Here is an 88,349-nt window from a genome sequence, read left to right on the forward strand (position 1 = left end):
GCGGTCTGGGGTTTCTTCTTTGCGCGCGGGAAAAGTAGGGCACGCTGCGCCCGCCGGCAATGATGCGGTCGCTACGGTGCGCAGGGCGCACCCTACGCGTTGTCGGCGCTAATTAGAGATCAATAAAAAGGCCACCTTGAAGGTGGCCTTTGTCGTTTTCGGCGCTGCTCAATCGCCGCGATACTCGCAACCACTGGTGCAGGTTTCGTGGATGCGTACGCGTGACAGCTCTGGAAGCAGTGGTTTGACCTGTTGCCAGATCCACTTGGCCAAAACCTCACTGGTCGGGTTTTCCAGGCCAGGGATGTCGTTCAGGTAGTTGTGATCGAGCTGCTCGTAGATTGGCTTGAAGATCGCTTTGATCTCCGAGAAGTCGCGAATCCAGCCGGTATAAGGATCGACGTCACCTTCGATATAAATGGCGACTCGGAAGGAGTGGCCGTGCAGGCGGCCGCATTTGTGGCCTTCCGGTACGTGTGGCAGGCGATGGGCCGCCTCGAAGATGAACTCTTTGAACAATTCCACTGAACAGCGCTCGCGTAAATGATTCTGCCTGAATGGCGTTGAGCTGTGCAGTTTATCAGGTCTGGCCCGTTTGCCGCCTGATCACGTCGCCCTGCGCTCTGAGCAATCGCTTGTTTCAGAGAGGCTGCAGGCGTTCTGCCAGGCGGCCACTTTCGACCAGTTCGAGAAATTCGTCTCCGAGCCTCGTACTTTCGGCCATGGCCTGGCGCCAGTAACGTTCGCGCCCTTCGTCATTGCCCAGGTAACGCTTGAAGTCAGTGCGATCTGGCAGTTTGCCGTGTGGCAAGCGAGCCAGATATTCGCGAGATGGCGCCAGCAGCACTACATCCTGCAGGCGCGTGCGGTCGCCGCGGCGCCAGGGCATGCTCTTGTCGAACCAGCCCGGTATCACCCGGTCGGTGAAGTGCGGATAGAGAACGATGTCTTCGCCGTGGTAGGGCAGGTCAAGGTGGTAGTCGAGCAGGCCGCCATCGCGATAGGCACCAGGCTCCAAGCCGGGAATCTCGCGAATGGCTTCCATCACCATTGGAATCGATCCAGAAGCCAGCAGGGCGTGGCGCAGGTTTTCCGGAGTCAGCGCGTGGAAGTGCGAGCGGAAGTCGCTCAGCTGCGTCAGGGGAGGTAGCTGTCGCGCATCGTGCAGAATCACGCGATCAAAGTGACGGCCAAGACGTTGGCGGGCCAGAAAGTTATTACCGATCACCGATGACAGGCCGAGGCTGAGTTTGCCGCGGTGGTCGTGTTGCAGCAGGCCGTGGCTCTTCACCACGACGATGTGCAGACGATAGTAAGGGTTGGCGATGATGGCGGCGTCCTGATCCGCTAGCAGTTCGCTGAGCATTTGCCGGCAACTGCCCGAGACCTCGGCCATGCTCACGCCCTTGGCGAAGCGCTGCGAGGTGTACAGCTCGCCGAGTCGCCGAATTCCTGCGGTCGGGTCTGGCAGGCAGGCACTGGCGAAGCGCCAGGATCCGATCGAGGCGCCGATCAGGGCGCGCTCGCGTGGGGCGCGGGGTAGCCAGTCGCCAAACAGTGCGAGATCCAAGCCCTGAATACCAATACCTTTGGGGCCGCCCGCCGCGCCAGGCAGGATGCCGACGTCCGCCGGGCTCAGGCCGTTCTGGCGAATTCGCGTCAAGGCTCTGGGACCTACCTTGAGTGTCAGGGCAGGGGATTTGATATGGATCGCGCTCATCGATGCCTCCTTTCGAACAGGCGATTATAGAGGGCTGAACGAGCAGGCCAAGCCACTTCATGTGGTGAATGACGCATGTGAATTCAGCTTGAATTAAGTGCCTGAGCCTAGAGTTGAAGCCACTGATTCGCTGGAGAAGCACATGAAACGATTGCTCAGCCTCGCTACACTTGTCACCCTCGCCAGCGCCGCAACCATTGCCCAGGCACGTGATCTGGGCCCGGATGAGGCGCTGCGTCTACGTGATGCCGGGACTATCAAATCCTTCGAAAAGCTCAACGAAACGGCGCTGGCTCAGCATCCAGGCGCGCGTATCGAAGAAACTGAGCTGGAAGAAGAGTACGGCCGCTATATCTATCAGATCGAGCTGCGCGATGCTCAAGGCGTGCAGTGGGACCTGGAGCTGGATGCCAGCACCGGGAAAATTCTCAAGAACCACCAGGACGATTGATGAAGTTTCGACGTACCACCGCACTGTTTCTGGTGCTGGTAAGCGGTTTAGCCAGCGTTCCGGGTGTCGCGCGTGATCTCGATCAAGATGAAGCCCTGCGTTTGCGGCGCGATGGCGTCATCATGCCGTTCGAGCAGTTGATGCAGCACGTCGACAAGGCTTACCCAGGCTCGACTCTGCTTGAGGCGGAACTGGAGGAGGAAGATGGCGTGCTGGTTTATGAGGTGGAGATTCTGGCCACATCGGGCGTGGTGCGTGAGCTCGAACTGGATGCCCGCAACGGCAATATTCTGAAGGATGAGGAAGACGACTGATGCGCCTGTTGCTGGTGGAAGACCATGTACCCCTGGCCGATGAACTGACCGCCAGCCTGACGCGCCAAGGCTATGCCGTGGACTGGTTGGCCGACGGTCGTGATGCGGCCTATCAGGGCGCTAGCGAGCCTTACGATCTGATCATTCTCGATCTCGGCTTGCCGGGTAAGCCGGGGCTGGAAGTGCTACAGGAGTGGCGTGCCGGTGGCCTGGCCACACCGGTGCTGGTGCTGACGGCGCGTGGCTCCTGGGCTGAGCGCATCGAAGGGCTCAAGGCCGGCGCCGACGACTACCTGACCAAACCCTTCCACCCCGAGGAGCTGGCCCTGCGCATCCAGGCACTGTTGCGTCGTGCCCATGGGCTGGCTAACCAACCGCAACTGGAGTCTGCCGGCTTGCAATTGGACGAGAGCCGCCAGTGCGTGACCGCTGCCGGCGAGGCCATCGACCTGACCGCCGCAGAGTTTCGCTTGCTGCGTTATTTCATGCTGCATCCGGGGCAAATCCTCTCCAAGAGCCATCTCGCCGACCACCTTTATGATGGTGAGACCGAGCGCGACTCCAACGTCATCGAAGTGCACGTCAATCGTCTGCGCGGCAAGCTCGGGCGCAATGTGATCGAGACCCGCCGTGGGCAGGGCTATCGCTTTACCGGAGAGCAGGGTTGAGGTCCATTCAGCGTCGGCTCGGCATTGGCCTGGCCGCTACGCTGTTGGTGATTGGGCTGGTTCTGGCGCAGGCCAGTCTCTGGGTCTTCGACCGTGGCCTGCGTGCATACCTGGAAGAGGATCTGCGCGATGAGGCGCAGGGGCTGCTGGCCGCGTTGGTGCGTGGTCCGGCGGGGCTGCAGTTGGATGAACGACGCCTCGACCCCTCGTTCCAGCGGCAATTCTCCGGGCACTACTTTCGCATCGATTTTCCCGACCGCAGCTGGCGTTCGCGCTCGTTGTGGGATCGCGAGCTACTCAAGCCCGATGGTACGGGCATGCAGGCCAAGCTGGGCGATGGCCCGCAAGGCCAGTTGTTGTTGATTTACCGCGCCGATTACCGCCGCTATGGGCAGAGCCTGTCGATCAGCGTGGCGCAGGACTACCAACCGATACTGCAGAGCTTTCGCCACATGCAATGGGTCGGACTTGGCCTGGGTGGTGCGGGGCTGCTGCTGATCCTGATCGCCCAGCGCTATACCGTGCGCCGGGCGCTGCGCCCGCTGGAGCAGGTGCGTCAGCAGATCGCGCAGCTGCAGCAGGGCCGCCGTAGCGAGCTGGATGCCGAGGTGCCCGAAGAGCTGGAATCTCTGGTGGCGCAGATCAACCACCTGTTGGCGCATACCGAGGACACCCTCAAGCGCTCGCGCAATGCCCTGGGCAACCTTGGCCATGCGCTGAAAACGCCGCTGGCGGTGTTGATAAGCCTGGCCGGCCGCGAGGAACTGGCTGCTCATCCTGCGTTACGCGCGAGCATGCGCGAACAACTGGAGCAGATCGAGCAGCGCCTCAGCCGTGAGCTGGGGCGTGCGCGTCTGGCTGGCGAAGTCTTGCCGGGGGCGCGCTTCGATTGTGCGCAGGAGTTGCCGGGGCTGTTCGCCACCTTGTCGATGATTCATGACCGCGGCCTGACTCTGGACTGGCAGGCGCCGCCTGGCCTGGTGTTGCCGCGTGATCGTGAAGATTTGCTAGAGCTGCTCGGCAACCTGCTGGACAACGCCTGCAAATGGGCCGAGCAACGCGTGCAGTTGACGGTGCAGGAGAGTGCAGAGGGCTATTGCCTGTTTGTCGATGATGATGGTCCCGGCATCGATGCCGAAGGGCGTGAGGCCGTGCTGGGCCGTGGCACGCGCCTGGATGAGCAGGTCGCCGGGCACGGCCTGGGCCTCGGTATCGTGCGCGATATCATCGAGGCCTGGCATGGCCGTATCGACCTGCAGGACAGCCCTCTGGGCGGCCTGCGGGTGATGGTCAGCCTGCCGCGGCGTTGAGCCGGGGCCAGGCAAACCGCCGAAAGCACTGTGTTCGGCGCCGCCAACTCACACAGCGGCGCCTGTAACACGCTTGCTTACATCCCGTTGGCGAAGGCCGGATTGTCGAAGTTGATGGCGGCGCGCACCGGTTGCAGGGCGTGGGCGTAGCGCACCAGTACGTCGAGCGCGTAATCGATGCGGGCACGGAGTCGCTGATCAGCCTCGTCCACCGGCTGTGGGCCGTTCAGGACCTTCTCGACCTGACGCACGATCAGGTGTTCCGGCAGGTAGCACAGGCGGCAGTTCTTGTAGCTGGAGGCGCGCAGTTCGCCAATCGGGTAGGCACCGCCAATGCCGGAGGAGACGCCCACCAGCAGACCCGGCTTGTGCGCCAGTTCGGCCTTGCTGGCGTAGATGAAGAAGTTCTTGATTGCCGGGCAGGCCATGCCGTTCCACTCCGGCGCGATGATCACCACCGCATCGGCGGCTGCTAGTTGTTGCTGGTACATGGACCAGGGGCCGGCATCTTCAGCGGGCCACAGCGGCAGTGGCGCAAGGCCCAGATCGATGATGCAGCTGGTGTCCTGAGTGGTTTGCCCCATCTCGATCAGGCGCTGACGCAGTACGCGGGCGACCTTTCCCGATTGGCTGTTGTTGCGGCTGGAGCCGGCGACCAAGGTGATATTGAGCATGTTGCTTCCCCAAAAAAAGAACGCAGGCTAGGCGATCGCCTGTCTGCGCTGCAAGGGACGCGCCGCCAGATCGGGGATGATTTGGCGTCACGCTCAGGTGTTCTCCGTCAGAGTCTGCGCCGCTACACGCGGAACTGATCCATCAGACCCTGCTGGTGATTGGCCAGACGATTGAGGCTCTGGCTTACCTGCGCCGACTCGTCGGCCTGCGCGGAGATGGCCTCGGTGACGTCGCGGATCGACGCGACGTTGCGGTTGATCTCCTCGGCCACCGAGCTCTGTTCTTCAGCCGCACTGGCGATCTGCAGATTCATGTCGGTAATGGTGCTGACCGCCTGGCTGATGCGCTGCAGCGCGGCCACGGCTTGCTGCACCTGTTCGACGCTGCCCTGAGCCTGGCGATGGCTGCTGTGCATGGTGCTGACCACTTCGCGCGTACCGCTTTGCAGACCTTCGATCACCTGGCGAATTTCTTCGACCGAGTCCTGAGTGCGTTTGGCCAGGTTGCGCACCTCGTCGGCGACCACGGCAAAGCCGCGACCGGCTTCCCCTGCGCGAGCGGCTTCGATGGCCGCGTTGAGGGCGAGCAGGTTGGTCTGCTCGGCAATCGAGCGAATCACTTCGAGTACCGAGCCGATCTGCTCGCTGCTGCTGGCAAGGCCTTCGACTTCCTGCATGGCCACGTTCATTTCATTGGCCAGCAGGTCGATGGTGCTGGTGGTGCGATCGATCACTTGCAGGCCTTCACGGCTGGCCTGGTCGGCATTTCGTGCGGCCTCTGCGGCTTGCGCTGCATTGTGGGCGACGTCCTGAGCGGTGGCGCTCATTTCCTGGAAGGCGGTCGCCACCTGGTCGACTTCGCGATACTGCTGCTGCATGCCGGCACTGGTCTGACTGGCGATGGCCGCCGACTGGTCGGCCGTGCTGCGAGCATCGATCACGCTGCTTTTCACGTCGGCGATGATTGGCTGCAGTTTATCGAGGAAGCGGTTGAACCAGCCGGCCAACTCGCCCAGTTCGTCCTGCCGGGCGTATTGCAGGCGGCGGGTCAGGTCGCCTTCACCGCTGGCGATGTCCTTGAGCATGGCGGCGACGCCCAGAATCGGTCGCGTCACGCCGCGCGCGGTCAGCCACATCAGCAGCAGGCCGGCGATCACCGCGACGAGCCCCATCAGCAGCGCGACCAGGCTGTCACTGGCGCGGTTGGCATCGAGTTGGGCGCCAAGCTTGATGGCACGTTCGAGCAAGACCTGCTGAGGTACTTCGAGCAGCACCGACCAGGGTTTGGCCTCGGGAATGGGTTTGAAGGGGCTGAGCTCACGGAGCATGTCACCGTGGCGCAACTCGGCATCGCTGCCGCTCTGGATCAGGCCGCGCAGTTCGCTGGCGTCTTCGGGAAAGGCGCGTTCGACGGGCTGGCTCAGCAGACTGCCATCGCGGCTATTGCCTGTGAGCAGCGCGCCGGGGCTGAAGATGCTGACGTGGCCCTGGCCGTCATACAGTTCGGCATTGGCCTGCTCGCTGATCTGCTGCAGGCTGGACAGGCTGATGTCGAGACCCATCACGCCGATGATCTTGCCGTTCAACTCCAAGGGGAAGGCGATGCTGGTCATCAGCGTCTTCTTGCCGCCGACTTCGTCGTAGTAAGGCTCCAGTACGCACGCTTGACGAGTATCGCGAGGGCAGGTGTACCAGGCGTTGTAGGCCACGCCATTGGCACCGGGGGTGGTGTCGCCGAGCAGCTCTTCGGTCATCGCTTCGGATTCCAGTTCGCCGACCGTGGCCTGCGACCAATACAGTGCGAAACGACCGCCTTCGTTGCTGCCAAGCTCGGCTTGATCGGCGAAGAGTTCATCCTTGCCATCCAGCGCGTTGGGCTCGAACACCAGATATAGTCCGAGCAAGCCTGGGTTGGCCTCGAGGCTGGTGCGTACCTGGCGGGTGAGGTCTTCGCGCAGGTCGAAGGCATCGAGAAAGCGCTTCTCGGCTTGCTCACGCAGAAACAGAATCTGCCTGGAAAATCCCTTGCCGTACTGGTAGGCGTCCATGAAGTAGCGCTGGATACGGATCGCCTGCAGTTCACCGCGAGCCTTGAGGCGCAATTTGGCGCTTTCCTCCAGCATGCCGGAGCTGGCTTCGCGTACCAGGTTGGCACTGCGGCTTGACTGAAACTGCGAAGCACCTACCAGCAAGGTGACGATAGCGAGCAGGCAGAGCCCGGCGAGCAGGGTGATCTTCCACTGGATTGAAAGACGACTGAACAGCATGGTGCGTTCCTTTCTGCATGGACTAGTACGGTTATCGGTACAGGGCCCGCGTTCTTGATCGATGTGGGGCTTGGTCGGAATTATGCACGTATTGATTGATATTATGAACGTATGCTCGTTTTGACAGGCTAGGCCGCGTGCGGCAGAGTACGCGGCTTTTTGCGCCGGTCTTGCCGGCACGCACTGCAGGTGGAATGTTCTATGAATGCTGTAATCGCCGCGGTCGGCGTCATGCTGATCCTCAGTCTCTGCCGCGTGCATGTGGTCGTGGCGCTGATCGTCGGAGCGCTGGTCGGTGGTCTGCTCGGCGGCCTGGGCATCGAGGGCACCCTGCAGGCGTTCAATCAGGGGCTCGGTGGCGGGGCGACGGTGGCGTTGTCCTATGCGCTGCTCGGCGCGTTCGCGGTGGCTATCGCCAGGTCGGGCCTGGCTCATGCCCTGGCGGACAAGGCACTGGCGCTGGTTGGCAAGCAGCAGGACGGTGCCGGAGGGGCGCTGAAGTGGCTGCTGATCGGCTTGCTGCTGGCGGTGGCGATCTCCTCGCAGAACCTGCTGCCCATCCATATCGCGTTCATCCCGCTGCTGGTGCCGCCGCTGCTCTATGTGCTGAGCAAGTTGCAACTGGACCGCCGGCTGATTGCCTGCGTGTTGACCTTCGGTCTGATTACGCCGTACATGTTCCTGCCGGTTGGCTTTGGCGGCATTTTCCTCAACGAGATCCTGCTGGCCAACGTCGCCAAGTCCGGTGTCGATGTCACCGGCATCAGCATCACCCACGCCATGGCCATTCCGGCACTGGGCATGTTTTTCGGACTGCTCGTCGCGGTGCTGTTCAGCTACCGCGGCAAGCGGGTCTATGACCTGGAGAAGGTCGCGCAGAGCGAGCGCGTGGACGTGCACTACAACCCGCTGAGCCTGCTGGTCGCCGGGCTGGCCATCGCCGCGGCGTTCATCGTGCAGCTGTGGCTGGACTCGATGATCATCGGTGCGCTGGTCGGTTTCGTCATCTTTTCGGTTTCCGGCGTGGTGCGCTGGAAAGAGGCGGACGGCCTGTTCACCGAAGGCATGAAGATGATGGCCATGATCGGCTTCATCATGATCGCCGCTGCCGGTTTCGCCGAGGTGATGAAAACCACCGGTGAGGTAAGGGCACTGGTGGACAGTTCGGCAGAATTGATCGGTCACAACAAGGCGGTCGGCGCGCTGCTGATGCTGCTGGTCGGGCTGCTGGTGACCATGGGCATCGGCTCCTCCTTCTCGACGGTGCCGATCATTGCCGCGATCTTCGTGCCGCTGGGCGTGCAACTGGGTTTCAGCCCACTGGCAATCGTCTGCATCGTCGGGACTGCCGGCGCCCTGGGCGATGCCGGATCGCCAGCGTCGGATTCCACACTCGGGCCAACCTCAGGTCTGAACGCCGATGGCCAGCACAACCATATCTGGGACAGCGTGGTGCCCACTTTCCTGCACTACAACCTGCCACTGCTGGTGTTCGGTTGGGCCGGCGCTATGCTGTTGTAGAGAGGCAGGTCTGCGCCGAGTTAAGTTCCTGACGCGATGGGTCGCTTAATTCCTCCGCGGGGCTGCCGATACATCGGTAGCCCCGTTTTTGCTTTCGCACATAAGGACAATAAAAATGCGCCTGACACTGAAAGCCAAGGTCATACTACTTGCGCTGGTTCCCGTCCTCCTCTTCGCCCTGGTGCTCAGCGGCACGGCGGCGCGGGTGCTGCAAAGCATGGCAGCCGATGAGGTCGCCGAGACTCGCGAACGTCTGCTGCAAGAGAAACGCAGTGAGCTGGAGCACTACATCCAGATCGCTCTCGGCTCCGTGAAGGGGCTCTACGATGGCGCGGCGCAAGGCGATACGGCCAGTCGCGAGCAGGCCATCGCCATCCTCTCCAAGATCAAATATGGCGCCGACGGCTACTTCTTCGGCCACGATTCCAACGTGGTACGTCTGTTCCGCGGCGACAGTCCGGTGGATGTCGGCAAGAGCCTGGCCGACCGGCGTGACCCGAACGGTGTGTACATCAACCGTGAGCTGGTCAACGTGGCCAAGAACAACAGCTACTTCGTCAATTACTCCTCGCCGCTGCCGGGCAACGAGGCGGTGATGGTGCCCAAGCTCGCCTACAGCTACTACTTGCCCAAGTGGGACATGGCGGTTGGCACCGCGCTCAATCTGGACGGCGTGGAAGCACGCATCAGCGAAGTGCAGGCCGAGATCGATCGGCGCATCGGCACCATCCTTACCAGTATCGTGATCGTTGCAGCGGTGTTGCTGGTGCTGTTCGGGGTGATCGGCGTGTGGCTGGGCAACGCCTTCCTGCGCCCGTTGCTGCTGATCAAGGCCAACCTCGACGATATCGCCGCAGGCGAGGGCGACCTGACCCGTCGTCTGCCCGTGACCAGCAACGATGAACTGGGGCAGCTGGCTGGCTCCTTCAACCGTTTCGTCGAGAAGGTGCATGGTCTGGTGCGGCAGATCGTCGAAATGACCGGGCAGCTTACCGAGTTGGTGGGGCAGGTTTCCGACCAGGCGCAACGCTCCGAGAAGGCCATGGCGCAGCAGCGTCACGAGACCGACCAGGTGGCCACGGCGATCAATGAAATGTCGGCTGCCGCTCATGAAGTGGCCAAGAGCGCGCAAAGCGCTGCCGAAGCCGCGCAACAGACCGACCGCGAAGGGCAGGCGGCCAAGAGCGTGGTCGACGGCAGCATCCAGCGTATTCACTCACTGGTGGACGATATCCGCAGCAGTGGTGCATCGCTCGACAGCCTGCAGCAGGACGTGCAGTCCATCGTCAGCGTGCTCGACGTGATCCGCTCCATCGCCGAGCAGACCAACCTGCTGGCGCTGAACGCCGCCATCGAGGCCGCGCGGGCCGGTGAGGCCGGGCGCGGTTTCGCCGTGGTCGCCGATGAGGTGCGTGCCCTGGCCAGCCGCACCCAACAGAGCACGCAGGAAATCCAGGGCATGATCGACCGCCTGCAGCAAGGTACGCAGCAGTCGGTGACCTCGATGCGTCGCTCCAGCGATGCCGGCGAAGTCACCAGCGAGCAGGCCAACAAGGCCGGCGAATCGCTCGACGCCATTGCCCAGCTGATCGCTACCATCAACGCCATGAACGCGCAGATCGCCAGCGCCGCCGAGGAGCAGACGGCGGTGGCCGAGGAGATCAACCGCAGCGTGCACCAGATCGCGGGGGCCGTGGACAGCGTGGCCGATGAAACCGAACGTGGGGCGCAGACGGCACGCAGTCTGGCTGGCCTGGGCGATCGCCTCGGCGAGTTGGTGCGTCAGTTCCGCATCTGAGTCAGGGTGGGAAGCTCCTGCGGCTGAAGGCATCGCTGAGCAGGTCGATCCAGGCGCGGACTGCCGGCGACATGCCGCGCCTGTGGGTATAGGCCAGCTGGATGTGGCCTTGCGGTACCGTCCACTGCGGCAGCAGGGCGATCAGGCGACCATCGGCCAGTTCCTCGTGGCAATGCGTGGTCGGTAGCAGGGTGATGCCCACGCCGGCCAGCGCCGCGGCCTTGCGCATGGGGAAGTCATCGACTGCCAGGCGCGCTTCTAGGGCAATCTCGCGAAGCTCCTGAGACCTGTCGTGACAGAAGCGCAGATGGATGCGCCGGTCCGCGCCGATGGCGCCCAGGGCCGGCAGTTGCTGCAGGTCTTCCGGTTGCTCCAGGCGCAGCCCGGCGACCAGGTCCGGGCGCGCCACGATATGCGCCCGAGCGGGCAGCAGGCGGCGTGTAATCAGCCCAGGCTCTTCATCATCGACGTTGCGCACACGCAGGGCGACGTCCACCGCCTCGTTGAGCAGGTCTATACGGCGGGTGGTCTGTACCACCTCCAGCTGCACCCTGGGGTAGAGAGTCAGAAACTCATTGATCAGCTCGGGCAGCAGGGCTACGCCAGGCGGCGTGGAGAAACGCACCCGGCCGCGCGGCTCGCTGGTCAGCTTGGCCACGGTTTCCTCGGCCTGTTCGGCTTCCAGCAACATGGCCTGGCAATGACTCAGATAGCGTTCGCCGATATCGGTCAGTGCCAGCTTGCGCGTCGAGCGTTGCAGCAAGCGCGCGTCCAGGCGCTGCTCCAGCTCGGCGATGCGCCGCGACAGGCGCGACTTGGGAATGCCCAGCAGGCGCCCGGCTGCAGCGAAACCGCCAGCCTCGACTACCTTGGCGAAATAGAAAAGATCATTGAGGTCATGCATATCATCGTCCTATCAGTGGGACGAACTATCGCATTTTTACCGTCTTACCGGCTATTGGCTCCACGGATAGCATCTCTGCCATCGCGTCGCCCTGTCGCACGACACTTTGGAGAGAACCCATGAAACTACTGCACCTCGATTCCAGCATCCTCGGCGATGCCTCCGCTTCCCGTCAGCTCAGCCACGCTGTGGTCGAAGCCTGGGCAGTTACCGCACCGAACGTTCAGGTGACCTACCGTGACCTGGCCAGCGATGCGATCAGCCACTTTTCCGCTGCCAGCCTGGTCGCTGCCGGCACGCCGGCCGAGCTGCGTGATGCTGCACAGAAGCATGAAGCCGAGCTGGCCGAACGCACTCTGGAAGAGTTTCTGGCTGCCGATGCCATCGTCATCGGTGCACCGATGTACAACTTCAGCATTCCCAGCCAGCTGAAGGCCTGGATCGACCGCATCGCCGTTGCCGGCAAGTCGTTCACATACACCGAGAATGGCCCGATCGGGCTGGCGGGTGGCAAGACCGTGGTGATCGCCTCCAGCGCCGGTGGCATTCATGCCGGCCAGCCGTCCGGCCAGGCGCATGAGGACTACCTGATTCGCGTGCTGAACTTCCTCGGCATCGACGACATCGAGATCGTCCGCGCCGAAGGCCTGGCCTATGGCGAAAAGCCGCGTGCCGAAGCCATGCAGGGCGCCGCGCAGCGTATCTCCGAGCTGTTCGCTACCGCCTGAGCAGAGCGCTAGAACGACAAAGCCCGCGAAAGCGGGCTTTGTCGTTTCTGCAGCAGGGGTCAGACGATGATGCCCTGGCTGCGCAGGTAGTCGTCGTAGGTGCCGGAAAAATCGGTCACGCCGTTGTCCGACAGCTCGATGATGCGCGTGGCCAGGGAGCTGACGAACTCGCGGTCGTGGCTGACGAAGATCAGCGTGCCCGGATAGTTCTCCAGCGCCAGGTTGAGCGCCTCGATGGACTCCATGTCCAGGTGGTTGGTCGGTTCGTCCATGACCAGCACGTTGGGCTTCTGGCAGGCCAGCTTGCCGAACAGCATGCGGCCCTGCTCACCACCGGAGAGCACCTTCACCGACTTCTGGATCTCGTCGGAGGAGAACAGCATGCGGCCCAGCGCGGCGCGGATGTTCTGCTCGCCCGTGGTCCATTGGCCCATCCACTCGAACAGGGTGTCGTCGGCTTCGAAGTCGTGCGCGTGATCCTGGGCGTAGTAGCCGACCTCGGCGCTGTCGGTCCATTTCACGGCGCCGGCATCCGGGGTCATCTCGCCGACCAGGGTGCGCAGCAGGGTGGTCTTGCCGATGCCGTTGGGGCCGATAATCGCCACGCGCTCGCCAGCTTCGATCTGGAAGCTGAGGTTCTTGAACAGCACCTTGTCATCGAAGGCCTTGCTGAGCTTGTCGATGGTGATGGCCTGACGGTGCAGCTTCTTGTTCTGGTCGAAGCGAATGAACGGGCTGACGCGGCTCGACGGCTTGACCTCGCTCAGCTGGATCTTGTCGATCTGCTTGGCGCGGCTGGTGGCCTGTTTGGCCTTGGAGGCGTTGGCCGAGAAGCGGCTGACGAAGGTCTGCAGCTCGGCGATCTGCGCCTTCTTCTTGGCGTTGTCGGCCAGCAGTTGCTCGCGGGCCTGGGTCGAGGCCGTCATGTACTCATCGTAGTTGCCCGGGAACAGGCGCAGCTCGCCGTAATCCAGGTCAGCCATATGGGTGCAGACCGCGTTGAGGAAGTGACGGTCGTGGGAAATGATGATCATGGTGCTGTTGCGCGCCGTGAGGATCGATTCCAGCCAGCGGATGGTGTTGATGTCCAGGTGGTTGGTCGGCTCGTCGAGCAGCAGCACGTCCGGGTCGGCGAACAGCGCCTGGGCCAGCAGCACGCGCAGCTTCCAGCCGGGCGCGACTTCGCTCATCGGGCCGAAGTGCTGCTCCAGCGGAATGCCCAGGCCCAGCAGCAACTCACCGGCGCGGGACTCGGCGGTGTAGCCGTCCATCTCGGCGAACTCGCCCTCCAGCTCACCGACCTTCATGCCGTCTTCTTCGCTCATTTCCGGCAGCGAATAGATGCGGTCGCGCTCGGCCTTGACCTTCCACAGCTCCACGTGACCCATGATCACGGTATCGATCACGTTGAACTCTTCGTAGGCGAACTGATCCTGGCGCAGCTTGCCCAGGCGCACGTTCGGCTCGAGCATCACCTGGCCGGCCGAAGGCTCCAGATCGCCGCCGAGGATCTTCATGAAGGTCGACTTGCCGCAGCCGTTGGCGCCGATCAGGCCGTAGCGGTTGCCGTTGTTGAACTTGACGGAAACGTTCTCGAACAGCGGCTTGGCGCCGAACTGCATGGTGATGTTAGCGGTGGAGATCAAAGGACTTACCTATCAGTAACTTGAGGTGCGCTGTTTAAAGGGGATACCGCTTCGAGCCATTCAGCCCGGCCCGAACCGAGGAAGACGAACCTGCGCATGTGAGTGAAGGCTACGACCCTGCCGGCAGACGAGCCGCTAAGGCTGTTGGGGCATGAGGGGCGTGTCGGGCATCGTGACGCCGGGGCCTTGTGCTGCTAAGGGCGGCGTCGAAGCGCGCAATGGTATCACTTGGTACCCGCAACTTCAGCCATGTGATCTGAAATGGATCCAGCAGCATGCAGGTTGCCCGTAGGGGCAGAGTCAAGCGTTGCTTTGGTGCGGAGGGCGATAGCTTTCGCCGGCAGTCTTGAACGAGGGGGGGGCGCGCGTAAAAGCGTGGCTTTAGCCACTCGTCACTGCGGGTAGCCAAGGCTCCCAGCGTATTCGCTCTGGGAACCTCGGGATGTGTCGCTCCTACAGGCGTGGTCGCAGCTTGAGTTCGGGCGTGGGTTTGGGGGCGCCTATCACCGGGTGGCTGTCCGGGTGCTGTTCGATCATCTGGGCGATCTCCCGCAGCTTGCCCAGCATGGCCTGGGCCAGGCCAGCCTGGGTGCGGTACAGACCGGTGTCCGGGTCCTGTTGCAGATCGCTGAGACCTTTGAAGGGGTAGCTGTAGCGTTTGGCATCGACACTGAAAAAGCGCTGGTAATCCTGCTCGCTGCCGTGCAGTTCGCGGCAGGCTCTTTCCAGGCTCTGCAGTTGTTCGGCGACGCTGGCCAGTTGCAGGCGCAGACGAATGATCTGGTGATTCTCCCAGTTCATCGGCGAGGCCTGGGCGCCAGCCTGCCAGTGCTGCGGGTCGCCGAAGCGCAGGACGAACTGCTGGCCGGCTTCACGTCCGTAGCGGGTCAGCCGCTCGATGCGTTCGGTGGGCATGGTCAGGTTGAGGCCGCCTTCCTCACGGGTCAGCTGGATCAGGCCGATACGGTCGCGAAAGCCGGGCATCAACGAGAGGGTTTCGTGGTTCCAGTCCTTGGCGACATTGCTGAGCAGGGCGAGAAAGCCCCGTAGGGCAGGCAAGCCCGTTTGGGGAAAGCGGCGCCAGTAGGCAAGTCGCGCATCGCCATTGTTGCGTGGGAAGCGTACGCGTTGTGCGTCGGCCCCGTCAGTCGGCCCCAGGTCCAGGCCAAAGGTGGGGCGCCTGGGCAGCGCGGCATCGAAGAAGTGGATGGGAAAATTGGAGCTGATGCCACCGTCGGTGAACCAGCAGCGCTCCAGCTTTTTCTCGGCCTTGCGGTAGTCCACGGCATGCAATGGCACAGCGCTGAGCAGCAGGGGAAAGCTCAGGCTCATGCGCACGGCAACGATCACCGGCAGGTCATCGGGCAATGGCAGGCGCAGGTAACCGTCGCCACGATCATCGCCGGGGCGCTGGTGAGCGCTCATCCAGGCCACAACAGGCTGCGGGAACAGCTTGGCGAATTCCTCCTGGCGGAAATGGAACTGGTTGTTCTCGCGGACCTTGTCGTCGTCACGAAAGGGCAGGCGGAACGGCCGCGCCATGCTCAGGCAGGTGGTCATCATCTGCAGGTCGATGCCATGGCGACGTAGATCGCCGAAGGTCAGGGGCCGCCCGCATTCGATGGCATCGGTCTGACCGGCGCAATATTCGTGCTGGCCGCTGAGCCGGTCGAGGTAGTGGGTCAGCCAGGCGGTCAGGGCTTCATGCGGGGCCTTGTCCTCGGCTGCGGGCATACCGCTGCACAGGCCGAAACCGTTCGCCGGCAATTCACGCAGTGCCGCGATGGCCATGCGCCCGAGCACGGCTACCAAACTACCGAGTGCGGCGAACAGCAGTACCCAGAGCCAGACCAGCATGCTGGCGCTGTTGATCGCAACCCACCACAACGGCCCACCCGCCAGCAGGGCGCCAATCAGCGCGGTAGGCTTGTGCCGCATGAGCATGACCTTGAGTGGCGCGAAAACTCGCGCCCCGGGGCTTCGGCCTTTGCTTTCGAGGATGGCGATGAAGGTGTCGAACAGTGTGCGCAACGAGGAGCGCGGTTTGAACAGCGCCAGCAGCTTGGTGCCGCGGCCTTCTGCAGCGGGCATGCACAGATGTGCGGGTAGCCGTTCGATTTCGGCGAAGCCGCCAGGGTCGTTGTTCAACTCACCGTGCTGATAGCGCTGGCGGCCCAGCTCGGCCGCTGCCGCTGCCGCCGCGGCGATGGCGCCAGCACTGGTGCCGCCGATACTGCGCAGGCGAAATGCCTTGGCAATCTCGGTGATGGCCAGCGGGTAGACGATGCCGCTGGTGATGCCTCCCTTCATGATCAGGTCGCATTCGCGGGCAAAGGCCGTCTGGCGCGAATCGCTCATCTACTGCTCCTTGTGGTCATATCGAACGCTGGCGCGGGCATGATAACGCGGCTTTTATGGCGACGTGCCAGTATTGCGTGCGAATGCGGGCAGCAAGTGGCGCCAGGGAAGGTCTGCGATCAGAGGTCGCAGGCGCAGATGCGCGTGACAGTCGCAGCGCTGGACGACCTGATTCTGCTGGCCGCCCCAAAGGTCATCGAGCAGGTTACACAAACCTCATCTTGTGGGTGTGCGGGCAAGTTGGGCGAAAAATGACCTCAGCCGTCGATCTCACCATTGCGGATGGCGGTGCGGATGGCCTGCGCCGTCGTGGTTACACCGAGGCGCTGGCGTGCCGAACGCAGGTGATTCTCCACCGTACGTTCCGACAGGCCGAGCGTCGTCGCGATGTCCGCCTGGCGCCGGCCGGCCGCTGTCCATGCCAGCACTTCGCGCTCACGTGGCGTGAGCCTGCCGAGCCCTTCAACGAGCGGGGCTTCGAGCAGCTTGTGGGCGTAGAAGAATGCGGCGCTGGCGACCTGTCCGAGGCCCAGGCGTACCTGGGGTGAGCCGTCTAGCCGTGTTCCACCCAGGCTCATGGCGCCTTCCAGACCGCGAGGGCCGAACACGGGCACCTGCAGGCCCTGAACGCCTGAACCCTTTGGTGTGCGAACCACTTGGTAGCGTTCACCGTCCTGCTCCTGCACCTTGATCCAGAAGAAAGCATCGCGCGCATCGAGCAGGTGGCGCGTGACCGGGCAGCGCCGCACATAGGTCTTGGCGTCGACGGGCTGATCGTCGCCGAACCAGTCACCTTCCACCCAGAGGATGCGTTCGATGACGTCCTCGTTCGCCGCCGAGGCGGAAAACAGCACGAAGCGGTCATAGCCGTAAGGTATGGCGAACCCCCGTACGGCTTTCTTGATCGCTTCGAGCCCCTGCGCCGCCTCGATCTCGAGCACGGCGCGCATGGCGGCCACGGCCGGCGAGTCCGTCACTTCGTCGCGACCTCTTCGAGCAGCGCCGCCGCTGCCAGTTTGCCCAGGTTGTTGCCTGCCAGCGGGCTGTCGCCGGTCAGCAGCTTGCGATCCTGGTGCGTCGCACCGGAGATGTCCTGATTGATGATCTCGATGCCCAGTGCCTGCAGGCGTTCGCCGAATTTCCAGGTCAGGTGGCCCGGCATGTAGCCGATGTCCGGCGTTGTCGCGTCGAGGGCATCGGGAAATGCGCAGATGCGATAGCCGTTGAAGGCGCAGGTGCTGGCGGACTCATCCAGGCCGGCCGCCAGCAAGGCTGCCGGGCCGTGGCACAGGGAAATGACGAACTTGTCCTTGGCAACGGCCCACTGCAGCACCTGTTTCATCTCCTGGCTCTCGGGCAGGCCGATCAGGGCGCCGTGGCCGCCGGGGATGAATACGCCGATGTAGTCGGAGTCATCGCCCAGGGCTTTTTCGATGACGTCGGCCAGCTTGAGCGGGCTCTTGAAGCGGTCACGGTATTTGTCATACAGGCCCTTTACCTCTGCGTCTTCGGAGGGCATGGCCCAGAATTCGAATTTCACCGGGTTGCCGGACAGGGTGGCGACATCGAAGGCAAAACCGGCCTTGTCGAGGTGATACATGGGCAGCAGGGTTTCGACCGGGTGATTGCCGGTGGAGAACATCGTGCCGTTGTCTGTCAGCAGGTAACGCTCGTCGGCGCCGATCAGCAGGATTTTCCAGCGCCCGCCTTTGTACGGGTTCGGGTAGTCGGCGCCGCTGAGATCGGATTTAGCCGAGGTGAACTGGCTGAGCGAGTAGGGCGAGGGGAAGAAGGCGTTGTCTTCCGCCGGATCGGGAGTGGGGCGCTTGTCGTCGTTGTGCGAGGTCGTCATGGTGTTCTCCTTCGAGAGAGGCGCGTGGTGAGAGCCAGACTAGTGCGGTGGCCTGGGGCCGACAATGAGGGATTTCCCTCAACGTTATGGACCCACGCAGCGCTGCTGCAGTGCCCGCCGGATGTCCATTCAGGGAAATCGAGCGCCAGTTGCCAGGTTGTGCTCGGGGTGGAATGCCCGCGGCGCATGGCGAATAATCTGCGTCACGTCGTATCCATCCAGCAGAGATCGCCATGAGCGCCACGCTACCGCCCCTCGTCCTGTCCATTCAGTCTCACGTTGCCTGGGGCCATGTCGGCAACGCCGCTGCGGTGTTCCCCTTGCAGCGGTTGGGCTTCGAGGTGTTGCCGATCCATACCGTGCAGTTTTCCAACCACACCGGCTACGGTCAGTTCCGGGGCCAGGTGTTCGGTGCCGAGCATGTGCGCGATGTGCTGCTCGGGCTGCGAGAGCGCGGTGTGCTGCCACGGTTATCAGCGGTGCTTTCCGGCTACCTGGGCGATGCCGACAGCGGACGGGTGATTCTCGAGGCGGTGGGGGAGATCCGTCAGCACAATCCCGATGTGCGCTACCTGTGCGACCCGGTGATGGGCGACGTCGGGCGCGGCGTGTTCGTCAACCCGGCGATTCCCGACTTCCTGCGTGACCAGGCGATTCCCTTCGCCAATATCATCACGCCCAACCAGTTCGAGTTCGAGCTGCTCACGGGAGCGAAGCTGAGCAGCTTGCAGGAAGCGGTGAAAATTGCCCGGCAACTGCGGGGCCGCGGCCCGGACGTGGTGGTCGTCACCAGCCTGGCGACGCCGGATATTCCTGACGGCGAGTTGGGCACCCTGGCTGTGAACGGTGAGGGCGCCTGGCTGGTAACCACGCCGCACCTGGCGCGGCACCCACTGCCCAACGGCATGGGGGATGTGTTCTCGGCGACCTTGCTGGGGCGTCTGTTGGCCGGGCAGGCGTTGCCGCAAGCGCTGGCGCTGGCCACGGCAACGCTCTACGCGCTGGTCGAGCAGACGGCTGAAGGTTCGCGCGATCTGCCACTGGTGGCTGCGCAGGAGCAGATCGTGGCGCCTGCCGAGCGTTTCGTGGCACATCCGGTTCCCATGGCTTAGATCAAGGCTTGCGCCGCCGATCCCGGTCTCGGGTTTTGCCAGGCTGGTGCGTGGACACCCCTTAGCTGTGCTGGTGTGCTTCTCAGGGACTTGGAACGGCCTGCATTTTCAATTTTTCTTTGAAACTCATAGCGATTTTGCCTGCTTTTTTCGTGCAGGCGCATGCTGCAGACTAGCCAGCATTTTTGCGTTATCCCTCGATCAGGAGAGTGTTCATGAGCCCCGCTTCCTTTGCCCGTCAGCGTTACACCACCAAGGCATACGATGCCAGTCGCCAGGTGGATCAGGCGATCATCGACGAGCTGTTGGAATTGCTGCGTCTGTCGCCGTCTTCGGTCAATTCGCAGCCCTGGCACTTCGTCGTGGCGAGCACCGCCGAAGGCAAGGCGCGCCTGGCCAAGGGCGCTCAGGGCGGTTTCGCCTACAACCAGCCGAAGATCCTCAATGCCTCGCATGTGATCCTCATCTGCGCCCGCCGCGATCTCGACGATGCCCACCTGGCCAATGTGCTGCAGCAGGAGGCCGACGATGGGCGCTTTCGCGATGACGCGGCGCGCACCACCCAGCACAACACTCGCAGCAGCTACGTCGAACTGCACCGCGGCTTAGGAGACATTCCGCACTGGGCGGAGAAACAGGCGTATCTGGCGTTGGGCACCTTGCTCCTGGGCGCTGCGGCCAAAGGCGTGGACGCCACGCCGATGGAAGGCATCGACCGCGAGGCGCTGGATGAGGAGCTTGGGCTGGCCGCTCAGGGGCTGAGCAGCATGGTGGCGGTGGCGTTGGGTTATCGCAGCGACAGCGATTTCAACGCCGCGCTGCCCAAATCCCGTTTGCCGGCCGAGCGGGTATTCACCCACCTCTGAGTGCTCTGCCTCTCTGTGCCGATCAGCAGAGGGGCCAGGCTGCCATTCATTCCGGCAGCCTGGCGATCACCTTGATCTCGAAGTCGAAGCCGGACAGCCAGGTCACGCCAATGGCGGTCACAGTCGGATAGGGCGCCTCGCCCCAGTAATCGGCTGCCACTTCCCAGATGGTTTCGAATTTCGCGTGCGGATCGACCATGAAGATCGTGGTGTCGACCACGTCTTCGAAGCTGCAGCCAGCCTCGGCGAGGATCGCATTGAGGTTGGCGAAGGCCAGGCGCACCTGATCTTTCAGGTCGGGTTCGGGCGAACCATCCTTGCGGCTGCCGACCTGGCCGGATACGAACAGAAAGCCATTGGAACGAAGCGCTGGCGAATAGCGGTGACGTTCGTACAGGTCATGGCGCTCGGCCGGGAAAACCACATCTCGTTTGCTTGTCATCGTTGCCTCCGTCGAGGGCCAATGCGGCCCGCTGTTGTCGATGAGGCCACTCTAGAAGTGCGACCGAACTGGATAAACGAGCAACTCTGGTCATGACTGTTTGTAGAATCCAAACAATCAACGGCTAAGAGTGATGCGAGATGGACCGTTTCGACGCGATGCAGGCCTTCGCCCGGGTGGTGGAAACCGGCAGTTTCACCAAGGCGGCTGCGACCTTGCACATGAGCAAGACCAGCGTGACGCAACTGGTCCAGCAACTGGAGGCGCGCCTGCGCGTGCGTCTGCTCAACCGCACCACGCGCAAGGTCAACGTTACGGCCGATGGCGCCGCCTACTACGAGCGCGTGGTGCGTCTACTGGCCGATGTCGATGACGCGGAGACCAGCCTGTCCAGTGCTGCGCTGGCGCCGCGCGGCCGCTTGCGGGTGGATGTGCCCAGCCCCTTCGCGCGCATGCTGCTGATTCCGGCGCTGCCCGGCTTCTATGCGCGCTATCCAGAGATCCAGCTGACCCTGGGCGTCAGTGATCGCATCGTCGACATCATTGGCGAGAACGTCGATTGCGTGGTGCGTGGCGGCGCGATCACCGATCAATCGCTGGTGGCGCGCCATATTGGCGATCTGCAACTTGGTATCTACGCCACGCCGGGCTATCTGCAGCGTGCCGGAACGCCGGCACACCCACGCGAGCTGCAGGCAGCAGGCCACAGCACGGTGGGCTTTCTCTGGTCACGCACGGGTAGGGCCTTGCCCTATGCCATGCAGCGGGGAGAGGAGCGCATCGAAGCGCAGGGGCGTCCGGTGCTTGTCGTCGACGATGGCAACGCCTACCTGGCCGCAGGGCTGGCGGGGCTTGGCATGCTCTGGCTCCCGCACTACATGGCCAAGCCGCACCTGGCCAGCGGCGAGTTGGTGCGCCTGTTCGAGGATTGGTCGATGACGCCGATGCCGATGTACCTGGCTTTCCCGCCGAACCGCCATGTCAGCGCCAAGCTACGGGTGTTCATCGATTGGGTGGTGGAGCTGATGGCCGAGCATGCGCCGGTGTTGGCGCGGCGCTGAGCTGTCTTCAGCCTGCCAGGTGTATCTGCAGAGCAGGGTGCAGCGACTCATGGATCAATGCTGTCACGCCCGCGCACTCGGGCTTCTGAAGCGTTGGCAGGTTCTACTGATCTACCGCTCGCCTTCGCTTTATGAGAAATCGATTGACCGAAGAGAATGATCGTTCTACTTTATCGAGAACGATCATTCTCTTTGGTTTGAACCATGCTCGAAGACGCCTCTATCCAGCAGCGCTTGCTGCAAGCCACCGAACGCCTGATCTATGCCGGCGGCATCAACGCCACGGGTATGGACGCCATCGTCAAGGCGTCGGGGGTATCGCGCAAAAGCATTTATCGCCTGTATCCGACCAAGGAGGCGCTGGTCGTCGCCGCACTGCGTGAACGTGATGAGCGTTGGATGCAGTGGTTCATCGCGGGCACGTCGACAGGCTCGCCGAGCGAGCGATTGCTGGCGGTGTTTCCACTGCTGCGCAGTTGGTTTTCGGCGCCTGACTTCCACGGCTGCGCCTTTATCAATGCCGCTGGTGAGATCGGTGACCTCGAGAGTGAGATCTGCGCCGTCGCGCTGTTGCACAAGCAGCGTTTGCTGGCCTATGTCAACGAACTGACCACTGCTTGCGGCTTTGCCGAGCCCGAGGAAATGGCCAGACAGTTTCTCCTGCTCATCGATGGCGCTACCGCTGTCGCCATGGTCACCGGCCAGGCGGATGCCGCCGACAGTGCCGGCCGCGCCGCGCAACTGCTCCTGCACACCCTGTCGCCCAGCAATGGGCTCAATCCCCCGCAAGCCTGAGGTACCGTCATGTCATCAAATACTGAAGTTCGCCCGCCGCTGCCGCCGTTCACCCGCGAGAGTGCCATCGAGAAGGTCCGCCTGGCCGAGGATGGCTGGAACAGCCGGGATGCCGCCAAGGTCGCGCAGGCCTACAGCCTCGATACCCGTTGGCGTAACCGTGCCGAATTCATCAATGGCCGCGACCAGGCGCGTGCCTTCCTCGAGCGCAAATGGGCCAAGGAGCTGGACTACCGTCTGATCAAGGAACTCTGGGCATTTACCGAGAACCGTATCGCCGTGCGCTATGCCTACGAATGGCGCGACGATTCCGGTAACTGGTTTCGCTCCTATGGCAACGAGAACTGGGAGTTCGGCGCTGACGGGCTGATGGTCAACCGCTACGCCTGCATCAACGACCTGCCGATTCAGGAGTCCGAGCGCAAGTTCCGCTGGCCGCTGGGGCGCCGTCCTGACGATCATCCGGGCTTGTCCGATCTTGGGCTTTGATAGTGCGCCGGTGATTCGCCCTTGAGCTGGTCACCCCGGATCTGTCCATGGCCTGGAGCGGGGTGACCGACAATGACCCGGCCGAGCGCTGGCTGAGGAGCAAGATCGTCCAGTTCATGGGCGAGCCAGACGCCTGAGCAGCGCTCAGTCGCGATAGAAGACCTGGATCAGGTGATAGCCGAACTGGGTCTTCACCGGGCCGTGCACCTCGCGCAGTGGCTTCTTGAAGATCACCTGATCCACTGCACGCACCATCTGCCCAGGACGTACTTCACCGAGGTCGCCGCCCTTCTTGCCGGAGGGGCAGGTGGAGTGCTTGCGCGCCAGCACGTCGAAGGCCTCGCCAGCAGCGATGCGCTTCTTCAGCGCGGCAGCCTCCGCTTCGGTCTTGACTAGGATGTGGCGGGCCATTGCCTTTGCCATTGATGGGGTCCTCAAATCTGTCAGGGCGCTATTGTGCCAGCATTCGTTGCGCCAGCAGAATGGCGTCAATTTTGTCGGTCGTGTGCTGTCCGCGCTGCGGGCGAACTTGGCCTATGGTATTTCAATCGCGCTCACGGAAACGCCGCCATGGATCTCCACGCAATGCTGAAAGTCCTGTCCAGTCAGGATGGCTCCGATCTGTATCTGTCCACGGGGGCGCCACCCTGCGCCAAGTTCAACGGCGTGCTCAAGGCGTTGAGTCAGGAGCCGATGAAGGCGGGCGATGTGGCGGCCATTGCCGACGCGATCATGGACGGCGCCCAGCGTGAGGAGTTCGAACGCGAGCTGGAGATGAACCTGGCCATATCGCTGGCCGGTGTAGGGCGTTTTCGCATCAACATCTTCAAGCAGCGCAACGAGGTGTCCATCGTCGCGCGCAACATCAAGCTGGACATTCCCCGTTTCGAAGACCTCAAGCTGCCTGAAGTGCTGCTCAGCACGGTGATGGAAAAGCGCGGCCTGGTGCTGTTCGTCGGTGGCACCGGTTCGGGCAAGTCGACCTCGCTGGCGGCACTGATCGACTACCGCAACCGCAACAGTGGCGGCCATATCATCACCATCGAAGACCCGGTGGAGTACGTGCACCGGCACAAGAAGTCGATCATCAACCAGCGTGAGGTGGGCGTGGACACCCGCAGCTTCCATGCGGCGTTGAAGAACACCCTGCGTCAGGCACCGGACGTCATTCTTATCGGCGAGATCCGCGACCGCGAAACCATGGAGCACGCCCTGGCCTTCGCCGACACCGGGCACCTGGCGATTTCCACCCTGCACGCCAACAACGCCAACCAGGCGTTGGACCGTATCATCAACTTCTTCCCCGAAGATCGGCGCCCGCAATTGCTCAACGATTTGGGCAACAACCTCAAGGCGTTCGTTTCCCAGCGCCTGGTCAAGACCGTGGACGGCAAGCGCCGCGCGGCGGTGGAGGTGATGCTGGGTACGCCGACGGTGCGCGACCTGATCAAGCGCAACGAATTCTCCGAGCTCAAGGAAATCATGGAGAAATCCAAGAACCTTGGCATGCAGACCTTCGATCAGGCGTTGATCGACCTGGTGCACGAAGGCGCCATCGATGAAGAGGAGGCGGTGAAGAACGCCGATTCGGCGAACAACGTGCGCCTGAAGCTCAAGCTCCATCGCGACAACCCGGCCAATGCCCGGCCTGCTCCGGTTGCTGCAGCGCCGGTGGCAGCCCCCGTTGCGCCACCGAAAGCCGCCTCGGCAGGCGACTGGGGACTGGAGCTAAAGCTCGAGGATATCGAAGAGGAGCTGCCGCCAGAGGATCCGGGGCGGCAGGGAATCTAGACCCTACGGGTCGGGCTGCAGCGGCAGGTAAGCCTGACGCAACAGCAGGCTGACGCCGTCCTGTTCCAGTTCGCTGATGGCCTTGCGCAGCTGCTCGACCAGTTGCGCATCGCAATCCTTCGAGCAGGCGAGATACAGGCCGGTGCTGGCCAGGGTCGGGCTTCTGCGCAGGTTCTGTTCTCGATAGGGCGAGTTCTCCCAGATATACAGGGCCTCCGGTACGCCGGTGAACCAGGCATCGATGCGGCCAAGGATGAGCAGATGGGCCGGGTTTTCGCCCAGCTGGAGCTGCACGATCTGCTCGTCGCTGAAACCTGCGCGCTGCAGGATGCCAACCTGCGCCGTGCCCATTCCGACACCGATCCGCTGGTAGCGCTGGCGTGCCTGCGCGAAGCTGGTGACTGGCTCATCGAGGCTGAAGAACGCGCGCTCCAGCTCCATGACCGAGGCAATCCAGGTGTACATCTGCTCGCGCTCGGGGGTGCGTGACAGAGGAATGATCAGCAGGTCCTTGCCCTTGGCGACCCGCATCTGAGAGCGAGACCATGGCTCGGCGACGATGTCGGTGAGCTTGCCGATCTTCGCCAGCGCGGTCAGTACCACGTCGCCCACCATGCCGTGGCCACCCTGGTAATGGTGCAGGGTCAGCGGGGGCGCGTCCGGCATGTACAGCTTGACCGGCTCGTTTGCTGATGCAGTTCCAGTGGCCAGCAAGGCAGCGAGCAGCCAGAAGGGGTTGGGCACGACGAACATCCTGTTGGTCTGGTCAAAGCAGTATAGGGCTGCTGTGGTGCGGTGATTTGCCAGGCAGTGCTCAGCTCATCGCCGTAACTCTGCCAGGTTGCGATACAGTTCCAGCGCCTGGGGATTGGCCAGGGCATCGGTGTTCTTCACCGGGCGGCCGTGGACGACGTTGCGCACCGCCAGCTCGACGATCTTGCCGCTGAGGGTGCGGGGGATGTCCGCAACCTGGACGATCCGCGCCGGTACATGGCGCGGCGTGGTGTTGGCGCGAATCATCTGGCGAATCTCCTCGCGCAGGGCATCGTCCAGCGTCATGCCATCGCGCAGGCGGATGAACAGCACCACGCGCACATCGCCGTCCCATTCCTGGCCGATGGCGATGGACTCCAGTACCTGTGGCACCTTCTCCACCTGGCGGTAGATTTCCGCGGTGCCGATGCGCACGCCGCCAGGGTTGAGCACGGCATCGGAGCGTCCGTGGATGAGCAAACCGCCGTGCTCGGTCTCCTCGGCGTAGTCGCCGTGGGCCCAGACGCCGGGGAAGGTGGAGAAATAGGCGGCGTGGAATTTCTCCCCGCCTGCATCATTCCAGAAGCCCACCGGCATCGACGGGAAATGTCGGGTGCAGACCAGCTCGCCTTTTTCTCCCGTCACTGCCTGGCCATTGTCGTTCCACACCTGCACGTCCATGCCCAGGCCCTTGCACTGCAGTTCGCCGCGCCAGACCGGCAGGGTCGGGTTACCGAGGGCAAAGCAGGAGACGATATCGGTACCGCCGGAGATCGACGACAGGCAAAGGTCGCGTTTCACCTCGCGGTAGACGTACTCGAAGCTCTCGTGGGCCAGCGGTGAGCCGGTGGAGAGAATGGCCTTGAGGCTGCTCAGCTTGTGGCTTTGTCGCGGTTTGACGCCGGCTTTCTCCAGGGCTGCGATGAACTTGGCGCTGGTGCCGAAGATGGAAATGTCCTCGGCGTCTATCAGATCGATCAGGCGGCTCGGTTCGGGGTGAAAGGGCGAACCGTCGTAGAGCACCAGGGTGGCGCCCTGGGCCAGACCCGAGACCAGCCAGTTCCACATCATCCAGCCGCAGGTGGTGTAGTAGAACAGCGTGTCGCTGGCGCCCAGATCGCTGTGCAGGCCATGCTCCTTGACGTGCTGCAGCAAGGTACCGCCCGCGCCGTGGACGATGCACTTGGGCACGCCGGTGGTGCCGCTGGAGTAGAGGATGTACAGCGGCTGGTCGAAGGCCGTCGGGGTGAACTGCGGCGCGCCGCCGGGCTGGTAAAAATCCTGCCAGAGGCTGACGGCGGCGGCGGTTTTGCAGTCCGTCGTGTCGGCATCGACCTTGGCGTAAGGCACCAGCACCAGCTGTTGTAGAGAAGGTAGTTGCCCGAGGATTTCATTGAGCTTGCCGCTCAGATCGATGTTCTTGTCGGCGTAGCGGTAGCCTGCGGCGGCGATCAGCACCTTGGGTTCGATCTGGCCGAAGCGGTCGATTACGCCTTGGGTGCCGAAATCCGGCGAGCAACTCGACCAAGTAGCGCCGAGGCTGGCAGTGGCAAGCATGCCCACCACGGTCTGCCAGGTATTGGGCATGAAGGCGGCGACGCGGTCGCCGAGGACTACGCCGGCCTCGCGCAGGGCTCGCTGCAGGCCGGCGACATGGGCCGCCAGTTGGGCATGGCTAAGCTGCTCGCGGCTGCCATCCTCGCCGATGGCCACCAGCGCCGGATGGCCGTCGCGGCGGCGCAGCAGGTGTTCGGCGAAGTTCAGCGTGGCACCGGGAAACCACTGCGCATCGGGCATCGTCGGGCCTTCGCGCAGCACGCATTCGGCAGGGCTGTTAAAGCGAATATCGAAGAAGTCGACGATGGCCTGCCAGAAGGCTGCGCGCTGCTCAACGCTCCAGGCGTGCAGGGCAGGGTAATCGGCCAGCTGCAAACCCTGGTGCTCGTTGACGAAGCGGCGGAAAGCATCCATCCGGCTGGCGCTGATGCGCTCGGGCGACGGCGTCCACAGCGGTTGCGACATAGCGAGTCCTCGTCGTACTCGATCTTATGCTTCAGCTTAGTGCGTTCGCGGCATTTGACCTTTAACTCAGGCGACCTTTGCTGCTGTCGCACCGACCTTTCACCTGGCCGGATGGGGTGTCTCTTGATGCGTAAAACGGTGGAACGATTAAGCCGCACATACTTGTAGGAGCGGATTCATCCGCGATTTTCGCGGCTAAAGCCGCTCCTACAGATGGCAGGTTGGCGCTCAGCGATTCGCCATCCGAGCCCGCGCCACTCGCGAGCCGTTGGCCTTGCCGAGCACCTCGCAGATGCGTTGGCCGGCAGCGATCAGCTTGTCCATGTCCACACCAGTTTCGATGCCCAGGCCCTGCAGCAGGTACAGCACGTCCTCGGTGGCGACGTTGCCGGTGGCGCCCTTGGCATAGGGGCAGCCGCCGAGACCGGCGACCGAGCTGTCGAACACATGGATGCCTTCGAGCAGGCTGGCGTAGATATTGGCCAGCGCCTGGCCATAGGTGTCGTGGAAGTGCCCGGCCAGCCTCTCACGTGGGATGTCGCGGCCGACCTGCTCGAACAGCGCGCGGGTTTTGCCAGCGGTGCCGGTGCCGATGGTGTCGCCCAGCGACACCTCGTAGCAGCCCATGGCATATAGCTCGCGGGCGACACTGGCGACCTGCTCCGGCGCGATCTCGCCATCGTAGGGGCAGCCCAGCACGCAGGAGACGTAGCCGCGCACACGAACGTTCGCGGCCTTGGCTGCCTCCATCAGCGGCACGAAACGCTGCAGGCTATCGGCGATGGAGCAGTTGATGTTCTTTTGCGAGAAGGTTTCGCTGGCGGCGGCGAATACCGCGACTTCCTCTACCTTGGCTTCGAGTGCGGCCTCGAAGCCTTTCAGGTTGGGCGTCAGGGCGGCGTAGGTGATGCCAGGTTTGCGCTGGATGGCGGCGAACACCTCAGCAGAGCCGGCCATCTGTGGCACCCATTTGGGCGAGACGAAGCTGCCCACCTCGACATAGCTCAGCCCGGCTGCCGTCAGATCATCGACCAGACGCACCTTGTCGGCCACGCTGATCGGTTGCTTCTCGTTCTGCAGGCCATCGCGCGGGCCGACTTCCACCAGTCGTACGGAGTTGGGCAGGCTCATCGGGTGTCCTCGTATTCATCCTGGGATGCGCTGTGCGCACCATTCGCGTCTACTGCGTAGGGTGGACATCGCTTTTCATGTCCACCTTATCCAACGCGAATGCGCTGGATCGATAAGGTGTGATCCACCCTACGGCTCCAGCTCCACCAGTACCGCGCCTTCGCTGACCATTTCCCCTTCGCGGCAGTACAGCGCCTTGACCGTACCCGCCTCGGGCGCGCGGATGCTGTGCTCCATCTTCATCGCCTCCAGCACCACCAGTGCGGTGCCGGCCTCGACCGTCTGGCCGGGCTCGACCAGAACACGGACGATGCTGCCGTTCATGGGCGCACTGAGGCCGCCCTGTTGAGTATGGCCGGCTTCGGCGGCGGCAATAGGGTCGAAACGGGTGATCGCGTGTAGCTCGCCGTGCCACTGCAGGTAAAGCGTGTCGCCACGGCGGATAGCACGCAGACGCTGGCGCGTGCCGTCGATCTCCGCCAGCAGCTCTTCGCCTTGCAAGCTTGCGTTGTTATCCGCTCGTACCTTGCGGCTCACGCCCTGGCAGCTCAGGTGCAACTCGACCTCCGCCACGCCACCGGCGCGCCAGCCGCTGCGGGCTGTCCAGGGAGAATGCGGGTCGTCATCGCGCTGCAGGGGCGTCTCGCTCTGCACCCAGGCATCGGCAGCGAGTTGCCAGAAGGAGTCCGGCAACTCAGCGGGCGCAGGTAGCAATTGCGGCTGGTGGCGCGGGATAAAGCCCGTGTCCAGCTCGCACGCGGCGAAGGCCGGGTGGGCGAGGATACGGCGCAGGAACGTCAGGTTGGTCTTCACGCCACCGACCAGGGTATCGCCGAGCATCGCCAGCAGACGCAGACGCGCCTGCTCGCGGTTCTCGCCCCAGGCGATCAGCTTGCCCAGCATCGGGTCGTAGAAGGGCGAGACGCTGTCGCCCTCGGCCACGCCGCTATCAATGCGCCGGCCATCACCCTTGGCGGCCTCGCGATACAGCGCCAGGGTGCCGGTGGCGGGGAGGAAATCGTGATCGGGGTCTTCGGCGTACAGCCGCACCTCGATGGCGTGGCCGTTGAGCGGCACCTGCTGTTGGGTGATCGGCAGCGGTTCGCCACGGGCGACGCGAATCTGCCAGGCCACGAGGTCGAGCCCGGTGATGGCCTCGGTGACCGGATGCTCGACCTGCAGGCGGGTGTTCATTTCCATGAAGAAGAAATCGCCACGCTCGTCGAGCAGAAACTCCACGGTGCCGGCGCCGACATAACTGATGGCCTGCGCCGCCTTGACCGCCGCTTCGCCCATGGCGCGGCGCAGCTCGGGGCTCAGGCCCGGCGCTGGCGCTTCTTCCACCACCTTCTGGTGACGACGCTGGATCGAGCAGTCGCGCTCGTTGAGATACAGACAGTTGCCGTGCTGGTCGGCGAACACCTGGATCTCCACGTGGCGCGGCTTGAGCACGTATTTTTCCACCAGCATGCGCGAGTCGCCGAAGGCCGACTGCGCTTCGCGCTGCGCGGACTCCAGCGTCTCGGCGAGCTGCGCCTCCGACTCGGCGACTTTCATGCCCTTGCCACCGCCGCCGGCAGCCGCCTTGAGCAGCACCGGGTAGCCGATGCGCGCGGCGGCTTCGCGGAAGGTTTCATAATCCTGCGCTTCGCCGTGGTAGCCGGGCACCAGCGGCACGCCGGCAGCCTCCATCAGCGACTTGGCCGCCGACTTGCTGCCCATGGCGTCGATGGCCGAGGCGGGCGGGCCGAGGAAGATCAGCCCGGCCTGCTCGATGGCGCGGGCGAAGCCGGCGTTCTCCGAAAGAAAGCCGTAGCCGGGGTGGATGGCCTGCGCGCCGCTGGCCTTGGCGGCGGCGATGATCTTGTCGATCAGCAGGTAGCTTTCGCCGGGTTTGGCGCCGCCGAGATTCACTGCCATGTCGGCTTCACGTACATGCCGCGCGCTGGCGTCGATGGCGCTGTGCACGGCCACGGTACGCAGGCCCATGGCCTTGGCCGTGCGCATGATGCGGCAGGCTATCTCGCCACGGTTGGCGACCAGCAGGGTGTCGATCATGGTCATTGCTCCTGCCAGGACGGTTGGCGTTTTTCCAGCATGTGGCCGCGCTGGGCGGTCATGGTATGAGAGCTGACAGTCATAGTTGCGACTCCTGCCAACTGGGCTGGCGTTTTTCCAGGAAGGCGCGCAGGCCTTCCTGGCCCTCGGCGCTGACGCGCAGGCGAGCGATGGCGTTCTCGGTGTAGCGGCGCAGGGCTGGGGTCAGCTCGCCGCTGCCGACTTCGCGCAGCAGATCCTTGCTGGCGCGCATGGCTTGCGGGCTGTTGTGCAGCAGGTTGCCGATCCAGACTTCGACCTGGGCCTCCAGCTCGTCAGCCGGGAAGCACTCGGCAAGCAGGCCCAGTTCGCGGGCGCGCTTGCCGTCAAAGCGCTCGGCGGTCAGCGCGTAGCGCTTGGCTGCGCGCTCGCCAATGGCCTGCACGACGAAGGGGCTGATCACCGCCGGAGCCAGGCCAATACGCACCTCGGACAGCGAAAACAGGGCGTCCTCGGCGCCGATGGCCATGTCACAGCAACTGGCCAGGCCCATCGCGCCACCGAAGGCGGCGCCCTGGATGACGGCCAGGGTCGGAATCTTCAGGCCGTGCAGGTTGTACATCAGCTCGGCCAGCTCGCGGGCGTCACTCAGGTTGGCGTTGTAATCCAGCCCTGCGGCCTGCTGCATCCAGGCCAGGTCGGCGCCGGCGGAAAAGTGCTTGCCACGGCCGCGCAGCAGGAGAAAACGCAGGCTCTTGTCCTCACCGACGGCGTCGAGGGCGAGGATCAGCTCGCGGATCATCTCGGCGTTGAAGGCGTTGTTCTTTTCCGGGCGGTTCAGCCAGAGGGTGGCGAAGCCGCGCGGGTCTTTCTCAAGCTGTACGGTGGTGAAATTGGTCATGGTGATGGGCTCGAAATATGTGCTGGCTCTGGTGGGAGTGGCTTTAGCCGCGAGCTTTGCTGTGGCTGTCGCGGCTAAAGCCCCTCCCACGGATTACATGCGGAACACCCCGAAACGGGTCGTCTCGATGGGGGCGTTAAGGCTGGCGGACAAGGCCAGAGCCAACACCTCACGGGTCTGCGCCGGGTCGATCACGCCGTCGTCCCACAGGCGGGCGCTGGAATAGAAGGCGTGCGCCTGCTGTTCGTACTGCTCGACGATGGGCTGTTTGAGGCGCTGCTCGTCTTCGTCCGAATACGGCTGGCCGGCGCGTGCCGCCTGTTCGCGCTTGACCTGCACCAGCACGCCGGCTGCCTGCTGCGCGCCCATCACGCCGATGCGCGCGTTGGGCCACATCCACAGAAAGCGCGGGTCATAGGCACGACCACACATGCCGTAGTTGCCGGCACCGAAGCTGCCGCCGATGATCAGGGTGAATTTCGGTACCTGGGCGCAGGCCACGGCAGTGACCAGCTTGGCGCCATGCTTGGCGATGCCGCCTTCCTCGTATTTTTTGCCCACCATGAAACCGGTGATGTTCTGCAGGAACAGCAACGGAATGCCGCGCTGGCAGGCCAGCTCGACGAAGTGCGCACCTTTCTGCGCGGCTTCGGCGAACAGAATGCCGTTGTTGGCCAGGATCGCCACCGGGTAGCCATTGATGCGGGCGAAGCCGCACACCAGGGTGGTGCCGAATAGCGCCTTGAATTCATCCAGTTGCGAGTCGTCGACGATACGCGCGATCACCTCGCGCACATCGAACGGCTGCTTGGCGTCCGCCGGGATCACCCCGTACAGGTCCTCGGTCGGGTAGCGTGGGGCGATGGGGGCGCGACTGTCGAGTTGACCGAGCTTGCGCCAATTCAGGTTGGCGATGCAGCGCCGGGCCAGGGACAGGGCGTGTTCGTCATCCTCGGCATAGTGGTCGGCCACGCCGCTGGTCTTGCAGTGCACGTCGGCGCCACCGAGTTCTTCGGCGGTCACCACTTCCCCGGTAGCCGCCTTCACCAACGGCGGGCCAGCGAGGAAGATGGTCGCCTGTTCGCGGACCATGATGGTCTCGTCACTCATGGCTGGCACGTAGGCGCCACCGGCAGTGCAGGAGCCCATCACTACGGCGATCTGTGGAATGCCCATTGCGCTCATGTTGGCCTGGTTGAAGAAGATACGACCGAAGTGCTCACGATCCGGAAACACCTCGTCCTGACGCGGCAGGTTGGCGCCGCCGGAGTCCACCAGATAGATGCACGGCAGTCGGTTTTCACGGGCGATGGCCTGGGCGCGCAGGTGTTTCTTCACCGTTAGCGGGTAGTAGGACCCGCCCTTAACCGTGGCGTCGTTGGCCACGATCATGCATTCCACGCCTTCGACTCGGCCGATGCCGGCGATGACCCCGGCGGCGGGCACGTCCTCGCCGTAGACCTCATGGGCGGCAAGCTGGCCGATCTCGAGAAAGGGCGAGCCGGCATCGAGCAAGCGGTTGATGCGTTCGCGCGGCAGCAACTTGCCGCGCGAGGTGTGGCGCTCCTGCGCCTTGGCGCCGCCGCCTTGGTGAATGCGGGCGAGCAGGGCGCGCAACTCGTCCACCTGGGTAAGCATGGCCGCCTGGTTGGCGGCGAACTCCGGTGAGCGGGTGTTGATCTGGGTATGCAGGATGGCCATCGGTGGCGCTCCATTTCGTAGCCCGGATGCAATCCGGGACAGAATTTCCCCGGATTGCATCCGGGCTACGCAGGCTTATTTCGTTTCGTTGAACAGCTCGCGGCCGATCAGCATGCGGCGGATTTCGCTGGTGCCGGCGCCGATCTCGTACAGCTTGGCGTCACGCAGCAGGCGCCCGGCCGGGTACTCATTGGTGTAGCCGTTGCCGCCCAGCAACTGGATGGTGTCCAGCGCCATCTTGGTGGCCATCTCGGCGGTATAGAGGATCACCGCCGCAGCGTCCTTGCGCGACTCCTCGCCGCGATCACAGGCTTTGGCGACGTTGTACAGGTAGGACTTGGAGGCGTTCATGCCGGCGTACATGTCGGCGAGCTTGCCCTGTACCAACTGGAATTCACCGATGGACTGCTTGAACTGCTGGCGTTCGTGCACGTAGGGCAGCACCACGTCCATGCAGGCGCTCATGATCCCGGTCGGGCCGCCGGAGAGCACGGTGCGCTCGTAGTCCAGGCCGCTCATCAGCACGCGCACGCCACCGCCCTCGACGCCTAAGATGTTCTCCTCCGGCACTTCGCAGTCCTCGAACAGCAGTTCGCAGGTGTTGGAGCCGCGCATGCCCAGCTTGTCCAGCTTCTGGTGGCGGGAGAAACCCTTGAAATCGCGCTCGACGATAAAGGCGGTCATGCCGCGCGAGCCGGCCTCGATGTCGGTCTTGGCGTAGATCACATAGGTGTGAGCGTCCGGGCCGTTGGTGATCCACATCTTGTTGCCGTTGAGCACGTAGCGGTCGCCGCGCTTCTCAGCTCGCAGCTTCATCGACACCACATCGGAGCCAGCGTTGGGCTCGCTCATGGCCAGGGCGCCGATGTGCTCGCCGGAGCACAGCTTGGGCAGGTATTTGTGCTTCTGCGCCTCGCTGCCGTTCTTGTGGATCTGGTTGATGCAGAGGTTGGAGTGCGCGCCGTAGGACAGGCCGACCGAAGCCGAGGCGCGGCTGATTTCTTCCATGGCCAGCACATGCGCCAGATAGCCCATGTCGGTGCCGCCGTACTCTTCCTTGACCGTCATGCCGAGCAGGCCCATGTCGCCAAATTTGCGCCACATGTCCATGGGGAATTCGTTGTCACGGTCGATCTGCGCGGCGCGTGGTGCCAGCTCGTTCTGGGCGAACTGGTGCACCGAGTCGCGCAGCATGTCGAGGGTTTCGCCGAGGCCGAAGTTGAGGGTGGGGTAGCTCATGGGGTCACCTGTCGTTGTTCTTGTCGTGGGGCGATTAGGCGGTGGTTTCGGCCAGGGCCGCGCGGCAGCGTTCCTCGGCGGTATCCAGTTCCAGTTGCATCTGCTGGATATCCAGCAGCTGTTGTTCGAGCTGCTGACGCCGTTCGGCGATCTTGGTGAGGAAGGTATTGAGCTGCCTGTGGTTGCCGCTGCTGGGGTCGTAGAGGTCGATCAGCTCCTTGCATTCGGCCAGGGAAAAGCCGATGCGTTTGCCGCGCAGGATGAGCTTCAGGGTCACCAGATCCTTGGGCTGATAGACACGCTCCTGACCACGGCGCTCGGGGGCGAGCATGCCTTGTTCCTCGTAGAAGCGGATGGCGCGCGGGGTGACGTCCAGTTCGCGGGCCAGGTCGGAGATGCTGTAGGTGGTCGGCATGGTGGTGTTCTTGTGATTTACCTTTACGTAAACGTTAAGCGGCCTTTTGCAGACTGTCAAATGCCTCGAAGATGGGCGCGAGTGCGGCCTCAATGCGCAGCCGGGTAGCGGCACGGCTGGACAGATGACGCGTCAAAGTCTCTAGAATGCCGGTCTCGTCGGCAGCCACGAACAAGGGAAATCATGGCCGGTGCGTCCGTTGAAAAAGGCACGATCGCTGTTCACCTGGTGCTCGAAGCGCTTTGCGAAATGCGCCGGCAAGGCGTCGATGAGGCAGCAGTGCTGCAGGAAGCGGGAATCGACGCTGACTTGCTGACGCAGCCAGAGGAGCGGGTGTCGTCCGAGGCCTACGGGCAGCTGTGGCTAGCCATCGCCCGGCAGATGGACGATGAATTCTTCGGCATGAACCGGCGACGGATGAAGGTCGGCAGCTTCGCTTACATGGCCCGTGCTGCGGCGCAGGAGCCAACCCTGGACGCGGCCTTGCAAGGGGCGCTGCGCTTTCTGCATCTGGTCTTCGATGACTTCAGCCCGAGACTGGAGGTGCGCGACGGCCTGGCCGCCATCGTCATCGACGAGGCGCCTGGGCAGGCCTGCCGCGCCTTCGGCTATTTCACCCTATGGCTGATCATCCATGGCCTGAGCTGCTGGCTGGCCGGGCGGCGCATCGATGTGCTGGGGATTCAGCTGCGTTGTGCGCAGCCGGATTACATCGAGGACTACCAGGTGATGTTCACCCGCAACCTGCAGTTCGCGCGGGGACAGAGCCGCCTGCTGTTCAACGCCGACAGCCTGCAGACGCCGATCCGACGCAGCGCTGACGACCTCAAGCGCTTTCTCGCCGATGCGCCGGGCAATATTCTGGTGCGCTACCGCGACCCGCAGAGCCTGAGCGCGCGGATCAAGAACCATCTGCGCAGCCTGGCGCCTGAGCAGTGGCCGGATGTGGAGGCCCTGGCCGCGCATTTCCACATGGCGCCCTCGACCCTGCGGCGCAAGCTCTCGCTGCAGGGGCAGCCTTACCAGGGGCTCAAGGATCAGGTGCGGCGTGACCTGGCCATTGCCTGCTTGGACAGCGATGACGGCAACGTTCGTGACCTGGCTTTCGAACTGGGCTTCGCCGACAGCAGCGCCTTCTACAAGGCATTCAAGAAATGGACAGGCTCGACGCCAGGCCAGTACCGCGCGTTGATGCACCCCGAGCGCCATTGACCGAGGCGGGGGCTGTCATTTCCGCTCAGGCAGGTTGAGACCTTTCGACATTGCCGCGCCGCCGGCCCGAGGTAACTATCGCGACATCCAATAAGAACAATCCGGGAGATCACCCCGATGCGCGATTACTTCACCGCCGCCCGCGAGTTCGATTTCGAGGCGACCGTTGCCGATACCCTGGCCGGCCGGCTGGATGCCCTCAATGCCTGTGTGGAGTGCTGTGACCGGCATGTCGGCGCCGGCCGCACGGCGCTGATCTGGGAGGGGCGCAATGGCGAGCGCGCCACCTGGACGTTCGAGCAGTTGCAGGCAGCCTCGGCGCGCTTCGCCAATCTGTTGGCCAGCCGGGGCATCGGCGCTGGTGATTGCGTGTCGGGCATCCTGCCGCGCACGCCGGAGCTGCTGATCACCATTCTCGGCACCTGGCGCGCCGGCGCCGTCTACCAGCCACTGTTCACCGCCTTCGGCCCCAAGGCCATCGAGCACCGGGTGCACACGGCCGGTTCCAAGCTGGTGGTCACCGATAGCCTCAATCGGGGCAAGCTCGACGAGGTGGAGCAGGCGCCGCCCACGCTGGTGGTCGGCGAAGATTTCTGGGCTGAGCTGGAGCGTCAGGCGGATCGCTTCGAGCCGGTGATGCGCCGCGCTGACGATCCCTTTCTGCTGATGTTCACCTCGGGCACCACCGGCCTGGCCAAGCCCTTGCAGGTGCCGCTCAAAGCCATCCTCGCCTTCGTCAGCTACATGCGCGAGGCGGTGGATCTGCGCCCGGAGGATCGCTTCTGGAACCTGGCCGACCCCGGCTGGGCCTATGGCCTGTACTACGCCGTCACCGGCCCGTTGGCGCTGGGGCATGCCACCACCTTCTACGAGGGCGCGTTCAGCGTCGAGAGCACCTGCCGGGTGATCCGCGAATACGGCATCACCAACCTGGCGGGCTCGCCTACGGCCTTCCGTCTGCTGCTGGCCGCGCGTGACGAGGTGGAGACGACGATCAAGGGGCGGCTGCGTGTGGTGAGCAGTGCCGGCGAGCCGCTGACACCAGAGGTGATCCGCTGGTTTGCCGAGGGCCTGGGCTGCACCATCCACGACCATTACGGGCAGACCGAGCTGGGCATGGTGCTGTGCAATCACCATGCGCTGCAGCATCCGGTGCGCCTGGGCGCGGCCGGTTTCGCCATGCCCGGCCATCGCGTGGTGGTGCTGGACGAGCAGCAGCGCGAACTGCCGTCTGGCCAGCCCGGCATCCTCGCGCTGGACATGGCGCGCTCGCCGCTGTTCTGGTTCCCCGGCTATCGCGGCATGGCGACCAAAGCCTTCGTCGGCGACTACTACCTCAGTGGCGATACGGTGGAGCTCAACGACGACGGCAGTATCAGCTTCGTCGGTCGTGCCGACGACGTGATCACCACCAGCGGCTACCGCGTCGGCCCTTTTGATGTGGAGAGCGCGCTGATCGAACATCCCGCGGTGATCGAGGCGGCGGTGATCGGCAAGCCCGACCCGGAGCGTACCGAGCGGGTCAAGGCCTTCGTCGTGCTGCACGCTGGCCACGCAGCCGACGAGGCCCTGGCCGAGGCCCTGCAGCAGTACGTGCGCAAGCGCCTGTCGGCGCATGCCTACCCGCGCGAGATCGAGTTCGTCGACGAGCTGCCCAAGACCCCGAGCGGCAAGATCCAGCGTTTTCTCCTGCGCAACCAGGAAATCGCCAAGGCCCAGGCGGCCGCCAGTCACTGATTCGAGGAATCTTCATCATGCAAATCGAACACGCCGTATTCCTGATCAGCGGCGGCGCCTCTGGTCTTGGGCTAGCCACGGCCCGTGAGCTGGTCGGGCAGGGTGGCCAGGTGCTGCTGCTGGATATCAACGAGCAGGCAGGCCTGCAGGCTCTCGCCGAGCTGGGCGCCAGTGCCCGCTTCGTGCGCGCCGACATCACCCGCGAAGAGGATGGTCACGCCGCCGTGGCGCAAGCGTTGGCAGCATTCGGCGCCCTGCACGGGCTGGTCAACTGCGCCGGTATCGCGCCGGCCGAGAAGGTGCTGGGGCGCAACGGTGCCCATGCTCTGGACAGTTTCCGGCGCACCGTCGAGGTCAACCTGATCGGCAGTTTCAACCTGCTGCGTCTGGCGGCCGAGCCCATGGCGCAGAACACACCGAACGCAGGCGGCGAACGCGGGGTCATTATCAATACCGCCTCGGTGGCGGCGTTCGACGGGCAGATGGGGCAGGCCGCCTATGCTGCCTCCAAGGGCGGTGTCGCCGCGCTGACCCTGCCGGCGGCGCGAGATCTGGCGCGCTCCGGCATTCGGGTGATGTGCGTCGCGCCCGGTGTGTTCGAGACACCGATGATGGCCGGCATGCCGCAGGAGGTGCGCGATTCGCTGGCGGCCAACGTGCCGTTTCCGCCACGCCTGGGGCGACCCGATGAGTACGCGGCCCTGGTGCGGCATATCGTCGAGAACCCGATGCTCAATGGCGAGGTGATCCGCCTCGACGGCGCGCTGCGCATGGCGGCGAAATAGAACGTTTTAGCTTTTGTAGGAGCGGTTGGGCGGCATTCCGCTTTAGCCGCGAATCGCCTCGTCATGATCGCGGCTGAAGCCGCTCCTACGCTCATATACACCGGTGCACGCAGAGCAATCTTCCCGGATTGCATCCGGGCTACGAAATTGAAGGTGAAACTCATGAACCAGCAACTCGATCCCGTCGTTATCGTCAGCGCAGTGCGCACGCCCATGGGCGGCTTTCTTGGCGATCTGTCCGGCCTTACGGCGGCCGAGCTGGGCGCAGCGGCGATCCGTTCGACCCTGGAGCGTGCCGGGCTCGCGGCCGAGTCGGTAGACACGGTACTGATGGGCTGCGTGCTGCAGGCTGGCCAGGGCCAGGCACCGGCGCGCCAGGCGGCATTGGCTGCCGGGCTGAGTCAGGCGGTGCAGTGCACCACGCTGAACAAGATGTGTGGCTCGGGCATGCAGGCGCTGATGCTGGGCCATGACCAGTTGCTGGCCGGCAGCAGCGAGTTGCTGGTGGCCGGCGGTATGGAGAGCATGTCCAATGCGCCGTACCTCTTGGCTCGTGCCCGCAGCGGCTATCGCATGGGCCATGGCCAGGTGCTCGATCACATGTTCCTCGACGGTCTGGAAGACGCCTACGAGCGTGGCCGGTTGATGGGCACCTTCGCCGAGGATTGCGCGCAGCAGTATCGTTTCAGTCGCGAGGAGCAGGACGCCTATGCGCTGGAATCACTGCGGCGCGCCCAGCAGGCGATAACGGAAGGCCGGTTCGCCAGCGAGATCGTTGCCGTGGCGGCGCCACAGGGGCGTGAGCGGCGCCAGGTCGATACTGATGAACAGCCGCCCAAGGCGCGGCCGGACAAGATCCCCGGTCTGAAGCCGGCGTTTCGCGAGGGCGGCACGGTGACGGCGGCCAATGCCAGTTCGATCTCCGATGGCGCCGCCGCGTTGCTGCTCATGCGCCTGTCCGAGGCGCAGGAACGAGGCCTCGCGCCGCTGGCGCGAATCCTCGGCCATGCTGGGCATGCCCAGGCGCCGAATCTGTTCACCACGGCCCCGGTGGCGGCGATTCGGCGTCTGCTGGCGCGTATCGAGTGGCAGCAGGAGTCGGTCGATCTGTTCGAGATCAACGAGGCCTTCGCCGTGGTGCCGATGGTGGCCATGCGCGAGCTGGGCATCGACCACGGCAAACTCAACGTAAACGGTGGCGCCTGTGCCCTGGGCCATCCCATCGGCGCGTCCGGCGCGCGCATCCTGGTGACCCTGCTGGCGGCACTGCAGCAGCGCGGTCTCAAGCGTGGCGTGGCCTCCGTGTGCATCGGTGGCGGCGAGGCCACGGCCGTGGCCATCGAGTTGTATTGACGCAGCGCAAATGACGTGTGGGAGGGGCTTAAGCCGCGACAGTCGCCGCTGAAGCGCCTCCCACGGATTGATCGAACCGCATCACCGGAGCCAGCCATGCTGCCCACAGAAGAAGAAATCCTCATCCGTGACATGGCCCGCCAGTTCGCCCAGGAGCGGCTGAAACCCTTCGCCGCCGACTGGGATCGCGAGCATCGTTTCCCGGCCGAGGCGATCGCCGAGATGGGCCAGCTGGGCTTTATGGGCATGCTGGTGCCCGAGCAGTGGGGCGGCGCCGAGACCGGTCACCTGGCGTACGCCATGGCGTTGGAGGAGATCGCCGCTGGTGATGGCGCCTGTTCCACCATCATGAGCGTGCATAACTCGGTGGGCTGCATGCCGATCCTGAAGTACGGCAGCGAGGCGCAGAAACAGCACTTTCTCCGTCCGCTGGCCGAGGGCAGCATGCTTGGCGCCTTCGCCCTGACCGAGCCGCAGGCCGGCTCCGATGCCAGCGACTTGCGCACCCGAGCCCGGCGCGACGGCGACCACTATGTGCTCGATGGTGCCAAGCAGTTCATCACTTCCGGTAGCCATGCCGGCATGGTCATCGTCTTCGCCGTCAGCGACCCGCAGGCGGGCAAGAAGGGCATCAGCGCTTTTATCGTGCCCACCGATACCCCCGGATTCTCGGTGGTGCGCGTGGAGGACAAGCTCGGCCAGCATGCCTCCGACACCTGCCAGATCCAGCTCGACGGCGTGCGTATCCCGGCTGAGCTGCGTCTGGGCGAGGAGGGCGAGGGCTATCGCATCGCCCTGGCCAATCTGGAAGGTGGACGCATCGGTATCGCCGCGCAGTCTGTGGGTATGGCGCGGGCCGCGCTCGATGCGGCGCGTGATTACGCCCATGAGCGAGTGACGTTCGGCAAGCCGATCATCGAACACCAGGCGGTGGCCTTCCGCCTGGCCGATATGGCGACGCAGATCGCCGTGGCGCGGCAGATGGTGCATCACGCCGCCAGCCTGCGTGAAGCCGGCCAGCCGTGCCTGACCGAGGCCTCGATGGCCAAACTGTTCGCCTCGGAGATGGCCGAACGGGTGTGTTCTGCGGCGATCCAGACCCTGGGCGGCTACGGCTACCTCAAGGACTTTCCGGTCGAGCGCATCTACCGCGACGTGCGCGTATGCCAGATCTACGAAGGCACCAGCGACGTGCAGCGCATGGTGATTGCGCGCAGTCTGTAAGGGCGTGCAACCGTAGGGTGCAGCGTGCGCACCCGAGCTGGCACCATCATCGGAGGGGAGTCAGCCCTCTCCCCCAGCCCCTCTCCCACAAGTGGGAGAGGGGAGCTCGTTCGTTGTCAGCTTTAATCGAACTGGTACTGCACACCCGCGCCGACGTACCAGGCGCGCTCCGGGCCGGGTTCGTAATAGCGGCCGTTGCCATCGCCGACGATCACCGAGCCGATGTACTGGCGATCCAGCAAGTTGTCGATACGCAGCACCTGGTTGAAGGTCAGCGCGCCGGCCTTCTGTTCGAAGCGCGCCTGCCAGTTGAACAGCGCGTAGCTGGGCGCCGCCTTGGCGGTGTTGCTGTCCTCGACGTAGAGCTTGCTGCGATAGAGGCCTTCGACGCTGCTGCTGAACCATTCCAGCGGTTGCCAGGCCAGCTCACCATAGAGCGTGCGCGCGGGAATGCCCGGCAGGTGGTTGCCCGACTCGATCAGCCGGCCGTTGCTGGTGAAGTCCTGGCTGTAGACGGCATCGATCTGGGTGTAGGCGAGATTGGCGCGCAGGGTTTCGCTCAGTCGGCTTTCCAGGGCCAGCTCGACGCCGCGACGGCGGGTCTGGGCGGCATTCTGGAAGCGTGAGCGACCGCCACTGGCTGATTCGACCACCAGTTCGTCGTCGGTATCGATCTGAAACAGCGCCAGTTGCAGGCTGCTCGTCTCGCCCAGACGCGCCTTGAGGCCAACTTCGAACTGCTCGCTGGTGGCCGGCTTGAGGTCGAAGCCGAAGCTGTTGTCGGCGCCCGAATAGGACAACTCGTTAAGCGTCGGCGTCTCCACACCCTTGCCCCAGCTGGCGTAGACATTCAGGTCTGGCGACAAGGCGTAGCTGGCGCCCAGGGTTGGCGTCAGCTCGCGGTAGGTGACCGAGCCGCTGTCATCGCCATTGCTCAGGAAGCGGTCGTCCACCTCGAATTCCACCTGGTTGTGGCGCAGGCCGGCCTGCAGGTCGAGCTTGGCCAACTGCCAGGCAGCCTGGACATAGGGCGACAAGCTGGTGACCTCGTTACGCTCGTCACGGCGCAGGTTGCCTTTCACGCCCAGGGTGCTGCCGACGAAGTTCTCATAGCTCTGGCGATCGTCGCGTGAATGGTCGTAATCCAGGCCGGTGGTGACGGTCAGCAGGCTGCTGCCGAGGTCGAACGACTGGATCCAGCGGTTGCCGATACCGTGAAAGCGACGTTCAAAATCGATCACGCCGCCGGACTGAGAGGCCGGTGTCTGTACGGCCACGGGAATCGACTGGTACTGAATCACCCGTCGTGTACCGCTGTAGACAGTGCTCTGCCAGGTGCCGGCAGCGAAGCTGCGCTCGTAGTTAAGGGCGAACTGGCGATGGTCGACGGTCTTGCGCGTGTTGAACAGCAGCGCGCTTGGGGCGGCGGCGCGGCGGTTGTTCTGTACCTGCGCCCAGGTCAGACCCTGCGGATCCTGGGTGTCATTCTGATCCAGTTCGCTGACGCTCAGGCTGAGCTTGCTCGCGTCATCCGGGTACAGGGTCAGCTTGGCGAAGGTCTTGTCGAGGATGGCGCCGCTGTGGTCGCGGTAGCCATCGGTCTCGAAGTGCGAGCGATTGATGATGAAGCCGGCCTTGTCGTTGCCGCCCTCGGCGGCGACGCGGGTACGGCTGGTGCCGTAGGCAGCCTGAGAGGTGTCGACGGAGACCTTGGGCGGGCCTTCGCCATCGCGTGAAAACAGCTGGATGACGCCGCCAGAGTTGCTGCCGTAGACGCTGGCGAAGGGGCCGCGTAGCACCTCTATGCGCTCCAGGGTATCGAGATCGAAGGTCGCCGCCTGGCCCTGACCGTCGGGGTTGGACAGCGGCACGCCGTCGGCCAATAGCTTGATGCCGCGAATGCCGAATGCCGAGCGTGCGCCAAAGCCGCGCGAGGAAATCTGTAGGTCCTGCGCATAGTTCTGGCGGTTCTGCGCCACCACCCCCGGCGCGCTGCCAAGGGCTTCGGACAGGTTGACGCCTGGTTTGCCCAGCGTCGCCTGCTCGGCATCGATGCGGTTGACGGAGAAGGGCAACTGCCAGCCGCTGGCTTGGTAGCGGCTGCCGGTGACTACCAGCGGATCGGCCTGGTACGCGGTGGTTTCGGCCTGCGCAGCCAGCGGCAGCAACAGCGTGGGCAGCCAGGCGCAGCGTTTCAGCCGGTGCATTGGCGAAATGTCTCCTTCTTTGCAGGTAGGCGATCTTGAGCGTGTCCGCCGGCTGCGGGCCAGCGCTGTGTGTTGCTGATCAGAGGAAATGCTCTACGAAATGTTGCCATGGGAGGGTTGTCGAACGTTTTGGATAGCGCTAACATTCGGCTCAAACAATGAGCGGCACCACCTCGGATGGTGCCCATGGAGTTCCCATGCAACAGCAGCCTTCCGCATTGCCGGCCCGTACCACGCTCGTGGTCATGGGCGTCAGTGGCTCCGGCAAGAGCGAGATCAGCCAGGCGGTCGCCACCGCCCTCGGCTGGCGTCATATCGAAGCCGATCATTTCCATCCTTCCGAAAATGTAGAACGCATGCGTGCGGGTATCGCGCTGAGCGACGAAGACCGTCGTCACTGGCTGGATGCGCTGTGCGAGCAGATGCTGGCGGCGCAGGCGGCCGGTGAATGCTTCGTGCTGGCCTGCTCGGCGCTCAAACGTGCCTATCGCGAGCGTTTGCGCCAGGCGATTCCGGGGCTGCAGTTCGTGCACCTGGACATCGCGCACGCCACCGCTGTAAAGCGCGTGGGTGCTCGGCCGGGACATTTCATGCCGATTTCGCTGGTCGACAGCCAGTTCTCTACCCTCGAGAGTCCGGCGGGCGAGCCGCATGTGTTGGTCGTCGATGCGCAGCAGCCGGTTGATGTCCTGCTATCCGATATCCAGGCCTGGGTTCGTCGTAATGCCGTGGAGGCGGCCTCGAGCGAAGCGCAGGATGCTCTCGATGGTGAAATTGATAGCGCTAACCAAGACGTGCAGCTGGGCGCCGAGCCGATCTACGAAGGGCGTATCGCACGCGGTTTCGACCGCCTGACCGATGGCCTGATGGCGCTGCTGATGACCTTCATGGTGGTGGCGGTGTTCACCAACGTGGTGCTGCGCTATGCATTCGGCACGGGGTGGCCCGGCGCAGAAGAGCTGTCACGCCTGGCCTTCGTCTGGCTGATCTTCGTTGGAGTGGCCTCCGGCATGCGTCGGGGCGAGTTGATGACCTTTCGCATGATTCGCGACCGTTTCCCGCAGCTGGTGCAACGGCTGGTGGATTCGCTGAGCTGGATCCTGGTCGCCGGGGCCAGTCTGCTCTCGGCCTGGGGGGCCTGGAACCAGGTGCAGTTCGGTTGGGGCAACGTCAGTACGGTGGTCGGTTATCCGGTCGTACTGGCCATGCTGCCAGTGCTGGTGAGCATGCTGGTGCTGGCGATTCTCGCCGTGGTGCAACTGGTCAAGCTCTGGCGCCACGCACCGCAGAGCGGGCTGACCGAGGCGCACATCGAATGATGCCGACCCCATTGCAACAAGACGGGCACTGCCCATCGAGGACCTGCCGATGACTGTCGCGGTATTTCTTTCGTCCCTGCTGGGGTTCATGGCATTCGGCATGCCCATTGCGTTCGCCTTGATCCTCACCGCAGCCGTGCTGATGTGGTATCTGGATTTCTGGGACGTGCAGTTGCTGGCGCAGAACCTGCTCGCCGGCGCCGACAGCTTCCCGCTGCTAGCCGTGCCGTTCTTCATCCTGGCCGGCGAGCTGATGAACGCCGGCGGTATTTCTCGGCGCATCATCGCCATGGCCCAGGCCTACTTCGGCCACCTGCGCGGCGGCCTCGGCTACGTCGCCATCGCCGCTGCGGTGCTGCTGGCCAGCATGTCCGGTTCGGCTCTGGCCGACACCGCGGCACTGGCCACCTTGCTCCTGCCGATGATGCGCCAGCGCGGTTACCCGGTGCATTCATCGGCTGGCCTGGTGGCTGCCGGCGGCATCATCGCGCCGATCATTCCACCGTCGATGCCGTTCGTGATCTACGGTGTGGTCACCAACACCTCCATCAGCCAACTGTTCATGGCCGGCCTGGTACCGGGGCTGATCATGGGTGCCGGCCTGATCATCGCCTGGACCCTGATCGCCCGTGGTTTCACCGAGCCAACGCCGCCCAAAGCCAGTGCCGCCGAGCGCCGCCGGGTGCTGGTCGACGGTGCGGCGGCGCTGATGTTGCCAGTGATCATCGTCGGCGGTTTGCGCTTTGGCATCTTCACGCCGACCGAGGCCGCCGTGGTCGCGGCGGTGTATGCGTTGGCCGTGTCCACCTTGCTCTACCGAGAGCTGAGCTGGAGCGACCTGGTGGAAACCCTGACCCGCGCCAGCCGTACCACCGCATCGGTGATGTTCCTCTGCGCTGCCGCCACGGTATCGGCCTACATGATCACCCTGGCGCAGTTGCCGGACGAGATCGGCGCCATGCTTGGGCCATTGGCCGAACATCCGCGGCTTCTGGTGCTGGCGATCATGCTGCTGATGATTGCCGTGGGCATGGTGCTGGACCTGACCCCGACCATCCTGATTCTGGCACCGGTGCTGGCGCCCATCGCGATCAAGGCTGGCGTCGATCCGGTGTACTTCGGCGTGATGTTCGTGCTGATCGGCTCCATCGGCCTGATCACCCCGCCGGTCGGCACCGTGCTCAACGTCGTTGGCGGTATCGGCAAGTTGCGCATGGAGGTGCTGGTGCGCGGGGTGATGCCGTTCTTCCTGATCTATCTGGCCATCGTCGTGTTGCTGGTGGCTTTCCCGGCCTTGGTTACCGTGCCACTGGCCTGGTTGCGCTGAGTTGACCTGCCGGCTTTGGCGCGCCGGCATCATTCACAACAATAAGAGGTAGTACCGATGAAACGTCCGCTGCTCGCCATCCTCACCGCTGCCATGCTGTGCAGCCCACTCGCCAGCTTCACTGTCCATGCCGACGAGGTGCGCTCGCGCATGATCCGCTTCGGCTATGGCCTCAACGAGAACAGCAACCAGGGCCGTGCGGCCAAGCTGTTCGCCGAGGAAGTGGCCAAGGCCTCCGATGGCAAACTCAAGGTGCGCACCTTCGGCGCTGCCAGCCTGGGTTCCGATGATCAGATGCAGAGCGCGCTGATCGGCGGGGCGCAGGAGATGATGGTCGGCTCCACTGCCACCCTGGTCGGCATCACCAAGGAAATGGCGGTATGGGACACACCGTTCCTGTTCAGCAGCGCCGAGCAGGCCGACGCCGTGCTCGACGGTCCGGTCGGCCGTCAGGTCATGGACAAGCTCGAAGAGAAGGGCCTGGTCGGCCTGGTGTACTGGGAGAACGGCTTTCGCAACCTGACCAACAACAGTCGTCCAATCGACAAGCTGGAAGACTTCTCCGGCATCAAGCTGCGGGTCATGCCCAACCCGGTGTTCCTCGATACCTTCAAACTGATGGGCGCCAATGCGGTGCCGCTGCCATTCTCCGAACTGTTCACTGCTTTGGAGACCAAGGCGGTCGACGGTCAGGAAAATCCGTTCAACACCATTCTGTCTTCGAAGTTCTACGAGGTGCAGAAGTACCTCACCGTGACCAACCACGTGTATAGCCCGTGGATCGTCACCGTGTCCAAACGCTGGTGGGACGGCTTGTCGCAGACCGAGCAGAACATCCTGCTGGAAGCGGCCAAGAAGGCGCGTGACTTCGAGCGCAAGGACACCCGCGAAGAGGCCGCTCGTGCGCTGGCCGAGCTGAAAGGCAAGGGTATGCAGATCAACGAGGTGGATCCGGCCCAGGTGCAGCGTATGCGTGAGAAGGCCGCGCCGGCGATCCAGAAGGTCGTCGACACGGTCGGCCAGCAACTGTTCGATCAGGTTCAGGCCGAAGCCGAGAAGGCCGCTTTGTAAGGACTTGCCCAGGTTCAGGTGCGACTAACGCGCAGCCGATCCTGGGCAGGTTCGCAGTTTCGCGGGGCACGCAGGTGGTAACGCTCCTTGCATGGTGGCGTTACCCCGGGCGGCGTGTCCCGCGCTTTATTCACCGGCAGGGCTGCTAGAATCGGCCGCTGGTAACCAATGGAGGCGCTATGACTCAACGCCGTCGCCGCTCTGCCGAACGCGTCACCCTGTCCGATGTGGCCAAGGCTGCAGGCTGTTCGCTGATGTCTGCCTCGCGTGCACTGTCGCAGCCGGGGCGAGTGTCCGATGCATTGCGCGAGCAGGTGATGCGCGCGGCCCAGGCGCTGGGCTATGTGCCTAACCCGGCCGCGCGGGCGCTCGCCAGTTCGCGTTCCAACCTGGTGGCAGTGGTGATTCCGTCATTGTCGAACTCGGTGTTCGTCGACACCGTCGAAGCCATCCAGCGCGTGCTGATGCCGGCCGGCTTCGAGATGATGATTGGCGTCAGCCACTACCGGGTCGAGGAAGACGAGCGTCTGCTGCGCTCCTACCTGGCGCACCAGCCCGCTGGTCTGCTGGTCACGGGCTTCGAGCGCAGCGATGCCGCGCGCGAAATCCTCGGTGCCAGCAGTTGCCCGCTGGTGACGCTGATGGAGCTGAGCGAGGAGCCGGAAGACTATTGCGTCGGCTTTTCGCAGATCGAGGCCGGTGCCGCCATGACCCGCGCCCTGGTGCAACGCGGCTATCGCCATATCGCCTTCGCCGCGGCGCAGCTCGACCCGCGCACCTTGCAGCGCGCCGAGGGCTATCGCCAGGTGATGCATTACCTCAATCGCCATGATCCGGCGCTGGAGCTGCTGACGCCGCAGCTGTCGTCCATCGGCCTCGGCGCCGAGCTGCTCGATCGTCTGCTGGCGCAGCAGCCACAGATCGATGCGGTGTTCTTCAACAACGACGACCTAGCCATGGGCGCGCTGTTTCGCGCGCGGCAACTGGGGTTGGAGGTGCCAGGGCGCCTGGCCATCGCCGGCTTCAACGACCTGCCCGCTGCGGCCTGGATGCATCCGGCGCTGAGCACCGTGCGTACTACGCGGGGGCAGATCGGTGAGTTGGCGGCGAACATGCTGCTGGCGCTGATGCGCGGCGAAACCCCCGAGCAGCATTGCATCGACGTGGGCTTCGAACTGGTGATGCGCGACAGCACCTGAGGCTACTGCTTCTTGCTGGCAGCCGCCAATTGCTCGGCGGCGTCCAGGCGCAGGCGCTCACGTTCATCGAAGCGTTCGGCGGCCAGCGCGTCGATAGCCGCGCGCTTGTCACCCGTGCTGAGGCCTTCGCTGGCTTCTATTCGCGCTTTCGCCGCGAGATAGTCGTCCAGGCGTTTCTGCCAGTTCTGCCGCTGGCTATCGAGCGCCTCCAGGCGTGTGGTAGCTTCGGCGCCTACCAGTTGCTGACGCATCTGGCGGATCTGCGCCGCGCTGGCGCCTTCGGCTTGCAGGCGCGCCGTGTTCTGCCGCAGCTCCTGCTGCAGTTGTGGCAGTACCGCGTCCTGCAACTCCTCAGGCAGGGAGGCGCGCAGCCGGTCGACGGCCGCGCCTTTCTCTTGCGCGCTCATTCTGTCGTCGTGCTGGATGGCCAGACGCTCCAGGGTGAAGCGGTTGTAGCCTTCCTCGCGGGCGAAGAAGGCCTGGTGGGTCTCGTTGTCGAACAGCCGTGCGCGCAAGGCTTGTACAGCGCTTTCGCGCTGGCGCATGGCATCGAGATTGCCCATCTGCGGCAGGTCGCGCTCCAGCAGCACCAGCTCACGCTTGTAGCTCAGGTATTGCTCCAGCAGTGCCTGCGCACGGGCCCGTGCCGGTTCCTGAAGCTGGCTGTCGATGTAGGCACGCAGACGCGAAACGCTGGCGTCCAGGCTTTCTTCGCCGATGCTGGCGAGGAAGTAATCGAAGATCCGCCGGATATCCTCGCTGATGATCAGGTTACCGGCAGCATCCACGCGAAAGCTGCCGTCGACTTCGGTGCCGACGAAGGAACCGGGCAGGGCGAGCTTGGCGGATTGCTTCTGCGCTTTACCTGCAGTCGCCGCCATGGCCTGGACAGTGGGCTCCGTCACTCGCTGTGCAGGCGTCGTAGCGACAGGCGTGCTGAGCGGGGTGGGGCGATGTCCGGGTTCCAGGTACAGCATCAACGCCAGACCAGCAGCGATCAGGATGGGCAGGGCGAACAGGGTTTTCTTCACGGCAGATTCCAGTAAGGCGTCGGATCGGGATTGCTCCCGACCCAAACCGGGCTCAGAGCCAATGCCTCGTAGGGTGCACGATGCGCACCCTACGAGAGGTTCTGCGCTTACAGCCCGGCGTTCTTCAGGCGGTTGGCATGTTGCCGGTAGACGGTCACCGGATCGGTCTCGAACAGGCTGGTCAGGCCCAGGGTCTGGTTGACCTCGTCGAGGTGATTCATCCGGTAGTTGTCGCGGATCACCTGGCCCATGTGCGAGCTGCAACGGCCGACCAGACCGTCGTTGGCTTCGTTGCCGAAGGTCAGCGAGGCGGCGCCCAGCAGCAGGTCGCTCGGGTCGAGCATGTTGGTCAGCGGGCTGGTGCCGCTCCAGGAGAAGTAACGCACGCCATTGACGCTGTAAGCGCCTTCACCGCAGGCGGTGGTGGGCAGGCCCTGCGGGAACTTGGCGTTGAAGCGCGCCGCGCCTTCGCTGTTGAGCGATTCCAGCGAACCCAGGGCGTTCTGTGGCGTGGTGCTGGAGCTGTCGGAGAGGAAGTTGATCAGCGTACCGAGGCCGTTGACGATCCCTACCAGCAGTGGGGTGGCGACCGGGCCGGCCGGACCATCGCTGATGCCCTTGAGGAAGTCGGCAGCGGCCGAGCCCTTGTGCGGAGCGCCTACGCTGGTGACGGATGCGACCAGGTCCGGGCGCACGGCAGCGACATAGCGTGTGGTCGGGCCGCCATGGCTGTGGCCGACCAGGTTGACCTTGCCCTTGCCGCTGATGGCGACGATGTCCTCGACCTGCTGCAGCAATTGCTCGCCACGTGCTTCGGAGGTGTCCAGCTGGCTGACTTCGGTGACGTAGACACTGGCGCCATCGCGGCGCAAGGCGGCCGGGACGCCGTACCAGTAGTCGACGCCGAGGATGCTGTCGAAACCGAGCATGCCGTGGCCGAGGACGATGGGGTATTTGGTCTGGGTATAGCCGGATGAACCGAACCAGAAAGCCTGGGTCTGGCCGCTGGCGAGCAGGCCGGCGCCGAGGCAGAGGGCGAGCAGGGTCTTATTGTTCTTCATGGGCGCTCTCGATGGTTGTTGTTTTGAGGCAGTCAGCTGCTTCCCGCAACACGGATCACGCCCATCCCTTGGCATGTACGGCGCAAGAACGATGGCAGGAAACATGCCATCCTCTTGCAATCGCCAGGGAACCCTCTAAATCGGTACTTTTGCTGAAATTGGTGCGATCTGGCAGCTATATCGCTGGCTAAGTTCTGTTACGTGTCGACACGTCACCTCATGCAAAAGACCGCAGGTTGAGTGGCTGGATGCGTGCATCGAAGCCCGACGGCGGAGCGTTTTGCTGCCTCGCGAGTGGCCAGGTGGGCGTCGGCCAATCGAAGGTTGGGTGCGCCTTGACAGTAAGCCGTCAGCTTCTCTAGGATGCTGCCTGCGCCGATTTAAACAGCTACTTGCGGGGCGCCACAGGGTGTTGTCATCAATGCCTGAAATTCCGCTAAAGCGCTGGTTCGGTGTCGCCTCTCACCGCTGCCCAGCGGGATTCTCGAGGCGGAGACTCGACCATGATCTGTCCCCAACCCCTTATTCGTCTGGCGCCCATTACCTCGGGCCTGCTGCTGCGCAATCCACGCGTGCTGCTTGGCGGAAGCCACCAACCCACCTTGCTGCGTTATCTCGAAGGCTGGCCCAAGCGCTGGGCCGGGTCGCGTGCGTTTCGCATCCAGTTCGTGCAGACCGGCGAGTCGTTGAACCGCTTCGCCCGCGACAGTTTCGACCTGGCGGTGATCCAGGCTCCCAGCGCTGGGGATCTGGCACAAACAGTCGGCGAGCTGGTGCGAGTGGCGCGCCAGGGTTTGATCACTCGGCGCTGAGAGCACAGACATGCAACTGCCGCCTTTCTCAGACCTGCCACAAGACGCTCATCTTTACATTAAAGAGTTCGACGTCCCGCTGGCGCAGATTTCGGGACTCGGTTGGGTGAATTACTTTGGCGGTCGCCCGCGAACGTTTGACCCAATTTGGCTCAAGCCGGGTAACCACTGGGCTGCCGAATCGCGAGAGGAGTGGATGGCGGTGGTGCGAAACTCGATGAGTTAGCGAACCTGCCGGGCGTCATGGGTAATCAATCTCGACGATGTAGCAGGTCTTCTCGCCACTGGGGCTGTGCACCCGAACCTCGGCATCCAGTTCCTTGCCGACCAGGGCGCGGGCCAGCGGTGAGTCGATGCTGATCAGGCCCTGCTTCAGGTCCAGTTCGTCGGGGCCGACGATACGGTAGCGCGACTGCTCGCCGTCCTCGTCCTCGATGGTGACCCAGGCACCGAAGTACACCTTGTTCGGATCGGACGGTTTTTCGCTGACGACCTTGAGCTTTTCCAGGCGTTTGGTGAGAAAGCGCACGCGGCTGTCGATCTCGCGCAGCATCTTCTTGCCGTAGGTGTACTCGGCGTTTTCCGAGCGGTCGCCCTGGGCTGCCGCCTCGCTGACCGATTGGGTCACCTGTGGCCGGCGCACGTGCCACAGCTCGTGCAGCTCGGCGCGCAGGCGCGCTTCGCCCTCGGGCGTGATCAATGGCGTACCGGCTGGGCGAGGGGGGCGATAGCGGCTCATGGTGTCTCGGGTCCTGAGAGGGGCGCCAAGTCTAGCAAACCCCTCTCAAGGTTCTCAGCCTTCGCGTAGCACGCTCAAGGGGCTGGCATTGAGTGCGCGGCGGGTGCCGAGTACGCCGGCCAGACCGATCAGCAGGGCACCGATCAGCGGCAGCAGGAGCAGCCAGGGGTGCGGTTGCCAGCTCATGTCGAAGGCATAACGGTAGAGCAGGAAACTCACCAGCTCACAGCCGACGGCCGCGAGCAGACCGGCAGCAGCGCCGAGCAGACCGAACTCGGCGCGCCGGGCACTGACCAGCAGCTTGCGTTCGGCGCCCAGCGCGCGCAGCAGCGCACCCTGACGAATGCGCTCGTCCAGCGTCGCCTGCAGCCCGGCGAGCAGCACGGTGACGCCGGCTGCGAGCACGAACAGCAGCACGTACTCGATGGCCAGGGTGACCTGGGCGAGGATGCTGCGCAGTTGTGCCAGCAGCGCATCGACCTGCAGCAGCGTCATGCTGGGGAAGGCGCGGCTGAGCGCGACCAGTTCCGAGTCGTGGCCCGGCGGCAGGTAGAAGCTGGTCAGGTAGGTGGCGGGCAGATCCTGCAGGGTCTGTGGCTCGAAGATCATGTAGAAATTGGGCTGGAAACTGTCCCAATCCACCTGGCGCAGGCTGCTGACCTGGGCTTCGCGCTCGATACCCCCGACGTTGAAGCGCAGGCGATCGCCGAGCTTCAGGTGCAGGCTTTCGGCCAGCTCGGCTTCGACGGAAACCCCAGGCAAGCCGCTGGCGTGCTCGGCGCTCCACCAACTGCCGGCGATGATCTGGTTGTCAGGCGGCAACTGCTCGGCCCAGGTCAGGCTCAGGTCGCGCTGGATGGCGCGCTCGCCACGGCTTTCCTTGGTCACCAGTTGGCGCACCGGCTCGTCGTTGATCATGATCAGCCGGCCCGGTACCACCGGATACAGCGGCGCCGGATGTGGCGACAGTTCGGCCAGGCGCGCGGCGAAGGCATCGCGCTCGGCCGGCAGCACGTTGAGGGCGAAATGGTTGGGGGCATCTTCCGGCAACTGGTCCTGCCAGGTATCGAGCAATTCGCCGCGCAGCAGGGCGATCAGCGCCATGGCCAGCAGGATCAGGCCGAAGGCCAGGGACTGCCCCGCAGCAGCGAGCGGATGCCGCAGCAGTTGGCCCAATCCCAGACGCCAGGGCAGGGAAGCGCGCTGCAGCAGGCGGCGTAGGCTTTGCAGGCCGAGCAGCAGCAAACCGCCGAGCAGCAGCGCAGCGAGCAGTCCGCCGCCCAGCAGTGCCAGCGTCAATTTCAGATCCAGGCTCAGGCGCCACATGATCAGGCCCAGCGCAACCAGTGCCGCGCCGTAGACCAGCCAGGAGCTCGCCGGTACCGGCAGCATGTCGCGGCGTAGCACGCGCAGCGGCGGTACCCGCCCCAGCGCGGCCAGTGGCGGCAGGGCGAAACCGGCCAGCGCCACCAGCCCAGTGGCCATGCCGGCCAACGCCGGCCACAGACTGGCCGGTGGCAGGTCATCGGGGATCAGTCCGCGCAGCAGATAGAACAGCACATGCTGGCCTGCCCAGCCCAGCAGCGCGCCGATCACGCAGGCAATCAGCCCGAGTAGCGCCAGTTGCAGGCCGAACAGGGCCAGCGCTTCGCGGCGTGACAGCCCCAGGCAACGCAGTAACGCACTGGCATCGAAGCGCCTCGCCGCGAAGCGTGCCGCCGACAGCGCCACCGCGACGCCAGCGAGCAGCACGGCTGCCAGGCTGGCCAGGTTCAGGTAGCGCTCGGCGCGGCCGAGTGCACCACCGACCTGGCGGTTGCCATCGCGGGCATCGTCCAGACGCTGATTGGGTTCCAGGCCAGCTTCGACGGCCTTGCGATAGGCGGCGAGGGCATCAGCATCACCGCGCCAGAGCTCACGAAAGCGCACGCGGCTGCCCGGTTGAACCACCTCGGTGGCGGCGAGATCATCGAGATTCATCAGCACGCGCGGCGTCAGGCTATAGAAGTCGCCAGCGGTGTCCGGGTCATAGGTCAGGACGCGGCTCAAGCGCAGGGTCTTGGACCCTATCTCCAGCTCATCGCCAATCTTCAGGTTCAGCGCCACCATCAGGCGGGCCTCGGCCCAGGCTTCTCCGGGGCGTGGCCCGGAGCCCACTTCCTCGGGCGCGTAGGGCTCGGCGGCGCTTCTCAGCTCACCGCGTAGCGGGTAGCGACTGCTGGTGGCCTTGACGCTGGCCAGCTGGATGCCGTCCCCGGCGGCCACGACGCTGGAAAATTCCACCGCCCGGGCGTGATCGAGGCCCAGTTTGAGCCCCGCGTCGATTTGTTCCTGACTGGCTGGCGTGCTGCCGCTCAGGCGCAGATCAGCCGCCAGAAACTCGCTGGCGCGCTGCAGCATGGCGTCGTTCAGCCGCGCGCTGAAATAGCCAATGGCGCTGCTGGCCGCCACCGCGACCAGCAGGGCGAAGAACAGCACTCGCAACTCGCCGGCGCGAGCATCGCGCAGCAGTTGGCGGGCGGCGAGCGAAAACAGGCGAGTGAAGGGCACGCGCTTCATCAGGGCTCCACGCGGTCGATCAGGTGTCCGCCTTCCAGGCGGATCAGGCGCTGGCAGCGATGCGCCAGTCGCTCGTCATGGGTGACCAGTACCAGAGTGGTGCCGCGTTCCTGGTTGAGCTGAAAGAGCAGGTCGCTGATGCGTTCACCGGTATGGCTGTCGAGATTGCCGGTGGGTTCGTCGGCGAACAGCACGTCAGGTTCGGCGGCGAAGGCTCGCGCGATCGCCACACGCTGTTGTTCGCCACCGGAGAGCTGGCGCGGGTAGTGGGTCAGACGTTGACCCAGACCGACGCGTTCGAGCAGGGCGCGGGCACGCTGTCGGGCATCGGCATGGCCTTCCAGTTCCAGCGGCAGCATGACGTTCTCCAGCGCGTTGAGGCTATCGAGCAACTGGAATGACTGGAACACGAAGCCGACATGCTCGGCACGCAGTCGTGCACGCTGGTCTTCATCGAGTTCGCTGAGATTCTTGCCAGCCAGCAGCACGGCGCCGCCGCTGGGCAGGTCGAGCCCGGCGAGCAGGCCGAGCAGGGTGGATTTGCCAGAGCCGGAACTGCCGACGATGGCCAGGCTGTCGCCTTTGTTCAGGTCCAGGTCGAGGTCATGGAGGATCGTCAGCTCGCCTTCCGTGCTGCTGACCACTTTGTTAAGGTTCCGCGCAGCGAGAATGCTCGAAGTCATGGAGATTCCAAATGCGTGCATGGTGGCTGAGTGGTGCCTTGGCCCTTATGTTCTGGGCTCAGGGAGCGGTTGCAGGCACCCTGCTTGTGGTCGGCGATAGTATCAGCGCGGCTTTTGGCCTGGATAGCCGCGTGGGATGGGTCGCTCTGCTGGAAAAACGCCTCGAGAAGGAGGGTTTCGAGCAGTCGGTGGTCAATGCGTCGATCAGCGGCGATACCAGTGCAGGCGGCGCCGCGCGGCTCTCTGCGCTGATCGCCGAGCACAAGCCGGAGCTGGTCATCATCGAGCTGGGGGGCAACGACGGTCTGCGTGGGCAGCCTCCCGCGCAATTGCAACAGAATCTTGCGTCGATGGTCGAGAAGTCACAACAGGCAGGGGCCAAGGTGCTCATTTTGGGGATGCGCCTGCCGCCCAATTATGGCGCTCGCTACACCAAGGCGTTTGCCCAGGTCTTCGCGGATGTGGCGGAGCAGAAGAAGGTGCCGCTGGTGCCGTTTTTCCTCGAGGGTGTCGGTGGCGTGCCAGGGATGATGCAGGCCGATGGCATTCATCCGACCGAGTCGGCGCAGGCCGTGTTGCTGGACAACGTCTGGCCGGCTTTGAAACCCATGCTCTGAGCGCGTGTTGCTGGCAGAAAACTGAGTAGGCAGAGGCTTTTCCGCCTCGAGCCTTTCGGCTAATGTGGCCGACCTGTCACGGAGCTCCAGATGCCGCGTCCCGCCTGGTCCCTATATGCCTATCAACTGATCGAGCCGGATGAGCAGCTGGATCTGTTCGCCTGTCGTGAGGTGCGTGTGCATCTGGTGGCTCGCCAGTTGCGCCTGGGCGGGCATGCTGATCGAACGCTGTGCGGCGGTTTGTTGCCGGCGCAGCCGCGTTGGCGTGCGCTGGAAAAGGTCTGGCTGCGTGATCGTCGACTCTGTCCTGCCTGTCTGGCGACCTTCGAGGCACAGCGCCAGGGCTTGTGCTCGAACTGGGCGGACGGCTGAGGTCTGCCAGGCTTTCCAGCGGCGGTGTACAATCGCCGCAATATCATTCAACTCTTCAAGGGACTCCCGGATGTTGTCGCGCTTTTCTGCGGTCAACCGCTGCCTGACTCTGGTCGCACTGTGCTCCAGTGCCGCAGTGCAGGCTCTCGAATTTCCGCTGCCGCCGCCAGGCGAGGACGTGGTAGGTCAGGTACAGGTGATCAAGGCCAAGTACGAGGACACCTTCGCCGACCTGGGAGCGGCAAATGACCTCGGTTATCTGGAAATGGTCGCGGCCAACCCGGGCGTGGATCCCTGGCTGCCGGGCGAGGGCACCGAGGTCATTTTGCCGACGCGCTACGTGCTGCCGCCTGGCCCGCGTGAAGGTATCGTGATCAACCTGGCTGAATATCGTCTGTACTACTTCCCGAAAGGGCAGAACGTGGTGCATACCTTCCCGCTGGGGATCGGTCGTGAGGGCTGGGGGTCGCCATTGGGCGTCGGTCACGTCACTGTGAAGACGCCGAACCCGGCCTGGTATCCGCCCAAGTCGATTCGTGAGGAACACGCTGCCGAGGGTGATTTCCTGCCCACCGTGGTTCCGCCAGGGCCGGACAACCCGCTGGGCCCGTACAAGCTGACGCTGTCGTTCCCGGGCTACCTGATCCATGGTTCGAACAAGAAGTTCGGCATTGGCATGCGCGTCAGCCATGGCTGCTTCCGCATGCTCAACCACAACGTGCTGGAGTTGGCCGGGTTGGTGCCGGTCGGTACGCCGGTGCGGATTCTCAACGAGCCTTACAAGTTCGGGGTGAGTGGTGGCAAGGTCTATCTCGAAGCACATGCACCGCTGGATGACGAAGGTGACCCGTCTGTCGTCGACAAGCACACGGCGGTGATCAACGCGCTGCTCAAGCGTGACGAGCTCAGCGGCCTGCGTCTCGATTGGGATATGGTTCGTGAGGTAGTGGCTGCCGAAGACGGCTTGCCGGTGCCTATCGCAGCGCAAACCGACAGTGTGGCGGTGAGCAGCGAAGGTACGTTCTGACCTGACCGGTTGCCAAGATGCCCGTCTGCATTCGTGTCGGCGGGCTTTTTTATTGCCTGAAGATCAGTGGCCTTGGTAGCAGGCAATAAAAAAGCCGCACCAGTTGCCTGGGGCGGCTTTCGAAAAAACGAGTCGCAATTACTTGCGGCTGGCTTTTTCCAGCATGCGCAGAGCACGCTCGTTAGCTTCGTCAGCGGTCTGCTGAGCTTTCTGAGCGGCGGCCAGAGCTTCATCAGCCTTGCGGTAGGCTTCGTCGGCACGGGCTTGGGCGCGAGCAGCTGCGTCTTCGGTAGCAGTCAGACGAGCTTCGGTTTCTTTGGACATGCTGCTGCAACCGGTAGCCAGAACTGCGGCCAGAGCCAGAGCAGAGAATTTCAGAACGTTGTTCATCGTGTTCCCCTTGAGGTGGAGTTTTCCATAAAGAGCAATTCCCCTAGTGTGGGAAATTGGCCGGCGTACATACTACCTATTACTTTTAGTAAGTAAACGGAGTCAGGGCAAGAGTTGCAGTTTTTTTTCTTCGGCCCAGACGCTGAAGGTTAGAGCGTATGGGGGTTGGCTAAAAAACAGTCAGTTACGTAATCGCTACAGTGTCGCGGTTGTACGAACTGTTATAACTGTCCTGATTTCTGAACTAAAACAATAAAGAGGGAACGCAGATGCTTGGCAATTTGGGACTCCTGTTCGGCTTGGCGCTACTTATTTTCATGGCGTTGCGTGGGGTGAACATATTCATCGCAGCATTGCTTTGTTCGATCCTGGTGGCGCTTACCAATGGCGTTGCCGTACCGAAGGCGCTGCTCGAGCACTTTCCGTTCGGCCCCCTTGGGGCATTCACCTTCGCTGGTAAGTTCTTCGTGCTGTTTCTCTGTGGCGCGATCTTCGGCAAGGTCATGGCCGCCAGCCAGGCTGCCAGCAGCATCGCTCAGGCCATCACCCTTGGGTTGGGCACGCAGCGCACGCTGTGGGTGGCGATGCTGGTTTGCGCGGTGCTGACCTATGGCGGGGTGGTGGTGTTCGTGGTGATCTTCACCATGTATCCACTGGGGATCACTCTGATGCGCGAGGCTAATCTGCCCAAGCGCCTGTTCTGCGCCGCGACTGCCCTGGGCGCAGGCACCTTCACCATGACGGCCTTGCCCGGTTCTCCTTCGATTCACAACGTGATCGCAGCCAGTGCGTTGGGCACCGACCTGTTCGCCGGCGCCTGGATTGGCCTGTTCGCATCGCTGGTGATGATCGTTTTGGGCATGGCTTATCTGCAGCGCGAATGGCGTCTGGCGCGCGAACGAGGCGAGGGCTTCGAGCCCAACGCGCAGGATGAGCGCATGCAGCAACTGGCCGGTGTCCCGGGTAGCGGGCCGCACTGGGGCTTGGCTCTGGTACCGATTGTAGTAGTGCTCGGGATCATCCTGTTGCCGCGCCTGCTGGCGCTGTCGGGCATGGTTGTGTCGGGCGAAGGTTCCTTGGGTGGACTGCTGGCCTTCAGCCAGGCGCAACCGATTCTCTGGCCCAGCCTCGCCCTGGTGATCGCCACCGGCGTGGCGGTGCTGATGTTTCCGGCCTTGCGCCGCAACACCGTCGGCTTGCTCGGGCAGGGCGCCGACGATGCCATCATGCCGCTGCTCAACACCGCCGCGGTGATCGGTTTTGGTGGTGTCGTGATCCAGACGGCGGGTTTCGCTCAGTTCGCTCAGTGGGTTCTGAGTGTGAACCTGCCGCCGCTGCTGTCGGTGTTCGCTTCGGTCAGTGTGGTATCGGGCATCGTCGGCTCCTCGTCTGGCGGCTTGCAGATCTTCATGCAGACGCTGGCGCCGCGTTATCTGGAGATGGGTGTCGACCCTGAGGTGCTGCATCGTATCGCCACGATCACTGCGGGCGGGCTGGATTCGCTGCCGCATTGTGGCGCGGTGATCGCGATGCTGATGATCATGGGCTTGACCCACAAGCAGGCATACAAGGACATCTTCGTCATCACGGTGTTGGTGCCGGTGATCGCGGCCTTGCTCTGCATTGCCCTGCTGAGCTTCTGATTGCGCGTGGCTGGGTGCTTCTGCGGCTGATAAGCTTGTCCAGTTGCCTGGACCGAAGTGCGGGGCGAATTTGTTCTTTCGTCAACGCGTCGGTATGGGGTAAAAATAGATGCGCCGCTAACGGTTTGCGGCTAGAGGAGTGAAGATGAGCGAGGTGTTGTCCATCCAGCATGACCAGACGAGTCACCAGTTCGTGACCACCGTCGATGGTGATCGTGCCTATCTGGCCTACATGGATCTGGGCAAGCAGACGCTGGATATCTATCGCACCTTCGTGCCCAATGCCCTGCGCGGTCGTGGCATTGCTGCAGCGCTTACCGAGCACGCGCTGCAATACGCCGAAGGCAGGGGCTATACGGTGATTCCTTCGTGCTCCTACGTCGAACGCTACATGGAGCGTCGCGCGCGCCATCAGTGAGCAGGTCGCTCGCGACGGGGCAAAACGCCCCCGCGAGTTGAACGCGGATACGAAAACGCCGGGCAATGCCCGGCGTTTTCTTTTACTGCAGTACCCTCAGCCGCGAGGGCGCTTGGGCAGTACATCCTTGAGCTTGGCATGCATGCTGCGCAGGCTCTTTTCGGTGGTATCCCAGTCGATGCAGGCATCGGTGATGGATACGCCGTACTTGAGGTCGCACAGGTTCTTCGGAATCGACTGGCTGCCCCAGCCCAGGTGGCTCTCGACCATCAGGCCGACGATGGAGTTGTTGCCTTCGAGAATCTGGTTGGCCACGTTCTCCAGCACCAGCGGCTGCAGGGCCGGATCCTTGTTGGAGTTGGCGTGGCTGCAATCGACCATGATGTTCGGGCGTATGCCGGCTTTTGTCAGTTCCTGCTCACAAATGGCCACACTCACCGAGTCGTAGTTGGGCTTGCCGTTACCGCCGCGCAGTACCACATGACCGTAGGCATTGCCCTTGGTGGTGACGATGGATACGCCGCCTTCCTGGTTGATGCCGAGGAAACGGTGCGGGCTGGAAACCGACTGCAGGGCATTGATGGCGACGGTCAAACCGCCATCGGTGCCGTTCTTGAAGCCGACGGCCGAGGACAGACCAGAGGCCATCTCACGGTGCGTCTGGGATTCGGTGGTGCGGGCGCCGATGGCCGACCAGCTGATCAGGTCCTGCAGGTATTGCGGGGAAATCGGGTCGAGCGCTTCGGTGGCAGTGGGCAGGCCCATTTCCGCCAGGTCACGCAGCAGTTTGCGGCCGATGTGCAGGCCATCCTGGATCTTGAACGAGTCATCCAGATAGGGATCGTTGATCAGACCTTTCCAGCCGACGGTGGTACGCGGCTTCTCGAAGTACACACGCATGACCAGGAACAGGCTGTCGGACAGCTCGGCGGCCAGCACCTTGAGGCGCTCGGCATACTCGTGAGCGGCCTTGATGTCGTGGATGGAGCAGGGGCCGACGACCACGAACAGGCGGTGATCCTTGCCGTCGAGGATGTCGCGTACCACCTGGCGGCCCTGGACAACGGTCTCCAGTGCTGCAGCGGTCAGGGGGATTTCGCGTTTGAGCTGATCGGGGGTGATCAGGGTTTCGTTGGAAGCGACGTTGAGGTCGTCGATCGGTAAATCAGCCATCGTGCTATTCATCGGGTCAGGTCGTCAGGTCACGGGTGCCGGCCGCCAGCGATCCCCTATGGCGGTGCACAGCTAGTTGGCGCAGGGGGAGCCGAACCTTAGCGCGTACAGGGCTGCACGACAATGGGCGTTAAGCCCAATGAGCCTCATAGATTGGCCGTATGAGGTGGCGTTTTTCCCTGGCCGGGGAGTGACTGGCGCTGCTTTCAGGCGAGATAGGGAAATTGTGCAGCATGCTTGGCGATCCAGTCCTGCGCGCATTGTTCGATGGCCATTGGCTGTCCCGACTCGTGTTCGAGCTGTTGTCGATAATGCTGAATCTGGCAGATCTGCTCGACCATGCGTGCGCGAAACAGGGTGTCTTCATCGATGAAGGCGATGCCCACCAGATAATCGTCCTCCAGGCGCCGACACCAGGCCACCACGCCGGGATAGTGAGCCTGGTCGCCCAGCAGCGGAATGCGCAGCTCGACCGAGGTGCCACGGCGAAAACCGCGTGGCGAGTTGCATGCAACCCCGCCCAGGCTGATATTGTTCAGCCGTTGTCGGGGGATGGGGGCTTGTCTACGTAGCACCAGTTCCACCGGCATGTCGCTTGGATGACGCAGAAACTTACGCATGAACACCGACCTCGAATGCAGGCAAACTGATATCAGTGAGTGCAGTATAGCGACGCAACTGGAGTTGACCGACCTGGATGCTGACCGCCGCCTGCTCGATCTTCCCGGAACATCGCTGCTGGTGTTCACTAGCACGGGTTGTGCCAGCTGCCGTTGGGCGCGCCAGGCACTGCCTAGCATGGCACTTCCGCTCGAGCGCCTGTGTTGGATCGATGCCGGGCGCAACGCCGGATTGGTGACGCGCTATGAGGTCTTCCATCTTCCGGCGTTGTTTCTGGTCAAGGACGGTCATTTCTTTGGCGCGTTGCATGCGCGCCTAACCCATTCCGACCTGGTTACTGCCATGGACGAAGCCATGCTTCGCCCGGCTGAGGAGCTTCCCTGATGTCTCAAACCCCCATGCTGCGTATCGGCATCATCGGCACCGGTGCCATTGGTGGTTTCTACGGCCTGATGCTGGCGCGCGCCGGCCATGACGTGCACTTTCTGTTGCGCAGCGAATATGGCGCGGTGGTCGAGCGTGGCCTGCAACTGAACAGCGCTGTGCATGGGGCAGTGAATCTGGCGCCGGTGCAGGCCTATCAGCAGGTCGACGATATGCCACCGTGCGACTGGCTGCTGGTCGGGGCCAAGACCACGGCCAATGCCGAACTGGCGCCGCTGATCGGCAAAGCTGCAGCGCCTGGCGCCAAGGTGGTCCTGCTGCAAAATGGCCTGGCAGTGGAGGACGAGTTGCGTCCACTGTTGCGCGACGACCTGCATTTGCTGGGCGGGCTCTGCTACATCTGCGTTCATCGCAGCGCTCCCGGGGTCATCGAGCACCAGGCGCTGGGCGCGATCAATCTGGCCTACCACTCCGGACCGCTGATCGACGACGAGGCGCGCCTGGCATTGGCCGAGGAGGGCGCCAACCTGCTGCGCAGCACCGGCCTGGATTCGCTGGCGATGCGCAATCTGGCGCAGACGCGTTGGCAGAAGCTGGTGTGGAACATCCCCTATAACGGCCTGTCGGTGTTGCTCGACGCCGACACGCAGCGGCTGATGGGCAATCCCGACAGCCGTGCGCTGATCGCGGGCATGATGCAGGAGGTGGTCATGGCCGCTCAGGCGTTGGGTCACGGCATGCCGGACAGCTACGCAGACAAGCTGCTGGCTGCCACGCAGCGCATGCCCGACTACCTGCCGAGCATGTATCACGATTTCGCTCAGGGCCGCCCGGCGGAACTGCATGCCATCTATGAGGCGCCACTGGCCGCTGCGGACGCGGTCGGGGTCGATATGCCCAAGGTACGCGCCCTGCATCAGGCGCTTCGCTTCATTCAGGCTCGCAGGGAGGCCTAGGCATGGGCAAGGGGCTGGGGGACAAGTTGGTGCTGGCGATCTCTTCGCGGGCACTGTTCGATCTGAGCGAGAGTCACCAGATCTATGAAAGCGAAGGCGTGGAAGCCTATCGCCGTTATCAGATTGAGCACGAAGACGAAGTGCTGATGCCGGGCGACGCTTTCCCGCTGGTGGAGAAGTTGCTGGGGCTCAACGAGCGTCTTAGCGAGCAGCGTGTGGAAGTCATCCTGGTGTCGCGCAACAGCGCCGATACCGGCTTGCGTGCCTTCAACTCGATCCAGCACTACGGCCTCGGTATCTCCCGCGCAGCCTTCGTCGGCGGGCGCAGTCCCGATCCTTACCTGGCGGCCTTCGGCTGCCACCTGTTTCTCTCTACCCATGCCGAGGATGTGCGCAATGCGCTGAAAGCCGGTTTTGGCGCGGCCACGCTGCTTTCCGGTGGTGCGCGGCGAGCCAACAGCAACGAGCTGCGGATCGCCTTCGATGGCGATGCCGTGCTGTTTTCCGATGACTCCGAGCGGGTCTACCAGAGTGGCGGCCTCAACGCCTTTCAGGATCATGAGCGTGAAGCCGCTCGGCAAGCCTTGCCAGGCGGGCCTTTCAAACCATTTCTGGCGGCGTTGCACCGGCTGCAGCAGGAGTTTCCCGAAGCCGAGTGCCCGATTCGTACCGCGTTGGTCACTGCGCGTTCGGCACCAGCTCACGAACGGGTGATTCGCACCCTGCGTGAGTGGAACATCCGTCTGGACGAATCCTTCTTCCTCGGTGGCTTGGACAAGTCAGCGGTGCTCGAAGCCTTCGCCGCCGATGTGTTCTTCGATGACCAGACCGGGCACTGCGAAAAGGCCCGCCAGGTGGTGGCTACCGGTCATGTGCCACATGGTGTGAGCAACGAGCTGCTGCCGTGAGCCTGGACGACCGCATATAGCCATTCGTCCTAAATAACCTCGCGGACCTTGCTTTGTCTGATGCGCTGCTAAGCTCAATCATGGGCCTGCGCCAGCAGTCGAGGAGGCCGTGTGATCCGTTCGATTCTCTATGCTACCGATCTGGGGCTTTACGCCTCCTATGTGCTGCAGCACGCCCTCGCAATGAGTCGTAGCTTCAAGGCCGATCTCTACGTGGTGCACGCCGTGGAGCCTATGGGGCTGTTCGCCGAGTCCGTCCTGCAGACCTATCTGGATGAGGAAATCCTGGGGGAGCTTCGCCGCAATGGGCTGAGTACGGTCATGGGCAGCATCGAGCAGCGCGTACTGGAGGGCTTTCGCGACGAGTTGGGTGATGGTCTGCAGGACCTGCAGCTGATACGTGCGGTGCGGGTGCTGCAGGGGGATCCACCCGCGGTGATTCTCGAGGAAGCGCAGAAACTTGGAGTGGATCTGCTGGTCGTAGGCAGTCATAGCCATGGTGCGGAGCTGGCTGTGCCGCTGGGACGAACGGCAGCGCGCATCGTGCAGCTGTCGGAGGTGCCGGTGTACCTGGTGCCGATGCTGCAGCATCGGGGGCATGGGGATTTGTAACGGAGGGCTAATAAAAAGTTCTAGTCTGTCAGATTAAACCAATAATATGGTTATATACGGCATTGGCGGTTGTTGGCCTGCCTTACTGCTCTGAGGGAAACATATGAAGCTTCAGCAATTGCGCTACATCTGGGAAGTTGCGCACCACGACCTCAACGTATCGGCTACCGCTCAGAGCCTGTACACCTCGCAACCAGGGATCAGCAAGCAGATTCGCTTGCTCGAGGATGAGCTGGGCGTGGAAGTCTTCGCTCGCAGTGGCAAGCACCTGACCCGCGTGACCCCAGCTGGAGAACGCATCATCACCACCGCCGGCGAGATTCTGCGCAAGGTCGAAAGCATCAAGCAGATCGCCCAGGAGTTCTCCAACGAGAAGAAGGGCACGCTATCCATCGCCACCACGCACACCCAGGCGCGCTACGCCTTGCCGCCGGTGATCAGTGCCTTCATCAAGCAATACCCGGACGTGGCCTTGCACATGCATCAGGGCACGCCGACCCAGATCGCCGAGATGGCGGCCGACGGCAGCGTGGATTTCGCCATCGCCACCGAAGGTCTTGAGCTGTTCAACGACCTGATCATGATGCCCTGCTACCGCTGGAACCGCTGCGTTGTCGTGCCGCAGGGCCATCCGTTGACCAAGCTGCCGAAACTGACCCTGGAGGCGCTGGCCGAACACCCCATCGTCACTTACGTATTCGGTTTCACCGGGCGCTCGAAGCTGGATGAGGCCTTCAGTCATCGCGGCCTGACGCCCAAGGTGGTGTTCACCGCGGCCGATGCCGACGTGATCAAGACCTATGTGCGCCTGAACCTGGGCGTTGGCATCGTGGCCAAGATGGCGGTTGACGCCAAGCTTGATCCTGATCTGGTGGTGCTCGACGCCGATGACCTGTTCGAGCCCAGCGTGACCCGGATCGGCTTCCGGCGTGGCACCTTCCTGCGCGGCTTCATGTGCGATTTCATCGAGCGTTTCGCCCCGCATCTGACCCGTGACATGTTGGCCAAGGCCGTGCAGTGCCACAACAAGTCCGAGCTGGAAGAACTGTTCAGCGGCGTCGAACTACCGATGCACTGAACACCTGACCGAAACGAAAATGGCGCCCTTGGGCGCCATTTTCGTTTTGCACGGGAGCGATCAGTGGCTCAGGTGCAGACCGCACTCGCGATTGTCTTCACCCTTGGTCGGGTCGAAGTAATCGAACTCGTTCGGCAGGTCATGGGCGACCAGGTACTGGTAGAGGTCCTTGGAGCTCCAGTGCAGCAGGGGCGCGACCTTGATCAGGCCGTCCGGGTTGATGCTGATCGGATCCATCTGCGCACGTACGGCAGTGTCGGTCGCGCGCAGGGCGGTGAACCAGACGCTGGGTGCGGTCTCGCGCAGGGCGCGGGCGAAGGGCTCGAGCTTCACCTCTTCGGTGAACGCCGCGTGACGCGGATCGTCCAGCGCGGGTACCGGGCCGTCGATGGCTTCGCGATGGGCACGCGAGCGCTTGGGCAGGTAGGTGATGAGGTTGAGATTGAGCTTGCGCGCTACCTCATTGGCGAAGCGATAGGTGGCGTCGGTGTTGTAGCCGCTGTCCATCCAGACCACCGGGATGTCCGGCTTGACCTGGCTGACCATATGCAGGATCACCGCTTCGAACGGGCGGAAGTTGGTGGTGCAGATGGCCGGTTTGCCCAGCCCGATAGCCCACTGAACCAGCTTTTCAGGCTGGTTGCCGAATTCGGCGTTGAGCGCGTCCAGGTCGAGTTCCATGTTGAGGGCTCCAGATCAAGTGCGTGAGGGCGCGATGGTAGCAAAGGCCGGTTATACAGCTAAATAACTAAGGCTATTGTTGACCTGTCTTATGGTTATAAGCAGGTTGCATTGCGCCACTCAGGTTCAGCGGCTAGAGTGCCGGCTCCTTTTTGGCTCAACCGAGGAGTGGCCTGTGGAAATCGCGTGTCTCGACCTGGAAGGCGTACTGGTCCCGGAAATCTGGATCGCCTTTGCGGAAAAAACCGGCATCGAGTCGCTCAAGGCGACCACCCGCGACATCCCCGATTACGACGTGCTGATGCAACAGCGCCTGCGTATTCTCGATGAGCACGGCCTGAAGTTGAAGGATATCCAGGACGTGATTGCCACACTGAAGCCTCTCGATGGTGCAGTGGAATTCGTCGATTGGCTGCGTGAGCGCTTCCAGGTGGTGATCCTCTCCGACACCTTCTACGAGTTCTCCCAGCCGCTGATGCGCCAACTCGGTTTCCCGACCCTGCTGTGCCATCGTCTGATCACCGACGAGAACGATCGCGTGGTCAGCTACCAACTGCGTCAGAAAGACCCCAAGCGTCAGTCGGTAATCGCTTTCAAGAGTCTGTATTACCGCGTGATCGCCGCTGGCGACTCGTACAACGACACCACCATGCTCAGCGAAGCCCATGCCGGCATCCTGTTCCATGCACCGGACAACGTGATTCGCGAGTTTCCGCAGTTCCCGGCGGTGCACACTTATGAAGACCTCAAGCAAGAGTTCCTCAAAGCGTCGAATCGCAAGCTGAGCCTGTAACGCCGAACCATGAAAAACGCCGCGAATCGCGGCGTTTTTCGTTTGGAGCCCTTACTGGGTCGGTGCCGGCAAGCGCTCCAGCGTCTCCAGCAGCACCTTCACCTTGGTGATGGACTCCTGGTACTCGGCCTGCCAGTTGGAGTCGGCGACGATGCCGCCACCTCCCCAGCAACTGACCTTGCAGTCCTTGACCAGCAGGCTGCGAATGGCGATGGAGCTGTCCATCTCGCCGCGCACGTCGAGATACAGCAGGGAGCCGCAGTACAGCCCGCGTCGAGTTGGCTCCAATTCATCGATGATCTGCATGGCGCGGATCTTCGGTGCACCGGTGATGGAACCACCTGGGAAGCTGCCAGCGATGAGGTCCAGCGCATCCTTGCCGGGCGCCAGTTCGGCGGTCACGCAACTGACCAGATGATGCACGTTGGGATAGCTCTCCAGGGCGAACAGCTCCGGCACTTTCACCGAGCCGACCTGGCAGCTGCGACCGAGATCGTTGCGCAGCAGATCGACGATCATCAGGTTCTCGGCGCGATCCTTGCGGCTCGCCAGTAGCTCTTGGGCCTGCGCCTGATCATCGTCGGCATCATGGCCACGGCGTCGCGTGCCTTTGATCGGGCGGGTTTCCACCTGGCCCTGGCTGACCTTGAGAAAACGCTCGGGCGAGAGGCTGAGAATGGCGTCGCCATTGCCCAGGTTCTGAAAACCAGAAAAGGGCGTAGGACAGGCCTGGCGCAGTGCCAGATAGGCGGCCCAGGGGTCACCCTCGCAGGGCGCCTGAAAACGCTGGGCGAAGTTCACCTGATAACAATCGCCGGCAAGGATGTAGCCCTGGATGCGTTCGATGGCCTGGCGATAGCGGTGCTGATCGATATCGGCCTGGAATGGTTGAGTCAGGTAGAAGGAGGCGCCTTGATCCTCAGGTGCTGCTGCGAACAGCGTTTGCAGACGCTGCCGCTCGGCCTCCGGCAGGGTCGGATGAAACATCAGGACGCTGCTGCCCAGCTGGTGATCGCTGATCAGTGCCCAGGCATAGAGGCCGAAGCGCGCATCCTGCAGATGCAGATCATCGATGCTCTGCTCGGGCAGTGCCTCGAGACGACGACCGAAGTCATAAGACAGATAGCCGATCAAGCCACCGACGAATGGCAATGGCTGCTGCGCCGGTGCATCGGCGTGGCCAAGGCTCTGCAATGCGCCTCGCAGGCGTTGCAGGAAGTCGTTGGCCGATTCGTCGCTCGCTGGCGCCAGTTCTGCCAATGGCCAGGCACTCATAAGGTCATAGCGTCCACGCTCGGCCCCCGGGTGTCCGGCATCCAGCAGTACGGCGCCGGGTGCCTGGCGGATGCGCTGGAAGTGGTCGCTGGGATCTTTCCGGTAAGCAATCGGGTGCAGAGAGCAGCTTGGCATGCGTGGCATTCGGGAGTGTGGGAGGGACGATTGTAGTCTGCCGCTAACATTCATCCTAGAGCTTGTGCCGGGTTTGCTCCGGCGCGTTCAGCTGATTAGTATTGAGTCGTGCCAGGACGTTGAACTGTCGTACCAGAACAATAATTAACGAAGGGATCCAGGCCATGGATGAAGTTATAGGTCCAGCCGCTGGAAGCCTGCTGCGTTCGAAACTGTCGCCGCCCCAGGCATCTGCGGACTATTTGGCAAGACCCCAGGTCGAAGCCGCGTTATCGGCCCATCCCCACGCTCGTCTCGTGCTGTTTTGCGCACCTGCTGGCTTTGGCAAGACCACCGCGCTGGCGATGCTGGTGGAGCGTCGTCTTCAGGCCGGTAGTGCCGTTGCCTGGTTGTCGCTGGGTCCGGACGATGATGAGCCGGTACGTTTCTACCAGCAACTGATCGAAGCATTGGGCCGCGCATTGCCTGGCTTCGGTGACGACGCATCGGCCTACCTGCGCAACACCATGCGCGTGCCCGTCGAGGCGGTGATGGAAAGCCTGTTGGTAGACCTGTCACTGCGCTGCGAACCGCTCCTGCTGGTGCTCGACGATCTGCATCTGATCCAGGATGGCGAGCTGCTCGCGGCGCTCAACCGACTGGTCAAGCTAGCGCCGCCGAATTTCACCTTGGCCATCGGCAGCCGTTCGCAACCGGCACTGAGCCTGGCCACATTGCGCGCCAAGGGGTTGCTGCTGGAGCTCGGAAGCGAGGAACTCAGGCTCAATGCCGAGGAAACGCGCGGTTATCTGGAGCGCAGCGGTCTGCAGCTCGATGCCGAGGAGTTTGGTGCGCTGTATAGCCACACCGAGGGTTGGATGGTCGGGGTGCACCTGGCCAGCCTGTGGCTGCGCAACCACCCGCAACCGACCGAGCGCATGGCGGAGCTGGGCGCCGACAAGAACGCCGTGGGTGACTACCTGCTGCGCTCGGTATTCGAGCAGTTACCGGCCGAGCGTCAGGAGCAACTGCTGGCACTCGGCGTGGCACAACAGCTCAGCGGTGATCTGGCCAGTACGCTGACCGGACGCCATGACGGCCAGCAGCTGCTGGAAGACCTGGAGGTCATGCAGCTGTTTCTCCTGCCCATGGATCGCGAACGCCAGTGGTATCGCTTCCATAACCTGTTCGCCGAATTTCTCCGTGCGCGCCTCAAGGAGCGCGATCCGGAGCGTTTCAAGCAGCTGCATTTCAATGCCAGCCTGTGGTTCACCAATCACCACATGCAGAACCTGGCCATCGAGCACGCCCGTCATGCCGAAGATGCCGAGATGCTCGCTGCGCTGCTCGACGGCTGCGGCCTGGAGCTGATCAACCGTGGCCAACTCAACCTTATCTACAAATGGCGCCAGCACGTGCCGGACGAGATCGCTGCGCGTTTTCCCGTGCTGGTGCTGGCCGATGTCTGGACCCGTGCGGCCGAGCTGGGGCTGAGCGAGGCCAATCGCATGCTCGATGAGCTGCTGGAGCGCTGGGGCGAGTCACGCACGAACGGGCCGCTGAGTGACAAGGTATTGGCGACGCTGGCGATCAAGGCGGTGATCGCCCTGCAGAAAGACGACCTGGATACCTGCGTCGTTCTGGCGCGGCGCATCGAGGCGCAACTGGGCCAGCACACGGCCTTCCTTGAGGTGGCGATTCTCACCGTCGGCGCTTTGGCCAGCGTCATGCTCGGCCAGGGCGGCCATGCGCGCAAGCTGCTGGCGCTGGCGCAGCAGCGCAACCATTTCCTCGAAGGTCGTTATCTGGACATGCAGCTGGCCAATGTGGAAATCCTGCTGTGTCTGGAACAGGGAAGAGTGAAGCAGGCACAGCTGTTGTTCGAACAGTTACGCGCGCGCGTGATGCCCTGGTTCGGCGAAAAGTCCCGCGCGCTGGTTCTACCCACCATCAGCGAGGCGCTGATCGCCTATCAGCAAGGCCGCCTGGAAGGCCTGCAGGATCGGCTGCGCTGGGCTCTGGCGACGGTCGACGTGATCAATCCGATCGATCTCTATGCTCAGGCGATGCTCTGTCTGGCGCGTTTGCAGCGTCAGCAGGATGCTCCGAAGGAGGCCGTCGCGACTCTGGTGCTGATGCAGAATCTGGCAGCCCGTCACCACTCCTGGCGCTTCTACGTGCAGGCTGTGGGCGAGGAGATTGCCTGGACGCTTCAGGAACCGCTGGCCGATCGCAGCAAGCGCGCAGAACAGCGCCTGAAGTCGGTGGACTGGAACAAGCTGGCAGGTCATTACAAACAGCGCAGTTTCAACCCGGTGTCCTGGGTGTTGGGGCTGACCCGCATTCGCCTGCAGCAGGCGCGCGGACATTACAGCGAAGCGCTGCATGAGATCACCCAGCTGCGCGGTCAGTTGCAGGAAGGCTGGCACGGGCTATACGGCCTGCGCCTGGATCTGCTCGCGGCGTTGAGCTATCAGCGTCTGGGCTATCAGGAGCGCGCACAAAGCCTGCTGGTGCAGTGCTTGATCGGGGCCGAACGAGAAGAAGTTCGCAGCCTGTTCATCGAGGAAGGCGAGGCGATCCGCCAGATGTTGCAGCAGCTGGAGTCCGCCGAGCGCCAACCGGCATTGCAGGTATTCATTCGCAGTCTGTTGAGCGCCTGGCCCGGCCAGGAGTCACGGCAGGCGCTGGATGTGCTGGAGGAAGGGCTGACCGAGCGTGAGCGCGAAGTGGTCTGCCTGGCCGCCAAGGGCATGTCCAACGAAGAGATCGGCCAGCAGCTGTCGCTGGCCCTGGGGACCGTCAAATGGCACCTGCACAACATCTACGAAAAGCTCAAGGTGCGTAACCGCACCCAAGCCATCCGTCGTGCCCGCGAGCTGAGCCTACTCGAATCATGAACAGTCAGAATCCGACCTGCCAAGCTGCTGCTCCGCTGTTGCGTACCAAGCTGTATCCCGCCCACGCCGAGGGCGCTCCGCTGTTGGAGCGTTCGGCCTTGATCGAGCGTTTGCTGGAGGCGCGTGAGCAACGCCTGATGGTTCTCAGTGCACCCGCCGGCTTCGGCAAGAGCACCGTCCTCAGCCAGTTGCGCAGTCGCTTGCAGGCGCAAGGTGCGCGCGTCGCCTGGTTGTCGTGCGATGAGAGCGACAGTGAACCGGCAAGGCTGCTGCAGTACCTGGTGGCGGCCGTCGCCGCCGTCTGCCCGGGGTTCGGGAGCAGCGCTACGGCGCTGCTTCAGGGCGAGATCAGCTGGCCCCTGGAGGCAGCGATAGATGCATTTATCGATGATCTGAAAGGGCTGCCGCAAGACCTCTACCTGATGCTCGACGACTTCCACCGTATTCGCCATCCCACGCTTGGTCAGAGCTCGCGCTATCTGATCGAGCGCCTGCCCAAACAGGTACGACTGGTGGCCAGTACCCGTCATCAGCCACGTTTTCTCGATGAGTCGCCCGCGTTCGCTGGCTGGGCGTTCTGGCTCAAGGCCGAGGACCTGCGTCTGACCCGGGCGGAGACGGCCGCTTACTTGCGCGACATCAAGCGCCTGGCTCTGGATGACCATGAGCTCGATCTGCTGCATGCGCGTACCGAGGGCTGGATCACGGCCCTGCATCTGGCGGCGCTGGCCTTGCCGCGCCAGCGCGATCGCGCCGCGTTTCTCGCCGGCTTGTCAGGCGCCGAACGCAATATCGCCGACTACCTGGCCGAGGATGTGGTGGCCAGCTTGCCGGAAGCGATGCAGCTGTTTCTCGACCAGACCTCGGTGCTCGATGAATTCAACGCCGGCCTGTGTGACGCCCTTACCGGACATCAGGACGGTGGTGACATGCTGCATCGCCTGCAGGGTGAGCAGCTGTTCGTGATCCCACTGGACGAGCAGGGCGAATGGTTTCGCTATCACCATCTGTTCGCCGAGTTCCTGCAGGGACGCCTGGCCAAACGTGGCGACCCGGCGCACCTGCTGCACGCGGCGGCACGTTGGTGCGAAAGCAACGACCTCGCCGACAAGGCGATCAAGTACGCCTTGCGGGCTCGCGATTACGCGTTCGCCGCCGAACTGCTGGAGCGCCAGGGCGCGCGCCTGATCGCCGGCAATCGGGTGTACGGCATCCTCGCCATTCTCAAGGATATTCCGCCGGTGGAGATCACCGAGCAGCCGGTGTTCCAGATCTTCTATGCCTGGCAATTGGCGTTCGAGCAGAAGTTCGCCGAATCCGAGGCGTTGATCGAGGAGGTGAGCACGCGCCTGACGCAAGGGCGCGGCAAGGGTATGCACTTCGGGCTGATCGAGCTGCTGGCCGCCGCTCAGGTGCTCAAGGCGCTGGTCATGCTGTATCAGGACAAGCTCGAAGCCTGCCTCAAGGTCGCCAGTCAGTGGCTGGCGCTGGTGCCGCAGAACCAGCCGGTGTTCCGTGCCAGCCTGGCGTGCGTGCAAGCGGCGGCGTTTGCGCTGCTCGGCGAGTTCGGTGAGGCGGCCAAGGCGATTACCGTGGCGCGGGAGAACCTGCGCCAGTGCGAGAGCGAGTACCTGCACGTGATGGCCAGCCTGATCGAGGCCCTGATCTGCAAGGAATACGGCGAACTGGAGCGTGGCCGCTCCCTGGCCGAGGCTGCGCGGGCGAGGGTGGAGCAGGTTTTTGGTCGACGTAGCCGGGTTGGCGGTCCACTTGCGTTGGCCTATGCCGACCTGCTTTACGAGCAGGACCGGCACGGTGCAATCCTCGCCGAATTGCCGTTGGCGACCACCTGGCGTGATGTCGCCACCCCGGTCGAGTTGATCAGTCGCGGCAAGCTGGTGATGGCGCGGGCGCGCTTCTTCGCCGGAGCGGGCGAGCAGGGGCTGGAGGAGCTCGACGAGTGGCTGGCCGGTTTGCAGGGGCTGGGCTACGAGCGTGTATTCGCCATTGGCATGAGCTGCAAGGTGCAGTTCCTGCTGTGGCTGCGCAGGCCCAATGAGGCGCAGCGCATTTATCAGCAACTGGAGCGCCATATCGCCGCGCTGCCCATCGAGCGCTATGGCGATGCGCATACGGTGTTGGCGCTGAGCCAGGCGCGCCTGGCATTGAGCGAACGACGGGTGGACAAGGCCCAGGCGTGCCTGGAGGCCTGTCTGGCGAAGCAGGGCGCCAAGCACCAGCGAGATCGGCGCCTGCGTCTGAGCCTGTTACTTTCTGTGGCGTATTGGCGCAAAGGTAACAGCGAAAAAGCCTTCGCCTTGTTGCGCTCGACGCTGGCGGAAGCCTGGCAATGCGGTTATCGCCGGCTGTTCCAGGACGACGCGCTATGGCTGTTGCCGCTCTGGGATGCTTGGCGCTGTGCCGACTCCAGGCGCGCCAACGCCTGGCAGGGGGTGGCGGAAATGCTCCGTGAACAGTGCCGCAGGCTGGCTATTGATCCTGAAAGTTTCGAGGAAAATCAGGATGTTAGCCATCGCGAGCGAGAAATACTGCGGCTCGTTGCGGCCGGGCTTTCCAATCGCGATATCGCCCAGGCGGTGCACCTCTCCGAGGCAACCATCAAATGGCACCTGCACAACCTGTTCTCCAAGCTTGGGGTACGTAGCCGCACTCAAGCGGTGCTCAAGGGCAAGAGTCTGGGGCTGTTGAGCGAGGCGTGACGGGGAGGGCGGTAAAAGAGCCGTGCTCCATCCCTTGGATGGGCTGGCAGTTGAATGGCGGGTTAGTAGCTTGTAGCCATCTCGAAGCGCAGCGCGTTTCGCGACTCCAAACCTGGCGTACCTAAGGAAGCCGCGACAGGTCTGGTGATCGGCATGAGCCGGTCAGGCTGCTTGTGACAGGACGTCACCGGCAGAGCCCGGGGAACCCCCATTTGAACTGTGGAGATAACAACAATGATGACCCTGAAGAAAATCGCTCTCGCCGCCGCCGTCATGGCAGTCCCGTTCATGGCCCAGGCCGACCTGAAGTCGCTGGATGACACCGCCCTGGCAGGCGTCACTGGTCAGGCCGGTATCAGCATCGCCGGTAACTTCGATGCCACCATCGGTTCGATCGTCTACACCGATACCGAAACCGGCGTCAGCGATGGCAGCAACAGCCTGAGCCTGAACACCGTCACCCTGTCTGGCTTCAACATCGACGAAGCCAATCCGCTGACCATCGACGTGGTCGACAACAAGCTGGAAATCGGCCTGCCGGGCATCAACGGCGGGGTGGCCGTGGATGCAGTGAAGATCGGCAACGGCACCATCGGTGGCGTCGCCATCAACGGCCTCGACATGGCCGGTTCCACCGTCAAGATCTGGGGTCATTGATCCTCGCTTGAGCTGATCCACAGGAGCTCTGCCGCTTTCGTGGCCGGGCTCCTGCCTCGTTGTACGCAGTAGCGGATTGACCAATGATCGAAATTCTCGTGGGCAGCCTGATAGGTTTGTACGGTTTTACCGAGGCTGTCGACATCAAACCGCAGCCCGCCGGCACCGTGAACATCACCCAGCCGCTGCTGCCCAATGGCCCGCTGCGCGAGTCGGTGGTGCTGGAGCCGATGAGCCAGTTGCAGTTTCGCAACGTGATTCGCCAGGCCTATGACTACAGCTGTGGCTCCGCGGCGCTGACAAGCCTTTTGGACTACTACCTCGGGCGCAACCTGCAGGAGCGCCAGGTGATGGAAGGGCTGCTGCATTTCGGCGAGGCGGAAAAGATCGTCGAGCGCCGCGGTTTCTCCCTGCTCGACATGAAGCGTTTCGTCACTGCCCTGGGCTACAAGAGTGGTGGGTTTCGCGCCGCTTTCGACGACCTGGCGCAGCTCGAGCACCCGGCCATCGTGCCCATCGAGTACGCCGGCTTCAAACATTTCGTGGTGGTGCGTGACGTCTACAACGAGCACGTATTCGTTGCCGATCCGGCGCTGGGCAACATCAGTTTCACGCGCGTGCGCTTCGAGGAGATCTGGGATCAGAACGTACTGTTCGTGATCTTCCCCAGCGGCAACGAGCCGGCCAACGCCATGGCGCTGACCGACCGCGACCTGCGCATCATCGATGACCGCACCATCAGCATGCTGGCCTTTCGCGAATTTCCGCAGATGGCCAAGTTCACCACGAATCAGGCCGACCAACTGGGGTCGGGAGGCGACATCCAATACATTCGCCGCAAGTGATTCACCCGGCATAACAATAACGATCTGGGGATAGCGCCATGGGAGTTTCGGGGTATGCATGGCTGGTCATGCTGACGCTGGTTGCGGTGCAGCCGCTGATGGCCGACGACACCACGGTCGACGACGCTCGCGATGCGTTGACCAAGAAAGACGATGACGCCGACAGCGCCAAGGCGCTGGAAGAGGTGTTCCAGGCCGCCGAGAAGAGCTACACCCTGCTCAAGAAGGGTGAGCGCACCCTGACCTACGGCTTCGACTACTCGTTGTTGCGTGATACGCAGATCCAGACCGTGCGTACCGGGCAGAACGTCTTCAGCGTGATCGGCCAAAGCGAGGCGCAGCATACCTTCACCAACTCCTTCACCTTCGATTACGGGGTGTGGGACAACCTCACCTTCAGCATGCGCGTGCCGTTTCTGGCCAAGTACGACACCGAGCGTGACCTGAGCACCTACAGCCTGGGGGATATTTCCGCCAGTTTCCGCTGGCAGCCCTGGTCGTCGGTGCGTGGCCGTCCGGTCACCACGCTGTTCGCCACCCTTGGCCTGCCAACTGGCGACAGCCCTTACGACGTCAGTCTGGATGATGGCCTGGCCACCGGCAGCGGTTACTACAGTCTGGGCGTCGGGGCCAACCTGTCCTACGTGATCGACCCGGTGGTGCTGTTCGGCTCGCTTGGCTACACCTACAACCTGCCGATCCGCAATGCCGATCAGGTACGCGGCGGCCGTCTGCTGGAGAGGGTCGACCCGGGCTCGAGCCTGTCGCTGAGCATGGGCTTCGCCTACGCCCTGTCCTATGACGTGTCGCTGGCTACCTCGTTGCAGATGGCGCACAACCTGGCGCCGAAGTTCACCTTCAGTGACGTCACGCTCGAGGGCAACGAACAGACCAGTGCGGTGATGAACTTCTCGCTGGGCCTGCGCACCTCACCGAACACCATCGTCAACGTCAACGCCGGTTTCGGCATGACCGAGGATTCGCCCGATGTCCTGCTCGGGATTTCCATGCCCCTGGATATCAAGGGCCTCAAGGCCGAGTAAGCAGCGAGCGAACCTGACATGACTCATCTTGCCAAGCTGCAGGCGCTGCTGCTGGGGTTGGGCGCGGCCTGCGTCCTGCCTGCCCAGGCGCAACTGGCCACCAACCTGACCATCGGCAATCCCAAGGCCATGGCCATGGGCAACGCCGTGACTGCCGACGTCACCGGTATCGATGCCGTGCATTACAACCCGGCAGCCCTGAGCAAGCTCAAGGGGCGGCAGACCACGGTTAAGCTGCTCAGTGGCGTGATGGATATCCGCGCCAAGTTCGCGGCCAGGGAAGGGTATGGCTTCATGGGCTACGACGATGACCCGTTCAAGAACTCCAGCAGCCGCACGTTGACGCCGACCATGTATCTGCCAGGTGTTGGTGGCATGACCGAGCTGCCGGTGCTGGTGGCGCCACTGGCTGGCCTGTCGATCAACCCGCCGGGTTCGAAGTTCACCTTCGCCACTAACGTCTATGCGCCGATGGCACTGGGTTATTCGCGCGATTCCGATGATGACCCAGGGCGGTTCCAGGGGCGCCAGGTCTCGTTGCAGCGCATTACCTATTTCTCGCCGTCGCTGGCCTATCAGGTCAATGACGAACTGTCGGTCGGACTGTCCATCGGCTTCTCCCACCAGGCCGTTGCGCTCAATCAGGACTTTCGTAACCCCGGCATGCTGACTGGCCTGACTCGCATCCTTAACGAGGCGCTGTGCCTGCCTGGGCTGGATGAAATCCTAGGACCATTCATCAACGTCTGCGGTGGCAAGATCGGTCCGTTCGATTCCTTGGCCAACCTCGATCTGGATTTGCAGGAGAGTCTGTCGCCCTCCTACAACCTGGGCATACTTTGGGAACCGACGGACTGGTTCTCATGGGGCGCGACCTACCAGAGCGAGTCGCGGATGAATCTCAAGGGAAAATACCGTGTGGATTACAGCGAAGACTGGGCAGGGTTCTGGCAAGGCTTCCAGTCGGCCCTGGCTGGGCAGATTCTCAGCCCGCTGTTTCCCTATGGTGCGGAGGAGGAGAGTGGCAACGCCTCGCTGAAGCTGACCTATCCGGATGCCTTCAGCACCGGTATCAAGGTGCGCCCCTTCGACAAGTGGCAGTTCAATCTGGATCTGCGCTGGGTCGGTTACAGCGACTGGAACAACTTCGAGATCGAGTTCGATCGAGAGCTGGACCTGTTGCGTATCGCCAAGACCTTCGGTGGCGGCAATGCCACCGACCGCAGCATCATCCTCGACCGCGGCTATCGCGATACCTGGAGCTGGGGCGTTGGCGTGCAGTACGACGTCAATGATCGTCTGGCGCTGCGCGCAGGCTACGAATATCGCCCTTCAGCCATCCCGAAGAACAAGGCAGACGTCCTGGCGCCGGTGGGCGACGCCGATCTCTACGGCCTTGGCCTGGGCTATCGCTGGGACAAGGACACCACCATCGACGTCGGCTTCAACTACTTCGTCTCCAAACAGAGCATACCTGCCGGCAGCAGCTGCAACGTCAGCTGCGAAGGCTTGGACAATCTGGTCTACAACCCGTACGCCGGGCTCAATATCGAAACCACGGTCAAGGCCTATATCTTCGCCATGACCTACACCTCGAGGTTCTGAGACGATGCGCAGCCTGTTGTGGATGTTGATGGTCTTGCCGCTGATGCAGGCCAGCGCCAGCAGTCGCTACCTGACCTGGGTCGATGATCTCGGCAGGGTGCATAACACCTTCGTCGACGGCCGTTTCGCCGAGCAACAGCTAAAGGCTCAGCGGCGCGCCGAGCAGAGTGACCAGGCCCGGCTCGGCGATGGCGGTGCCTGGCCGGGCAGTGCGCCAAGTACCGGGGAGAGCAAGCGGCGTTATTTCACCTGGGTCGACGGTAGTGGCCAGTTGCAGAACGGCTTCTACGCCGGTGCACAGGTTGCCGGCAGCTCGGGGCGTGATCAGGTGCTGGCCAGCGGTGAGCGGGCTGGTGACTACATCGACTCGGCTGTGCTCGAGGGGCGCGGCTTCCAGCGCGGCAGCAGCGACAGTCCCTATTACACCTGGGTCGATGAACAGGGGCGGATGCACAACGCGCCGGTGCCTGGCAGATCCGCCGAGGCTCAGCCACGCTCTGGCGCTTCAACGGTTCGTTACAGCGAGGGGCGACAGATCGAGTTCGAGCGCAGCAAACCGTCCTTGCCGACGCTCGATGGCCAGCCCACCAGTGCCATGCAGGCCTTGCTCGAAGGTAGCCAGGCGCGTGGTGAAAGCCTGTATGGCGAGCTGTCGACTCGCTGTTGCGGGCAGATGCGAGACAGCGACTTCAGTCTGCTGTCAGCGCAAGAGCCGCGCTATGAGGAACTGGATCGTTTTTCGCCGAGCTTCGAATTCCCCATGGGGCGCAGCTATTACGCGGCGTTGAAGTTACCCGTCTCACGGCAGAGCTATGGGCTGCGCGTGCGCAGTTTCGCCAACCGTGAGGTGGTCTATCCATCGCTGCTGTTTCTTGACGAGGCCAAGCGTCCGACGCGGCTGGTCAGTGATGCGGTATATCAGCTGCATCCGGAAACCTGGTACCGCTACGCCTTCATCGAAGGCACGGTGCAGGTGCGTGCAGAGCAGGGCGAGCGCTATGTGCTGCTGATTACCACCGACGAAGACCGCAGCCTGCAAACGCTCGACAACAAGCCGTTCAAGCGACCCTTGCAGGCATTGGCGGTAGATGAGGCGGGCATGCAGCGGCATGCGCATGCGGATGAAGGGGCGTTCGAGCTGGCGATAGTGCGTTGAGTGAGCCGCAGGTCGCGCCAGGTCTGGGTGACCTGGCGCAACTGGTACTCAGACTTCCTTGCCGATGATATGGCCGAACAGTTCCTGAGAGAACCGCACGCGCTCTTCGGCGTCTTCCTGAATGCCCTTGGCCTTCAGCTCTTCCAGGCGTGCTTCCACCGCATGGGCGCGGTGGGTCAGGCCACAGTCGTTGGCGATCTGGATGTTCAGGCCGGGGCGTGCGTTGAGTTCGAGAATCAACGGGCCCTTGTCCTGGTCCAGAACCATGTCCACACCGATGTAACCCAGGCCGCACAGCTCGTAGCAGCCGGCGGCGAGCTTCATGAAACCATCCCAGTTCGGCAGTTGCACGCCGTCCACCGCGTTGGTGGTGTCCGGGTGCTTGCTGATCTTGTTGTTCAGCCAGGTGCCGCGCAGGGTGACGCCAGTGGCCAGGTCCACGCCGACACCGATGGCACCCTGGTGCAGGTTGGCCTTGCCGTTGGACTGGCGGGTCGGCAGGCGCAGCATGGCCATCACCGGATAGCCCATCAGCACGATGATGCGGATGTCCGGCACGCCCTCGTAGCTGATGCTCTTGAAGATGGTGTCCGGGGTTACCCGGTACTCGATCAGCGCGCGGTCACGGTGACCACCGAGCGAGTACAGGCCGGAGAGGATGCTGGAAATCTGCTGCTCCAGCTCCTCATGACTGACGATCTTGCCGGATACTGTCTTGAAGCGATCTTCGAAACGGTCGGCGATGACCATGATGCCGTCACCGCCGGCACCCTGGGCCGGCTTGATGACGAAATCGTTGCGCCCAGCGATGATCTCGTCGAGCTTCTCGATTCCCTTCTCGGTTTCGATGACGCCATACATCTCCGGCACGTCGATGCCGGCCTCGATGGCCCGCTCCTTGGTGATGATCTTGTCGTCGACGATGGGGTACAGGTGCCGTTTGTTGTACTTCAGCACGTAATCCGCATTGCGTCGGTTGATGCCCATGATGCCTTTGGCTTCAAGGGCCTTCCACGTCTTGATCAGGCCGAACATGGTGTTAGTCCTTGAGGAAGGCTTTGAAACGGAACAGTTCGGTCAGGCGGTAGCCACGGTAGCGACCCATCGCCAGCATGAAACCCACCAGGATCAGCAGGATCGCCGGGAAGGTGAACACGAAGTACACCAGCTCAGGCACGCTCATCAGCAGGTGCGCGACAGTCGCGGCGAACAGGGTACCGATGGCGACCTTGAAGGCGTGACCACCACCGCGCTCTTCCCAGGTGATCGACAGACGTTCGATGGTCATGGTCAGAATCACCATCGGGAACAGCGCCACGGACAGGCCGCGCTCCAGCCCCAGCTTGTGGCTGAACAGGCTGATGGTGGCGATCAGCACCACGACGAACGTGAGCACTACCGACAGGCGTGGCAGCATCTGCAGCTTCAGATGTTCCAGATAGGAGCGCAGCGATAGACCGAGCGCCGTGATCACGGTGAACAGGAAGATACCGAAGCCCAGTTGCGTCTCGCGGAAGGCGAGGGCGATCAGTACCGGAGTGAAGGTGCCCAGGGTCTGCAGGCCACCGAGGTTGCGCAGGATCAGGATCACCAGCACGCCGATTGGAATCATGACCATGATCATGAAGGTCTGCTGGGTCTGCAGCGGTAGGCCATACAGGGAATATTCGAGGAACGACGCATCGGTGTTTTCGTCGGTCAGCTTGGCCAGACGGATGGCGTTCATCTCGCTGTTGTTCAGGCTGAAGCTGATCTGCGCTTGTTTGCCGCCTTCGAGGCTGACCAGATCACCATCGCCAGTCCACCAGACCAGACGGTCGACAGGCAGGCCCTGTTCGCCGGATTCCGGGTTGAAGTACAACCACTTCTGGCCGTTGAAGCTGCGCAGCCACAGCTCGGGCGACTGGGCGACCTCGGCCTGCAGGCGAATGGTGTGCACGCGCTCCATCGGTACATGGGCGATGGACAGCAACAGCTCGACCACCTTGGCTTTGTTGGCGGTAGAGGCATCGCCACCGAGCAGCAGCTTGACGTTGTCGTCATTGGCGTTGCTGATGCGCTTGATGGTTTCGCTGATGAAGGTCTCGACATCCGCCGAGTGCTGGCGAATCGGCGCGAGCAAGGCCTCGGCAGCGATCTTCTCAGGGCCTTCGACCGGGATGCTGTCGCGGAAGATCGGGCCTTTGGCTGGCGTCTGCTCGCCGCTGTAACGCTTGGTCAGCACCAGGCGGTAGTACAGGGTCTGCTTGCCGCTGGCGCGACGGGCCGACCAGGTGACACGGCGGTTGCCGTCGACACGGTTGACGCTGACGCCGTAGTTGTTGGAGATGAAGCTCTCGTTGAGGCTCACGTAATCCTGGTTCAGCGGCGGTACGAACATCTGCAGCTTCACCGGCTCACGCGGGGTTGCCTGGAATTCGACCTTGGCATCGATGTTCCACAGATCGTCGGTCTCGTCCTCGGTCACCGGAATGCCGAGAATGAAGATTTGGTATGCCGTAATCAGAACGCCCAGGGTCACCAGCAGGGTGATCAGGACTTTCAGATGCAGGTTCAGAGAGCGCATGGGAATTACTCGCCAGGGGTTGCGTCATTGGTGCAGTTGGGTTTGCCAGCTGCATATTTAAGGCTTGGATCGACCATGGCTTCGAAGTGTTTGAGCGCTTCGGAGCCGATCAGAAGCGGGTATTGGAATGCGCTTCGGTCGGTCAAGTTCACTTCGATCGTGCGCAGGGTCTTTCCCATGCACAGTTCCAGGTCGATTACCGGGCGTGCTGTGTAGGTCTTTTCTTCCTCTGGATCGAAGTCACCTGCACGTCGCTTGATCTTGCTGATGCGCGCCAATGGGCGCTCGATGGTGCGTTCGTGGGCGTCGTCTATGGCCAGCACGAAACGCACCCAGGTTTCCCCGTCACGCTTGAAACGTTTGATATCGCGAGCGCTGAGAGACGCGGTCTTGGCGCCGGTGTCGAGCTTGGCAGCCACCTGAAGATCCAGCTCTTCGATATGGATGTATTCGTTCAGACCATAGATCGACTTGCCCATGGCCAGAGCCGGGCAGGACAAGGTCAGCAGACAGAGCAACAAGGAGAAGGGTTTCAGTCTCATGAGTCCTTGAGAGGTATTGCCAGGGGCGGTTGAGCGACAGCGTCTGGCGGCATCCTGCCATACAACTGCCCGCGGTGAATTCTAGCAGGCATGGCAAAAGGCAATGGCCGGGCGTGAATGCGCGGATTCTAACATGGGGATTTTCCGTGCTGACAGAAGCTTATGTAGCTTTCTGCAAGTAAGGTCGCGGATCGCTCGTCATGCCCTGTCAGGAATATTGTCGACAATACTTTGGTCTGCTTTGACTGAAATGGCTTTTAGGCGTAGTTTTGTAGCCATTGAATTTGAAGGTGTCGACAATGATGTTGCTAGAGTCTGAAGTCTCTACAGCGCCGCAGGTGGATTCGGAAACGCTCTCCGAGCATGTTTTCCGTTTGATACAGGCCGCCATCGTCAAGGGCGAGATCGCTCCGGGCAGCAAGATCTCCGAGCCTGAACTGGCGCGCACCTACGGTATCAGCCGTGGCCCGCTGCGCGAGGCGATCCATCGCCTGGAAGGGCAGAAGCTGCTGGTGCGTGTTCCCCATGTGGGCGCCCGGGTAGTGGCGCTCAGTCATGCCGAGCTGATCGAACTGTACGAGATCCGCGAGTCCCTCGAAGGCATGGCCTGTCGCCTGGCCGCCGAGCGTATGACCCAGCAGGAGATCGATGAACTGCGCCGTGTGCTGGAACTGCATGAGCAGGATGCCGCCTTCAAGGCCGGCGTCGGTTACTACCAGCAGGAGGGCGACTTCGACTTCCACTACCGGATCATCCAGGGCAGCGGCAACCGCACCCTGGCCAAGTTGCTGTGCGACGAGCTGTACCAGCTGGTGCGCATGTATCGCCTGCAGTTCTCGGCCACGCCTAACCGGCCGCACCAGGCCTTCGCCGAGCACCACCGCATTCTCGATGCCATCGCCGAACGTGACGGCGAACTGGCCGAACTGCTGATGCGCCGTCACATCGGCGCCTCCAAACGCAATATCGAGCGCCACTACAAGGAAGCGCTTGCCACTTCATCCAAGACCCGAGGTGATTCATGACCCAGCTTTCCGCCGGCCAGCGCTTTCGCAAGGCCCTCGCCGAAGAGCACCCGCTGCAGGTGATCGGCGCGATCAACGCCAACCATGCATTGCTGGCCAAGCGCGCCGGCTTTCGCGCCATCTACCTGTCCGGTGGTGGTGTGGCGGCTGGCTCCCTGGGTCTGCCGGATCTGGGCATCAACACCCTGGACGACGTGCTCACCGACGTGCGCCGCATTACCGATGTCTGCGATCTGCCGCTGCTGGTGGACATCGATACCGGCTTCGGCCCCTCGGCCTTCAATATCGAGCGCACCGTCAAGAACCTGATCAAGGCCGGCGCCGCCGCTGCACACATCGAGGATCAGGTCGGTGCCAAGCGTTGTGGCCACCGTCCGGGCAAGGAGATCGTCTCCTGCGCGGAAATGGTCGACCGCGTGCGCGCCGCCGCAGACGCCAAGACCGACCCCGATTTCTTTCTCATCGCCCGCACCGACGCCATCCAGGCCGAAGGCGTGGATGCCGCCATCGAGCGCTGCCAGGCCTACGTCGAGGCCGGTGCCGACGGCATCTTCGCCGAGGCAGCGTACGACCTGCCGACCTACAAGCGTTTCGTCGATGCGCTGAACGTACCGGTATTGGCCAACATCACCGAGTTCGGTGCTACGCCGCTGTTCACTCGCGACGAGCTGGCCTCGGTCGGCGTGGCCATCCAGCTCTACCCGCTGTCGGCCTTCCGTGCGGCGAACAAGGCGGCGGAAACTGTCTACACCTCGATCCGCGAGAACGGCCACCAGAAGGACGTGATCGAGTTGATGCAGACCCGTGTCGAGCTCTACGACCGCATTGGCTACCACGCCTTCGAGCAGAAGCTCGACGCGCTGTTCGCCGCCAGCAAGAAATAAGGCTGTAGCCCGGATGCAATCCGGGAATGGTTATCGTGGTGCCGGATCGCATCCGGACCGCGTACGCAGAACAAGAGATAAGGAGATGACCATGAGCTCGACTGAAACCACCCCTGGCTTCAAGCCGAAGAAATCCGTCGCCCTGAGCGGTACCACCGCCGGCAACACCGCACTGTGCACCGTTGGCCGCACCGGCAACGACCTGCATTACCGGGGTTATGACGTGCTCGATTTCGCCAACCGCTGCGAGTTCGAGGAAATCGCTCATCTGCTGGTACACGGCAAGCTGCCCAACGTCGCCGAACTGGCCGGCTACAAGGCCAAGCTCAAGGCCCTGCGCGGCCTGCCGGCCGGGGTGAAAGCGGCGCTGGAGCAACTGCCACCCTCGGCGCACCCGATGGACGTGATGCGTACCGCGGTATCCGTACTCGGCTGCCTGGCGCCGGAGAAGGACGACCACAACCATCCGGGCGCCCGCGACATCGCCGACAAGCTGATGGCCTCCCTTGGCTCGGCGCTGCTGTACTGGTACCACTACAGCCACAATGGCAAGCGCATTGAGGTCGATACCGACGACGACTCCATTGGCGGCCACTTCCTGCATTTGCTGCATGGCCAGACGCCGCGCGAGTCCTGGGTGCGTGCCATGCACACCTCGCTGAATCTGTATGCCGAGCACGAATTCAATGCCTCCACGTTCACCTCGCGGGTGATCGCCGGTACCGGCTCCGACCTGTTCTCCTGCATCGCCGGCGCTATCGGCGCGCTGCGCGGGCCGAAGCATGGCGGCGCCAACGAGGTGGCCTTCGAGGTGCAGAAGCGCTACGACACTCCCGATGAGGCCGAGGCTGACATCCGTGCCCGTGTCGAGAAGAAGGAAGTGGTGATCGGCTTCGGTCACCCGGTCTACACCGTCAGCGATCCGCGCAACAAGGTGATCAAGGAAGTGGCCCGCGAGCTGTCCGTGGAGCAGGGCAACACCAAGATGTACGACATCGCCGAACGCCTGGAAAGCGTGATGTGGGAGATCAAGAAGATGTTCCCCAACCTCGACTGGTTCAGCGCCGTGAGCTACCACATGATGGGCGTGCCCACCGCCATGTTCACTCCGCTGTTCGTCATCGCCCGCACCGCCGGCTGGTCGGCGCATGTCATCGAACAGCGCATCGACGGCAAGATCATCCGCCCGAGCGCCAACTACACAGGCCCCGAAGACCTGAAGTTCGTGCCGCTCGAGGAGCGTAAATAACCATGACTGACACCGTGAATAGCCAATACCGCAAGCGCCTGCCTGGCACTGTGCTGGACTACTTCGACGCCCCTGAGGCGGTCGAGGCGATCCAGGCCGGCGCCTGGGCGAAGCTGCCTTATGTCTCGCGGGTGCTCGCCGAGCAGCTGGTACGTCGCTGCGAGCCGCAGGATCTGACCGCCTCGCTGGAGCAGCTGATCTATCGCAAGCGCGACCTGGACTTCCCCTGGTACCCGGCGCGCGTGGTCTGCCACGACATCCTCGGCCAGACCGCATTGGTCGACCTTGCCGGTCTGCGCGACGCCATCGCCGAAAAGGGTGGTGACCCGGCCAAGGTCAACCCGGTGGTGCCGACCCAGTTGATCGTCGACCACTCGCTGGCCGTGGAAGCACCGGGCTTCGACCCGGATGCCTTCGAGAAGAACCGTGCCATCGAGGATCGTCGCAACGAGGATCGCTTTCACTTCATCGACTGGACCAAGACCGCGTTCAAGAACGTCGACGTGATCCCGGCCGGCAACGGCATCATGCACCAGATCAACCTGGAGAAGATGAGCCCGGTGGTTCAGGCGCGCGGCGGCATCGCCTTCCCTGATACCTGCGTCGGCACCGACTCGCACACCCCGCACGTCGATGCCCTGGGCGTGATCGCCATCGGTGTCGGCGGCCTGGAAGCCGAGACCGTGATGCTTGGCCATCCGTCGATGATGCGCCTGCCGGATATCGTCGGCGTCGAGCTGACTGGCAAGCGCCAGCCGGGCATCACCGCCACCGACATCGTTCTGGCGCTGACCGAGTTCCTGCGCAAGGAGCGCGTGGTGGGTGCCTGGGTCGAGTTCTTCGGCGAGGGGGCGGACAGCCTGTCCATCGGCGACCGTGCCACCATCTCCAATATGTGCCCGGAATACGGCGCTACCGCCTCGATGTTCTATATCGACGGCCAGACTATCGACTACCTCAAGCTCACTGGCCGCGAGCCGGAGCAGGTGGCGCTGGTGGAAAACTACGCCAAGACCCTCGGTCTGTGGAGCGACGCGCTGACCAGCGCCGAGTACGAGCGCGTGCTGCGCTTCGACCTGGGTAGCGTGGTGCGCAACATGGCCGGCCCGAGCAATCCGCATCGCCGCCTGCCGACTTCGGCGCTGGCCGAGCGTGGCATCTCCGACGAAACCAAGCTGCAGGCCGGCAAGGGCGAAGAAGCCCAGGGCCTGATGCCCGATGGCGCGGTGATCATCGCCGCCATCACCAGTTGCACCAACACCTCCAACCCGCGCAACGTCATCGCCGCCGGCCTGGTGGCGCAGAAGGCCAACGCGCTGGGGCTGGTGCGCAAGCCCTGGGTCAAGACCTCCTTCGCGCCGGGCTCCAAGGTTGCCAAGCTGTATCTGCAAGAAGCCGGTCTGCTGGCGGAACTGGAGAAGCTCGGCTTTGGCATCGTCGCTTACGCCTGCACTACCTGTAACGGTATGTCCGGGGCGCTGGAGCCTGCGATTCAGAAGGAGATCATCGACCGCGACCTGTACGCCACTGCGGTGCTCTCGGGTAACCGCAACTTCGACGGGCGCATCCATCCCTACGCCAAGCAGGCCTTCCTCGCTTCGCCGCCGCTGGTGGTGGCCTACGCCATCGCCGGTACCGTGCGCTTCGATATCGAGCAGGACGCGCTGGGTACAGATGCCAACGGCAATCCGGTCACCCTCAAAGACCTGTGGCCGAGCGACGAGGAAATCGACGCCATAGTCGCTGCCAGCGTGAAGCCGGAGCAGTTCCGCCAGATCTACATTCCGATGTTCGACCTGGGCAGCGTGCAGGAGGCGGAAAGTCCTCTGTACGACTGGCGGCCGATGTCCACCTATATCCGTCGTCCGCCGTACTGGGAAGGCGCGCTGGCCGGTGAGCGCACGCTCAAGGGCATGCGCCCGCTGGCGATCCTGCCGGACAACATCACCACCGATCACCTGTCGCCGTCCAACGCCATCCTGGCGGACTCGGCTGCTGGTGAGTACCTGGCGAAAATGGGCCTGCCGGAGGAGGACTTCAACTCCTACGCCACCCACCGCGGCGATCACCTGACCGCGCAGCGCGCCACCTTCGCCAACCCGCAACTGGTCAATGAAATGGCCGTGGTCGACGGGCAGGTGAAGAAGGGTTCGCTGGCTCGCGTCGAGCCGGAAGGCCAGGTGATGCGCATGTGGGAAGCCATCGAGACCTACATGAAGCGCAAGCAGAACCTGATCATCGTCGCCGGTGCCGATTACGGCCAAGGCTCTTCGCGCGATTGGGCGGCCAAGGGCGTGCGCCTGGCGGGTGTGGAAGTGATAGTCACCGAAGGCTTCGAGCGCATCCACCGCACCAACCTAGTGGGCATGGGCGTGCTGCCAGTGGAGTTCAAGCCGGGCACCACGCGCCTGACCCTGGGCCTGGATGGCACTGAAACCTATGACATCGAGGGTGACATTGCACCGCGCTGCGACCTGACCCTGGTGATCAATCGCCGTAACGGCGAGACGGTCAAGGTGCCGGTGACCTGCCGCCTGGACACCGCGGCTGACGTCAGCGTGTACAACGCAGGTGGTGTGCTGCAGCGTTTCGCCAAGGACTTCCTCGAAGGCGCGGTGGCTTGACCTGACGTGACATGCCGGCCCGTCAATGGGCCGGCATAACTCCCAAACGCGCACGTAGCCCGGATGCAATCCGGGGAGAACGGCGCCGTCATTCCCGGATTGCATCCGGGCTACTTTTTCAGGACTGCAGCTATGGCTCATCTGCCGCAAGTGAAAATCCCCGCCACCTATATCCGCGGCGGTACC

At 63.2% G+C, this 88,349-nt stretch carries 78 protein-coding genes and 1 pseudogene; 46 read left to right on the plus strand and 33 right to left on the minus strand.

Going from position 1 to position 88,349, the window contains the following annotated elements; translation table 11 throughout:
• Nucleotides 1-168: 168 nt before the first annotated feature.
• Together queD and PCLY_RS03705 are read right to left on the minus strand one after the other, a co-directional pair.
• A complete protein-coding gene (queD, locus tag PCLY_RS03700) occupies nt 169-525 on the minus strand; it encodes a 6-carboxytetrahydropterin synthase QueD (protein ID WP_021488842.1) in 357 nt (118 codons plus the stop codon).
• A 115-nt stretch (nt 526-640) separates the two neighbouring features.
• Nucleotides 641-1,720 (minus strand): patatin-like phospholipase family protein, encoded by a 1,080-nt coding sequence (locus PCLY_RS03705; RefSeq protein WP_061237930.1) that lies wholly within the window; start codon nt 1,718-1,720, stop codon nt 641-643.
• A gap of 142 nt (nt 1,721-1,862) precedes the next feature.
• Here PCLY_RS03705 and PCLY_RS03710 point away from each other — a divergent pair, with 142 nt between their 5' ends.
• The 4 genes from PCLY_RS03710 to PCLY_RS03725 are packed head-to-tail and all read left to right on the plus strand — an operon-like array spanning nt 1,863 to nt 4,463.
• Nucleotides 1,863-2,171, plus strand: a complete 309-nt coding sequence (locus PCLY_RS03710) for a PepSY domain-containing protein (protein WP_061237931.1) — start codon at nt 1,863-1,865, stop codon at nt 2,169-2,171.
• Nucleotides 2,171-2,485: a PepSY domain-containing protein gene (locus tag PCLY_RS03715; RefSeq protein ID WP_061237933.1), complete on the plus strand. Its 315-nt coding sequence runs from the start codon at nt 2,171-2,173 to the stop codon at nt 2,483-2,485. The genes PCLY_RS03710 and PCLY_RS03715 overlap by 1 nt, the downstream gene beginning before the upstream one ends.
• A complete protein-coding gene (locus tag PCLY_RS03720) occupies nt 2,485-3,153 on the plus strand; it encodes a response regulator transcription factor (RefSeq protein WP_061237934.1) in 669 nt (222 codons plus the stop codon). Before PCLY_RS03715 ends, PCLY_RS03720 begins: the two co-directional genes overlap by 1 nt.
• On the plus strand, nt 3,150-4,463 hold the full coding sequence (locus PCLY_RS03725) for an ATP-binding protein (RefSeq protein WP_061237936.1): 1,314 nt from the start codon (nt 3,150-3,152) through the stop codon (nt 4,461-4,463). Before PCLY_RS03720 ends, PCLY_RS03725 begins: the two co-directional genes overlap by 4 nt.
• 77 nt (nt 4,464-4,540) lie before the next feature.
• On the opposite strand, the gene PCLY_RS03730 is transcribed toward PCLY_RS03725, so the two are convergent.
• Nucleotides 4,541-5,137, minus strand: coding sequence for an NADPH-dependent FMN reductase (locus tag PCLY_RS03730; RefSeq protein ID WP_061237938.1), 597 nt, complete (start codon nt 5,135-5,137; stop codon nt 4,541-4,543).
• 122 nt (nt 5,138-5,259) lie between these two features.
• Nucleotides 5,260-7,404: a methyl-accepting chemotaxis protein gene (locus PCLY_RS03735; protein ID WP_061237940.1), complete on the minus strand. Its 2,145-nt coding sequence runs from the start codon at nt 7,402-7,404 to the stop codon at nt 5,260-5,262.
• Between the two features lie 201 nt (nt 7,405-7,605).
• On the opposite strand from PCLY_RS03735, the gene PCLY_RS03740 reads away from it, so the two are divergent.
• Nucleotides 7,606-8,925 carry a Na+/H+ antiporter family protein gene (locus PCLY_RS03740; protein WP_061237941.1) on the plus strand — a complete coding sequence of 440 codons (1,320 nt, stop codon included), beginning with the start codon at nt 7,606-7,608 and terminating at the stop codon, nt 8,923-8,925.
• Between the two features lie 115 nt (nt 8,926-9,040).
• Nucleotides 9,041-10,723 (plus strand): methyl-accepting chemotaxis protein, encoded by a 1,683-nt coding sequence (locus PCLY_RS03745; RefSeq protein ID WP_061237943.1) that lies wholly within the window; start codon nt 9,041-9,043, stop codon nt 10,721-10,723.
• Between the two features lies 1 nt (nt 10,724).
• Here the strand turns inward: PCLY_RS03745 and PCLY_RS03750 are convergent, their stop codons facing one another.
• Nucleotides 10,725-11,627, minus strand: coding sequence for a LysR substrate-binding domain-containing protein (locus tag PCLY_RS03750; protein WP_061237945.1), 903 nt, complete (start codon nt 11,625-11,627; stop codon nt 10,725-10,727).
• A 119-nt stretch (nt 11,628-11,746) separates the two neighbouring features.
• Here PCLY_RS03750 and PCLY_RS03755 point away from each other — a divergent pair, with 119 nt between their 5' ends.
• Nucleotides 11,747-12,355 carry an FMN-dependent NADH-azoreductase gene (locus tag PCLY_RS03755; protein WP_061237946.1) on the plus strand — a complete coding sequence of 203 codons (609 nt, stop codon included), beginning with the start codon at nt 11,747-11,749 and terminating at the stop codon, nt 12,353-12,355.
• A 59-nt stretch (nt 12,356-12,414) separates the two neighbouring features.
• Here the strand turns inward: PCLY_RS03755 and PCLY_RS03760 are convergent, their stop codons facing one another.
• The 4 genes from PCLY_RS03760 to hchA form a co-directional block, all read right to left on the minus strand.
• Complete coding sequence (locus PCLY_RS03760; RefSeq protein WP_061237948.1) at nt 12,415-14,001, minus strand: ABC-F family ATPase; 1,587 nt, start codon at nt 13,999-14,001, stop codon at nt 12,415-12,417.
• A gap of 453 nt (nt 14,002-14,454) precedes the next feature.
• Complete coding sequence (locus PCLY_RS03765; protein WP_061237950.1) at nt 14,455-16,359, minus strand: patatin-like phospholipase family protein; 1,905 nt, start codon at nt 16,357-16,359, stop codon at nt 14,455-14,457.
• Between the two features lie 257 nt (nt 16,360-16,616).
• Nucleotides 16,617-17,336 carry a PA1136 family autoinducer-binding transcriptional regulator gene (locus tag PCLY_RS03775; RefSeq protein WP_061237954.1) on the minus strand — a complete coding sequence of 240 codons (720 nt, stop codon included), beginning with the start codon at nt 17,334-17,336 and terminating at the stop codon, nt 16,617-16,619.
• Nucleotides 17,333-18,211: a glyoxalase III HchA gene (hchA, locus tag PCLY_RS03780; protein WP_061237956.1), complete on the minus strand. Its 879-nt coding sequence runs from the start codon at nt 18,209-18,211 to the stop codon at nt 17,333-17,335. The genes PCLY_RS03775 and hchA overlap by 4 nt, the downstream gene beginning before the upstream one ends.
• Before the next feature lie 233 nt (nt 18,212-18,444).
• On the opposite strand from hchA, the gene pdxY reads away from it, so the two are divergent.
• Nucleotides 18,445-19,323 carry a pyridoxal kinase PdxY gene (pdxY, locus tag PCLY_RS03785; RefSeq protein WP_061237958.1) on the plus strand — a complete coding sequence of 293 codons (879 nt, stop codon included), beginning with the start codon at nt 18,445-18,447 and terminating at the stop codon, nt 19,321-19,323.
• 215 nt (nt 19,324-19,538) lie between these two features.
• A complete protein-coding gene (nfsB, locus tag PCLY_RS03790) occupies nt 19,539-20,189 on the plus strand; it encodes an oxygen-insensitive NAD(P)H nitroreductase (protein ID WP_061237960.1) in 651 nt (216 codons plus the stop codon).
• 46 nt (nt 20,190-20,235) lie between these two features.
• Here nfsB and PCLY_RS03795 read toward each other — a convergent pair whose 3' ends face one another.
• Nucleotides 20,236-20,631, minus strand: coding sequence for a RidA family protein (locus PCLY_RS03795; RefSeq protein ID WP_061237962.1), 396 nt, complete (start codon nt 20,629-20,631; stop codon nt 20,236-20,238).
• Nucleotides 20,632-20,771: 140 nt separating this feature from the next.
• Here PCLY_RS03795 and PCLY_RS03800 point away from each other — a divergent pair, with 140 nt between their 5' ends.
• The 4 genes and pseudogenes from PCLY_RS03800 to PCLY_RS24325 all read left to right on the plus strand — a co-directional run.
• A complete protein-coding gene (locus tag PCLY_RS03800) occupies nt 20,772-21,692 on the plus strand; it encodes a LysR family transcriptional regulator (protein ID WP_061237964.1) in 921 nt (306 codons plus the stop codon).
• Between the two features lie 204 nt (nt 21,693-21,896).
• Entirely contained in the window at nt 21,897-22,487 is a 591-nt protein-coding gene (locus PCLY_RS03805; protein ID WP_061237965.1) for a TetR/AcrR family transcriptional regulator, read from the plus strand.
• Nucleotides 22,488-22,496: 9 nt separating this feature from the next.
• Entirely contained in the window at nt 22,497-22,976 is a 480-nt protein-coding gene (locus tag PCLY_RS03810) for a nuclear transport factor 2 family protein (RefSeq protein WP_061237967.1), read from the plus strand.
• A 38-nt stretch (nt 22,977-23,014) separates the two neighbouring features.
• Nucleotides 23,015-23,113, plus strand: a pseudogene (locus PCLY_RS24325) (LysR family transcriptional regulator); the annotation flags it as partial.
• A 7-nt stretch (nt 23,114-23,120) separates the two neighbouring features.
• Here the strand turns inward: PCLY_RS24325 and PCLY_RS03815 are convergent.
• Nucleotides 23,121-23,399, minus strand: a complete 279-nt coding sequence (locus PCLY_RS03815) for a peptidylprolyl isomerase (protein ID WP_013715799.1) — start codon at nt 23,397-23,399, stop codon at nt 23,121-23,123.
• A gap of 147 nt (nt 23,400-23,546) precedes the next feature.
• Here PCLY_RS03815 and PCLY_RS03820 point away from each other — a divergent pair, with 147 nt between their 5' ends.
• Nucleotides 23,547-24,767, plus strand: coding sequence for a PilT/PilU family type 4a pilus ATPase (locus PCLY_RS03820; protein WP_197432137.1), 1,221 nt, complete (start codon nt 23,547-23,549; stop codon nt 24,765-24,767).
• A gap of 3 nt (nt 24,768-24,770) precedes the next feature.
• On the opposite strand, the gene PCLY_RS03825 is transcribed toward PCLY_RS03820, so the two are convergent.
• The 8 genes from PCLY_RS03825 to PCLY_RS03860 all read right to left on the minus strand — a co-directional run bounded on the left by PCLY_RS03825 (nt 24,771) and on the right by PCLY_RS03860 (nt 34,966).
• Entirely contained in the window at nt 24,771-25,520 is a 750-nt protein-coding gene (locus PCLY_RS03825) for a substrate-binding periplasmic protein (RefSeq protein ID WP_061237970.1), read from the minus strand.
• 66 nt (nt 25,521-25,586) lie between these two features.
• The gene (locus PCLY_RS03830; RefSeq protein WP_061237972.1) at nt 25,587-27,542 is read right to left on the minus strand and encodes an acetoacetate--CoA ligase; all 1,956 of its coding nucleotides are present in this window, start codon (nt 27,540-27,542) and stop codon (nt 25,587-25,589) included.
• A gap of 228 nt (nt 27,543-27,770) precedes the next feature.
• A complete protein-coding gene (locus PCLY_RS03835; RefSeq protein WP_061237973.1) occupies nt 27,771-28,673 on the minus strand; it encodes a hydroxymethylglutaryl-CoA lyase in 903 nt (300 codons plus the stop codon).
• A 129-nt stretch (nt 28,674-28,802) separates the two neighbouring features.
• Nucleotides 28,803-30,731 (minus strand): acetyl/propionyl/methylcrotonyl-CoA carboxylase subunit alpha, encoded by a 1,929-nt coding sequence (locus PCLY_RS03840; protein WP_269451517.1) that lies wholly within the window; start codon nt 30,729-30,731, stop codon nt 28,803-28,805.
• A 79-nt stretch (nt 30,732-30,810) separates the two neighbouring features.
• Nucleotides 30,811-31,611, minus strand: a complete 801-nt coding sequence (locus PCLY_RS03845) for a gamma-carboxygeranoyl-CoA hydratase (RefSeq protein WP_061237976.1) — start codon at nt 31,609-31,611, stop codon at nt 30,811-30,813.
• A 93-nt stretch (nt 31,612-31,704) separates the two neighbouring features.
• The gene (locus tag PCLY_RS03850; protein WP_061237977.1) at nt 31,705-33,312 is read right to left on the minus strand and encodes a carboxyl transferase domain-containing protein; all 1,608 of its coding nucleotides are present in this window, start codon (nt 33,310-33,312) and stop codon (nt 31,705-31,707) included.
• Nucleotides 33,313-33,387: 75 nt separating this feature from the next.
• The gene (locus PCLY_RS03855) at nt 33,388-34,551 is read right to left on the minus strand and encodes an isovaleryl-CoA dehydrogenase (protein WP_061237978.1); all 1,164 of its coding nucleotides are present in this window, start codon (nt 34,549-34,551) and stop codon (nt 33,388-33,390) included.
• Between the two features lie 34 nt (nt 34,552-34,585).
• Nucleotides 34,586-34,966, minus strand: a complete 381-nt coding sequence (locus PCLY_RS03860) for a MerR family transcriptional regulator (protein ID WP_061237979.1) — start codon at nt 34,964-34,966, stop codon at nt 34,586-34,588.
• A 183-nt stretch (nt 34,967-35,149) separates the two neighbouring features.
• Here PCLY_RS03860 and PCLY_RS03865 point away from each other — a divergent pair, with 183 nt between their 5' ends.
• The 5 genes from PCLY_RS03865 to PCLY_RS03885 all read left to right on the plus strand — a co-directional run bounded on the left by PCLY_RS03865 (nt 35,150) and on the right by PCLY_RS03885 (nt 41,277).
• On the plus strand, nt 35,150-36,178 hold the full coding sequence (locus PCLY_RS03865; RefSeq protein WP_061237980.1) for an AraC family transcriptional regulator: 1,029 nt from the start codon (nt 35,150-35,152) through the stop codon (nt 36,176-36,178).
• A 117-nt stretch (nt 36,179-36,295) separates the two neighbouring features.
• Nucleotides 36,296-37,915, plus strand: a complete 1,620-nt coding sequence (locus PCLY_RS03870; RefSeq protein WP_061237982.1) for an acyl-CoA synthetase — start codon at nt 36,296-36,298, stop codon at nt 37,913-37,915.
• A 17-nt stretch (nt 37,916-37,932) separates the two neighbouring features.
• Nucleotides 37,933-38,700, plus strand: coding sequence for a 3-hydroxyacyl-CoA dehydrogenase (locus PCLY_RS03875; RefSeq protein WP_061237983.1), 768 nt, complete (start codon nt 37,933-37,935; stop codon nt 38,698-38,700).
• A 162-nt stretch (nt 38,701-38,862) separates the two neighbouring features.
• Nucleotides 38,863-40,053 (plus strand): acetyl-CoA C-acyltransferase, encoded by a 1,191-nt coding sequence (locus PCLY_RS03880; protein ID WP_061237985.1) that lies wholly within the window; start codon nt 38,863-38,865, stop codon nt 40,051-40,053.
• A gap of 96 nt (nt 40,054-40,149) precedes the next feature.
• Nucleotides 40,150-41,277, plus strand: coding sequence for an acyl-CoA dehydrogenase family protein (locus PCLY_RS03885; RefSeq protein WP_061237986.1), 1,128 nt, complete (start codon nt 40,150-40,152; stop codon nt 41,275-41,277).
• A 122-nt stretch (nt 41,278-41,399) separates the two neighbouring features.
• Here PCLY_RS03885 and PCLY_RS03890 read toward each other — a convergent pair whose 3' ends face one another.
• A complete protein-coding gene (locus PCLY_RS03890) occupies nt 41,400-43,484 on the minus strand; it encodes a TonB-dependent receptor family protein (protein ID WP_061237987.1) in 2,085 nt (694 codons plus the stop codon).
• A 197-nt stretch (nt 43,485-43,681) separates the two neighbouring features.
• Here PCLY_RS03890 and PCLY_RS03895 point away from each other — a divergent pair, with 197 nt between their 5' ends.
• The 4 genes from PCLY_RS03895 (at nt 43,682) to gntR (ending at nt 48,400) form a co-directional block, all read left to right on the plus strand.
• Nucleotides 43,682-44,803 carry a gluconokinase, GntK/IdnK-type gene (locus tag PCLY_RS03895; protein ID WP_061237988.1) on the plus strand — a complete coding sequence of 374 codons (1,122 nt, stop codon included), beginning with the start codon at nt 43,682-43,684 and terminating at the stop codon, nt 44,801-44,803.
• Nucleotides 44,804-44,852: 49 nt separating this feature from the next.
• Complete coding sequence (locus PCLY_RS03900; RefSeq protein WP_061237989.1) at nt 44,853-46,130, plus strand: TRAP transporter large permease; 1,278 nt, start codon at nt 44,853-44,855, stop codon at nt 46,128-46,130.
• Between the two features lie 57 nt (nt 46,131-46,187).
• The gene (locus tag PCLY_RS03905; RefSeq protein ID WP_061237990.1) at nt 46,188-47,201 is read left to right on the plus strand and encodes a TRAP transporter substrate-binding protein; all 1,014 of its coding nucleotides are present in this window, start codon (nt 46,188-46,190) and stop codon (nt 47,199-47,201) included.
• A 179-nt stretch (nt 47,202-47,380) separates the two neighbouring features.
• Nucleotides 47,381-48,400 carry an HTH-type transcriptional regulator GntR gene (gene gntR, locus PCLY_RS03910; protein WP_061237991.1) on the plus strand — a complete coding sequence of 340 codons (1,020 nt, stop codon included), beginning with the start codon at nt 47,381-47,383 and terminating at the stop codon, nt 48,398-48,400.
• 2 nt (nt 48,401-48,402) lie between these two features.
• Here the strand turns inward: gntR and PCLY_RS03915 are convergent, their stop codons facing one another.
• The gene (locus tag PCLY_RS03915; protein WP_061237992.1) at nt 48,403-49,431 is read right to left on the minus strand and encodes a lipase secretion chaperone; all 1,029 of its coding nucleotides are present in this window, start codon (nt 49,429-49,431) and stop codon (nt 48,403-48,405) included.
• Nucleotides 49,432-49,538: 107 nt separating this feature from the next.
• Complete coding sequence (locus PCLY_RS03920; protein ID WP_061237993.1) at nt 49,539-50,492, minus strand: triacylglycerol lipase; 954 nt, start codon at nt 50,490-50,492, stop codon at nt 49,539-49,541.
• 503 nt (nt 50,493-50,995) lie between these two features.
• Between PCLY_RS03920 and PCLY_RS03925 the strand changes: the two genes are divergently transcribed.
• Nucleotides 50,996-51,304 carry a hypothetical protein gene (locus PCLY_RS03925; RefSeq protein WP_061237994.1) on the plus strand — a complete coding sequence of 103 codons (309 nt, stop codon included), beginning with the start codon at nt 50,996-50,998 and terminating at the stop codon, nt 51,302-51,304.
• Between the two features lie 241 nt (nt 51,305-51,545).
• Here the strand turns inward: PCLY_RS03925 and greB are convergent, their stop codons facing one another.
• From greB to PCLY_RS03940, 3 genes are read right to left on the minus strand one after another with little or no spacing between them, the layout of a single operon-like run.
• Nucleotides 51,546-52,043 carry a transcription elongation factor GreB gene (greB, locus tag PCLY_RS03930; RefSeq protein ID WP_061237995.1) on the minus strand — a complete coding sequence of 166 codons (498 nt, stop codon included), beginning with the start codon at nt 52,041-52,043 and terminating at the stop codon, nt 51,546-51,548.
• Nucleotides 52,044-52,097: 54 nt separating this feature from the next.
• Nucleotides 52,098-54,602 (minus strand): ABC transporter permease, encoded by a 2,505-nt coding sequence (locus tag PCLY_RS03935; RefSeq protein ID WP_061237996.1) that lies wholly within the window; start codon nt 54,600-54,602, stop codon nt 52,098-52,100.
• Nucleotides 54,602-55,285, minus strand: coding sequence for an ABC transporter ATP-binding protein (locus PCLY_RS03940; protein WP_061237997.1), 684 nt, complete (start codon nt 55,283-55,285; stop codon nt 54,602-54,604). Before PCLY_RS03940 ends, PCLY_RS03935 begins: the two co-directional genes overlap by 1 nt.
• Nucleotides 55,286-55,296: 11 nt before the next feature.
• Between PCLY_RS03940 and PCLY_RS03945 the strand changes: the two genes are divergently transcribed.
• The 3 genes from PCLY_RS03945 to PCLY_RS03955 all read left to right on the plus strand — a co-directional run bounded on the left by PCLY_RS03945 (nt 55,297) and on the right by PCLY_RS03955 (nt 57,301).
• Nucleotides 55,297-55,902 (plus strand): arylesterase, encoded by a 606-nt coding sequence (locus PCLY_RS03945; RefSeq protein ID WP_061237998.1) that lies wholly within the window; start codon nt 55,297-55,299, stop codon nt 55,900-55,902.
• Nucleotides 55,903-55,992: 90 nt separating this feature from the next.
• Nucleotides 55,993-56,274, plus strand: coding sequence for a hypothetical protein (locus PCLY_RS03950; RefSeq protein ID WP_061237999.1), 282 nt, complete (start codon nt 55,993-55,995; stop codon nt 56,272-56,274).
• 70 nt (nt 56,275-56,344) lie between these two features.
• Nucleotides 56,345-57,301, plus strand: coding sequence for a L,D-transpeptidase family protein (locus tag PCLY_RS03955; RefSeq protein ID WP_061238000.1), 957 nt, complete (start codon nt 56,345-56,347; stop codon nt 57,299-57,301).
• A gap of 138 nt (nt 57,302-57,439) precedes the next feature.
• Here the strand turns inward: PCLY_RS03955 and oprI are convergent, their stop codons facing one another.
• The gene (gene oprI, locus PCLY_RS03960; RefSeq protein WP_003239826.1) at nt 57,440-57,691 is read right to left on the minus strand and encodes an outer membrane lipoprotei OprI; all 252 of its coding nucleotides are present in this window, start codon (nt 57,689-57,691) and stop codon (nt 57,440-57,442) included.
• A gap of 269 nt (nt 57,692-57,960) precedes the next feature.
• On the opposite strand from oprI, the gene PCLY_RS03965 reads away from it, so the two are divergent.
• Both PCLY_RS03965 and PCLY_RS03970 read left to right on the plus strand, forming a co-directional pair.
• Complete coding sequence (locus tag PCLY_RS03965; RefSeq protein WP_061238001.1) at nt 57,961-59,334, plus strand: GntP family permease; 1,374 nt, start codon at nt 57,961-57,963, stop codon at nt 59,332-59,334.
• Nucleotides 59,335-59,479: 145 nt separating this feature from the next.
• On the plus strand, nt 59,480-59,752 hold the full coding sequence (locus PCLY_RS03970) for a GNAT family N-acetyltransferase (RefSeq protein WP_061238002.1): 273 nt from the start codon (nt 59,480-59,482) through the stop codon (nt 59,750-59,752).
• A gap of 96 nt (nt 59,753-59,848) precedes the next feature.
• Here the strand turns inward: PCLY_RS03970 and PCLY_RS03975 are convergent, their stop codons facing one another.
• Together PCLY_RS03975 and PCLY_RS03980 are read right to left on the minus strand one after the other, a co-directional pair.
• Nucleotides 59,849-60,925 (minus strand): 3-deoxy-7-phosphoheptulonate synthase, encoded by a 1,077-nt coding sequence (locus PCLY_RS03975; RefSeq protein WP_061238003.1) that lies wholly within the window; start codon nt 60,923-60,925, stop codon nt 59,849-59,851.
• Between the two features lie 206 nt (nt 60,926-61,131).
• The gene (locus PCLY_RS03980) at nt 61,132-61,545 is read right to left on the minus strand and encodes a PilZ domain-containing protein (RefSeq protein WP_061238004.1); all 414 of its coding nucleotides are present in this window, start codon (nt 61,543-61,545) and stop codon (nt 61,132-61,134) included.
• On the opposite strand from PCLY_RS03980, the gene PCLY_RS03985 reads away from it, so the two are divergent.
• The 5 genes from PCLY_RS03985 to cysB all read left to right on the plus strand — a co-directional run bounded on the left by PCLY_RS03985 (nt 61,544) and on the right by cysB (nt 65,484).
• Complete coding sequence (locus PCLY_RS03985; protein WP_061238005.1) at nt 61,544-61,930, plus strand: YbbN family protein; 387 nt, start codon at nt 61,544-61,546, stop codon at nt 61,928-61,930. The genes PCLY_RS03980 and PCLY_RS03985 overlap by 2 nt on opposite strands.
• Nucleotides 61,930-62,886: a putative 2-dehydropantoate 2-reductase gene (locus PCLY_RS03990; RefSeq protein WP_061238006.1), complete on the plus strand. Its 957-nt coding sequence runs from the start codon at nt 61,930-61,932 to the stop codon at nt 62,884-62,886. Before PCLY_RS03985 ends, PCLY_RS03990 begins: the two co-directional genes overlap by 1 nt.
• Nucleotides 62,887-62,888: 2 nt before the next feature.
• Nucleotides 62,889-63,794: a 5'-nucleotidase gene (locus tag PCLY_RS03995; RefSeq protein ID WP_061238007.1), complete on the plus strand. Its 906-nt coding sequence runs from the start codon at nt 62,889-62,891 to the stop codon at nt 63,792-63,794.
• A 111-nt stretch (nt 63,795-63,905) separates the two neighbouring features.
• Nucleotides 63,906-64,406, plus strand: coding sequence for a universal stress protein (locus tag PCLY_RS04000; protein WP_061238008.1), 501 nt, complete (start codon nt 63,906-63,908; stop codon nt 64,404-64,406).
• A gap of 103 nt (nt 64,407-64,509) precedes the next feature.
• Nucleotides 64,510-65,484: an HTH-type transcriptional regulator CysB gene (gene cysB, locus PCLY_RS04005; protein ID WP_061238009.1), complete on the plus strand. Its 975-nt coding sequence runs from the start codon at nt 64,510-64,512 to the stop codon at nt 65,482-65,484.
• Nucleotides 65,485-65,544: 60 nt separating this feature from the next.
• Here the strand turns inward: cysB and PCLY_RS04010 are convergent, their stop codons facing one another.
• Nucleotides 65,545-66,165, minus strand: a complete 621-nt coding sequence (locus tag PCLY_RS04010) for a phosphoadenosine phosphosulfate reductase domain-containing protein (RefSeq protein WP_061238010.1) — start codon at nt 66,163-66,165, stop codon at nt 65,545-65,547.
• Nucleotides 66,166-66,340: 175 nt separating this feature from the next.
• On the opposite strand from PCLY_RS04010, the gene thrH reads away from it, so the two are divergent.
• Nucleotides 66,341-66,958: a bifunctional phosphoserine phosphatase/homoserine phosphotransferase ThrH gene (thrH, locus tag PCLY_RS04015; RefSeq protein ID WP_024308402.1), complete on the plus strand. Its 618-nt coding sequence runs from the start codon at nt 66,341-66,343 to the stop codon at nt 66,956-66,958.
• Between the two features lie 51 nt (nt 66,959-67,009).
• Here the strand turns inward: thrH and pabB are convergent, their stop codons facing one another.
• Nucleotides 67,010-68,368, minus strand: coding sequence for an aminodeoxychorismate synthase component I (gene pabB / locus PCLY_RS04020; RefSeq protein WP_061238011.1), 1,359 nt, complete (start codon nt 68,366-68,368; stop codon nt 67,010-67,012).
• A gap of 164 nt (nt 68,369-68,532) precedes the next feature.
• On the opposite strand from pabB, the gene PCLY_RS04025 reads away from it, so the two are divergent.
• The 7 genes from PCLY_RS04025 to PCLY_RS04055 all read left to right on the plus strand — a co-directional run bounded on the left by PCLY_RS04025 (nt 68,533) and on the right by PCLY_RS04055 (nt 79,273).
• Entirely contained in the window at nt 68,533-71,247 is a 2,715-nt protein-coding gene (locus PCLY_RS04025) for a LuxR C-terminal-related transcriptional regulator (RefSeq protein WP_231740104.1), read from the plus strand.
• A complete protein-coding gene (locus tag PCLY_RS04030; protein ID WP_061238013.1) occupies nt 71,244-73,967 on the plus strand; it encodes a helix-turn-helix transcriptional regulator in 2,724 nt (907 codons plus the stop codon). The genes PCLY_RS04025 and PCLY_RS04030 overlap by 4 nt, the downstream gene beginning before the upstream one ends.
• Before the next feature lie 234 nt (nt 73,968-74,201).
• The gene (locus PCLY_RS04035; RefSeq protein ID WP_061238014.1) at nt 74,202-74,624 is read left to right on the plus strand and encodes a DUF6160 family protein; all 423 of its coding nucleotides are present in this window, start codon (nt 74,202-74,204) and stop codon (nt 74,622-74,624) included.
• Between the two features lie 83 nt (nt 74,625-74,707).
• Nucleotides 74,708-75,469 (plus strand): C39 family peptidase, encoded by a 762-nt coding sequence (locus PCLY_RS04040; RefSeq protein WP_061238015.1) that lies wholly within the window; start codon nt 74,708-74,710, stop codon nt 75,467-75,469.
• A 38-nt stretch (nt 75,470-75,507) separates the two neighbouring features.
• A complete protein-coding gene (locus tag PCLY_RS04045; protein WP_082768012.1) occupies nt 75,508-76,512 on the plus strand; it encodes a transporter in 1,005 nt (334 codons plus the stop codon).
• A gap of 18 nt (nt 76,513-76,530) precedes the next feature.
• Entirely contained in the window at nt 76,531-78,117 is a 1,587-nt protein-coding gene (locus tag PCLY_RS04050) for an outer membrane protein transport protein (RefSeq protein ID WP_061238017.1), read from the plus strand.
• 4 nt (nt 78,118-78,121) lie between these two features.
• Nucleotides 78,122-79,273, plus strand: coding sequence for a MalM family protein (locus PCLY_RS04055; RefSeq protein WP_061238018.1), 1,152 nt, complete (start codon nt 78,122-78,124; stop codon nt 79,271-79,273).
• Nucleotides 79,274-79,321: 48 nt separating this feature from the next.
• Here the strand turns inward: PCLY_RS04055 and PCLY_RS04060 are convergent, their stop codons facing one another.
• From PCLY_RS04060 to rloA, 3 genes are read right to left on the minus strand one after another with little or no spacing between them, the layout of a single operon-like run.
• Entirely contained in the window at nt 79,322-80,308 is a 987-nt protein-coding gene (locus tag PCLY_RS04060; protein ID WP_061238019.1) for an alpha-L-glutamate ligase-like protein, read from the minus strand.
• 4 nt (nt 80,309-80,312) lie between these two features.
• On the minus strand, nt 80,313-81,839 hold the full coding sequence (gene rloB / locus PCLY_RS04065; protein WP_061238020.1) for an osmotic stress tolerance membrane protein RloB: 1,527 nt from the start codon (nt 81,837-81,839) through the stop codon (nt 80,313-80,315).
• Nucleotides 81,840-81,844: 5 nt separating this feature from the next.
• A complete protein-coding gene (gene rloA, locus PCLY_RS04070) occupies nt 81,845-82,381 on the minus strand; it encodes a retropepsin-like aspartic peptidase RloA (protein WP_061238021.1) in 537 nt (178 codons plus the stop codon).
• A 302-nt stretch (nt 82,382-82,683) separates the two neighbouring features.
• Here rloA and PCLY_RS04075 point away from each other — a divergent pair, with 302 nt between their 5' ends.
• From PCLY_RS04075 to acnD, 4 genes are all read left to right on the plus strand, one after another.
• On the plus strand, nt 82,684-83,406 hold the full coding sequence (locus PCLY_RS04075; RefSeq protein ID WP_061238025.1) for a GntR family transcriptional regulator: 723 nt from the start codon (nt 82,684-82,686) through the stop codon (nt 83,404-83,406).
• Nucleotides 83,403-84,290 carry a methylisocitrate lyase gene (gene prpB, locus PCLY_RS04080; protein WP_061238022.1) on the plus strand — a complete coding sequence of 296 codons (888 nt, stop codon included), beginning with the start codon at nt 83,403-83,405 and terminating at the stop codon, nt 84,288-84,290. The genes PCLY_RS04075 and prpB overlap by 4 nt, the downstream gene beginning before the upstream one ends.
• A gap of 91 nt (nt 84,291-84,381) precedes the next feature.
• On the plus strand, nt 84,382-85,539 hold the full coding sequence (prpC, locus tag PCLY_RS04085) for a bifunctional 2-methylcitrate synthase/citrate synthase (protein WP_061238023.1): 1,158 nt from the start codon (nt 84,382-84,384) through the stop codon (nt 85,537-85,539).
• A 2-nt stretch (nt 85,540-85,541) separates the two neighbouring features.
• On the plus strand, nt 85,542-88,163 hold the full coding sequence (gene acnD / locus PCLY_RS04090) for a Fe/S-dependent 2-methylisocitrate dehydratase AcnD (protein WP_061238024.1): 2,622 nt from the start codon (nt 85,542-85,544) through the stop codon (nt 88,161-88,163).
• Nucleotides 88,164-88,349 lie beyond the last annotated feature (186 nt).

The sequence above is a fragment of the Ectopseudomonas composti genome, assembly GCF_001567565.1.
Lineage (GTDB): Bacteria > Pseudomonadota > Gammaproteobacteria > Pseudomonadales > Pseudomonadaceae > Aquipseudomonas > Aquipseudomonas composti_A.

Coding starts and splice junctions, on each gene's coding strand:
- PCLY_RS03705 (WP_061237930.1), bottom strand. CDS start 1,720: ATGAGCGCGATCCATATCAAATCCCCTGCCCTGACACTCAAGGTAGGT.
- PCLY_RS03710 (WP_061237931.1), top strand. CDS start 1,863: ATGAAACGATTGCTCAGCCTCGCTACACTTGTCACCCTCGCCAGCGCC.
- PCLY_RS03715 (WP_061237933.1), top strand. CDS start 2,171: ATGAAGTTTCGACGTACCACCGCACTGTTTCTGGTGCTGGTAAGCGGT.
- PCLY_RS03720 (WP_061237934.1), top strand. CDS start 2,485: ATGCGCCTGTTGCTGGTGGAAGACCATGTACCCCTGGCCGATGAACTG.
- PCLY_RS03730 (WP_061237938.1), bottom strand. CDS start 5,137: ATGCTCAATATCACCTTGGTCGCCGGCTCCAGCCGCAACAACAGCCAA.
- PCLY_RS03735 (WP_061237940.1), bottom strand. CDS start 7,404: ATGCTGTTCAGTCGTCTTTCAATCCAGTGGAAGATCACCCTGCTCGCC.
- PCLY_RS03740 (WP_061237941.1), top strand. CDS start 7,606: ATGAATGCTGTAATCGCCGCGGTCGGCGTCATGCTGATCCTCAGTCTC.
- PCLY_RS03745 (WP_061237943.1), top strand. CDS start 9,041: ATGCGCCTGACACTGAAAGCCAAGGTCATACTACTTGCGCTGGTTCCC.
- PCLY_RS03750 (WP_061237945.1), bottom strand. CDS start 11,627: ATGCATGACCTCAATGATCTTTTCTATTTCGCCAAGGTAGTCGAGGCT.
- PCLY_RS03755 (WP_061237946.1), top strand. CDS start 11,747: ATGAAACTACTGCACCTCGATTCCAGCATCCTCGGCGATGCCTCCGCT.
- PCLY_RS03765 (WP_061237950.1), bottom strand. CDS start 16,359: ATGAGCGATTCGCGCCAGACGGCCTTTGCCCGCGAATGCGACCTGATC.
- hchA (WP_061237956.1), bottom strand. CDS start 18,211: ATGACGACCTCGCACAACGACGACAAGCGCCCCACTCCCGATCCGGCG.
- pdxY (WP_061237958.1), top strand. CDS start 18,445: ATGAGCGCCACGCTACCGCCCCTCGTCCTGTCCATTCAGTCTCACGTT.
- nfsB (WP_061237960.1), top strand. CDS start 19,539: ATGAGCCCCGCTTCCTTTGCCCGTCAGCGTTACACCACCAAGGCATAC.
- PCLY_RS03795 (WP_061237962.1), bottom strand. CDS start 20,631: ATGACAAGCAAACGAGATGTGGTTTTCCCGGCCGAGCGCCATGACCTG.
- PCLY_RS03800 (WP_061237964.1), top strand. CDS start 20,772: ATGGACCGTTTCGACGCGATGCAGGCCTTCGCCCGGGTGGTGGAAACC.
- PCLY_RS03805 (WP_061237965.1), top strand. CDS start 21,897: ATGCTCGAAGACGCCTCTATCCAGCAGCGCTTGCTGCAAGCCACCGAA.
- PCLY_RS03810 (WP_061237967.1), top strand. CDS start 22,497: ATGTCATCAAATACTGAAGTTCGCCCGCCGCTGCCGCCGTTCACCCGC.
- PCLY_RS03815 (WP_013715799.1), bottom strand. CDS start 23,399: ATGGCAAAGGCAATGGCCCGCCACATCCTAGTCAAGACCGAAGCGGAG.
- PCLY_RS03820 (WP_197432137.1), top strand. CDS start 23,547: ATGGATCTCCACGCAATGCTGAAAGTCCTGTCCAGTCAGGATGGCTCC.
- PCLY_RS03825 (WP_061237970.1), bottom strand. CDS start 25,520: ATGTTCGTCGTGCCCAACCCCTTCTGGCTGCTCGCTGCCTTGCTGGCC.
- PCLY_RS03830 (WP_061237972.1), bottom strand. CDS start 27,542: ATGTCGCAACCGCTGTGGACGCCGTCGCCCGAGCGCATCAGCGCCAGC.
- PCLY_RS03835 (WP_061237973.1), bottom strand. CDS start 28,673: ATGAGCCTGCCCAACTCCGTACGACTGGTGGAAGTCGGCCCGCGCGAT.
- PCLY_RS03840 (WP_269451517.1), bottom strand. CDS start 30,731: ATGATCGACACCCTGCTGGTCGCCAACCGTGGCGAGATAGCCTGCCGC.
- PCLY_RS03845 (WP_061237976.1), bottom strand. CDS start 31,611: ATGACCAATTTCACCACCGTACAGCTTGAGAAAGACCCGCGCGGCTTC.
- PCLY_RS03850 (WP_061237977.1), bottom strand. CDS start 33,312: ATGGCCATCCTGCATACCCAGATCAACACCCGCTCACCGGAGTTCGCC.
- PCLY_RS03855 (WP_061237978.1), bottom strand. CDS start 34,551: ATGAGCTACCCCACCCTCAACTTCGGCCTCGGCGAAACCCTCGACATG.
- PCLY_RS03860 (WP_061237979.1), bottom strand. CDS start 34,966: ATGCCGACCACCTACAGCATCTCCGACCTGGCCCGCGAACTGGACGTC.
- PCLY_RS03865 (WP_061237980.1), top strand. CDS start 35,150: ATGGCCGGTGCGTCCGTTGAAAAAGGCACGATCGCTGTTCACCTGGTG.
- PCLY_RS03870 (WP_061237982.1), top strand. CDS start 36,296: ATGCGCGATTACTTCACCGCCGCCCGCGAGTTCGATTTCGAGGCGACC.
- PCLY_RS03875 (WP_061237983.1), top strand. CDS start 37,933: ATGCAAATCGAACACGCCGTATTCCTGATCAGCGGCGGCGCCTCTGGT.
- PCLY_RS03880 (WP_061237985.1), top strand. CDS start 38,863: ATGAACCAGCAACTCGATCCCGTCGTTATCGTCAGCGCAGTGCGCACG.
- PCLY_RS03885 (WP_061237986.1), top strand. CDS start 40,150: ATGCTGCCCACAGAAGAAGAAATCCTCATCCGTGACATGGCCCGCCAG.
- PCLY_RS03890 (WP_061237987.1), bottom strand. CDS start 43,484: ATGCACCGGCTGAAACGCTGCGCCTGGCTGCCCACGCTGTTGCTGCCG.
- PCLY_RS03895 (WP_061237988.1), top strand. CDS start 43,682: ATGCAACAGCAGCCTTCCGCATTGCCGGCCCGTACCACGCTCGTGGTC.
- PCLY_RS03900 (WP_061237989.1), top strand. CDS start 44,853: ATGACTGTCGCGGTATTTCTTTCGTCCCTGCTGGGGTTCATGGCATTC.
- PCLY_RS03905 (WP_061237990.1), top strand. CDS start 46,188: ATGAAACGTCCGCTGCTCGCCATCCTCACCGCTGCCATGCTGTGCAGC.
- gntR (WP_061237991.1), top strand. CDS start 47,381: ATGACTCAACGCCGTCGCCGCTCTGCCGAACGCGTCACCCTGTCCGAT.
- PCLY_RS03920 (WP_061237993.1), bottom strand. CDS start 50,492: ATGAAGAACAATAAGACCCTGCTCGCCCTCTGCCTCGGCGCCGGCCTG.
- PCLY_RS03925 (WP_061237994.1), top strand. CDS start 50,996: ATGATCTGTCCCCAACCCCTTATTCGTCTGGCGCCCATTACCTCGGGC.
- greB (WP_061237995.1), bottom strand. CDS start 52,043: ATGAGCCGCTATCGCCCCCCTCGCCCAGCCGGTACGCCATTGATCACG.
- PCLY_RS03935 (WP_061237996.1), bottom strand. CDS start 54,602: ATGAAGCGCGTGCCCTTCACTCGCCTGTTTTCGCTCGCCGCCCGCCAA.
- PCLY_RS03940 (WP_061237997.1), bottom strand. CDS start 55,285: ATGACTTCGAGCATTCTCGCTGCGCGGAACCTTAACAAAGTGGTCAGC.
- PCLY_RS03945 (WP_061237998.1), top strand. CDS start 55,297: ATGCGTGCATGGTGGCTGAGTGGTGCCTTGGCCCTTATGTTCTGGGCT.
- PCLY_RS03950 (WP_061237999.1), top strand. CDS start 55,993: ATGCCGCGTCCCGCCTGGTCCCTATATGCCTATCAACTGATCGAGCCG.
- PCLY_RS03955 (WP_061238000.1), top strand. CDS start 56,345: ATGTTGTCGCGCTTTTCTGCGGTCAACCGCTGCCTGACTCTGGTCGCA.
- oprI (WP_003239826.1), bottom strand. CDS start 57,691: ATGAACAACGTTCTGAAATTCTCTGCTCTGGCTCTGGCCGCAGTTCTG.
- PCLY_RS03965 (WP_061238001.1), top strand. CDS start 57,961: ATGCTTGGCAATTTGGGACTCCTGTTCGGCTTGGCGCTACTTATTTTC.
- PCLY_RS03970 (WP_061238002.1), top strand. CDS start 59,480: ATGAGCGAGGTGTTGTCCATCCAGCATGACCAGACGAGTCACCAGTTC.
- PCLY_RS03975 (WP_061238003.1), bottom strand. CDS start 60,925: ATGGCTGATTTACCGATCGACGACCTCAACGTCGCTTCCAACGAAACC.
- PCLY_RS03985 (WP_061238005.1), top strand. CDS start 61,544: ATGAACACCGACCTCGAATGCAGGCAAACTGATATCAGTGAGTGCAGT.
- PCLY_RS03980 (WP_061238004.1), bottom strand. CDS start 61,545: ATGCGTAAGTTTCTGCGTCATCCAAGCGACATGCCGGTGGAACTGGTG.
- PCLY_RS03990 (WP_061238006.1), top strand. CDS start 61,930: ATGTCTCAAACCCCCATGCTGCGTATCGGCATCATCGGCACCGGTGCC.
- PCLY_RS03995 (WP_061238007.1), top strand. CDS start 62,889: ATGGGCAAGGGGCTGGGGGACAAGTTGGTGCTGGCGATCTCTTCGCGG.
- cysB (WP_061238009.1), top strand. CDS start 64,510: ATGAAGCTTCAGCAATTGCGCTACATCTGGGAAGTTGCGCACCACGAC.
- PCLY_RS04010 (WP_061238010.1), bottom strand. CDS start 66,165: ATGGAACTCGACCTGGACGCGCTCAACGCCGAATTCGGCAACCAGCCT.
- pabB (WP_061238011.1), bottom strand. CDS start 68,368: ATGCCAAGCTGCTCTCTGCACCCGATTGCTTACCGGAAAGATCCCAGC.
- PCLY_RS04025 (WP_231740104.1), top strand. CDS start 68,533: ATGGATGAAGTTATAGGTCCAGCCGCTGGAAGCCTGCTGCGTTCGAAA.
- PCLY_RS04030 (WP_061238013.1), top strand. CDS start 71,244: ATGAACAGTCAGAATCCGACCTGCCAAGCTGCTGCTCCGCTGTTGCGT.
- PCLY_RS04035 (WP_061238014.1), top strand. CDS start 74,202: ATGATGACCCTGAAGAAAATCGCTCTCGCCGCCGCCGTCATGGCAGTC.
- PCLY_RS04040 (WP_061238015.1), top strand. CDS start 74,708: ATGATCGAAATTCTCGTGGGCAGCCTGATAGGTTTGTACGGTTTTACC.
- PCLY_RS04045 (WP_082768012.1), top strand. CDS start 75,508: ATGGGAGTTTCGGGGTATGCATGGCTGGTCATGCTGACGCTGGTTGCG.
- PCLY_RS04050 (WP_061238017.1), top strand. CDS start 76,531: ATGACTCATCTTGCCAAGCTGCAGGCGCTGCTGCTGGGGTTGGGCGCG.
- PCLY_RS04055 (WP_061238018.1), top strand. CDS start 78,122: ATGCGCAGCCTGTTGTGGATGTTGATGGTCTTGCCGCTGATGCAGGCC.
- PCLY_RS04060 (WP_061238019.1), bottom strand. CDS start 80,308: ATGTTCGGCCTGATCAAGACGTGGAAGGCCCTTGAAGCCAAAGGCATC.
- rloB (WP_061238020.1), bottom strand. CDS start 81,839: ATGCGCTCTCTGAACCTGCATCTGAAAGTCCTGATCACCCTGCTGGTG.
- rloA (WP_061238021.1), bottom strand. CDS start 82,381: ATGAGACTGAAACCCTTCTCCTTGTTGCTCTGTCTGCTGACCTTGTCC.
- PCLY_RS04075 (WP_061238025.1), top strand. CDS start 82,684: ATGTTGCTAGAGTCTGAAGTCTCTACAGCGCCGCAGGTGGATTCGGAA.
- prpB (WP_061238022.1), top strand. CDS start 83,403: ATGACCCAGCTTTCCGCCGGCCAGCGCTTTCGCAAGGCCCTCGCCGAA.
- prpC (WP_061238023.1), top strand. CDS start 84,382: ATGAGCTCGACTGAAACCACCCCTGGCTTCAAGCCGAAGAAATCCGTC.
- acnD (WP_061238024.1), top strand. CDS start 85,542: ATGACTGACACCGTGAATAGCCAATACCGCAAGCGCCTGCCTGGCACT.